The sequence below is a fragment of the Acinetobacter sp. ABJ_C5_2 genome (genome assembly GCF_044538485.1).
In the GTDB taxonomy this organism is placed as follows: domain Bacteria; phylum Pseudomonadota; class Gammaproteobacteria; order Pseudomonadales; family Moraxellaceae; genus Acinetobacter; species Acinetobacter nosocomialis_A.
The window spans coordinates 57,672-173,014 of the sequence record NZ_JBIUCS010000004.1; the positions used below are offsets into that span (position 1 = coordinate 57,672).

General features: G+C 39.1%; 106 protein-coding genes, 6 tRNA genes and 1 riboswitch (2 of these 113 cut by a window edge). Of the genes, 64 read left to right on the top strand and 48 right to left on the bottom strand.

The features are described from left to right. On the bottom strand, nucleotides 1-422 hold the start of the coding sequence (locus ACH8JV_RS07170; protein ID WP_263614561.1) for an acyl-CoA desaturase. It extends 751 nt beyond the left edge of the window; only the first 422 of its 1,173 coding nucleotides appear in the window; its start codon is at nucleotides 420-422; its stop codon lies beyond the left edge, outside the window. A gap of 208 nt (nucleotides 423-630) precedes the next feature. Here ACH8JV_RS07170 and ACH8JV_RS07175 point away from each other — a divergent pair, with 208 nt between their 5' ends. After that, nucleotides 631-1,161 (top strand): META domain-containing protein, encoded by a 531-nt coding sequence (locus ACH8JV_RS07175; protein WP_396520426.1) that lies wholly within the window; start codon nucleotides 631-633, stop codon nucleotides 1,159-1,161. Between the two features lie 28 nt (nucleotides 1,162-1,189). Here ACH8JV_RS07175 and ACH8JV_RS07180 read toward each other — a convergent pair whose 3' ends face one another. The 3 genes from ACH8JV_RS07180 to ACH8JV_RS07190 form a co-directional block, all read right to left on the bottom strand. Next, nucleotides 1,190-1,903 carry a glycerophosphodiester phosphodiesterase gene (locus ACH8JV_RS07180; protein ID WP_396520428.1) on the bottom strand — a complete coding sequence of 238 codons (714 nt, stop codon included), beginning with the start codon at nucleotides 1,901-1,903 and terminating at the stop codon, nucleotides 1,190-1,192. A gap of 73 nt (nucleotides 1,904-1,976) precedes the next feature. After that, nucleotides 1,977-2,555, bottom strand: coding sequence for a cob(I)yrinic acid a,c-diamide adenosyltransferase (locus ACH8JV_RS07185; protein ID WP_004885306.1), 579 nt, complete (start codon nucleotides 2,553-2,555; stop codon nucleotides 1,977-1,979). A 94-nt stretch (nucleotides 2,556-2,649) separates the two neighbouring features. Further along, nucleotides 2,650-4,482, bottom strand: coding sequence for a TonB-dependent receptor plug domain-containing protein (locus ACH8JV_RS07190; protein WP_396520430.1), 1,833 nt, complete (start codon nucleotides 4,480-4,482; stop codon nucleotides 2,650-2,652). A 35-nt stretch (nucleotides 4,483-4,517) separates the two neighbouring features. Next, nucleotides 4,518-4,725: riboswitch (cobalamin riboswitch) on the bottom strand. Nucleotides 4,726-4,851: 126 nt separating this feature from the next. Here ACH8JV_RS07190 and ACH8JV_RS07195 point away from each other — a divergent pair. The 5 genes from ACH8JV_RS07195 to ACH8JV_RS07215 all read left to right on the top strand — a co-directional run bounded on the left by ACH8JV_RS07195 (nucleotide 4,852) and on the right by ACH8JV_RS07215 (nucleotide 8,870). Beyond that, nucleotides 4,852-5,511 (top strand): phosphoribosylanthranilate isomerase, encoded by a 660-nt coding sequence (locus ACH8JV_RS07195; RefSeq protein ID WP_311086569.1) that lies wholly within the window; start codon nucleotides 4,852-4,854, stop codon nucleotides 5,509-5,511. Beyond that, a complete protein-coding gene (trpB, locus tag ACH8JV_RS07200) occupies nucleotides 5,495-6,724 on the top strand; it encodes a tryptophan synthase subunit beta (protein ID WP_049065708.1) in 1,230 nt (409 codons plus the stop codon). The genes ACH8JV_RS07195 and trpB overlap by 17 nt, the downstream gene beginning before the upstream one ends. A gap of 9 nt (nucleotides 6,725-6,733) precedes the next feature. After that, nucleotides 6,734-7,243: a DUF1543 domain-containing protein gene (locus tag ACH8JV_RS07205; RefSeq protein ID WP_396520432.1), complete on the top strand. Its 510-nt coding sequence runs from the start codon at nucleotides 6,734-6,736 to the stop codon at nucleotides 7,241-7,243. Nucleotides 7,244-7,395: 152 nt separating this feature from the next. Then, nucleotides 7,396-7,608: a hypothetical protein gene (locus tag ACH8JV_RS07210; protein ID WP_002051387.1), complete on the top strand. Its 213-nt coding sequence runs from the start codon at nucleotides 7,396-7,398 to the stop codon at nucleotides 7,606-7,608. A 266-nt stretch (nucleotides 7,609-7,874) separates the two neighbouring features. Further along, nucleotides 7,875-8,870 carry a DUF2804 domain-containing protein gene (locus ACH8JV_RS07215; RefSeq protein ID WP_396520434.1) on the top strand — a complete coding sequence of 332 codons (996 nt, stop codon included), beginning with the start codon at nucleotides 7,875-7,877 and terminating at the stop codon, nucleotides 8,868-8,870. Nucleotides 8,871-8,878: 8 nt separating this feature from the next. Here ACH8JV_RS07215 and ACH8JV_RS07220 read toward each other — a convergent pair whose 3' ends face one another. Continuing rightward, complete coding sequence (locus ACH8JV_RS07220) at nucleotides 8,879-9,754, bottom strand: metal-dependent hydrolase (protein WP_396520436.1); 876 nt, start codon at nucleotides 9,752-9,754, stop codon at nucleotides 8,879-8,881. 122 nt (nucleotides 9,755-9,876) lie between these two features. Here ACH8JV_RS07220 and ACH8JV_RS07225 point away from each other — a divergent pair, with 122 nt between their 5' ends. The 5 genes from ACH8JV_RS07225 (at nucleotide 9,877) to ACH8JV_RS07245 (ending at nucleotide 15,199) form a co-directional block, all read left to right on the top strand. Continuing rightward, nucleotides 9,877-10,926: an AraC family transcriptional regulator ligand-binding domain-containing protein gene (locus tag ACH8JV_RS07225; protein WP_396520438.1), complete on the top strand. Its 1,050-nt coding sequence runs from the start codon at nucleotides 9,877-9,879 to the stop codon at nucleotides 10,924-10,926. 244 nt (nucleotides 10,927-11,170) lie between these two features. After that, the gene (trpA, locus tag ACH8JV_RS07230) at nucleotides 11,171-11,974 is read left to right on the top strand and encodes a tryptophan synthase subunit alpha (protein ID WP_016804527.1); all 804 of its coding nucleotides are present in this window, start codon (nucleotides 11,171-11,173) and stop codon (nucleotides 11,972-11,974) included. Further along, nucleotides 11,971-12,867 carry an acetyl-CoA carboxylase, carboxyltransferase subunit beta gene (gene accD / locus ACH8JV_RS07235; RefSeq protein ID WP_396520440.1) on the top strand — a complete coding sequence of 299 codons (897 nt, stop codon included), beginning with the start codon at nucleotides 11,971-11,973 and terminating at the stop codon, nucleotides 12,865-12,867. The genes trpA and accD overlap by 4 nt, the downstream gene beginning before the upstream one ends. Next, entirely contained in the window at nucleotides 12,864-14,150 is a 1,287-nt protein-coding gene (gene folC, locus ACH8JV_RS07240; protein ID WP_396520442.1) for a bifunctional tetrahydrofolate synthase/dihydrofolate synthase, read from the top strand. The genes accD and folC overlap by 4 nt, the downstream gene beginning before the upstream one ends. Beyond that, nucleotides 14,141-15,199 (top strand): SPOR domain-containing protein, encoded by a 1,059-nt coding sequence (locus ACH8JV_RS07245; RefSeq protein WP_396520444.1) that lies wholly within the window; start codon nucleotides 14,141-14,143, stop codon nucleotides 15,197-15,199. The genes folC and ACH8JV_RS07245 overlap by 10 nt, the downstream gene beginning before the upstream one ends. Before the next feature lie 28 nt (nucleotides 15,200-15,227). Here the strand turns inward: ACH8JV_RS07245 and ACH8JV_RS07250 are convergent, their stop codons facing one another. From ACH8JV_RS07250 to ACH8JV_RS07260, 3 genes are all read right to left on the bottom strand, one after another. After that, nucleotides 15,228-15,806, bottom strand: a complete 579-nt coding sequence (locus ACH8JV_RS07250; protein ID WP_396520446.1) for a dual specificity protein phosphatase family protein — start codon at nucleotides 15,804-15,806, stop codon at nucleotides 15,228-15,230. Then, a complete protein-coding gene (locus ACH8JV_RS07255; RefSeq protein ID WP_206261577.1) occupies nucleotides 15,803-16,615 on the bottom strand; it encodes an MBL fold metallo-hydrolase in 813 nt (270 codons plus the stop codon). The genes ACH8JV_RS07250 and ACH8JV_RS07255 overlap by 4 nt, the downstream gene beginning before the upstream one ends. A gap of 272 nt (nucleotides 16,616-16,887) precedes the next feature. Next, the gene (locus ACH8JV_RS07260; protein ID WP_032047687.1) at nucleotides 16,888-17,538 is read right to left on the bottom strand and encodes a peroxiredoxin; all 651 of its coding nucleotides are present in this window, start codon (nucleotides 17,536-17,538) and stop codon (nucleotides 16,888-16,890) included. Nucleotides 17,539-17,944: 406 nt separating this feature from the next. On the opposite strand from ACH8JV_RS07260, the gene secA reads away from it, so the two are divergent. Together secA and ACH8JV_RS07270 are read left to right on the top strand one after the other, a co-directional pair. After that, entirely contained in the window at nucleotides 17,945-20,668 is a 2,724-nt protein-coding gene (gene secA, locus ACH8JV_RS07265) for a preprotein translocase subunit SecA (RefSeq protein WP_396480999.1), read from the top strand. Nucleotides 20,669-20,798: 130 nt separating this feature from the next. Continuing rightward, entirely contained in the window at nucleotides 20,799-21,242 is a 444-nt protein-coding gene (locus tag ACH8JV_RS07270) for a hypothetical protein (RefSeq protein WP_039246416.1), read from the top strand. Between the two features lie 69 nt (nucleotides 21,243-21,311). Here the strand turns inward: ACH8JV_RS07270 and ACH8JV_RS07275 are convergent, their stop codons facing one another. Both ACH8JV_RS07275 and ACH8JV_RS07280 read right to left on the bottom strand, forming a co-directional pair. Continuing rightward, complete coding sequence (locus tag ACH8JV_RS07275) at nucleotides 21,312-22,622, bottom strand: MFS transporter (protein ID WP_396520448.1); 1,311 nt, start codon at nucleotides 22,620-22,622, stop codon at nucleotides 21,312-21,314. Nucleotides 22,623-22,756: 134 nt separating this feature from the next. Further along, entirely contained in the window at nucleotides 22,757-23,398 is a 642-nt protein-coding gene (locus ACH8JV_RS07280; protein WP_100191809.1) for a hemolysin III family protein, read from the bottom strand. Nucleotides 23,399-23,524: 126 nt separating this feature from the next. Here ACH8JV_RS07280 and ACH8JV_RS07285 point away from each other — a divergent pair, with 126 nt between their 5' ends. Further along, the gene (locus tag ACH8JV_RS07285) at nucleotides 23,525-24,736 is read left to right on the top strand and encodes a class I SAM-dependent methyltransferase (RefSeq protein WP_396520450.1); all 1,212 of its coding nucleotides are present in this window, start codon (nucleotides 23,525-23,527) and stop codon (nucleotides 24,734-24,736) included. A 13-nt stretch (nucleotides 24,737-24,749) separates the two neighbouring features. Beyond that, complete coding sequence (locus tag ACH8JV_RS07290; protein ID WP_396520452.1) at nucleotides 24,750-25,169, top strand: GNAT family N-acetyltransferase; 420 nt, start codon at nucleotides 24,750-24,752, stop codon at nucleotides 25,167-25,169. 29 nt (nucleotides 25,170-25,198) lie between these two features. Here ACH8JV_RS07290 and ACH8JV_RS07295 read toward each other — a convergent pair whose 3' ends face one another. The 5 genes from ACH8JV_RS07295 to ACH8JV_RS07315 all read right to left on the bottom strand — a co-directional run bounded on the left by ACH8JV_RS07295 (nucleotide 25,199) and on the right by ACH8JV_RS07315 (nucleotide 31,036). Beyond that, nucleotides 25,199-26,059, bottom strand: coding sequence for a patatin family protein (locus ACH8JV_RS07295; protein ID WP_396520454.1), 861 nt, complete (start codon nucleotides 26,057-26,059; stop codon nucleotides 25,199-25,201). 15 nt (nucleotides 26,060-26,074) lie between these two features. Then, the gene (locus ACH8JV_RS07300) at nucleotides 26,075-26,329 is read right to left on the bottom strand and encodes a hypothetical protein (RefSeq protein ID WP_019457519.1); all 255 of its coding nucleotides are present in this window, start codon (nucleotides 26,327-26,329) and stop codon (nucleotides 26,075-26,077) included. Nucleotides 26,330-26,493: 164 nt separating this feature from the next. Beyond that, a complete protein-coding gene (locus ACH8JV_RS07305; protein ID WP_396520456.1) occupies nucleotides 26,494-28,629 on the bottom strand; it encodes a 3-hydroxyacyl-CoA dehydrogenase NAD-binding domain-containing protein in 2,136 nt (711 codons plus the stop codon). A 20-nt stretch (nucleotides 28,630-28,649) separates the two neighbouring features. Then, nucleotides 28,650-29,855, bottom strand: a complete 1,206-nt coding sequence (locus tag ACH8JV_RS07310; RefSeq protein WP_017394131.1) for an acetyl-CoA C-acetyltransferase — start codon at nucleotides 29,853-29,855, stop codon at nucleotides 28,650-28,652. Between the two features lie 170 nt (nucleotides 29,856-30,025). After that, the gene (locus tag ACH8JV_RS07315) at nucleotides 30,026-31,036 is read right to left on the bottom strand and encodes an AraC family transcriptional regulator (protein WP_002051267.1); all 1,011 of its coding nucleotides are present in this window, start codon (nucleotides 31,034-31,036) and stop codon (nucleotides 30,026-30,028) included. A gap of 210 nt (nucleotides 31,037-31,246) precedes the next feature. Here ACH8JV_RS07315 and ACH8JV_RS07320 point away from each other — a divergent pair, with 210 nt between their 5' ends. The 6 genes from ACH8JV_RS07320 (at nucleotide 31,247) to ACH8JV_RS07345 (ending at nucleotide 39,045) form a co-directional block, all read left to right on the top strand. Further along, nucleotides 31,247-32,365 (top strand): CaiB/BaiF CoA transferase family protein, encoded by a 1,119-nt coding sequence (locus tag ACH8JV_RS07320; RefSeq protein WP_396520458.1) that lies wholly within the window; start codon nucleotides 31,247-31,249, stop codon nucleotides 32,363-32,365. Nucleotides 32,366-32,520: 155 nt separating this feature from the next. Then, the gene (locus ACH8JV_RS07325) at nucleotides 32,521-33,753 is read left to right on the top strand and encodes a carbohydrate porin (protein WP_396520603.1); all 1,233 of its coding nucleotides are present in this window, start codon (nucleotides 32,521-32,523) and stop codon (nucleotides 33,751-33,753) included. A 173-nt stretch (nucleotides 33,754-33,926) separates the two neighbouring features. Beyond that, nucleotides 33,927-36,332, top strand: a complete 2,406-nt coding sequence (locus ACH8JV_RS07330) for a glucose/quinate/shikimate family membrane-bound PQQ-dependent dehydrogenase (RefSeq protein ID WP_107972450.1) — start codon at nucleotides 33,927-33,929, stop codon at nucleotides 36,330-36,332. 163 nt (nucleotides 36,333-36,495) lie between these two features. Beyond that, nucleotides 36,496-38,139, top strand: coding sequence for a nitrite/sulfite reductase (locus tag ACH8JV_RS07335; RefSeq protein ID WP_396520460.1), 1,644 nt, complete (start codon nucleotides 36,496-36,498; stop codon nucleotides 38,137-38,139). After that, on the top strand, nucleotides 38,132-38,617 hold the full coding sequence (locus ACH8JV_RS07340) for a DUF934 domain-containing protein (RefSeq protein ID WP_240288019.1): 486 nt from the start codon (nucleotides 38,132-38,134) through the stop codon (nucleotides 38,615-38,617). The genes ACH8JV_RS07335 and ACH8JV_RS07340 overlap by 8 nt, the downstream gene beginning before the upstream one ends. 74 nt (nucleotides 38,618-38,691) lie before the next feature. After that, entirely contained in the window at nucleotides 38,692-39,045 is a 354-nt protein-coding gene (locus ACH8JV_RS07345) for a DMT family transporter (RefSeq protein WP_396520462.1), read from the top strand. Between the two features lie 51 nt (nucleotides 39,046-39,096). On the opposite strand, the gene ACH8JV_RS07350 is transcribed toward ACH8JV_RS07345, so the two are convergent. From ACH8JV_RS07350 to ACH8JV_RS07360, 3 genes are all read right to left on the bottom strand, one after another. Then, a complete protein-coding gene (locus tag ACH8JV_RS07350; protein ID WP_240288015.1) occupies nucleotides 39,097-39,540 on the bottom strand; it encodes a VOC family protein in 444 nt (147 codons plus the stop codon). Nucleotides 39,541-39,669: 129 nt separating this feature from the next. Then, a complete protein-coding gene (locus ACH8JV_RS07355; protein WP_396520464.1) occupies nucleotides 39,670-40,845 on the bottom strand; it encodes a thiolase family protein in 1,176 nt (391 codons plus the stop codon). A 108-nt stretch (nucleotides 40,846-40,953) separates the two neighbouring features. Then, on the bottom strand, nucleotides 40,954-41,469 hold the full coding sequence (locus ACH8JV_RS07360; RefSeq protein WP_396520466.1) for a GspH/FimT family pseudopilin: 516 nt from the start codon (nucleotides 41,467-41,469) through the stop codon (nucleotides 40,954-40,956). Nucleotides 41,470-41,848: 379 nt separating this feature from the next. Between ACH8JV_RS07360 and omp38 the strand changes: the two genes are divergently transcribed. Further along, complete coding sequence (gene omp38 / locus ACH8JV_RS07365; RefSeq protein ID WP_396520468.1) at nucleotides 41,849-42,901, top strand: outer membrane protein Omp38; 1,053 nt, start codon at nucleotides 41,849-41,851, stop codon at nucleotides 42,899-42,901. 128 nt (nucleotides 42,902-43,029) lie between these two features. Here omp38 and ACH8JV_RS07370 read toward each other — a convergent pair whose 3' ends face one another. From ACH8JV_RS07370 to ACH8JV_RS07390, 5 genes are all read right to left on the bottom strand, one after another. Continuing rightward, complete coding sequence (locus tag ACH8JV_RS07370) at nucleotides 43,030-43,188, bottom strand: hypothetical protein (RefSeq protein ID WP_396520470.1); 159 nt, start codon at nucleotides 43,186-43,188, stop codon at nucleotides 43,030-43,032. Nucleotides 43,189-43,191: 3 nt separating this feature from the next. Then, the gene (locus ACH8JV_RS07375; protein WP_396520472.1) at nucleotides 43,192-44,397 is read right to left on the bottom strand and encodes an RtcB family protein; all 1,206 of its coding nucleotides are present in this window, start codon (nucleotides 44,395-44,397) and stop codon (nucleotides 43,192-43,194) included. 278 nt (nucleotides 44,398-44,675) lie between these two features. Next, complete coding sequence (locus ACH8JV_RS07380; protein WP_396520474.1) at nucleotides 44,676-46,136, bottom strand: amino acid permease; 1,461 nt, start codon at nucleotides 46,134-46,136, stop codon at nucleotides 44,676-44,678. Between the two features lie 21 nt (nucleotides 46,137-46,157). After that, a complete protein-coding gene (locus ACH8JV_RS07385) occupies nucleotides 46,158-47,171 on the bottom strand; it encodes a methyltransferase (RefSeq protein ID WP_396520476.1) in 1,014 nt (337 codons plus the stop codon). 64 nt (nucleotides 47,172-47,235) lie between these two features. After that, entirely contained in the window at nucleotides 47,236-48,594 is a 1,359-nt protein-coding gene (locus tag ACH8JV_RS07390) for a uracil-xanthine permease family protein (protein ID WP_396520477.1), read from the bottom strand. Between the two features lie 178 nt (nucleotides 48,595-48,772). Between ACH8JV_RS07390 and typA the strand changes: the two genes are divergently transcribed. The 3 genes from typA to ACH8JV_RS07405 all read left to right on the top strand — a co-directional run bounded on the left by typA (nucleotide 48,773) and on the right by ACH8JV_RS07405 (nucleotide 51,789). After that, nucleotides 48,773-50,608 (top strand): translational GTPase TypA, encoded by a 1,836-nt coding sequence (gene typA / locus ACH8JV_RS07395; protein ID WP_004705742.1) that lies wholly within the window; start codon nucleotides 48,773-48,775, stop codon nucleotides 50,606-50,608. 258 nt (nucleotides 50,609-50,866) lie between these two features. Continuing rightward, nucleotides 50,867-51,298 carry a large conductance mechanosensitive channel protein MscL gene (gene mscL, locus ACH8JV_RS07400; RefSeq protein ID WP_032055316.1) on the top strand — a complete coding sequence of 144 codons (432 nt, stop codon included), beginning with the start codon at nucleotides 50,867-50,869 and terminating at the stop codon, nucleotides 51,296-51,298. Nucleotides 51,299-51,438: 140 nt separating this feature from the next. After that, nucleotides 51,439-51,789, top strand: a complete 351-nt coding sequence (locus tag ACH8JV_RS07405; RefSeq protein ID WP_304393751.1) for a gamma-glutamylcyclotransferase family protein — start codon at nucleotides 51,439-51,441, stop codon at nucleotides 51,787-51,789. Nucleotides 51,790-51,803: 14 nt separating this feature from the next. Here the strand turns inward: ACH8JV_RS07405 and ACH8JV_RS07410 are convergent, their stop codons facing one another. Next, entirely contained in the window at nucleotides 51,804-52,094 is a 291-nt protein-coding gene (locus ACH8JV_RS07410) for a peptidylprolyl isomerase (protein ID WP_002051379.1), read from the bottom strand. A 19-nt stretch (nucleotides 52,095-52,113) separates the two neighbouring features. Next, on the bottom strand, nucleotides 52,114-52,938 hold the full coding sequence (gene mutM, locus ACH8JV_RS07415) for a bifunctional DNA-formamidopyrimidine glycosylase/DNA-(apurinic or apyrimidinic site) lyase (RefSeq protein ID WP_396520479.1): 825 nt from the start codon (nucleotides 52,936-52,938) through the stop codon (nucleotides 52,114-52,116). Between the two features lie 75 nt (nucleotides 52,939-53,013). Here mutM and ACH8JV_RS07420 point away from each other — a divergent pair, with 75 nt between their 5' ends. The 4 genes from ACH8JV_RS07420 to ACH8JV_RS07435 all read left to right on the top strand — a co-directional run bounded on the left by ACH8JV_RS07420 (nucleotide 53,014) and on the right by ACH8JV_RS07435 (nucleotide 57,952). Beyond that, complete coding sequence (locus ACH8JV_RS07420) at nucleotides 53,014-53,580, top strand: DNA-3-methyladenine glycosylase (protein ID WP_396520481.1); 567 nt, start codon at nucleotides 53,014-53,016, stop codon at nucleotides 53,578-53,580. Nucleotides 53,581-53,714: 134 nt separating this feature from the next. Beyond that, on the top strand, nucleotides 53,715-55,847 hold the full coding sequence (locus ACH8JV_RS07425) for a TonB-dependent receptor family protein (protein WP_396520483.1): 2,133 nt from the start codon (nucleotides 53,715-53,717) through the stop codon (nucleotides 55,845-55,847). 9 nt (nucleotides 55,848-55,856) lie between these two features. Next, entirely contained in the window at nucleotides 55,857-56,966 is a 1,110-nt protein-coding gene (locus tag ACH8JV_RS07430; protein ID WP_396520485.1) for an NADH:flavin oxidoreductase/NADH oxidase, read from the top strand. A 62-nt stretch (nucleotides 56,967-57,028) separates the two neighbouring features. Continuing rightward, entirely contained in the window at nucleotides 57,029-57,952 is a 924-nt protein-coding gene (locus ACH8JV_RS07435) for an AEC family transporter (RefSeq protein WP_396520487.1), read from the top strand. Between the two features lie 34 nt (nucleotides 57,953-57,986). Here ACH8JV_RS07435 and ACH8JV_RS07440 read toward each other — a convergent pair whose 3' ends face one another. From ACH8JV_RS07440 to ACH8JV_RS07450, 3 genes are all read right to left on the bottom strand, one after another. Next, nucleotides 57,987-58,811: a tetratricopeptide repeat protein gene (locus tag ACH8JV_RS07440; protein ID WP_396520489.1), complete on the bottom strand. Its 825-nt coding sequence runs from the start codon at nucleotides 58,809-58,811 to the stop codon at nucleotides 57,987-57,989. Between the two features lie 182 nt (nucleotides 58,812-58,993). Beyond that, nucleotides 58,994-59,704, bottom strand: coding sequence for a DsbC family protein (locus ACH8JV_RS07445; RefSeq protein ID WP_396520491.1), 711 nt, complete (start codon nucleotides 59,702-59,704; stop codon nucleotides 58,994-58,996). 145 nt (nucleotides 59,705-59,849) lie between these two features. Continuing rightward, nucleotides 59,850-60,572 carry a folate-binding protein YgfZ gene (locus ACH8JV_RS07450; protein ID WP_304393743.1) on the bottom strand — a complete coding sequence of 241 codons (723 nt, stop codon included), beginning with the start codon at nucleotides 60,570-60,572 and terminating at the stop codon, nucleotides 59,850-59,852. A gap of 212 nt (nucleotides 60,573-60,784) precedes the next feature. On the opposite strand from ACH8JV_RS07450, the gene ACH8JV_RS07455 reads away from it, so the two are divergent. The 4 genes from ACH8JV_RS07455 to ACH8JV_RS07470 all read left to right on the top strand — a co-directional run bounded on the left by ACH8JV_RS07455 (nucleotide 60,785) and on the right by ACH8JV_RS07470 (nucleotide 62,728). Beyond that, nucleotides 60,785-61,237, top strand: coding sequence for an SRPBCC family protein (locus ACH8JV_RS07455; RefSeq protein ID WP_233930533.1), 453 nt, complete (start codon nucleotides 60,785-60,787; stop codon nucleotides 61,235-61,237). 145 nt (nucleotides 61,238-61,382) lie between these two features. Beyond that, nucleotides 61,383-61,739, top strand: a complete 357-nt coding sequence (locus ACH8JV_RS07460; RefSeq protein WP_263614523.1) for a DUF488 family protein — start codon at nucleotides 61,383-61,385, stop codon at nucleotides 61,737-61,739. A 91-nt stretch (nucleotides 61,740-61,830) separates the two neighbouring features. Continuing rightward, the gene (locus ACH8JV_RS07465) at nucleotides 61,831-62,175 is read left to right on the top strand and encodes a zinc ribbon domain-containing protein YjdM (RefSeq protein WP_019457546.1); all 345 of its coding nucleotides are present in this window, start codon (nucleotides 61,831-61,833) and stop codon (nucleotides 62,173-62,175) included. Between the two features lie 211 nt (nucleotides 62,176-62,386). Next, the gene (locus tag ACH8JV_RS07470; protein ID WP_068936816.1) at nucleotides 62,387-62,728 is read left to right on the top strand and encodes a YegP family protein; all 342 of its coding nucleotides are present in this window, start codon (nucleotides 62,387-62,389) and stop codon (nucleotides 62,726-62,728) included. Nucleotides 62,729-62,784: 56 nt separating this feature from the next. Here the strand turns inward: ACH8JV_RS07470 and ACH8JV_RS07475 are convergent, their stop codons facing one another. The 4 genes from ACH8JV_RS07475 to ACH8JV_RS07490 are packed head-to-tail and all read right to left on the bottom strand — an operon-like array spanning nucleotide 62,785 to nucleotide 69,490. Then, nucleotides 62,785-64,500: a proline--tRNA ligase gene (locus tag ACH8JV_RS07475; protein WP_396520493.1), complete on the bottom strand. Its 1,716-nt coding sequence runs from the start codon at nucleotides 64,498-64,500 to the stop codon at nucleotides 62,785-62,787. 59 nt (nucleotides 64,501-64,559) lie between these two features. After that, complete coding sequence (locus ACH8JV_RS07480; protein WP_396520495.1) at nucleotides 64,560-67,658, bottom strand: efflux RND transporter permease subunit; 3,099 nt, start codon at nucleotides 67,656-67,658, stop codon at nucleotides 64,560-64,562. Nucleotides 67,659-67,673: 15 nt separating this feature from the next. Beyond that, nucleotides 67,674-68,792, bottom strand: coding sequence for an efflux RND transporter periplasmic adaptor subunit (locus tag ACH8JV_RS07485; protein ID WP_396520497.1), 1,119 nt, complete (start codon nucleotides 68,790-68,792; stop codon nucleotides 67,674-67,676). 59 nt (nucleotides 68,793-68,851) lie between these two features. Then, nucleotides 68,852-69,490, bottom strand: coding sequence for a hypothetical protein (locus ACH8JV_RS07490; RefSeq protein WP_396520499.1), 639 nt, complete (start codon nucleotides 69,488-69,490; stop codon nucleotides 68,852-68,854). A 282-nt stretch (nucleotides 69,491-69,772) separates the two neighbouring features. Between ACH8JV_RS07490 and pilG the strand changes: the two genes are divergently transcribed. The 8 genes from pilG (at nucleotide 69,773) to ACH8JV_RS07530 (ending at nucleotide 80,937) form a co-directional block, all read left to right on the top strand. Further along, on the top strand, nucleotides 69,773-70,156 hold the full coding sequence (gene pilG, locus ACH8JV_RS07495; protein ID WP_263614517.1) for a twitching motility response regulator PilG: 384 nt from the start codon (nucleotides 69,773-69,775) through the stop codon (nucleotides 70,154-70,156). Nucleotides 70,157-70,179: 23 nt separating this feature from the next. Further along, nucleotides 70,180-70,542, top strand: coding sequence for a PleD family two-component system response regulator (locus tag ACH8JV_RS07500; RefSeq protein ID WP_004705774.1), 363 nt, complete (start codon nucleotides 70,180-70,182; stop codon nucleotides 70,540-70,542). A 58-nt stretch (nucleotides 70,543-70,600) separates the two neighbouring features. Next, nucleotides 70,601-71,137 carry a chemotaxis protein CheW gene (locus ACH8JV_RS07505; RefSeq protein ID WP_263614516.1) on the top strand — a complete coding sequence of 179 codons (537 nt, stop codon included), beginning with the start codon at nucleotides 70,601-70,603 and terminating at the stop codon, nucleotides 71,135-71,137. Nucleotides 71,138-71,183: 46 nt separating this feature from the next. After that, complete coding sequence (locus tag ACH8JV_RS07510) at nucleotides 71,184-73,265, top strand: methyl-accepting chemotaxis protein (protein ID WP_396520501.1); 2,082 nt, start codon at nucleotides 71,184-71,186, stop codon at nucleotides 73,263-73,265. Between the two features lie 147 nt (nucleotides 73,266-73,412). Further along, nucleotides 73,413-77,936 (top strand): Hpt domain-containing protein, encoded by a 4,524-nt coding sequence (locus ACH8JV_RS07515; protein WP_396520503.1) that lies wholly within the window; start codon nucleotides 73,413-73,415, stop codon nucleotides 77,934-77,936. Next, entirely contained in the window at nucleotides 77,933-78,400 is a 468-nt protein-coding gene (locus ACH8JV_RS07520; RefSeq protein ID WP_343569653.1) for a hypothetical protein, read from the top strand. The genes ACH8JV_RS07515 and ACH8JV_RS07520 overlap by 4 nt, the downstream gene beginning before the upstream one ends. Before the next feature lie 238 nt (nucleotides 78,401-78,638). Further along, a complete protein-coding gene (locus ACH8JV_RS07525) occupies nucleotides 78,639-80,048 on the top strand; it encodes a coproporphyrinogen-III oxidase family protein (protein WP_396520505.1) in 1,410 nt (469 codons plus the stop codon). Between the two features lie 7 nt (nucleotides 80,049-80,055). Then, a complete protein-coding gene (locus tag ACH8JV_RS07530; protein WP_396520507.1) occupies nucleotides 80,056-80,937 on the top strand; it encodes an alpha/beta fold hydrolase in 882 nt (293 codons plus the stop codon). A gap of 137 nt (nucleotides 80,938-81,074) precedes the next feature. On the opposite strand, the gene dapE is transcribed toward ACH8JV_RS07530, so the two are convergent. From dapE to ACH8JV_RS07545, 3 genes are all read right to left on the bottom strand, one after another. Further along, nucleotides 81,075-82,208 carry a succinyl-diaminopimelate desuccinylase gene (gene dapE / locus ACH8JV_RS07535; protein ID WP_396520509.1) on the bottom strand — a complete coding sequence of 378 codons (1,134 nt, stop codon included), beginning with the start codon at nucleotides 82,206-82,208 and terminating at the stop codon, nucleotides 81,075-81,077. A 125-nt stretch (nucleotides 82,209-82,333) separates the two neighbouring features. Further along, entirely contained in the window at nucleotides 82,334-82,477 is a 144-nt protein-coding gene (locus tag ACH8JV_RS07540) for an entericidin A/B family lipoprotein (RefSeq protein WP_002051109.1), read from the bottom strand. A gap of 111 nt (nucleotides 82,478-82,588) precedes the next feature. Then, a complete protein-coding gene (locus ACH8JV_RS07545; protein WP_396520511.1) occupies nucleotides 82,589-83,482 on the bottom strand; it encodes a DUF1853 family protein in 894 nt (297 codons plus the stop codon). Nucleotides 83,483-83,586: 104 nt separating this feature from the next. Here ACH8JV_RS07545 and ACH8JV_RS07550 point away from each other — a divergent pair, with 104 nt between their 5' ends. From ACH8JV_RS07550 to ACH8JV_RS07585, 8 genes are all read left to right on the top strand, one after another. Further along, complete coding sequence (locus ACH8JV_RS07550; protein WP_002051275.1) at nucleotides 83,587-83,955, top strand: YbaN family protein; 369 nt, start codon at nucleotides 83,587-83,589, stop codon at nucleotides 83,953-83,955. A gap of 273 nt (nucleotides 83,956-84,228) precedes the next feature. Beyond that, complete coding sequence (gene elsL / locus ACH8JV_RS07555) at nucleotides 84,229-84,732, top strand: cell wall-recycling L,D-carboxypeptidase ElsL (RefSeq protein ID WP_396481189.1); 504 nt, start codon at nucleotides 84,229-84,231, stop codon at nucleotides 84,730-84,732. Nucleotides 84,733-84,938: 206 nt separating this feature from the next. Next, a tRNA-Val gene (locus ACH8JV_RS07560) sits at nucleotides 84,939-85,014 on the top strand. Nucleotides 85,015-85,038: 24 nt separating this feature from the next. Then, nucleotides 85,039-85,115 (top strand) — tRNA-Asp (locus ACH8JV_RS07565). 47 nt (nucleotides 85,116-85,162) lie between these two features. Beyond that, a tRNA-Asp gene (locus ACH8JV_RS07570) sits at nucleotides 85,163-85,239 on the top strand. A gap of 21 nt (nucleotides 85,240-85,260) precedes the next feature. Further along, nucleotides 85,261-85,336, top strand: a tRNA-Val gene (locus ACH8JV_RS07575). Nucleotides 85,337-85,375: 39 nt separating this feature from the next. Continuing rightward, a tRNA-Asp gene (locus tag ACH8JV_RS07580) sits at nucleotides 85,376-85,452 on the top strand. Nucleotides 85,453-85,518: 66 nt separating this feature from the next. Continuing rightward, nucleotides 85,519-85,594: transfer RNA gene (locus ACH8JV_RS07585), tRNA-Val, on the top strand. A gap of 227 nt (nucleotides 85,595-85,821) precedes the next feature. On the opposite strand, the gene ACH8JV_RS07590 is transcribed toward ACH8JV_RS07585, so the two are convergent. From ACH8JV_RS07590 to yccS, 4 genes are all read right to left on the bottom strand, one after another. Beyond that, a complete protein-coding gene (locus ACH8JV_RS07590) occupies nucleotides 85,822-86,607 on the bottom strand; it encodes a YdcF family protein (RefSeq protein WP_396520513.1) in 786 nt (261 codons plus the stop codon). A gap of 127 nt (nucleotides 86,608-86,734) precedes the next feature. After that, nucleotides 86,735-89,281, bottom strand: coding sequence for a PepSY domain-containing protein (locus ACH8JV_RS07595; RefSeq protein ID WP_396520515.1), 2,547 nt, complete (start codon nucleotides 89,279-89,281; stop codon nucleotides 86,735-86,737). A 157-nt stretch (nucleotides 89,282-89,438) separates the two neighbouring features. Further along, a complete protein-coding gene (locus ACH8JV_RS07600; RefSeq protein ID WP_002051565.1) occupies nucleotides 89,439-90,014 on the bottom strand; it encodes an SdpI family protein in 576 nt (191 codons plus the stop codon). 100 nt (nucleotides 90,015-90,114) lie between these two features. Next, entirely contained in the window at nucleotides 90,115-92,289 is a 2,175-nt protein-coding gene (gene yccS / locus ACH8JV_RS07605) for a YccS family putative transporter (protein ID WP_396520517.1), read from the bottom strand. A 127-nt stretch (nucleotides 92,290-92,416) separates the two neighbouring features. Here yccS and ACH8JV_RS07610 point away from each other — a divergent pair, with 127 nt between their 5' ends. Next, nucleotides 92,417-93,631, top strand: coding sequence for a multidrug effflux MFS transporter (locus ACH8JV_RS07610; protein ID WP_396520519.1), 1,215 nt, complete (start codon nucleotides 92,417-92,419; stop codon nucleotides 93,629-93,631). Between the two features lie 27 nt (nucleotides 93,632-93,658). On the opposite strand, the gene ACH8JV_RS07615 is transcribed toward ACH8JV_RS07610, so the two are convergent. Then, nucleotides 93,659-94,363 carry a nitroreductase gene (locus ACH8JV_RS07615; RefSeq protein WP_396520521.1) on the bottom strand — a complete coding sequence of 235 codons (705 nt, stop codon included), beginning with the start codon at nucleotides 94,361-94,363 and terminating at the stop codon, nucleotides 93,659-93,661. A gap of 510 nt (nucleotides 94,364-94,873) precedes the next feature. Between ACH8JV_RS07615 and ACH8JV_RS07620 the strand changes: the two genes are divergently transcribed. From ACH8JV_RS07620 to sbmA, 6 genes are all read left to right on the top strand, one after another. Then, nucleotides 94,874-95,077 carry a hypothetical protein gene (locus tag ACH8JV_RS07620; protein WP_311070030.1) on the top strand — a complete coding sequence of 68 codons (204 nt, stop codon included), beginning with the start codon at nucleotides 94,874-94,876 and terminating at the stop codon, nucleotides 95,075-95,077. Nucleotides 95,078-95,261: 184 nt separating this feature from the next. Further along, nucleotides 95,262-95,402 carry a hypothetical protein gene (locus tag ACH8JV_RS07625; protein WP_396520605.1) on the top strand — a complete coding sequence of 47 codons (141 nt, stop codon included), beginning with the start codon at nucleotides 95,262-95,264 and terminating at the stop codon, nucleotides 95,400-95,402. A gap of 99 nt (nucleotides 95,403-95,501) precedes the next feature. Continuing rightward, nucleotides 95,502-96,977, top strand: a complete 1,476-nt coding sequence (locus ACH8JV_RS07630) for a sodium:alanine symporter family protein (RefSeq protein WP_263614501.1) — start codon at nucleotides 95,502-95,504, stop codon at nucleotides 96,975-96,977. 166 nt (nucleotides 96,978-97,143) lie between these two features. Next, entirely contained in the window at nucleotides 97,144-98,115 is a 972-nt protein-coding gene (locus ACH8JV_RS07635; RefSeq protein WP_311070031.1) for a patatin-like phospholipase family protein, read from the top strand. 195 nt (nucleotides 98,116-98,310) lie between these two features. Continuing rightward, nucleotides 98,311-99,546: a threonine ammonia-lyase gene (locus ACH8JV_RS07640; RefSeq protein WP_087606030.1), complete on the top strand. Its 1,236-nt coding sequence runs from the start codon at nucleotides 98,311-98,313 to the stop codon at nucleotides 99,544-99,546. Between the two features lie 235 nt (nucleotides 99,547-99,781). Beyond that, nucleotides 99,782-100,978 (top strand): peptide antibiotic transporter SbmA, encoded by a 1,197-nt coding sequence (sbmA, locus tag ACH8JV_RS07645; RefSeq protein WP_212510950.1) that lies wholly within the window; start codon nucleotides 99,782-99,784, stop codon nucleotides 100,976-100,978. A gap of 42 nt (nucleotides 100,979-101,020) precedes the next feature. Here the strand turns inward: sbmA and ACH8JV_RS07650 are convergent, their stop codons facing one another. Further along, on the bottom strand, nucleotides 101,021-101,770 hold the full coding sequence (locus tag ACH8JV_RS07650) for a DUF4850 domain-containing protein (protein ID WP_396520523.1): 750 nt from the start codon (nucleotides 101,768-101,770) through the stop codon (nucleotides 101,021-101,023). A gap of 126 nt (nucleotides 101,771-101,896) precedes the next feature. Here ACH8JV_RS07650 and ACH8JV_RS07655 point away from each other — a divergent pair, with 126 nt between their 5' ends. Both ACH8JV_RS07655 and ACH8JV_RS07660 read left to right on the top strand, forming a co-directional pair. Beyond that, a complete protein-coding gene (locus ACH8JV_RS07655; RefSeq protein WP_396520525.1) occupies nucleotides 101,897-102,964 on the top strand; it encodes a DUF1176 domain-containing protein in 1,068 nt (355 codons plus the stop codon). 83 nt (nucleotides 102,965-103,047) lie between these two features. Next, the gene (locus ACH8JV_RS07660; RefSeq protein WP_004705802.1) at nucleotides 103,048-103,566 is read left to right on the top strand and encodes a hypothetical protein; all 519 of its coding nucleotides are present in this window, start codon (nucleotides 103,048-103,050) and stop codon (nucleotides 103,564-103,566) included. 78 nt (nucleotides 103,567-103,644) lie between these two features. On the opposite strand, the gene ACH8JV_RS07665 is transcribed toward ACH8JV_RS07660, so the two are convergent. From ACH8JV_RS07665 to gatC, 5 genes are all read right to left on the bottom strand, one after another. Next, nucleotides 103,645-104,223, bottom strand: a complete 579-nt coding sequence (locus ACH8JV_RS07665) for a DJ-1/PfpI family protein (RefSeq protein ID WP_396520527.1) — start codon at nucleotides 104,221-104,223, stop codon at nucleotides 103,645-103,647. 169 nt (nucleotides 104,224-104,392) lie between these two features. Next, the gene (locus ACH8JV_RS07670) at nucleotides 104,393-104,857 is read right to left on the bottom strand and encodes a hypothetical protein (RefSeq protein WP_114270221.1); all 465 of its coding nucleotides are present in this window, start codon (nucleotides 104,855-104,857) and stop codon (nucleotides 104,393-104,395) included. 111 nt (nucleotides 104,858-104,968) lie between these two features. After that, nucleotides 104,969-106,438 (bottom strand): Asp-tRNA(Asn)/Glu-tRNA(Gln) amidotransferase subunit GatB, encoded by a 1,470-nt coding sequence (gatB, locus tag ACH8JV_RS07675; RefSeq protein ID WP_000796643.1) that lies wholly within the window; start codon nucleotides 106,436-106,438, stop codon nucleotides 104,969-104,971. Beyond that, nucleotides 106,438-107,916, bottom strand: a complete 1,479-nt coding sequence (gene gatA, locus ACH8JV_RS07680; protein ID WP_288420189.1) for an Asp-tRNA(Asn)/Glu-tRNA(Gln) amidotransferase subunit GatA — start codon at nucleotides 107,914-107,916, stop codon at nucleotides 106,438-106,440. The genes gatB and gatA overlap by 1 nt, the downstream gene beginning before the upstream one ends. A gap of 53 nt (nucleotides 107,917-107,969) precedes the next feature. Beyond that, the gene (gatC, locus tag ACH8JV_RS07685; RefSeq protein WP_000107699.1) at nucleotides 107,970-108,284 is read right to left on the bottom strand and encodes an Asp-tRNA(Asn)/Glu-tRNA(Gln) amidotransferase subunit GatC; all 315 of its coding nucleotides are present in this window, start codon (nucleotides 108,282-108,284) and stop codon (nucleotides 107,970-107,972) included. A gap of 133 nt (nucleotides 108,285-108,417) precedes the next feature. Here gatC and ACH8JV_RS07690 point away from each other — a divergent pair, with 133 nt between their 5' ends. The 6 genes from ACH8JV_RS07690 to ACH8JV_RS07715 all read left to right on the top strand — a co-directional run bounded on the left by ACH8JV_RS07690 (nucleotide 108,418) and on the right by ACH8JV_RS07715 (nucleotide 113,241). After that, nucleotides 108,418-109,458: a rod shape-determining protein gene (locus ACH8JV_RS07690; protein ID WP_000601379.1), complete on the top strand. Its 1,041-nt coding sequence runs from the start codon at nucleotides 108,418-108,420 to the stop codon at nucleotides 109,456-109,458. Between the two features lie 16 nt (nucleotides 109,459-109,474). Beyond that, nucleotides 109,475-110,332: a rod shape-determining protein MreC gene (gene mreC, locus ACH8JV_RS07695; protein WP_002051136.1), complete on the top strand. Its 858-nt coding sequence runs from the start codon at nucleotides 109,475-109,477 to the stop codon at nucleotides 110,330-110,332. After that, nucleotides 110,319-110,810: a rod shape-determining protein MreD gene (gene mreD, locus ACH8JV_RS07700; RefSeq protein WP_396520529.1), complete on the top strand. Its 492-nt coding sequence runs from the start codon at nucleotides 110,319-110,321 to the stop codon at nucleotides 110,808-110,810. The genes mreC and mreD overlap by 14 nt, the downstream gene beginning before the upstream one ends. Continuing rightward, nucleotides 110,798-111,358, top strand: a complete 561-nt coding sequence (locus ACH8JV_RS07705) for a Maf-like protein (protein WP_396520531.1) — start codon at nucleotides 110,798-110,800, stop codon at nucleotides 111,356-111,358. Before mreD ends, ACH8JV_RS07705 begins: the two co-directional genes overlap by 13 nt. A gap of 113 nt (nucleotides 111,359-111,471) precedes the next feature. Further along, on the top strand, nucleotides 111,472-112,926 hold the full coding sequence (rng, locus tag ACH8JV_RS07710; protein ID WP_004712131.1) for a ribonuclease G: 1,455 nt from the start codon (nucleotides 111,472-111,474) through the stop codon (nucleotides 112,924-112,926). Nucleotides 112,927-113,067: 141 nt separating this feature from the next. Next, nucleotides 113,068-113,241 carry a PA1571 family protein gene (locus tag ACH8JV_RS07715; RefSeq protein ID WP_002116397.1) on the top strand — a complete coding sequence of 58 codons (174 nt, stop codon included), beginning with the start codon at nucleotides 113,068-113,070 and terminating at the stop codon, nucleotides 113,239-113,241. Nucleotides 113,242-113,268: 27 nt separating this feature from the next. Here the strand turns inward: ACH8JV_RS07715 and ACH8JV_RS07720 are convergent, their stop codons facing one another. Both ACH8JV_RS07720 and ACH8JV_RS07725 read right to left on the bottom strand, forming a co-directional pair. Further along, a complete protein-coding gene (locus ACH8JV_RS07720) occupies nucleotides 113,269-114,654 on the bottom strand; it encodes a wax ester/triacylglycerol synthase family O-acyltransferase (protein ID WP_343569632.1) in 1,386 nt (461 codons plus the stop codon). 172 nt (nucleotides 114,655-114,826) lie between these two features. Continuing rightward, nucleotides 114,827-115,343 carry the 3' portion of a phosphoadenylyl-sulfate reductase gene (locus tag ACH8JV_RS07725; RefSeq protein ID WP_396520533.1) on the bottom strand. Its footprint extends 218 nt past the window's final position, so 517 of the gene's 735 nt are visible here — the last part of the coding sequence; the start codon falls outside the window, past its right edge; it ends in the stop codon at nucleotides 114,827-114,829.

The window sequence follows — 115,343 nt, forward strand, 5'->3', positions numbered from 1 at the left end:
TTTTTAAAGTCTGGTTTAGATGGAGAATGATCGCGGATCATCCAACCCATATGGGCATACCAGAAACCACGTTCAATTGAGTACGGATCTTCATCAACATGGTCAACATGGCGGTGGTGAGTACGGTGACCAGAGGCCCAAAACAGAATACTGTTTTGTACAGCAAATGTGCCGCCAATCATTAAAAGAATTTTAAGTGGTAATGACGCTTCATAAGCACGGTGTGCCCAAAGACGGTGGTAACCAGCAGTAATCCCCATGCTACTTAAAGCTAAAAGAAAAAATAAGCTTACCCATGCGCTTACACTAAAATCATAATAATACGCATAAATCGGGATTATGATTGCAGCAAGAATTGGTAAACCAATTAAGGTAATGCTAGCGGTCCAGTTAATTGGGGCCTTGAGTGGGGCGGAAGTCATATCCGGCAGCGCTCCTAGAAACCTTGTCATACAAGGTACAAAGACAAAACGACATAGCAAAACCAATCATCAAGATTTATTGCTATTTTGCACATCATATTAGCACGTGCATAGTGAGAATCACTAACATTATTGTACAGATGTATTGAAAGAACCGTAACAGAATTAAACCATGCTTGGCAACATTTCAGATAGGAGAAGTTGTGTAATGAAAATACAGCGATTGAGAAAAAAGAATAGCATTGATATTGCAGGAAAATTGCCATTGAAATGTCTTTTCATCGCAATCAGCCTTGTATTGGCAGCATGTCAAAGCGCGCCGCAACAAAATATTCAAAAAGGCCATATAAAACCAACACACCATGTGCAAACACCAGTAGTCAAAAAGAAAGTGAGCCCAGAAGGTGTTCAAGATATTGACTGGCAAATTACTCAAATCAACGGTCATAAAGCCAAATTCTTTAACCAATGGCCGACTCTTTCATTGAACTCAGCAGTCAAAACTGTGTCTGGTCATACGGGATGTAATCGTGTTTTTGGACGCTATACTTTCGATTTCAACCAAAAGAAACTTGATATGGAAGTGAATGCGGGTCATTCAAGTTGTGATGGTGCTTTGGCTCAAGAAGCAGAACTAGTTGACTCTTTACAGCGTATTCAACGCTTCCAGTTGGTAGGTAATACCTTGTATTTACTTGATCAGAACGGACAACGTCTAATTCAGGCAGAGAAAAAATAAAAGGTGGTTAATACCACCTTTTTTATATTTAAAGTGCTTCGAGCATTGTTGTGGGAATATCTGTAATTAACCCCTGAATATCTAAATCACGGAGCTTTTTTGCTCTTTCTACATCATTTACTGTCCATACACTAATGTTTAAACCTGCTTGATGAGATAGTTGAATCATTTCATCTGTAGCAAGTTGGTCATACCAACCAATATGGCAGCAACCAAATTGATGAGCGAGTTCAATTGCTGTGGCTCCAACTGGAATTTCAACTAACAAACCGCGCTTAAATTGTGAGTTGATGTCACGTAAGGCAGTTAAAATTTGAAGATCGAAACTTGTGATAGTTACGACTTTTTCATAACCCTGTAATTCAGACTCAAGCTTTTGAACTAACTTTTCTGCAAAAGCCATATCTCTGACAGCTTTAACCTCAACTTCAATATGATCGAAGTTATCAAGCAGGTTTAAAACACTTGTAAGAGTTGGTGTTGGTTCTGAATTTGGCCAGTTGGGCCAGTTTTTGCGATGATCAAATGTTAAAGCTTGAGCCAAAGTAGATTGCTCAACAATTTGGTCGACTCCAGCTGTACGTAAAAAATTATCGTCATGAATAACGACCAGTTCTTGGTCTTGAAGCTGGCGAATATCGAATTCGACACCACGAATACCTAAGTCTTTTATGTGCTGAAAACCACCTAATGTATTTTCAGGAGCTTCTCGGCGTGCACCACGATGACCAATAATGCGCATAATTTTCTTCTATTCAGTTATTGTTGGTTATGGTCTCTTCAAAAGTAGAGACCATACTTAAGTTAGTCTATTTTTAAATAATCTCATTAATATTTTTTTGCCAAAGGACTTCTTGTCCACCTTCGGCACGCTGTAGAGCACGAGATGCGACAAATAACCAGTCTGATAGACGGTTTAAAAGTTGGAGCGCCGTGGCTTGAATATTTTGATCACGCGTTTGTACTGACATGAGTGACCGTTCTGCACGACGGCAAACAGCACGCGCTTGATGAGCATAACTGCAAGATAAAGAGCCAGATGGCAGAATAAACTCTTTCAGCATAGGCAAATCTTCATTCATACGGTCAATTTCTTTTTCAAGAAATTCAATACAAATGGGCTGAAGCAAATTGTAATTTGGAATACAAACTTCGCCGCCTAAATCGAAAAGCCAATGTTGAATCAAGCTCAGACTTTTGTCCCAATCTGCTTTATTAGTCACTTGGCTGGCTGTGATTTGTGCACGGAGTACACCAATAATTGCGTTCAGTTCATCAACATCACCAAGTGCCGCAATTCGTAAATCATCTTTGGCAACACGAGAGCCATCACCTAAACCTGTGGTGCCTGAGTCGCCTGTGCGTGTATAGATTTTGCTTAAACGGTGTCCCATGATGGATATCCTGAACATAAAAAAGGGGATAATGTCGGTCAAAACATTACCCCGAAACTGGAGTTAAGAAAATATTTTTATAATAAAGATTTGCTTAGTAGCTTAATGTCACACCAGCTGACGCAAGGCGGCCACCATTTACATAGTAGTATCCTTGGTCTTGATAAGCTGTTTTATAATTCACATCTCCAATATTTTGAATATTAGTAAACAATTTAATATTCGGATTCATATTCCAGTAAGCATTGATATCTACAGTTGCGTAACCCGGATTTTTGTAATTGCTATCCCAGTCTTTTGACTTTGATTTTGCAACGAGCGAAGCACTAATGCCGTAAACTTCATTTTGCAGACCCGTTGTTAAGGTTAATCCTTGACGAGGGCGACGATTTAAATCCTGATGAGTCTCTTCATTTTCAGGTTTAACATAGCTATAAGTTGCTTTTGCAAATAGATCATCTTTCTGCCAACCAACATAAAATTCACCCCCTTGGTAAGTTGCTTTATTAATATTAGTTAATTTACCAAAGTTCACTGAGCCGATAAGATCTTCAACTTGAGTATAGTAAGCAGATAAACCTGTTTTAAAACCTAATGGTAGAGTTTGATCTATACCAATTTCATAAGATGTACTTTCTTCTGGTTTTAAATCTGGGTTGCCGTTCCACGAGTTGTAAAGTTCATTAAGCGTTGGTGATTTAAAAGCAGTACCAATATTCGTATAGATACTTGTTTTATCTAGAAGTTGATAACGTGCAGCAATTTGACCAACAGTATGTGAGCCGTATTTCTCATTATCTTCCACACGAACACCAACTTGAGTATTTAATTTTTCACCATTGAATTGATGTTGAAGATAATACCCTGTTGAGTCTACGTTCTCATTGTATGGTGTTCCATAAGACAGAATATCTCCATTCAATGTACGGTGAGTGGCACCAATTAAGAGCGTTTGCTGCGGAAAAAACTTCCATTTGCTATATAGCTCTACTTCCTGAGTTTTACTATGAACAAAATCAGTAGAATCTTTTTGATTAACGTCATCTTTGAATTGTGATAAACGAGTATTTAATTCTAAGTTATCTGTTACATTTAAACGGCTACGTAAATTGATAATCTCATTTTCAAAATCTTGTTTAAGCAATGCACCATTAAATGTATAAGCATCATAAAGGCTTGAACCTTCATTATGACTATAATCAATAGAAATACCGTAATCTTTCTGCTCAACACCAAACTTTGTACTAAAACCTTTCTGATCAAACGATGCTGTATTCGATGTATTGGTTTTTTGATTAGTTACTTTTGTTGCATCAGATTCTAAGCGTTGCCCACGAATTTGAGCATAAAAACCATCTTCATATAAATCAGCACCAATAACGGACTTATAAGTTTTATTCTCACCGAATTCACCTGTGATAAAAGCTCTATTCTTTTCAGGTGTTTTTGAAACAAGTTGGATTACGCCACCAATTGCATCTGTACCATAGAGAACAGAGGCAGGGCCTTTTAATACTTCAATTTGTTTAATATCTGTTGTATCAATAAATGCGAGATTTGCTGTTCCAGAGGATGCATTATTTAGTCGAATACCATCTCGTAGTACGAGAGTATGATCAGATTCGGTGCCTCGTAAATAAATCTCAGCAAGTTGTCCCATACCTCCACTTTGCACCATATTGATGGACGCATCTGTTTGTAATAATTGTGGTAAAGATGCGATAGGTGATTGTTCAAGGACTTTTTGCTCAATAATATTAATACGAGCCGGAACTTCGCTTGCTTTTTCAGCGCTTTTTGAAGCAGTCACTACAATTGGATCGAGCTGAGTTGCGGTAGTTGTATCTTCAGCAAAAATAACAGGTGAACACCCCATCGCAATAGCGATAGCCCCTACCAGACGAGTAGGTTGAAAGGACTTAGACATAACATGCTCCATACATTCACCCCACGTGAATGATCGGGTAGATAGATGAAACAAGCAGGTCTCCGGACTTCAGCGCCATAATTCATTTATGGACATATTCACCTTCCCACATCACTGCAGTGGTGTAAGTCGATCTCGACTTAAAAAATATGCTTTACATTGTTACCGTTGCGGGGGCAGTGCCGGACTTTCACCAGCTTCCCTAAAGCATCAATTGCTTACACTTGCTTCCATTTGAATGCAGTATAAAGTGCCGAATTACTTCCTACAATGTCATTTCGAGCAATTCCCAGAGAACTTTTACGCAAGGGGCAAAAATTGCATTACAATGGCGTTTATTTTAAAAAATGGTTGTAGTTTAGGCAGATCATGAGCCCATCAAACCAAAAACGTACACGAGCAAAAATCTGTGGAATTACGCGTAAGCAGGATGTTCAAGCAGTAGTCACAGCTGGAGCAGATGCGATAGGTTTTGTTTTTTTCCCGCCAAGTCCAAGAAATGTAACAGTTGAACAAGCACAAGAATTAGCAAAACACGTTCCGCCCTATGTACAAATGGTAGGTTTGTTTGTAAATGCGAGTGCCGCTGAAATTCAGGATGTACTTGATTGTGTTCCCCTAGATGTATTACAACTACATGGCGATGAAACTCCAGAACAATGCCAAGATATTGCTCGCCATTGTAAGCGTCGCTGGTATAAAGCGATTCAGGTCAAACCTGATCTGGATGTAGTTGCTGAAATTCAAAAATATCAGGCAGCTGGTGCCAGTGCTGTATTGCTCGATGCGTGGCATCCTGAGCTTAAAGGGGGCACAGGACATCAGTTTGACTGGTCTAAATTCCCGAAACTTGATATTCCATTAATTTTGGCAGGTGGTTTAACCCCTGACAATGTCATTGACGCTATTCATACTACCGGTGCTTTTGCAGTAGATGTGAGCGGAGGCGTAGAGTCCGCAAAAGGTATAAAAGACCAACAACTCATTGAACGATTTATGCAAGGAGTCCAACGTGGATCAGCAAAATAATGTGATTGACTATACCCAATTCCCAGATGCAAATGGGCATTTCGGTATCCATGGCGGACGTTTTGTGTCAGAAACACTCATGGCGGCATTAGAAGATTTAGAAAATCTCTATTCCCGCATGAAAAATGATGAACAGTTTTTGGCAGAATTCGACCGTGACCTCGCCTACTATGTAGGTCGTCCTAGTCCACTTTATTATGCTGAGCGATGGTCAAAAGAGTTAGGCGGTGCGCAAATTTACCTTAAACGTGAAGACTTGAACCATACAGGCTCACACAAGGTAAACAACACGATTGGTCAAGCACTACTTGCAAAGCTTTCTGGTAAAAAACGTATTATTGCTGAAACTGGCGCAGGCCAGCATGGCGTGGCAACGGCAACAATTGCAGCACGTTTAGGTCTTGAGTGTGTTGTGTATATGGGTGCAGAAGACGTTAAACGTCAAGCCATGAATGTTTATCGTATGCGTTTGTTGGGTGCAACAGTTGTTCCTGTACAAAGTGGTTCTAAAACGCTGAAAGATGCCATGAACGAAGCAATGCGTGACTGGGTAACCAACGTTGATACGACTTACTATGTCATTGGTACAGTTGCAGGTCCGCATCCTTACCCTCAACTTGTTCGTGACTTCCAGTCAATTATTGGCCGTGAAGCTCGCAAACAGATTTTGGAGCAAGCAGGTCGCTTACCAGATGCATTAGTTGCTTGTGTAGGTGGTGGTTCAAATGCAATGGGCTTGTTCTATCCATTCTTAAATGATGCCAATGTAAAAATGTATGGTGTTGAGGCTGCTGGCTTCGGTATTGAAACTGGTAAACACTCTGCGCCATTAAATGCAGGCCATGTGGGTGTATTACATGGTAACCGTACTTACCTAATGAGTGATGAACAAGGCCAAATTATCGAGACACATAGTATCTCGGCGGGTCTTGATTATCCGGGCGTTGGTCCTGAACATAGCTTCTTGAAAGATATGAAGCGCGTACAGTACGTGCCAATTAACGATACAGAAGCTCTTCAAGGTTTCCGTGACTTAACCAAAATCGAAGGAATTATTCCTGCGCTTGAAAGCTCGCATGCAATGGCATACGTCTCTAAGCTTGCACCAACCATGTCTAAAGATCAGATTATTATTGCGACTGTTTCAGGTCGTGGTGATAAAGATTTAATGACAGTTGCACGCATTGATGGCGTAGAAATGGTTGAGATGTAAGAGGAAAAAATGCCAAGTTTGTTTATGGTAATGTTGGGTGGACGTCATGCACGTGCCAATACAGAAGTCCATGATATTGTTATGGCTGTAGGGGATACTTTGGAAGAAGTTTATCCTCAACTTAAACAGGCTTGGTTTGGTGAGGCTCAAGGGTTGCATATCGATGCTTGGGCCAAGCTTTCTGGTGTTAACTCTCAAGGGCAGAATTATCAAATCCAGTTTTCTAAGGCAGCACCGTCAGCTTTAGATCAAAAGTTGTATTTGATTAATCTGGGTGGATATACACCTAATGCCTTTGGTGAGTTACATAGTTACCATTTGGTCGTGGCATCAGATGCGGTAAGTGCCAAACAATTAGGTAAACAGTTTATAGATCAAGAGTGGCATAAACCACATACCGACCGTGTAGTAGATATTGATGATTGCATTCCGATTGATCATATTGCAGGCCGTTATATCCAATTAGTACAAGGTGAGTTCAATCCGACGCGTTGGGAAAATACTTATTTACTTCTTTAACTGTTCTTAAAAAAAGCTTAAAGGCAAAAATAAAATATAAAAAGTTGCTGATCTCATGTATAGCTCTCTCAAATCGCAACTTTTTTGTAGCACTATTTACAATCCATCTGCCTAGACTAGAAGCTCAACATAAGCTCTTTGGAGTAATCAAAATGGGTCTTCTAGATGAAGTAGGTAAAATTGCTGGTGCAATTATCGCGGAACAAGGCGTCGATAAATTAGATCCAGATGCAGGTTTTCTAGAAAAAGCAGCAGGTGCTTTTGCTGGCTATGAAGCAGCAAAAATCGCTGAGAAAAAATTGGAAAATCAGGACAGTAACGAGCAAGAGTCAGAGCCAGAACAAGCAAGTGATGATGACGCTTAACTTTTAAAAATTGAATTACACTTAAATCATGAGTTGAATTTGATTTTGTTGATGAATTGGGCCATAGCTACTGAAATAGGCCCTCGAAGAGTTTAAGTTACCGTATATCGATTTAAGTGAATAACAGAAAAAAGAGCATATCAATATGCTCTTTTTTATGACTAAATAAAAGTCATTTGAAGATCAAAATAGATGAGTAGCCAATTGGTCAGTGATCAGTCTATTATTAGTCAATAGATGAGCAGGAAATCAACGGATAATAAATAATGGATTTAATTCAAGAAAATGGACAGCCTCGTTATGGGCGTTTTGAATCTGTACCGTCGACCATTCATGTACAAAGTTATATCTATAAAACGCCTTATGGCAAGGTCTTAACCGGCTGGCGTAAGCAATTAAAGTATAAAAAATTTAAATTCTGTGGCATTCAGCATAAGCACTACAGTATTGGTCTCGCAATTGCAGATATTGGTTGGGTTGGGCATGGCTTTTTCTATATTTATGATCATGAAACGGAGCAAGTCATTGAGTGGAACGCCATTCAACCTTTAGGCCATAAAACTCATCTTGATGAGCAGCCATTGTTTAATCAAAGCTATTTCTCTAAATCGCCTTATCAAATAGATATTCAGCATGCCAATGGTGTGCGATATATTCGGGTGACTAAATATGGTGAAATTTGCCTGAGTGCCCGTATTTTTTGTGCTGGAACAGATATTTTAAGTTTGTGTACCCCAACAGGTATTAATGGTTGGACGTATACCCAAAAGCAGACTACTTTGGCTGTAGAGGGAATGTTCATTAATAAACAGAATCAACTTATACAATTTGATGAAAAGACATTTGCATCATTAGATGATACTTGTGGTTTTTTACGCCCTGAGACCGCTTGGTTTTGGCTTTCATGTAATTTTTGGGATGAGCAGGGGCGACGTATTGGACTAAATTTGGCTTCTGGGGTTAATGAAAGTTTTGGCAATGAGAACTGTTTATGGGTAAATGGAGTTTTATTTTCACTTACAGATGTCTTATTTGAAAAAATAAATGATGAGACATGGAAAATTAGCTCTTTAGATCAAAAGCTTAATCTACACGTCCATATTGGTTGGTGTCGATACGAAAATATTAATTTAAGGATGATTGGAAGCCAGTTCAATCAGTGGCAAGCTAAGATTAGCGGCACTATTGAACATGAGGCAATTGATACGATTACTTATAATGAGCAATACGGCCTATTAGAACAACATTATGCAAAGTGGTAACAAGCAGGTTATAAACCTGCTTGCCAAAATGCTTCACCCGCTGCGATTGGGTCATTTGTTTTTTCTAAAGTTTCAATCCAAACAGGATACTGACGAATAACAGGATGTTGGCTTGGGTGAAAATCTTTTTTAAACCAGTCCAAATATTGTTTTTTCATGGCCGTTAATGTGCCATTTTTCCCAAAGAACCAAGGTAAACCTTTGAGTGTCATTGATAACCTTTCTTTAGGGCTAAAGCCATCACATTTCAACATAATGTTGGTTCTATAAAGTGTAAAACCAAACATGAGTACAGTTGTTAAAACAAGTACAAAGCGACGTGTTGACTCTGGAACTTCACCTACTTGTCTCATGACATCAAATGCTACATCGCGATGCTCCATTTCTTCAATGGCATGCCACGCAAACAGCGCGCGGACATAAGGATGAGCATTTTCCAAGGTTTTTTTATTGCTATAAAAGGTTTCTGCCATTAATGCTGTTAAATGTTCAGCTGCGGCTGTCATGGCAATATTGTATTGCGGTGAACGTTTGGTGAGCTCAAAACGGAAAATCCTTTTAAGTGTGCTTGTGAACTCATCTACAGGCATACCTTGTTCTTTCATGAGCTGATTCATTTTGTCATGGGCAATACCATGTTGAGCTTCTTGTTTAATAAAATCGGTAACTCGCTTTTGTAGTTCCGGGTCATCAATTTTGTCACGGAACATCCGCACACATTCAATGAAATAACGCTCTCCATCGGGAAAGGTTAAGCTGAGTGCATCAAACATGCGAGTCAAAAAAGGATCGTTATTAAACCAAAAACGTGGTGCTTCGTTTAAATGGAAGTCTAGATCTTTGCGAACCACGGGCTCGACCTGATAAGAAACATGTGCGTTCATCTTTGTATTTCTCGCAACTAAGCTTTTCATTAGTATGTCGTGAATGGTCGGCTTTGTTTTGACAGTTATCGCCAATTTTTATACAGTTTGCGACAAGATGGCAGTAAAAAAAAGGAAACGCCATGCAAGAGTTTACGATCTCAAATGGATACTTTTATCTTTGGAATACGTATTTAAAAGAAAAGGGAATAGCTTGGCAGTCACTCAATTTAAATGACACTCAAACTCGGCAAATACAAAATATTTTATCTGCTTCTATTGATGCTCAGTCCTCCTTACATCTTTTTATTGAGCTTTTAGCACTGACTGAATCTCAATTACAAGTGACCAATTTGGCTTTAAAAATGGCAGCTTGTATTACACCTGCCAACTTTGGCGTGCTGGGTTACATGGCATCTAGAAGCGATACCTTAGGTCAAGTGGTTAAGTATATTGCTAAATTTCACCGTCTAGTCATTGATGGGGAGCAAGTTGTTCCCATACAAATCGAACAAGATGCTTCCAAAATTCGCTTGTATTGGCCTTTGGTTGATGACAGCAATATTGTACTTAGTGAGTTAACCTTAGCCGCAATGGTACAGCTTGCTAAAGAGATTGCTCCCTTACATGATTTTCTTTTACAGCATGTCGAGTTTGTACACCGACCTCGGGGACCATTGGTTCATTATCAACGCTTCTTTCAGTGCAAATTGTCATTTGACCGACCGTACTATGCATTAACTTTTGCAAGTGAAAGTTTAAATGTTCGTCCCCAGCATGCAGACCCCACTTTAGTGCAGCTTTTAGTGAAACAAGCTGAAGAAGCTTTGGTTCAACGAAAAATACATACCGATTTAGTTCAGCAAATACATTGGATCGTACAAGAATATTTGAAGCACAAGCAGCAGGCTCCAAAAATAGAAGATATTGCCATCGAACTTAATGTTTCAGTACGAAGCTTGCAGCGTCAACTACAGGCCTTAAACACTTCATTTAAATTAATTTTAGATACTGAGCGTATGAAGCGCTGCGAGATATTGTTAAGTCAAAATGAAAGTCTTACCGCAATTGCTGACCAGTTGGGTTATTCCGATCAGTCTGCACTCGCAAGGGCACATAAAAATTTAACAGGGCAAACGTTATTAACCCGTAAAAAGCAATTGCAACTCACCCATAAAAATACAGAGAAATAGAGTTTTTGATGTTTTTTTATTCAAATTGCAAACGAATAATGGCTCAAAAATAGGAAGCTTTGATCATTGAGAAAAGTTTCAAAATATTGATAAATGTACGCCATGGGTTGTATGAATCATACAATCGAATATCGCCATAACGTTAGATCTGTTCAATGAACAAAAAATAGCGTTAAAATGCGGTGTTCTTGTATTTCTACAAACAACTCCTCAATTTTAAATAATTCAAGGAAAGCACAACCCTATGTCACGTCTTGCCACCCGTTTTGAAAAGCTTAAGTCCCAACAACGTAAAGCGCTTGTATCTTATGTTATGGCGGGTGATCCACAGCCACAAGTAACTGTTCCGTTACTTCATAAAATGGTTGCGGCAGGAGTAGACGTTCTTGAGCTTGGTTTACCATTTTCAGATCCAATGGCTGATGGTCCGGTTATTGCGCTTGCTGCGGAACGTGCACTTGCGGCAGGGACCAACACCTTAGATGCATTGAACATGGTAAAAGAGTTTCGTGAACAGGATCAGGAAACACCTGTAGTTTTGATGGGTTATCTCAATCCTGTTGAAGTGATTGGTTATGAGAAGTTTGTTTCTTATGCGAAACAATGTGGTGTAGATGGCTTATTACTTGTGGACTTACCACCAGAAGAGTCAAAAGAATTTGGTGCGATCTTAAAACAGCATGATATGGACCAAATCTTCTTACTTGCACCAACTTCAACTGATCAACGTATTCAACACGTAGCAAATCAGGCAAGCGGTTTTATCTACTATGTTTCACTTAAGGGTGTAACAGGTGCAGCGACTTTAGATACTTCTGAAGCGGCTGCGCGTATTGAAAAAATCAAAAGTGTAACTAACGTTCCAGTTGGCGTTGGTTTCGGAATTAGTGATGCTGCTTCAGCGAAAGCGATGGGTAGCGTTGCAGATGCCGTGATTGTAGGTAGTGCTTTCGTTAAATCTTTTGCAACGTTAACAGCTGATGAAGCTGTTGAACAGACGGTGAATAAAGTCAAGGAGCTTCGAGCAGCGCTCGATGAGTTAGTATGAATCAAGAAGTGAAATCAGGGAAAGTTCTTAGCCCTTCGACGCCATGGACACAGCGTCCAGTTCCAGGTATTGAAGTTGCAGATGAGCAACAGACTCTCAAAGCAACATTTACTGAGCCGACTATTGAGTGCCCTGAATGTCATGCTTTAGTGACACGTACCGCTATATCTTTCAACGCGTATGTATGTCCACAGTGTGATGAACACTTAAAAATGAAAGCTCGCGATCGCTTAAACTGGTTCTTCGACAATGTTGTGACTGAATTAGGTCAAGAGTTTAGTGCGAAAGATCCATTAAAGTTTGTTGATAGCAAACCGTATCCAGAACGTATGCGTGAAGCGCAAACTAAAACTGGTGAAACGGAAGCATTAATTGCCATGCAAGGTAACTTAAATAGCGTAGACATGATTGCATGTGCTTTTGAGTTCGACTTTATGGGCGGCTCAATGGGTACTGTAGTAGGTGATCGTTTTGTTCAGGCAGCTGAGCTTGCAATTGAAAAACGCCAACCATTAATCTGCTTTGCAGCTTCTGGTGGTGCACGCATGCAAGAAGGTATGTTGTCGCTTATGCAAATGGCGCGTACTTCTGCTGCAATTCAAAAATTAAAAGATGCGGGTTTACCTTATATCGTGGTATTAACACATCCAGTATATGGTGGTGTAACAGCTTCTTTAGCAATGTTGGGTGATATCCATATTGCAGAACCTAAAGCAATGATCGGCTTTGCTGGTAAACGTGTAATTGAGCAAACTGTACGTGAAACATTGGAAGAACCGTTCCAACGTGCTGAATATTTGCTTGATCATGGTGTAATCGATCAGATTGTTCATCGTCATGCTTTACGTGATACTGTATCTCGACTTGTATCGAAATTGATGAACTTACCTTGAAACAACAAGCTCCACTTTCAACAGACTCTTTAGATACATGGCTCAATTATTGGAGCCATGTTCACGTTACAGGGATCGATCTTGGTCTGGAACGTGTTATTCCCGTAGCAGAAAAATTAGGAGTGACTAAACCCGCTGCTAAAGTTTTTACTGTTGCCGGAACGAACGGGAAAGGTTCAACCACAACTACACTTGCGTCTATATTAAAAGCGCAAGGCTATAAAGTTGGATTGTATCAATCACCGCATATCTATCGTTTTAACGAAAGGGTCAAGTTAGGTGGAGTCGAGGTTGATGATCAAAGCCTGATTGACGCTTTTGTACAAGTTGATCAGGCTCGTCGCGATTGTGATTTAAGCCTATCTTTTTTTGAAGCAACCACTTTGGCTGCTTTTGTCATTTTTAAGCAGCAACAATGCGATGTATGGGTGCTTGAAGTCGGTTTAGGCGGACGTCTTGATGTTGTCAACGTCATCGACCCTAATATTGCTGTAATCACCAATATCGGTCTTGATCACACTGACTGGTTAGGCGATACCATCGAGAAAATTGCTTTTGAAAAAGCAGGCATTATTCGCCCTGATATTCCTGTAATTTTTGCAGGCGAGCAAGTTTTACCTCAAGCCATTCAAGATAAAGCCAATAGTTCACAAGCGACGCTATACGCAATTAATAGAGACTATTTTTATAAACTCGCCAGTGATGGAAAACACTGGTATTTTGCAAGTGAAGGAACTACTTTAAAACTGCCATTAGGGTCACTTGCAATTGAAAATATTGCAGGAGCGGTTGCTGCTGTATTAAATAGTGGCCTTGAAATCTCACAATCGGCGCTAGAGCAGGGTATTGAAAATGCACGTTTGGCAGGACGCTTTGAAGTGCGTCAAGTCAATGGAAAAACCATAATTTTTGATGCCGGACACAATCCACATGGTGTTGAATTTTTGTTAAAGCAATTGCGAAATTTCTTAGAATACAATAAACAGTACACAGAAGTTGTCGCAGTATTTTCAATGCTGGCAGATAAAGATATAAAATCAGTAGTCGATTTATTGAAACCTACTGTTTTACATTGGAAAATTGCTGAGTTGAATGTGCCGCGTGCTGCACCGATTCAGCAATTGAATGACGCCTTACAAGGCCAGACAATACAACAATTTGGCAATATCAAAGAGGCTTTTAAATCAGCGCTTGAGCAAACAAATAACAATCAGCTGATTTTAGCCTGTGGTTCGTTTCATACTTTAGAAGCGATTTGGGAGTATTTGGAAGAATGTCAATGAATAACAAACAACGCTGGATGGGTGGCGTTGTTTTATTAGGTGGTGGTGTTTTATTGGCAGCATTACTTCTAAAAGGAAATGAAGAAATAAAACATGTGGGTGCTGAACCACAAACCTCTACATCACCGAAGCCACAAGCTAAACCAAAGCAATCAGCACAAGAAGGGCAGATGGTACAACTACAGCCGCTTGCAGTGGATGTGGAAACAGAAAAACGTCTTCTTGAAGAACAACGCCGTTCGCGTGAAAAAGCTGTAGCGGAACAAGAAGCTCGTGCTGCCGAATTCTTGGCAATGCAACAACAGGCAGAGGCAGACGCAGCGCGTAAAGCTGCTGCAGAATATGCTGCGATTAACGCTCGTCGTGCTGCTGCACAAGAAAGTTCGGATAATATCCCTCCTGAGGTTGCAGGTGGGGAAGGTAAGGCAAAAGGACAGCAGACTGATACAAAAAAGTCAGTAGATACAACTAAAGCAGATGCAGATAAAAAAGCTGCTGAAGCAAAGAAACAAGCTGAAGCCGACAAAAAAGCGGCTGAGGCAAAACGTCAGGCAGAAGCTGATAAAAAAGCAGCCGAGGCTAAGAAACAAGCCGAGGCTGAAAAGAAAGCTGCTGAAGCTAAAAAGCATAAGGCTGAAGCTGAGAAAAAGGCTGAAGAAGCTAAACATCAGGCTGAGGCAGACAAGAAAGCTGAAGCTAAGAAACATGCTGAAGCAGAAAAGAAAGCTGAAGCTAAGCATAAAGCCGATGCTGAGAAAAAAGCTGAAGCTGAGAAAGCGCGTGAGCTGCTTGAAAATGGCGATAAAAAGTGGATGGTACAGGTTGCATTGGCTGCTAATCAGGCAAATGCAGATGCAGTTGTATCTAAACTACGCGCTAAAGGCTATAAGGTTACGACAAGCCCAACCAGTAAAGGTATTCGTATTATGGTTGGACCAGCAAAAGACCGTGATACAGCAGATGCAGCTCGTAAGAAAATCACGTCTGACTCTAGTTTAAACATGAAGTCAGCTTGGGTCATTGATTGGGTGCCATTAGATCAGCGCTAATCTGATCTAAGCTTTATTCAAGATCTAGTTAAGATGGATTCGACAGTTGTTGTTGAATCCATTTTACATTTTCAGGGGTGAATAACCGGTCAATATTTTTCCAAATAATATGATAACCATATCCGCCTTCCTTCATCTCTTTAACTGCATCATCAATTGCCCAGTGTTCAAAAATAATTCGATACATCGCAACGCTGGCACCAGTACGGTCTGAACCATGGTAACAATGTAATAAAACACGTTGGTTATTTTGCTTGGCAATTTTAATTTGCTGCATGACTTCTAACAGGTCTTGTCGGTTAATTGCCCACGTGTCGATAGGAACGTGAACAAGATTAAAATTCTCATTTTTAAATACTAATTCATCTGAGTCTTTAGCTCTTAAATTAATAATAGTTCCGATTTGATAACGTTTTAATTCGGGAATCATTGCAGCATTTGGTTGTTCGCTACGAAAAACATCATTGCTCACTTGATAGAAATTATGTGTTTGAGAAACTAAAGTTCCCCAATCTTTGGGTCTGTGCTCATACGCAATGCTTTCATGTTGCATACATCCCTGTAGGTTTAAACAGAGAACTAGGGCAATGAGTGAGAATTTTTTCATGTTTGATACCGTCGAAGCTCATGAGGGTCATGGGCGCAAATAATTTCAATCGTTGGCTCATGTTGAGCCAAATGTTGTAATTTTTTAAGGTTAATAAGACGCTTTTCATTATCTTCTGCAAATGTTTTTTCCAGAAGGGTCAGCGATCTTAATTTATTTGCAGGATTTAACTCTAGGTGTGAGTAGTAAGCATCTCCACAAAATAACAACCACTGATTTTGTTGTTTGATGGCAATACCACAATGTCCAGTGGAATGGCCTAATAATGGCACCATTAAAATTTCATCTTGGAATAACGGGAAACCTTTTACTTTTTCAAGATTAAACCATTTTTCACCTTGCTGATATTCAACGAAATTCCAGTATCGATGCTGATTATATTGATTGGTTCTATACCGAAGCTTACCTTTAAAATTAGGTAATTGCGCAGCATTATATTCAGTGGCTAAGACATGAACGGTGGCATGAGGAAAGTCTGAAATGCCTCCTGCATGGTCAAAGTCGAGGTGAGTTACAAAGATGTGTTGTACATCTTTAGGATGGAATCCCAATTTTTGTATTTGCTGGATTGCACTGAATTCAAGATTCGACTCAATTTTCCCCAAACGTTTGACTAAAGAGCCAAGGCGCTGTTGCATGTGTAAATAGTCTTGAAGACCAAATCCTGTATCAATCAGTACAAGCCCGCGGTCCGTCTCTACTAAAAGACAATGACATACAACTTCGGCTTTCCAGCCTTTCTGCCCAAATAAAGGCGCGCAGACAGGGCACATACTGCCGCATTTTAAATGATGAATTTTATGGATCATGATTGTTGTTTTTTGCACAAACTCCTTGGGAGTTATAACTGATCTCGACAGTAAAAACCATGTGTATTCAATAATGCAAAAAAAAGCCATCGGGTGAGATGGCTTGGAGATGGAAACATTCGTGTATGTGCTTTAGTTATTTTTCTTTGCGTTTTTTCTAATCTTTGTGTCTTACAGGGAATCTCTCAGATACCTGCCTACGCTCTTGTCTTGTAGTCAACTTTTCAAGTGTTTGCTTACGCGCTTTGCTTGTCTTGCAAGCAATAAAACCTTTAGTCGGTTTTATTGCTTTCAGGCTGTGGCGTAAGGCGCAAATAAGGTTTCACCGCAGTGTAGCCTTTAGGGAAGCGTTGTTTAATTTCTTCTTCATCTTTTAAAGAAGGAACAATCACAACATCTTCACCTTGCTGCCAGTTCGCTGGAGTAGCCACTTTATGCTTATCGGTTAATTGTAATGAATCCACGACACGTAACACTTCGTTGAAGTTACGACCAGTTGAAGCGGGGTAGGTAATAATTAAACGAACTTTTTTGTTCGGATCAATAATGACCAAAGAACGAACGGTAAGTGTTTCACTGGCATTTGGATGAATAAAGCCATAGAGCTCAGATACTTTACGATCTTTGTCAGCAATAATTGGAAAATTAACCGTAGTATTTTGAGTTTCATTAATGTCGTTAATCCAGCCTTTATGCGACTCTACATCATCTACCGATAAGGCAATCGCTTTAACATTACGTTTTTCAAACTCATCTTTTAATTTTGCTGTATAGCCTAACTCTGTTGTACATACAGGTGTATAGTCAGCGGGATGTGAGAATAAAATGCCCCAACTATCACCTAGAAAATCATAAAAACTAATTGTGCCTTCGCTTGATTCTTGTTGAAAATCAGGGGCAGTGTCTCCTAATCGTAATGTCATGATCTGTCCTCAGTTGCTTAAAATTTGTTATATGTTGAAATGACTATGCCGCAATTTATTTATTATTAAAATTATTGTTTTTTTATTTTATTATGAACTTTTTATATAAGTGTAAATATATATGACTAAAACTCGTTAATTTATGGACTGAATCAATGTAACTTTAAGATAAATTTGCTAAATTAGATTTCTCGGAAGTTGTGTTCAATAGATAAGCGTTAATGTTGAGTTTTGGGTGCCAGATGCATTAAAGGGGCTTAGAGAAACGGTAAAACCGTTTATCTAACTATCAGATTTTTTTTATGGGTTTTGTGCAAACCCCTTGTACTTCAAATTTCTGACACCATAATAAACGACTGAGAAAAAATTTATTCATTTGACCAAGCAAGATTTAGAGAGTTTATCCATGTTGGCAAGTCTGATCGGAGGTATCTTCGGTACAAAAAATGAGCGTGAACTCAAACGCATGCGCAAAATTGTTGAGCAAATCAATGCGCTCGAGCCGACGATATCAGCTTTAAGCGATGCAGACTTATCTGCAAAAACTCCAGAATTCAAACAACGTTATAACAATGGCGAAAGTTTAGATAAGTTACTCCCAGAAGCGTTTGCGGTTTGTCGTGAGGCAGCAAAACGTGTAATGGGCATGCGTCATTATGATGTGCAATTGATTGGTGGTATTACTCTTCACGAAGGCAAAATTGCCGAAATGCGTACCGGTGAAGGTAAAACCCTTATGGGTACTTTGGCGTGTTACTTAAACGCATTAAGTGGCGAAGGCGTTCATGTGATTACTGTGAACGATTATTTGGCACAGCGTGACGCTGAGTTAAACCGTCCATTATTTGAGTTCTTAGGTTTAAGCATTGGTACAATTTATTCAATGCAAGAACCGTCAGAAAAAGCAGCGGCTTACCTTGCTGACATTACCTATGGTACCAACAACGAATTTGGTTTTGACTATTTACGTGACAACATGGTGTTTTCTTTAGCAGAAAAGAAACAACGTGGTTTGCACTATGCCATTATCGATGAAGTTGACTCAATCTTGATTGATGAGGCACGTACGCCATTAATTATTTCTGGTCAAAGTGAAGACTCTTCACACCTCTATACTGCAATCAATACGATTCCACCAAAATTACGTCCGCAAAAAGAAGAAAAAGTTGCTGATGGTGGCCATTTCTGGATTGATGAAAAGCAGCGTTCAGTTGAAATGACTGAAATCGGTTATGAAACTGTAGAACAAGAACTCATTCAAATGGGCTTATTGGCTGAAGGCGAAAGCTTATATTCAGCAACAAACCTAAACCTTGTTCACCATGTATCTGCCGCTATTCGTGCACATTTCTTATTCCAACGTGACGTTCATTATATTATTCATGATGGTGAAGTCATCATTGTTGATGAGCACACTGGTCGTACAATGCCGGGTCGTCGTTGGTCAGAAGGCTTGCACCAAGCAGTTGAAGCAAAAGAGGGCTTGGAAATTCAGCCTGAAAACCAGACTTTAGCAACGACTACATTCCAGAACTATTTCCGTCTTTATAAAAAGCTTTCAGGTATGACAGGTACTGCTGATACTGAAGCTGCGGAAATGAAAGAAATTTACGGTCTTGATGTTGTCATTATTCCGACTCACCGTCCAATGATTCGTAATGACCAAAACGATTTAATCTATTTAAACCGTAATGGCAAATATAATGCGATTATTCAAGAAATTATGAATATTCGTGAGCAAGGTGTTGCACCGATTCTAATTGGTACTGCAACCATTGAAGCCAGTGAAATTCTATCTTCTAAGTTGATGCAAGCTGGTATTCACCATGAAGTGTTGAACGCTAAACAGCACGAGCGTGAAGCAGACATTATTGCTCAGGCGGGTAGCCCGAATGCAGTAACAATTGCAACCAACATGGCTGGTCGTGGTACAGATATTATCTTGGGTGGTAACTGGAAAGCGAAACTTGCCAAGCTTGAAAACCCGACAGCAGAAGATGAAGCACGTCTGAAAGCACAGTGGGAACAGGACCACGAAGATGTATTGCAAGCAGGTGGTTTGCACATTATTGGTTCTGAACGCCATGAATCACGCCGTATTGACAACCAGTTACGTGGTCGTGCGGGTCGTCAAGGTGACCCTGGTGTTTCTCGTTTCTATTTATCTCTTGAAGATGACCTCATGCGTATTTTCGCAGGTGACCGTGTTGTTGCCATGATGCGTGCAATGGGCTTACAAGAAAATGAAGCGATTGAACACAAAATGGTAAGTCGTTCTATCGAAAATGCTCAGCGTAAAGTTGAAGCACGTAACTTCGATATTCGTAAGAACTTATTGAAATACGATGACGTGAATAATGAACAACGTAAGATCATTTATTCACAACGTGATGAAGTGTTAGCTGAAAATACTTTACAAGATTACGTTGAAGAAATGCATCGTGAAGTTATGCAAGCCATGATTGCCAACTTTATTCCACCTGAGTCAATTCATGACCAATGGGATATTGAAGGTCTAGAAAATGCTTTACGTATTGATTTAGGTATTGAGCTTCCAGTTCAAGAATGGTTAGAACAAGATCGTCGTCTTGATGAAGAGGGTCTGGTTGAGCGTATTAGTGACGAAGTGCTTGAACGTTATCGTCAACGCCGTGCGCAAATGGGTGATGAGTCAGCAGCAATGCTTGAGCGTCATTTCGTTCTAAACTCTCTTGATCGCCACTGGAAAGATCACTTGGCTGCAATGGATTATTTGCGTCAAGGTATCCACTTACGTGGCTATGCGCAAAAGAACCCAGAACAGGAATACAAAAAAGAAGCATTTAACTTGTTTGTGAACATGTTAGGCGTCATTAAAACTGATGTTGTGACTGATTTGTCTCGTGTACATATTCCAACACCAGAAGAACTTGCAGAAATGGAAGCTCAACAGCAGCAGCAAGCTGAGTCGATGAAGCTTTCTTTTGAACATGATGATGTGGATGGCTTAACAGGTGCAGTGACTGCTTCTCAAGAAGCACTCAACGAGTCGACTGATGAACAACAAATGTTCCCAGTACCAGAAAGCCGTAATGCACCATGTCCATGTGGTTCTGGTTTAAAATATAAGCAGTGTCACGGCAAAATTTAATTTGCTTGATAAAAAAAGCAGAACAATTGTTCTGCTTTTTTTATGTTTGTAGTAAGCCTGTGAATAATGTTTGCAGTTTTAAGTATTAAATGCTATTTACTTCTCATCCAGAGTGTATGTTGGAAAGACAATGAAAAAAGTATTACAACCTTTATTTTTAACTGTTCTTGCTGTACCAAGTTTTGTTTTCGCAGCAGAAACAGCTTCAGCCCCTCAAACCACAACGGTTGATAAGGTTCTTGCCGCAAAAGGCCCAACTTCGGCTCAGGCTGTAGTGAAACAAGAGAATACGACGGTAATTAGCCCTCGTACAGGTATTCGTTATACATTGGGTAATACAGGTAATCGCCCAATCATTTTACAAACTGCTGCGATTGCTCCAGCAAACTCTGCAAACATTAATCGTATTGTGGCAACTAACCCAGCTTTATCTGCAAAAAGCCAAGAAAAAGCAAAAATTGCTTTAATTGGTGAAGCAGCAGTTGCGGGTGCAGCAGCTGTAGCAGCAAGTAATGTAACGGCTCCAGCACCAACAAACAGTGTTGCGCCAGCAAACCCTGCTTCAATGAATTAATTTTCATATATAAAAAAAAGCCGGTCAATTTTGAACCGGCTTTTTTTATATGAGGATGTTTGAAAATAGTTAAATCTGATTATTCACATCTACGTTCTTTGTTTCACGTATTAATAAAAATGCGACTAATGATAAAAGTGATGCCGCTGTTAGATAATAACCAACTGCATATAAACCATAAGTTTCAGCAAGTTTTGTGGCAATGAGTGGCGCAAACGATGCACCAAAAATACCAGCCAAGTTAAAGGTTAATGCTGAACCTGTATAACGAACTGAAGTTGGGAAAATTTCTGAAAGAACTGTACCAATCGGGCCATAGGTTAAACCCATAATTGATAGGCCAGTACATAAGAAAAGAAAGACGATGAGCGTATTTCCAGACTCTAACATGCTAGAAAAGAATAATCCGAAAATCGCAGCAGCGATACATACGCCAACTGATGTTGCTTTACGTCCAAATTTTTCTGCAAAAATAGCAGATAAAGGAATGAAAGCTGCAAAACAAAGTGTCGCAAAAAGTTGAAGTTCTAAAAACTCACCACGTGCATAACCCAGTTTTGTCGTTCCCCAGTTAAGCGCAAACACTGTAGTTAGATAAAACACAACGAAGGTACAGATTGCGGCAATCGTGCCGAGAATAAGCTTACCTGTGTGTTTGGTAACGACTTCTTTAAATGGAATATTAACTTCTTTTTGTTTATCTAGAACTTTTTGGAAAGCTGGAGTTTCATGGAGTTTTAAACGGATATATAAACCAACAATGACCAAAATTGCACTCGCAATAAATGGAATACGCCAGCCCCATTGCATGAATGCTTGTTCAGGAATAGCTGCACTTAAAAGTAAGAATGAACCCGTTGCTAAAATAAAACCAATAGGGGCGCCAAGCTGTGGGAACATGCCATACCATGCACGCTTACCTTCTGGTGCATTTTCGGTTGCAAGTAGTACAGCGCCACTCCATTCACCCCCTAGACCTAAGCCTTGTCCTAGACGGCAGGCTGCTAATAATAATGGAGCCACAATCCCGATTTGAGCATAAGTCGGAAGTAAGCCAATACATACCGTTGATATACCCATAGTCAGCAAAGCTGCCACTAGTGTTGCTTTACGGCCGATTCGATCCCCTAAGTGACCAAATAGTGCTGCACCAATAGGGCGGGCAATAAAGGCAATTGCAAATGTTGCGAGTGATTGTAAAACGGCAGCACTGCCACTGCTGGCAGGGAAAAATAGGTGAGGAAAAATAATCACGGCAGCAGTTGCATAGATGTAAAAGTCGAAGAACTCAATGGTTGTACCGACTAAGCTTGCAAATAAAACTCGTGTTTTCGAATTGGTGGCTACTACAGGAGCAGCTGTCACAGAGGTTGACTCCATATAAGTCCTTATATAAGTTAAAATTTATTTTTAGTTTACTATTCTCTTTAAAGGCATATTTTTCTCAAAAGAATAGTGTGAAAGAACATCATCCATGACTCTTTCAGGATCACTGAATATGAGTGAAAAATGGATTAAACAACGTACCAATAGATTGCAAGAAAGTGTGCACCTGCACCTAAAAGTACAAAAATATGCCATATCGCATGGGTATATCTTACCTTTTTTAACGCGTAAAACAATGCTCCAACAGTGTAAGCTAAACCTCCAGTAATCAATAACATCAAAGCATCTTTACTTAAATAGGTACGCATATCATCCATTACAAAAACGGCAAGCCACCCCATAAGAACATAAGCGAGCAAAGAGATTTTCTGAAAACGATGAATAAAAACTAACTTGAAAAGTGTACCAATTGCAGCAATGCTCCAGAGTGCAATAAGTAAAACATGGGCTTTTTGTGTGGGTATCGCAATGCTTAAGAATGGGGTATATGTACCGGCAATTAAATAATAAATAGCGGTGTGGTCGAGTTTTTTATACCAGTAACGTAAGTTTTGGGTCTGCGCAAAATGATACAGAGTCGAGCTGGTAAAAACGAGAATCAGACTAAATGAGTATACCCATAAACCGATCCACTGCCCGGTGGAAAGATAAGATCCTTTAATAATTAAAAGGATAGAGGCAACCACGGCCATAACAACGCCAGCACCATGGCTGTAGGCATTAAAAAGTTCTTCTTTAGGATCGTAAGTTTCTAACACCGATTTGCTCATAAGTTTATTTTTTGATTAAAAATACAAATGTATAGAAATACAAAACAGTCGTAAAGTTATTTTATTTTTAATCCTATACCCTTTAAACTTTCAGTTTATATGAGTCACCATTCTTTAGGTATATCTGTGTCGGTTTTCTCCTTTGAGCAAGAACAGCAATTCTTTCATGAAATCAAACAAATGCTTGATGAGCAGAGTTTTGAGCGTTTGATTTTGAGCCAATATAAAGGAGAGTTGGCACAGCTAGAAAAAATCACTTTCCGTATTGTAGAGTTAAATGGGAAAAAGCAGCTTTCAGCTTTATATCATTACACTACTCAAGATGTGACCAAAAACTATACCTTTGAAGAGGGTTTGGAACAGATTGCAACGCTTATTAATCAATGTAAACAAGCAAATTTATTTTCAACTCTTCAAGAAATTCAGCTTAAAAAAAATAAGAAAAAAGCCATGCTTAATATTGGTAAAAAACAAACTGTAAATACGACTCCAACTGTACAAGCGCATGATCGTGAGAAACAACGTTATGTACAGCAGAGTAGTGCATTTTTAAAAGAGCTTGGTATTACTGATGAGAAAGCTCAAATCATTCCAAGTATGGCTCGTAAATGGAAGCAGATTAATAAATTTATCGAAATTTTTGCGAGCGCATATGAACAAATTAATACAGAACAAAAAGAGTTACGAATTGTCGATTTTGGTTCAGGGAAAGGTTATTTAACTTTTGCTTTGTATGATTATTTACAGGAACAACAAAAAATTCCTTTAATTACTGGTGTTGAGCTTCGTCATAACTTGGTGGAGTTCTGCCAGAATGTGGCAGACAAAGTGCATTTTAATCATTTGGACTTTTTTGAAGGCGATGTTCGTAGTTATCAGCCAGAAAAGCTGGACGTTATGATTGCTTTGCATGCGTGTGATATTGCGACTGATTTTGCCATTCATACCGGAATTCGTTTGAACGCTTCAATGATTATGTGCGCGCCATGCTGTCACAAAGAATTACGTCCACAACTGCATAGTCCTGAAGTTCTACAACCGATGCTACAGTTTGGTATTCATGCGGGGCAACAAGCTGAGATGTTGACCGATACTTTGCGTGCGTTACTTTTAAAAGCATATGGTTATGAAACCAAAGTTTTTGAGTTTGTATCGCTTGAACATACCAGCAAAAATAAAATGATTTTGGCAACAAAACGCAAAGATGTTTCTCAACCTGATGCGAAGATTATGGCTCAAATTCAAGCATTGAAAGAAATGTACGGAATTAAAAAACAGACCTTAGAATTGTTGTTACAAGATCAGTTACCAATCGAAAATATTGGCTGTAAATGCTAGGAAGGTGAGTAGGATGTATGAAGTTATAGCGGGTGGTTGGGAACAGCTTGAGAAAGATGCGAAATACATCCGTGAGCACGTCTTTATTCAAGAGCAAGGCATTGCATCCGAAGATGAATGGGATGATTTTGATGCCACTGCTGTGCACTTTATGGTGTATGACAAAGAGCAGCCTATTGCTACAGCACGTTTGTTACCGCAGCATAGCGTAGGGCGTGTTGCTGTTTTAATGCTTTATCGAAAGCAGGGTATAGGTAAAATTCTAATGCAGCATATTATTGAATATGCGCGCCAACATAAATTGCCTTATTTAAAGCTTTCCGCGCAAACCTATGTGACGGCTTTTTACGAAGCTTTAGGTTTTCATGTGCAAGGTGAGGTTTACGAAGACTGTGGCATTCCACATATTGATATGATTTTAGAATTAACTTGAGACTTCTTTTTAGAAATCTCAAGTTGGATTTATTTCATTGTATTCCAGCTTTCAATTGCTTGTAGCCCTGTTTCTAAGCCGACTTCATAACTGTAGCGAAGCTTTTTCGGGTTAGTAGTTAAACGGCCAGCCATATTTTTAAGTGGTGGTGGACAAACTTCTAAAATTTGCTGTTCTGGATTTTCACCACGAACAAAATCGACCGAAGCGTTATAACGAGCACAACGGCTACGTAAGCTGTTTGCAAAACCATAATGATGTTTAAACGCATATTTCGCGAGGAATTGATCACCTCGACTACTCTCCTTAAAGTAATTTTTCGGGCGAGTACGTAAAACTAACAGCTTTTTAACGCCACTTTGCTGAGCCGTCCAGCGAACGGGTAGGGCATCTGCAACGCCGCCATCAAAGTATGGTTCACCCATAATATCGACGGGATGACGTGTTAAAACCGGAATTGAGCTAGAAGCACGCAGTGCATTTAACAGATTATCTTTACCAGCACGAAGATACTCAGCATTGCCTGTTTTGGCATGCGTCAACACCATATAAAAATCTGGATTTTTGGCAAAAAGGCTCTGTTGATCAAGAGGATGTTCTTTTTCACCAATTTCCCACATCCATTTTAAATCAAGTAAATCGCCACCTTTAAAGAAGCGCTTATAATCGATAAATTCAGGACGTAATGAATGGTCAACATAGAATGTTAAAGTTCGGCCTTGTTGACCTGCTAAGTAGTTAGCCACATTGGTCGAACCAGAAGATACACCAACGTATAAGTCAAAAGGATTGAACTGTTGTTGTAGAAAAGCATCAAGTACACCACTGGTAAAGGCACCACGCATGCCTCCACCTTCTACAACCAGTGCATTGCGGGAAAAATCTGTCATTTGAAAAATATCTGATTACTGATGTGAATGCTGATGTTCTTGCATGTCCATTCCAGGCATGTTGTCATGCTGGCTTTGTTGATCTGTCGATTTTTCAGCTTTTTGTTGCATTTCGTGCTGTTGAGCTTTGCGCTGAGCACCTGGCATATAGTCAGGTTCATTACTCATTGCTAAATAGAAAAAGCCAAGGAAAATCGCACTTAAAACACCAACGATCAGAACAAATTTCCAGCCTAAAACTGCTGATTCGGAAGAATTTTTATCGGACATAAGGATTTCTCGAATGTGCTGTAGAAGCACAAAAATGAAGTCTATTTATAGCATATTTAGGCTGTAGGCAGAAATCTTAAAGAACATAAAGAAAAACCCATATAAATAAAATATATTTATATGGGTAAGGTTTATGCAGTTTTTAAATATTTAATAGATTTAAATTATTGAATATTTTGTTTCTGCTCAGCTTTGGTTTTGAGTAATGCTGGTGGTGTGAATCTCTCACCATATTTGGCAGCTAATTCTTCTGCGCGTTTCTCTGCTTTATCAATACCATATTGGTTCAGGAACTGAATCGCTCCGCCCGTCCAAGGCGCATAACCAATTCCAAAAATAGAACCGACGTTGGCATCAATAACCGACTCCAATACACCTTCTTCGTAACAACGTAAGGTATCTAAAGCCTGTACAAACAAAATACGGTCAATCATATCTTGTTCGGAGATATCATGATCTTTTTGCCAGCGGTTTAAGCCTTCCCATAGGTGTTTTTTGCCATTTTCAGGATAATCATAAAAACCTGCGCCAGCAGCTTTACCTTTACGGTTTAATTCATGAATCATGGTATGAATCACTTCATCTACTGGTGTTTTCGGTAACTCTTTGCCTTCAGCTAGTAGGGCTTTACGTGCTTCACTGGCAACATGCTCGGTTAGGGTTAAAGATACTTCATCTTGAATCGCAAGTGGTCCCACAGGCATGCCAGCTTTCAGTGCTGCCATTTCAATACGCGCTGGGTGGACGCCTTCGGCAAGCAAGCGCATACCTTCTTGAATGAAAGTACCAAACACACGACTGGTAAAGAAACCACGGCTATCATTGACAACAATTGGCGTTTTTCCAATTTGCTGTACGAAGTCGTAGGCTTTAGCAAGTGTCTCTGCGGAGGTGTTTTTACCTTTAATAATCTCAACCAACTGCATTTTGTCGACAGGGCTAAAGAAATGCAGACCAATAAACGTTTTATCATCTTTACTTGCTTGCGCTAAGCCTGTAATTGGCAGGGTCGATGTATTCGATGCCATTACGCCATTAGGGGCTAAATATTGTTCAGCTTCTTGAGTGACTTTCGCTTTGAGTTCTTGGTTTTCAAATACCGCTTCAATAATCAGGTCACAACCTTGTAAGTCTTGAGCTGAAGCTGTAGCTGTAATGAGCGATAAAACCTGATCACGTTTTTCTGCCGTCATGCGGCCTTGTGAAACACGTTTGTCTAGGAGTTTTTGTGAATAGGCTTTACCTTTCTCAGCATTTTCAACAGATACATCTTTAAGTACAACCGGAATGCCTTTAATGGCTGTTGAATATGCAATACCAGCACCCATCATGCCTGCACCTAACACACCAACTTTAGTCGCTTGCCATTTTGCAACGTCGGCAGGGCGGCTTGCACCAGACTTAATTGCATTTAGGCCATGCCAGAAAGTGCCGATCATATTTTTAGAAATTTGGCCTGTTGTAAGTTGAGTAAAGTAGCGAGACTCAATACGTAAAGCAGTATCTACATCAACTTGAGCGCCTTCAACTGCAGCAGCCATAATCGCTTCAGGGGCAGGGTAGCAGCCTTTAGTTTTGTCTTTTAACATGGCTGGTGCAATTGCAAGAACTTGTGCAACTGCTGGAGTTTTTGGATCACCACCCGGAATTTTATAACCCTTCACATCAAAAGGCTGCTGAGATTTTGGATTTGCTTTGATCCAAGAAATTGCTTTATCTAAAAGCTCTTGTTCATTTTCAGCTGTGTCATGAATTAAGCCTAAAGATTTGGCTTTATCGACACCGAACTGCTTACCTTCCATTAAAAATGGAAATGCATTTTGAAGACCGAGCAAACGGACCATACGTACAATACCACCGCCACCCGGAAGTAAACCTAAAGTAACTTCTGGTAGGCCAAATTTGCTTTTTGGGTCATTGATTGCAATACGGTGATGGCAACTTAATGCGATTTCCCATCCTCCGCCCAGTGCCGTGCCATTCAATGCTGCAACAACTGGAACTCCTAGTGTTTCAATCGTTCTTAGATGTCCTTTTAACTTCTCAACCATATTGAAAAAGTCAGTTGCATGCTCAGGTTGAACTTGAATCAGTTCATCTAAATCACCACCAGCAAAGAATGTTTTTTTAGCTGAACGGAAAATAACGCCTGAAAGTTCCGTTTCTGCTTTAAGTTTCTGAGTGACCTCATCAAGCGAGTCACGAAACTCAGCATTCATGGTGTTTGCAGATTGTCCAGTTGAATCAAGCGTTAAAATGACAATATTGTCGGCATTATTTTCGTATTGAATTGCACTCATCTTTATCTATCCCTAAATTTTTATACACGTTCAATAATGGTGGCAATACCCATACCACCGCCGACACAGAGCGTCGCTAAACCGCGCTTTTTATCTTGTCGTTCAAGCTCATCAAGTAGGGTGCCTAAAATCATGGCACCAGTTGCGCCTAAAGGATGTCCTAAAGCAATTGCACCGCCATTTACATTGACTTTCTCAGCAGGGACATTGAGCTCATTTATAAAACGCATCACGACAGCTGCGAATGCTTCGTTGACTTCAAATAAGTCAATATCATCAATTGTTAGTCCAGCTTTTTCCAAGGCTTTACGTGCAGCAGGTGCAGGACCAGTTAGCATGATGGTTGGGTCGGTACCGACTAGGGCAGTCGCCAAAACTTTAGCGCGTGGTTTTAAATTTTGTTCTTTCACTGCTTTTTCTGAAGCCAGTAAAACGAGAGCTGCTCCATCGACAATACCTGATGAGTTACCGGCATGATGAACATGATTTACTTTTTGTGCTTCTGGATATTTTTGTAAAGCAACTGAATCAAAACCCATTTGCCCCATCATTTCAAAACTTGGGTTGAGTTTTGCAAGGCCTTCGAGTGTGGTATTGCCTTTAATAAATTCATCTTTTTCTAAAATCACCACACCTGAATGATCTTTGACTGGCACGACTGATTGATTGAAATAACCATTTGCTTGAGCTGCTGCTGCTTTTTGTTGCGACTTTACGGCAAAATTATCAACATCTTCACGGCTATAGCCGTCTAAGGTTGCGATAAGATCAGCCCCGATACCTTGTGGAACAAAAGATGATTTAAGGTTGGTTTCTGGATCTAACGCCCATGGTCCGCCATCAGAACCCATTGGAATACGCGACATTGATTCAACACCACCAGCAACCACTAAATCTTCCCAACCAGAGCGGACTTTCATTGCTGCCATGTTGACGGCTTCTAAACCTGAAGCACAAAAGCGGTTAATTTGTACGCCAGCAACATCATCATTCCAACCAGCAGCAATTGCTGCGGTTTTGGCAATGTCCCCACCTTGATCGCCAATTGGTGTTACGCAGCCCAGAACAATATCGTCCACTTTAGATGTATCAAGCTGATGGCGCTGTTGCAATTCGTTTAATAGGGTGGTGAGTAATGATATTGGTTTTACTTCATAAAGAGAGCCGTCTTTTTTTCCTTTTCCGCGTGGTGTGCGAATGGCATCAATAATATAAGCCTCGCTCATAACAGTTCCTTTTTTATTGCTTAAAATTTATTTGTGCTTTGAGTGTACTGGTTTTAATAGCGAGCGCAATGACGATAAGCACACCAGTCAGGTGATGATTTTTGCCAATAGAAATACAAAAAAGCCCAAGTTGAACTTGGGCTAAATGTGAAACTAAAGAGATTTAAGAATTAGTGGTAGCCGTGTAGCTGACGATATAAACCAGGCGTTACACCAGTCCACTTTTTAAATGCGCGGTGGAACGTACTCGTTTCACTAAAGCCAACTTGTTGAGCAACATCTTCAAGTGTTAATTCAGGGTTGAGCAACAAGTGAATCGCAGCATCTCGACGTAGAGCATCTTTTACGCCTTGATAGCTTTTACCTTCAGCAGCCAAGCGGCGACGTAAAGTTTGCGGAGATAAATACAGCATTGATGCAACGTCATTAAGCGTTGGCATTTCTTCACCAATTTGACTCTTAAGTACATCACGAATACGAGAAGTCAATGAGTTGGTGTTTTTGAATTTTACTAAAAGCTGAGCAGGAGCTGCTTTTAGGAACTCTTCAAGCGTTTTTTCATCTTGGCGGATTGGTAAGTCAAGATAATCAGCTGCAAAAGTTATTTCGGTGCGTGGTGCATCAAACTGCATGACTGGTGCAAAGAATAATGCATCGTATTCATCTGCATGAGCAGGACGTGGATAGCTAAAATGAACACGCTCTAAAGGTAAACGACGTTCAATCAACCATGATGCCAAACCATGCCAAATCATGAGCATACTTTCAGTAATGAAATGATCTGGATCTAATGTTTTTGGAATGAGAGGAACCAAACGCGCTTCGTGTTTGTCTCGCTCTAGTGTTACCGACCATTCATCACCAAATAACTTGTAAAATTGAGATGAAAGTTCGAGGGCTTGTCCCAAAGTTTTTGCATGAATAATCAACTGACACATAATGGCAAAAGTGCCCAAACGACGCGGTTGTACATCAAAACCGACGTGTTCGTCTTGGGTGACCATCCATAGCATTTTTATAAAACGGGTATATTGTTCTGGTGAGATTCGAGCTTTAGGTTGACGTAATAGTTCCGCTTCGATACCCACATGTGAAAGTAACGTCTCGACATCCATGCCAAGGCGTTTTACGCCTGTCAAAGCCGCATTCACGAAGTGGATGCTAATCGTATCGCGACTCATATTGAATCCTTCAGTCTCTTTGATGTTCACTTTAAATTGACCTAAATGACCGTCTAAAAAAATAAATTGGCGATTTACAACAGTGTAAAAGCACTTTTTACATGTTAAATTGCCGAAATGATCAAGGTAAATGGCTGAACATGACATTGTTTTAGAATATTTGCTTAACTAATATAAAAGAAAATTCGAATAATAGTGGTTAAAAATACGATGACGACAGCATTAAATGGACTTAAAGTTCTCGATTTCTCGACGCTCTTACCTGGACCTTTTGCCACAATGTACTTAGCCGATATGGGAGCAGAAGTCATCCATATCGAATCTCCATCACGTCCAGATCTCATCCGGATTATGCCGCCCTATGCCAATGGACAAGCAACTGCACATAGTTATCTAAATCGAAATAAACAGTCGATTGTTCTCGACTTAAAAGATGCTGCAAGTATTGATTTGATTAAAGCTAAGATTTCCGAGTTTGATATCGTCATAGAACAGTTTCGGCCAGATGTTATGCGCCGTTTAGGATTGGACTATGCAACGCTTGCAGAAATTAACCCACGTTTAATTTATTGCTCAATTACAGGTTATGGGCAAACTGGAAACTATAAAGATCGAGCTGGACATGACATTAATTATTTAGCTTTAGCGGGTATTGCTGGATATAGTGGTCGACAAGATAATGGTCCACCACCGCTTGGCATTCAGGTTGCCGATATTGCAGGCGGATCATTACATGCAGTTATTGCGATTTTGGCTGCGGTCGTCGAACGCAGTCGTAGCGGTATGGGACAATATATTGATATTTCCATGACCGATTGTGTGGCGAGTTTAAATAGCATGGCAGCATCAGCTACGCTTGCAGCACAAGTTGAACAGGCACCAGAGCAGAGTATGCTCAATGGCGGTATTTTTTATGACTATTATATGACTCAAGATGGTCGTTATCTTTCTATTGGTAGTCTTGAGCCACAATTTATGGCTGGTTTGTCTGCTGCATTAGATTTACCCGTGCTGTTGCAAAAAGGCGCGTCATTAGATATTCAAGATCGACAAGAAGTGAAGCAAGCTATTCAAGAAAAAATTAAAGCCAAAACATTTAAAGAATGGCATGAAATTTTTGCAAATCTCGATGTTTGTGTAGAGCCAGTATTGAGTTTGAGTGAGGCTTTAAACTCGCCGTTAGCACAACAACGTGGATGGATTGTGAATGTTCCTTTGCAAAATAATACGGCTGATACAGAACCGCAGATTGCATGCCCAATAAAGTTTTCACGTTCACAAATGCGATATTCCTTTGTAGGTCAAAAGCTTGGCGAGGGACAGTGGTAATGTCTTGGGGCTATTTCTTATACAGTGTGTATTAAGATTATTATCTGATTAATCAATTGATTAACATTTTGAATAATTTCTTTACATAAAATTAGCGTAACCTTTATAAACAAAGACATAAAAGGTACGTAAACATGAAAACGCATAAATCTTTGATGGTTTCCTGTTTATCCGTTTTATCAATTACTCTTTTTGTTCAGCATGCACAAGCTGCTGCTGCATTTGACCCAAATAGTTCTTGGATGTTGGGTGATTGGAACGGGCAACGCACAGCGTTGCAAGCACAAGGTTATGATTTTTCTTTTGGATATACCGGTGAATATGCCGGTATTTTAGATTCAAAGAATACATCTTCGCATGGTAGTGCTTATACAGGGCAACTCGCTTTAGGTTCGCATTTGGACCTAGGTAAAATTTTAGGGTGGCAAGATACAGAAGCTCAAATCACATTAACTTATCGTGATGGGCAATCGCTTTCTGAACATTCTCCAGCTTTAGCTGGACACATTAGTTCTGCACAAGAAGTGTGGGGGCGTGAGCAAACTTGGCGTTTAACAGACTTGTGGATTAAGAAAAAATTCCTTGATCAGAAGTTAGACGTTAAAGTCGGTCGTTTTGGTGAAGGTGAAGACTTTAATAGTTTTGACTGTGACTTCCAGAACTTGGCGCTTTGTGGTTCACAAGTGGGTAACTGGGTAGGCGACCAATGGTATAACTGGCCAGTTAGCCAATGGGCAATGCGTGTTAAGTATAACTTACAACCCGATTTATATACGCAAGTGGGTGTATATGAATATAACCCAGAGAACTTGGAACGAGGCAAAGGTTTTAACCTAAGCACAGATGGTTCTCACGGTGCAATTATTCCAGCAGAAGTAGTTTGGTCACCTAAATTAGGTGCGCAAAGCATGGCTGGTGAATACCGTCTAGGTTATTACTATAGCACTGCTGATGCAGAGGAAATTACCAATCCAACCAAAACATCTCATAAGCAAGGTGTTTGGGTAACTGCAAAACAAAAATTATTCCAGCCAGCTGATCAAACTGATCGTGGTTTGACTGGATTTGTGAACCTGACGTTCCACGACTCTGATACCAACAAAATTGATAACATGCAAAATGTAGGCTTGGTCTATAAAGGTTTGCTCAATCAACGTCCTCAAGATGAGTTGGCACTTGGCGTTGCTCGCATTCATATCAATGATGACTGGAGCGATATTCAAGCCAAAGAATATGACACTGAATACAATACCGAGCTTTACTACGGTATTCATGCCACTAACTGGCTAACTATTCGTCCAAATGTGCAATATGTTCGTCATGTTGGTGCATTAAAAAATGGTGATAACACTTGGGTAGGCGGTATTAAATTCTCAACCGTATTCTAAGTAATTATTCCGAAAAACGGATTGTCGAGGGCTAAATCATTGATTGAAGTATCCAGACCTTCCGTTTTTTCTTTATGCCTGAATTTTGTTTTAGATGTATTGGTTATGCCATTTCTCTATAAGGTTTTTGGCACATCTTTCCGATAAAAATGATGATTGATAAGAGGTGGTTTATGAATCAACCTTCTTCAAGATCAGGTTTAACGACTTTTACCGTAATCATTATTGGGTTATTGGCGTTATTCCTGCTAATTGGAGGTATTTGGCTCGCTACACTAGGCGGTTCAATTTACTACATTGTAGCTGGAGTCTTGCTTCTCATTGTTACATGGCAACTCTACAAGCGTGCTTCAACTGCTTTGTGGGTGTATGCCGCATTAATGCTAGGTACCATTATCTGGAGTGTCTGGGAAGTTGGAACAGACTTTTGGGCGCTTGCACCACGTTTAGATATTTTAGGTATTCTTGGTTTATGGTTATTGGTTCCGGCTGTGACTCGTGGAATCAACAACCTTGGATCAAGTAAAGTTGCCTTATCTTCAACTTTAGCGATTGCAATCGTGTTGATGGTTTATTCTATCTTCAACGATCCGCAAGAAATTAATGGTGAGATCAAAACACCTCAACCAGAAACTGCTCAAGCCGTTCCTGGTGTAGCAGAGAGTGATTGGCCTGCTTATGGTCGTACTCAAGCTGGTGAGCGTTATTCTCCACTCAAACAGATTAATGACCAAAACGTCAAAGATTTGAAAGTGGCTTGGACATTACGTACTGGTGATTTCAAAACAGATAACGATTCGGGTGAAACAACCAATCAGGTTACGCCAATTAAAATTGGTAATAACATGTTTATCTGTACGGCTCACCAACAGTTAATTGCGATTGATCCAGCGACTGGTAAAGAAAAATGGCGTTTTGATCCGAAGCTTAAGACGGATAAATCGTTCCAGCATTTAACTTGCCGTGGTGTAATGTACTACGATGCAAACAATACAACTGAGTTTGCAACGAGTCTTCAAAGCAAGAAATCTAGCTCTACACAATGTCCACGTAAGGTATTTGTACCAGTCAACGATGGACGTTTAGTTGCTGTGAATGCTGACACTGGTAAAGCATGTACTGACTTTGGTGAAAATGGTGAAGTGAATTTACAAAAATTCATGCCATATGCTTACCCGGGTGGTTATAACCCAACATCTCCTGGTGTTGTGACAGGTTCAACTGTCGTAATTGCAGGTTCTGTAACAGACAACTATTCAAGTAAAGAGCCATCAGGTGTAATTCGTGGCTACGATGTTAACACTGGTAAGCTTCTTTGGGCATTCGACACGGGTGCAGCAGATCCAAATGCAATGCCAGGCGAAGGTACGACCTTTGTTCATAACTCGCCAAATGCTTGGGCACCTTTAGCATATGATGCCAAACTTGATATTGTTTATGTTCCAACAGGTGTAGGTACTCCAGATATCTGGGGTGGTGACCGTACTGAGTTGAAAGAGCGTTATGCGAACTCAATGTTAGCGATTAATGCTTCAACTGGTAAATTGATATGGAACTTCCAGACAACCCATCACGATTTATGGGATATGGACGTACCATCTCAACCATCTTTGGCAGATATTAAAGACAAAACAGGTAAAACTGTTCCAGCAATCTATGTATTGACTAAAACAGGTAATGCCTTTGTTCTTGACCGTCGTAATGGTCAGCCAATTGTTCCTGTAACTGAAAAACCAGTTCCACAAACAGTTAAGCGCGGACCACAAACCAAAGGCGAGCATTATTCAAAAACTCAGCCATTCTCTGACTTGAACTTGGCGCCACAAGACAAATTGACTGATAAAGACATGTGGGGTGCCACAATGCTTGATCAGCTCATGTGTCGTGTATCTTTCAAACGTCTAAATTACGATGGTATTTATACACCACCATCTGAAAACGGTACTTTAGTTTTCCCTGGTAACTTAGGTGTGTTTGAATGGGGCGGCATGTCGGTTAACCCTGACCGTCAAGTTGCTGTAATGAACCCGATTGGTCTGCCATTCGTAAGCCGTTTAATTCCTGCTGATCCAAACCGTGCAGAAACTGCAAAAGGTGCGGGAACTGAGCAGGGTGTACAACCAATGTATGGTGTACCTTATGGTGTCGAAATCAGCGCATTCTTATCTCCGCTTGGTTTACCTTGTAAACAACCAGCTTGGGGTTATGTTGCTGGCGTAGATTTGAAAACGCATCAGGTTGTATGGAAAAAACGTATTGGTACTATCCGTGATAGCTTGCCAAAACTATTCCAATTACCAGCTGTGAAAATTGGTGTTCCTGGTTTAGGTGGTTCAATTTCTACCGCAGGTAATGTCATGTTTGTTGGTGCAACTCAAGATAACTACATCCGTGCCTTTAACGTTACGAATGGTAAGAAACTTTGGGAAGCGCGTTTACCAGCAGGTGGACAAGCAACGCCAATGACTTATGAAATCAACGGTAAGCAATACGTTGTGATCATGGCCGGTGGTCATGGTTCATTTGGTACAAAAATGGGCGACTATTTAGTGGCTTATGCATTGCCAGATAACAAATAAACCTTTGCTATAAAAAAAGCCCAGATTGATCTGGGCTTTTTTATGTCGATTTATATAAGCTTATCAATAAAATCGTTATTAAATATGCAAAAAAAGCATTTTATTGATGAATAAAAGCTCGCTATGCTATCCGCCTTAATAATGAATCTACTAGCCATACGCCATGTATTTATATACCGATTTCGACCAGCAGCTGGTTAATGAACGAGTTGCTCAGTTCCGCGATCAGACTGAACGCTATTTAGCTGGCAAACTTTCTGAAGATGAATATCGTCCATTACGTTTGCAAAATGGTTTATATGTGCAACGTTATGCGCCTATGCTGCGTATTGCCGTACCGTATGGCTTAATGAATTCTAAACAATTACGTAAAGTTGCTGAAGTTTCAACAAAGTATGACCGTGGTTATGCACACGTATCTACACGTCAAAATATCCAGTTGAACTGGCCTGCACTTGAAGATGTGCCAGATATTTTGGCAGAACTTGCAACTGTACAAATGCATGCCATTCAAACCAGTGGTAACTGTATTCGTAACACAACAACTGACCAATATGCAGGTGTGGTTGCTGGTGAAATTGCAGACCCACGTCCAACATGTGAATTGATTCGTCAGTGGAGTACGTTCCACCCTGAATTTGCATTCTTGCCACGTAAGTTCAAAATTGCAGTTTCTGCACTTGAAGAAAAAGACCGTGCAGCAACTGCATTCCACGATATTGGTGTTTACATCGTGCGTAATGAAGCGGGTGAAATCGGCTATAAAATTATGGCTGGTGGTGGTTTAGGCCGTACTCCAATCATTGGTAGCGTTATTCGTGAGTTTTTACCACGTGAAGATTTAATTGCTTACTTAGAAGCAGTTCTACGTGTTTATAACTTGCATGGTCGTCGTGACAATAAATACAAAGCGCGTATTAAAATTCTAGTTAAAGCATTAACACCTGGAGTGTTTGCACAGAAAGTTGAAGCTGAATTTGAACATACACGTGAAGCATTGAAAATTCAGCCAGAAATCTTGAAAAAACTGGATGAAGAGTTCACTCCGTTTGATTATCAAGATTTAGCAGATGAAGACTTCACGGCTTTATTTGCTGAGCATCCAAAATTCAAGCAATGGTTCAATATCAACACGCATGCACATAAAGTGAAGGGCTATCGTATAGTTACGATTTCTCTAAAACGTGCAGGTATCGCACCGGGCGATATGACCACTGAAGAAATGAACTTTATTGCAGATCTTGCAGATAAATATACATTCGGTGAACTTCGTACCACTCACGAACAAAACATTGCTTTGGCAGATGTACCTCAAAAAGATTTGTTCGATGTATGGCAAGCGCTTGAACAACAAAATATGGCACGTGCACATATTGGCTTTATTACCGATATCATTAGTTGTCCGGGCGGTGATTTCTGTTCACTTGCAAATGCGAAATCAATTCCTATTGCTGAAGCGATTACACGCCGTTTTGATGACTTAGACAAAGTTTATGATCTTGGTCATTTAGATCTAAATATTTCTGGTTGTATGAATGCTTGTGGTCACCACCACGTAGGTAACATCGGTATTTTAGGTGTAGATAAAAAAGGTGCTGAGTTCTACCAAATTACATTAGGTGGTAATTCAGACCATGATGCATCGATCGGTGACATCTTAGGCCCATCGTTTGCAGCAGATGCTGTGCCAGACGTTATTGAAGAAGTATTAAATACTTATCTTGATTTGCGTACAGAAGGTGAGCGTTTTGTTGACACATATCGCCGTGTAGGAATTCAACCATTTAAGGAGCGTGCATATGCTTAATACAGCTCTACCTGTGCTTTATAAAGACGGCACGATTGCAGACAATACTTATCAAATCATTGCTGAAGATGGTGTGGTTCCCCAAGGTGATGTTGTGGTAACAACAGCTCAACTAGACCAGTTAGCTAACGTTCAAGGCAAAAAAGCTTTGTATGTAACTGTAAATGATTCACCTGAAGATCATACATTTCCATTAAATGAACTTGATGCAATCTTCATTGAGTTTGCAGGCTTTGGTGATGGTCGTGGTTATTCATTCGCTGCACTATTACGCCGTCAAGGTTTCCAAGGTGAACTACGTGCAACAGGTGATGTGTTTAAGGATGTTTTAAACTACTTAAAACGTTCTGGTTTTGACAGTTTTGTCGTGAAAGAAGGCAAAGATGTACAAGAAGCTGCGGCAGGTTTGCAAGATTTTACCAACCCGTATCAAGCTTCAACAGCTGTACCGCAAGCAAGTTATCAAACTGGTGCTTAAATCGTTTTAAATATAAAGGCTGAACTCAGGTTCAGCTTTTTTTATAAATACCTTTTAATAAATGAAGAATAAGAATGTTAGGCTTAATTTCAAAAATAAATCCCGGTGCTTGGTGGTTAATATTTGCTATTGCGACAGATGTGCTCTCAACATTTTCTTCTGCTAAAGGCAATGGATTAGTTAATAAAACTGCTCAGGCGATTGCGCTGATTTTATATATTGTGTCTTTTGCATGTGCTGCTATTGCTTTGAAATATATGCAGGCGGGAATTTTATATGTATTGTGGTCCGGAGTGGGCGTGTTGGCGACTGCCTTTCTAGCAAAGATTTTTCTTGGGCAGAATATTGATGTGGCTGGATGGGTAGGGATAGGTTTTATTACAGTTGGTTTAATGATTATTGCGAAATATTCTAATATTAATGTTTAAAACCCTTATAGAAATAATAAGTATCTCTATAAGGGGCAGATATTAAAAATATTATGTATCAAGCTGGCAGTTAACCATCCACTTTATGCCAAATTGATCGGTAAATGCACCGTACAATGCGCCCCAGAACGTTTTTTCTAGCGGCATTTCGATTTGACCATTTACAGATAGAGCATCAAACAGCTGTTTCGCTTTTTCTTGCTCATCTTTTTCAAGGTTGATTGCGATGTAATGATTATTACCTTTAGTAAATACACTATTTGGCGTACAGAACTGATCGATAGTGTCTGATGCCATGAGTACTGTGTATTCATTAATCGGTAAAGAAACATGCAGCACTAAATTTTTTTCGGCTTCCGATAATGTGACACCCTCGTTAGGTGGCATATCGCTATAACGGCTCAGCATAGCAAATTCACCACCAAAGACCGATTTATAAAAATTAAAGGCTTGCTCTGCCTGACCTTGGAAATTGAGATAGTGATTGAGTTGCATTGTTATTGTCCATTGTTGTTTTCGTTTAAAGGAATAAGTTAAAACTTAAAAGTGATTTTGTGGGTCTTTTTTTGTAAATTTTTCATAAAAAATCCCACCGAAGTGGGATTCCTAAATAGGGAAATTGAATTAAATAAGTTCAATGGCAACAGCTGTTGCTTCACCGCCACCAATACAAAGTGCAGCAATACCTTTTTTACCGCCAGTACGTTTGAGTGCATGAATAAGTGTAAGAATAATACGTGAACCTGTAGAACCTACTGGATGGCCAAGTGCACATGCACCACCGTGAATATTGACTTTCTCTGCATCAAGTTTGAAATCATCAATTGGGCACATAGTAACCATAGCAAATGCTTCATTAATTTCCCAAAGGTCAACGTCCTGAGCATTCCATCCAGCTTTTTTAAGTACTTTTTCAATAGCGCCAACAGGAGCGATGGTAAATTCTGAAGGATGCTGAGAGTTTGAAGCTGTCGCGACAATTTTAGCAAGTGGTTGTAAGCCACGCTGCGCTGCAACTTCACTTGATGTTAACACCAGTGCAGAAGCACCGTCAGAAATAGAACTTGCATTTGCAGCGGTAATTGTCCCATCTTTTGCAAAAGCTGGTTTGAGTGAAGGAATCTTGTCAATTTTTGCATTTAAAGGTTGTTCATCTTGGTCGACAATGACATCACCTTTACGTGTAGACACGGTAACTGGAACGATTTCATCTTTGAAATAGCCTTCAGTAATTGCAGTTTGAGCACGTTTTAAAGAACGGATTGCAAAGTCATCCATTTGCTCACGAGTATAGCCACGAGTATTTGCCATATCTTGAGCAAAAGAACCCATTAAACGACCGGTTTCAGCATCTTCAAGCCCATCAAAGAACATATGGTCTTTAATTTCGCCATGACCCATACGGTATCCGGCACGTGCTTTTGGTAAAACATAAGGTGCGTTTGTCATTGACTCCATACCACCAGCAACGACAACTTCAGCACTACCTGCTTTGATCATATCAGTGGCTTGCATCACGGCTTTCATGCCTGAACCACAAAGTTTGTTAATCGTTACTGCACCTGTAGAATCTGGTAAGCCAGCTTTACGCATCGCTTGACGTGCTGGACCTTGCTTTAGACCAGCAGGCAGTACACAACCCATAATGACTTCTTCGACATCAGTAGGCTGCAAACCTGCTCGTGCGATTGCTTCTTTAATTGTTACTGCACCTAATTCTGGAGCAGTGAGACCAGATAGTGATCCTTGAAAACCACCCATAGCAGTACGAGCACCATTAACAATTACGATGTCAGTCATTGTTGTAATCTCCGATTGTTCTTTATCTCAAATTAAGAAAACATTAAAACTTAAGCAGTATATTGCAAAATGGGGGATGGCTTGGATTCTGTATTAGACTGTAGAGTTCTAACAATTTTGAAGTTCTTCTAAGCGTACATGTCCCATTTTGCTAAGAACTAATTTAAAATTTTTAAGCTGATCATAAGAACAATAAATAAAACTACCATTAGACTCGATTGGTAGTCCCGAGCTACCTTGAAAAACAATACTATTTTGTTTTTTACCAAAACGTTGTAATTTCATAGAGCCATAAGTATGGTTAAGATCTATAGAAGTTAATAATTCTTCATTTAAATCATGTTGTAGGTTGCGGTTGTTATCTACAAAGCTGATTAAGCGGTTATTCCAGTTGGTATTACAGACCAGTTGATCGGAACTTGGGCAAAGAACAATGTTCTTATGCCTGATAATTGCGTCAGACTTGGCTTTTTGTATATGAATTGTGAGTATGCGCGGCGTATTTTTTAATTCTACAGATGCCATAAATTGATGGTATAAAGGAATGGCTATAACTGACATAATCACAAGAATTACGAGGGTTATAGATAGCTCAACTATAGTAAAACCAGGAGATCTAAACATTAAGAAACCTTAATATATGTATAAATAGAGCAATTTTATGTTTTCTGACAATGATTTATATTATTTTTTATAATAAGGAAACACAAAATTAAATAAGGGTTATCAGTTGGCTAGAATACTGGTAAAATCACCGCAAGCGAAACAAAGAAGTTGTTCATATTTGCTAGTTGAGTAAAAAATTACCGAATTACAACGGAAATTGTAAGTAATTTTGTCAATAATTTACTTGATTAAAATTATCAAGCACTTGGAAAGTTTATCAAGTGTTTGTATGATTCAAATGTGAATAGCTTAAAAATAATACTGGGGTAAAAATATCTCAGGGGCCAATAAATTTAGGCTGAGCTTGAACAACAATTGTTATCTCTGGAGGATATCCATGAAATTGAGTCGTATTGCACTTGCTACTATGCTTGTTGCTGCTCCATTAGCTGCTGCTAATGCTGGCGTAACAGTTACTCCATTATTGCTTGGTTACACTTTCCAAGACAGCCAACACAACAATGGCGGTAAAGATGGTAACCTAACTAACAGCCCTGAGTTACAAGACGATTTATTCGTTGGTGCAGCTCTTGGTGTTGAATTAACACCATGGTTAGGTTTCGAAGCTGAATATAACCAAGTTAAAGGCGATGTAAACGGCGCTTCTGCTGGTGCTGAATACAAACAAAAACAAATCAACGGTAACTTCTATGCTACTTCTGATTTAATCACTAAAAACTACGACAGCAAATTTAAGCCGTATGTATTATTGGGTGCTGGTCACTACAAATACGACTTTGATGGCGTAAATCGTGGTACACGTGGTAATTCTGAAGAAGGTACTTTAGGTAATGCTGGTATCGGTGCTTTCTATCGCTTAAACGATGCTTTATCTCTTCGTACAGAAGCTCGTGGTACTTATAACTTTGACGAACAATTCTGGAACTATACTGCTCTTGCTGGTTTAAACGTAGTTCTTGGTGGTCACTTGAAGCCTGCTGCTCCTGTAGTAGAAGTTGCTCCAGTTGAACCAACTCCAGTTGCTCCACAACCACAAGAGTTAACTGAAGACCTTAACATGGAACTTCGTGTGTTCTTTGATACTAACAAGTCAAACATCAAAGACCAATACAAGCCAGAAATCGCTAAAGTTGCTGAGAAGTTAACTGAATACCCTAACGCTACTGCACGTATCGAAGGTCACACAGATAACACTGGTCCACGTAAGTTGAACGAACGTTTATCTTTAGCTCGTGCTAACTCTGTTAAATCAGCTCTTGTAAACGAATACAATGTTGACGCTTCTCGTTTGTCTACTCAAGGTTTCGCTTGGGATCAACCGATTGCTGACAACAAAACTAAAGAAGGTCGTGCTATGAACCGTCGTGTATTCGCGACAATCACTGGTAGCCGTACTGTAGTAGTTCAACCTGGTCAACAAGCTCAATAATTTGAGTTTCTGAACAGTAAAAAAGCGACTCGTTAGAGTCGCTTTTTTTATTGCGATTTTTAAAATATTTTTTCATTTGTATATCTCCTCAATAATATCTATTCAGTTAATTGCTTATAAATAAGTTTTTACCAAACACCTTTTTTTAATTGCTGTTTAGTATTTTGTCTATTTCGACGATGCTGTGCACGAGGCTTTTCTGTCTCATGCATGCCACCTTTTTGAAGTAAAGGTGACAGGGCTACATGATTACGAACCTTAATTTTTGGCATTTCTTTGATTTTCATGTTTTAACCTTTAATACATAAAACTTGTTTAAGTGTATGGACGACTTCAATAAGATCTGACTGATTTGCCATAACCTCATCTATGTCTTTATAAGCACTTGGAATTTCATCGACAACGCCACTGTCTTTGCGACATTCAATACCTTGCGTTTGCTCAATTAAGTCTTGTTGGTTAAACAGAATCTTAGCTTTGCTTCGGCTCATTTTACGTCCAGCGCCGTGAGAACAAGAGCAAAAAGATTCAGGATTAGCTTTTCCTCTAACAATATAAGAACGTGCTCCCATAGAACCTGGAATAATTCCTAACTCATCTAAACCTGCTCTAATCGCTCCTTTTCTGGTAACTAAAAGATTTTCACCAAAATGGGTTTCTCGACTCACATAATTATGATGACAATTAATCGCTTCTTTTGTCATTTGAAATGAAGGTAGAAGAGGTCGAATTGCTTCTAAGACTAATCGCATCATTTCTTTGCGATTTTCAAAAGCATATTCTTGTGCCCATTCCACAGCTTCTACATAATCATTAAAACTGTTTGAACCTTCAGCAAAATAACTTAAGTCTTTATCGGGTACATGTCCAAAGCGATGTTGTGCTTCTTTCTTGGCGAGCTCAATAAAATAAGTACCAATGACGTTCCCCAGTCCTCGGCTACCTGAATGTAGCATTACCCATACATCTTGATTTTCATCAATACATAACTCTATGAAGTGATTACCACCTCCTAATGTGCCTAATTGTTTTTGCCAAGTCGCATCAAACTGCCGAAGCATGCGAATTAGACCTGGGTGCTTCTTTATAATCGGTTGTAAACGTTTTTCGAGTGGAATAATACTCGACGCTTTAGCTTTGACCTGTTTATGCAAAGCAAAACCGACAGGTACTTTGCGTTCAATTGCATCACGTAATCGACTTAAGTTATCAGGAAGTTGTGAAGCCTTTAGACTCAAACGAATTGCATTCATTCCACAGCCAATGTCTACACCGACTGCTGCTGGAATAATGGCATGTTTAGTCGGGATGACACTTCCTACAGTCGCACCTTTTCCTACATGAACATCTGGCATAACAGCAATATGTGAGTATATAAATTGCAGCTGTGCCATTTTCTTGAGCTGTTCGATACTTTCACTATCTATATCTTGAGTGAAAATTTTAACAGGGACACCATAGAGTGCCTCTTCGTTTAATATTTTTTGTATGCCCATAATTTTTCTCTTATTGTTCTGTCCGAATAGGCATAAAAAAAACCTAGCGAATGCTAGGTCTTAAATTCGAGCATTCGGACAAGTGAATTAAATTTGTACACTTGTCCGTGAGCTGACATCGTGCCAAATCGTTACTGTGTTTTACCTTGTAGTGTTGGCATGATGTCCTCCTTTTTTAAAAAGTGCCGTTGAAAATCTGAACGGCATTTTACCTGTTTTTAACTAAAGATCAAGTTTTTGATGTTTAGATAGTTTTAATTGACTCTTTAAACTTACTATTAATCTTGCTCTGGTTTTACATCCATTTGGTCGTAAGGGATTAATTTAGTTTTATTTTTCCATTTATATCCGAGCCAAATTACTAAGAATAACGGTATGCTGATATAGGTGGAAAGTAAGCCCATCCAGTCAATTTTTCCGCCCAAAACAGCTTGATAGTTTTGTCCAAGAATAATGATAGAACAGAGAATAAAGGCAAACCAAGGTGCAAATGGGAAAAACTTAGCGCGGTAAGCTAAATCTTCTAATTTATAGCCTTGAGTAATATAACCTTTACGGAAACGATAATGTGAAATTGCAATACCTAACCAGACAATAAAGCCACACATCCCTGACATATTGAGTAGCCAGTTAAAGACTTGTTTTTCCCCAATAAAAGTCGTTAAGAAGCAGAATGCAGCAATAAATGTAGTTGCATATAAGGCATTCATTGGAACACCACGATTGTCGAGTTTGGCAAACCATTTCGGTGCACGACCTTGCTGAGCCATATCAAATAACATACGGGTAGAAGAATACATACCTGAGTTACCTGCCGACAAAATAGCAGTCAAAATAACTGCATTCATTAAGCTCGCAGCGAAAGCAAAGCCTACCTTTTCATAAAGCAAGGTAAAAGGAGAAAGTGCAACATTTTCTGTTGTCGCGGCTTGCAATAGGTTTGGATCATCATAGGCAATGAGTGTGCCGATAATGAAAATACACAACACATAGAATAATAAAATTCGCCAGAAAATCTGTTTAATTGCCAGTGGAATTGTTTTCTTTGGATCTTTTGATTCACCCGCAGCGACACCCACCATTTCAGTTCCTTGAAATGAGAATCCTGCAATCATGGCAACCCCAATCATGGCCTGTAAACCACCTACAAATGGTGCATCTTTATAGGTCCAGTTGCCGAATGTCGCCACTCCTGGTGTCAACATCACCTTAATAATCATGGCAATACCAATGATAATGAAGGCAACAATAGCGATAACCTTAACCATTGAGAACCAGAATTCGCTTTCGCCAAATCCTTTTACACTCATCGCATTAATCATAAAAATAATGACGAGGAAGAGCGCACTCCAGTAAAATCCAGGAATATCTGGAAACCAGAACTTCATAATAAACTGTACTGCAACGAGCTCAAACGCAACCGTAATTGCCCAGTTGTACCAGTAGTTCCAACCTAAAGCGAAACCAAAGCCATCTTCTACATAGCGACTGCCATAGGTGAAGAATGCGCCAGATGTCGGTGTATGAGTTGCAAGTTCGCCCAAGCTGGTCATTAAGAAGTAAATCATAATACCAATGAGAGAGTAGGCGAGTAATGCCCCGCCTGGACCTGCATTTGCAATGGTCGACCCAGAAGCAAGGAAGAGACCTGTACCAATGGAACCACCAATGGCGATCATATTCAGATGACGAGCCCCAAGCTTTCGCTGGAGTTTTTCAGGAGCATGTGTTTCGCTCATGGAGATTCCTTACATAGTTTGTTATGCACAGGCATATAACACCTTAAAGCCTTGTAGATCAGTTTTAATCTCACACTGACCAAAGTGCTTCTCAATTAAGATCGGATAGTTTAAAAAACGGTTTGCTACAATCCATAGCTCACCTGATGCCTTTAAATGTTTTTTAGCGTTCTGGCAGAGTCCTTCACTTGCATCGTAATTGGTATGAATACCTTGATGAAAGGGAGGGTTACTGACAATGGCATCAAGTTCTGTTGGGGCGTCTGCAATTCCTGTAACGGGCTGCAATCTCAACTGGTCTGAACCTATTCCATTTCGACTAAAAGTCATTTCCGTTGACCGTAAAGCGAAGGCATCAATATCTAGGGCATGGATAATATTACTTGAATTTACTTTTGCCAAATAGCAACTGATAATTCCCGCGCCACACCCGAAGTCGGCAATTCTACCTGATTTCACTTGATTTAGATAAGGGAGTAAAACAGCAGTTCCGACATCTAGATGATTTTGACTGAAAACGCCAGGGAGGGCACAAATGGTAAGCTCTTGTTCATTTACTTGAACTGTATAGGTTTTTAACCAACTCTCAATAGGTTTGATCTTTTCAGTTTTTTCAATTTTTAAATGCCATAATTGACAATGACGAGCGCTATCAAGTTTAAGTATTTTGCCAAAGCTTTGTAGTTGTTTGGCAGCTCTTTCAACACCACCTTTCTTTTCACCTACTAAAAAAACTGATTGGCCTGTTTTTAGATGGCTCATCACCACATGTAATATATAGTTTAAAAGCTCTTTTGATTTTGGAACAAAAATTAAAGCCTGATCAAATTCTTGTGATGGAAACTCAACCGAGAAATGTGCTGTCGTGCCTGTATTAATAAAACCTTGGTAATCTGAATAATTCCATGTCCAGACTGATGCATCAATCTCAGCAGGTAATTGACTTACCAAAGCATCATTGGGTGCATTAATTAACAAGAGTCTACCTTTTAAATAGTCTTGCTGTCTTAATACCACTTCACTTCTAGGATCCATGTACATCTCTCATGAAGAAGAATGCCCAGTGGAAACTGGGCAGTAATCAAAAAATAAAAATGGGTTATTTGTGTGTTTCAGGAAGTACAACATTTAAAATTAATGCCGCAATACCGCCTGTTGCTACGCCAGAACTAAAAATATTTTTAAATAATTCTGGTAAGTGTTCCAAAATTTGAGGAACTTGAGCAACCCCTAAACCTAGTGCAAGTGAAATCGCGATAATTAAAAGGGCACGACGGTCTAAGTGAATAGATGAAAGAATGTTAATGCCTGAGGCAGCAACCGCACCAAACATCACCATAACTGCTCCGCCTAATACTGCTTGTGGTACGGCTTGTATTACACCAGCTACAGCAGGGAATAGACCTAATATAATGAGTAAAGCAGCAATCCAGATCCCTACGTAACGACTTGCCACACCAGTGAGTTGAATTACACCATTATTTTGAGCGAAAACAGAACTAGGGAAAGTGTTAAATAATCCTGCAAGTAAAGAGTTTGCACCATTCACTAACACGCCACCTTTGATGCGTTGCATCCACTGAGGGCCATCTACAGGTTGGTTTGAAAGTTTACTTGTTGCTGTGACATCACCAATTGCTTCTAATGAAGTCACCAGATAAATGAATGCCATTGGAATAAATAGGCCCCATGAGAAGCTTAAGCCAAAGTGCATAGGTGTCGGAATTTGAATAACAGGCGCGTCTTTTAGACCAGAAAAATCTAGGTAGCCCATGAAACCAGCAAGAATGTAGCCAATAACCAAAGCAATCAAAATAGCCGAGCTTTTAATCCAAACGATACGAATACGGTTTAAGACAATAATGATGGCAAGTACGGTACATGACATAATAAGGTTGTCTGCACTTGCAAAAGTATGGTCATGCATGGCTTGATAACCACCACCCATGCTAATAAGACCTTCCTTAATAAGTGTTAAACCAATCAGAAGTACAACAATACCAGTTACAAGGGGAGTAATAAGTCTTTTTACCCATGGTAGGATTTGTGAAACACCCATTTCAATAAATGAACCAGCGATCACCACACCAAAAATAGCAGCCATAACCTGATTTACTGGTGTACCTGCGGCAACCATTGCACTACCAATACCAATAATCGGACCAATAAAGTTAAAACTAGTACCTTGAACAATCAGTAGACCTGCACCAAAAGGGCCAACTTTTTTACATTGTAAGAAAGTTGCAATTCCTGAAATGACCAAAGACATCGATAAAATCATGTTAGTTTCGGTACGTGAAACGCCTAAAGCTAAACAAATGAGAAGTCCAGGTGTAACAATCGGGACAATAATTGCAAGCAAATGTTGAAAAGCAGCTAAAAAAGCCACGAAGGGTTTTGGTCGGTCATCTAGTCCATAAACGAGGTCAAGATGGTCTTGTGATGGTTGATTGGACATGGGGGTAAGTACGCCGCAATTTCGCAAATTGGCGCTATTCTAATCGAGATACCTATCTTTACAAAACGAAATACAGGCTATTGGGAAATTTTTTTGTCAATGTCAATAAACTGTCACTACTCAAGAGTAGTGTTTTTCTGTATAATTTGCCCTCAAATTTCAGGCGTTTCTAATTTTCATGTCAGATATCAAAAATCTCCGTAATATCGCAATTATTGCGCACGTCGACCACGGGAAAACCACACTTGTCGATAAACTACTTCAGCAATCAGGTGCTCTCGGTGACCGAGCAGGCGAGATTGAGCGTGTCATGGACTCGAATGCGCTTGAAAGTGAACGTGGTATTACCATCTTAGCTAAAAACACTTCTATTACTTGGTTGGATAAGCGTACTGATACAACTTACCGTATCAACATCGTGGACACCCCGGGACACGCCGACTTCGGTGGTGAAGTAGAACGTGTTATGTCGATGGTTGACTGCGTATTACTTCTTGTTGACTCTCAAGAAGGCCCAATGCCACAAACTCGTTTTGTGACACAAAAAGCCTTTGCTCGTGGTTTAAAACCAATCGTTATTATCAACAAAGTTGATAAACCAAGTGCACGTCCAGACTGGGTAATCGATCAAGTATTTGATTTGTTTGATAACCTTGGCGCAACTGATGAGCAACTTGATTTCCCAATCGTTTATGCATCAGGTTTACGTGGTGTAGCGGGTCCTGCTCCTGAAGAACTTGCAGAAGACATGACTCCGTTGTTCGAAACGATTGTAGACATCGTTGAACCACCAGCAGTTGACGTTGATGGTCCATTCCAAATGCAGATTTCATCACTTGACTATAACAGCTTCGTAGGTGTTATCGGTGTTGGTCGTATTCAACGTGGTTCAGTAAAATTAAACACTCCTGTTACTGTAATTGACAAAGATGGCAATACACGTAATGGTCGTATTTTAAAAATCATGGGTTACCATGGTTTAGAGCGTATTGATGTTGACTCAGCATCTGCTGGTGACATCGTATGTATTACTGGTATTGATGCACTTAACATTTCTGACACGATTTGTGATCCGAAAAATGTTGAAGCATTACCAGCTTTATCTGTAGATGAACCTACAGTATCTATGACTTTCCAAGTAAACAACTCTCCGTTTGCTGGTAAAGAAGGTAAATTCGTAACTTCACGTAATATCCGTGAACGTCTTGATCGCGAATTAATTCATAACGTAGCTTTACGTGTTGAAGATACTGACAGTCCAGACCGTTTCAAAGTATCTGGCCGTGGTGAACTTCATCTTTCAGTTTTAATTGAAAACATGCGTCGTGAAGGTTTTGAAATGGGCGTATCACGTCCACAAGTAATCATCAAAGAAATTGATGGTGAAAGACAAGAGCCTTACGAAAACGTAACGTTTGACGTTGAAGAACAGCATCAAGGTGCTGTAATGGAACAAATGGGTCACCGTAAAGGCGAAATGACTAATATGGAAGTTGACGGTAAAGGCCGTATCCGTATTGAAGCGACTGTTCCTTCACGTGGTCTTATCGGTTTCCGTTCTGAATTCTTGACCATGACTTCTGGTACAGGGATCATGACTTCAAGCTTCTCGCATTATGGCCCTGTTAAACAAGGTACTGTTGCGAAACGTCAAAACGGTGTGTTGATTTCTATGGTTCAAGGTACTTGCTTGGGCTATGCATTGTTCAGCTTGCAAGACCGTGGTCGTTTGTTTGCTAAACCACAGTTAGAAGTTTACGAAGGTATGATCGTGGGTATTAACTCTCGTTCAGACGATATGGTGGTTAACCCAACTAAAGCGAAACAATTAACTAACGTTCGTGCATCTGGTACAGATGATGCTTTAACTTTAGTACCTGCAATTGAATATACGCTTGAACAGGCGCTTGAATTCATTGAAGATGACGAGTTAGTAGAAGTTACTCCAAAATCAATCCGTATCCGTAAGCGTTACTTGACTGAAAACGAACGTAAACGTAATCGTGATAAATAATTTTTCTTAAATGAAAAAGAAAAACCGCTAAATTAATTTTAGCGGTTTTTTATTGAAATCAAACAAAGCTGAAAATAAACTTAAATTCATATTTTTCTTGTAAACAAATATGTTATCAAAGTGTGAAATAGCTTTCTTTTTTTGAAAAAAATATTAAATTATCAATATCATGGCGAGTACTATCTAAATGGATAAGAGGCCATTGAAAAAGAAAAATATGATGTGTTCCTCCCCCCCCCAACATCTGGAGATGTTTAGATGAGTATTATTCAAGAATTTAAAGAATTTGCCATTAAAGGCAATATGATGGATTTAGCCATTGGTGTAATTATTGGTGGTGCTTTTGGCAAAATCGTAGACTCTTTAGTAAAAGATATCATCATGCCGCTTATCACTGTAATTACTGGTGGTGGTGTTGATTTCTCTCAAAAATTTATCGTATTAGGTGCAAACCCTAATAATTTACAATCTTTGGATGCCTTACAAAAAGCAGGAATCAACGTATTGACCTACGGTAACTTCCTAACCATTTTAATTAACTTCCTTATTTTGGCTTGGGTTGTGTTCTTAATGGTGAAATTATTAAACAGACTTCGCCGTGATAAGAATGAGCCAGAAGCTCCAGCTGCAACTCCTGAAGATGTGCAATTGTTGCGTGAAATTCGTGATGAGTTGAAAAAGCAAGCTTAATCAGATTTGAAATAAAAAACGGTACCTAGAGTGCCGTTTTTTATTGATCAATTATTTTTTTTAATTTTAAGTATGGTCCTATATATTGATAAACTTACAATTCGTTTTAACTGGGCATATTGTTAAAGGGGTGAGAATTAATGAATCAGCTATTTGTATATGGCACTTTATGTCCGAATCAAGCTAATGCTCATATTTTAGAACAAATCGATGGTCACTGGACAAAAGCCAGTGTACGAGGCGTAATTCATATTTTAGATTGGGGACCTGATAAAGGCTTAAAAGCACTTGAGTTAGATTCGCAAGCCGATTGGATAGAAGGTTATGTGTTTAGCACAGAAAAACTTGCTGAAAACTGGCAGATGCTAGATGATTTTGAAGGTTTTCAATACCAGCGTGTCATCGCTGATGTGAAACTAGAGTCGGGTGAATATATTAAAGCCTGGACATATCAAATGGATGCACAGGCTCAATCTTCTGAAAAACCATAATTAAATTAATGGAATCAGCGTAAGCTGCCCATTCGGAATTTAACTTCTAAAAGATGATAGCCAAACTGGCTTTTAATAGGGCCTTGCAACACGCGTTCAGCAGCTGTAAAAACGACTTTGTCGATAACAGGTACCAACTGTCCTTTTTTGACTTCGCCAAGTTCACCGCCACGTTTAGCTGAATTGCAAGTGGAATATTGCTTGGCAAGTTTGGCAAAGTCTGCACCACTTTGTAGCTTCTTTTTTAGCTGTTCAGCTAAGTCTTTATCTTTGACTAAAATATGTCGGACAATTGCTGTTTGCATGTTGTCTTCCTCCAAAAAATTAAGGCTTTGTCAGCTTTTTAAGTGGTTGGCACTGTGGGCAAAATACACTGGCACGCTGACCAAGTTTTAAATTTTCTAATGGGGTTTCACAGTTAACACACATTTCTCCAGCACGGCCATAAGCAAGAAGTGTTTGTTGGAAATAACCATTTTCACCCATAGCATTACTGTAGTCACGTAACGTTGAGCCACCTAGATCAATTGCCGACTTTAAAATTCGTTTAATCTCGACAACCAGTTTCTCAATTTGTTGCATGGTTAAATCGCCAGCAGGTTGTGCTGGGTGAATGCCAACATTAAATAAGCTTTCAGTTGCATAAATATTGCCTACACCAACCACTATATGATTATCCATAAGTGCAATTTTTATGCCGACAGATTTATTCTTGAGCTTAGAAGCTAAATATTCTGCATGAAAATCAGTACTTAAAGGTTCTGGTCCCAAAGTATCTATGAGTTTGCTTTGAGTTTCCGGGTTAAGCCAAAGGATGCAACCGAAACGACGAGGGTCATGGTAACGTAATTGCTGATCTTCAAATTGAATAATCAGGTGATCATGTTTTCTTAGTTCATCATTTGGCTCGGTTAGGCGAAAGCTACCTGACATGCCTAAATGCCAGAGCATTTGATCTTGTTCAAACTCTGCCAAAATATATTTTGAACGTCGATTTAACCCAATGAGACGTTGCCCAACGAGTTTTTGAACATCATCGGGGATAGGCCAACGTAAGCCCGGATTACGTACTTCAACACTTAGAACTTTTTGATTCAATAAGGGGAATAGACTGGTTTTAGTGGTTTCGACTTCGGGTAACTCAGGCATGCCAACTCGCAGAATTAACAGATATACTGGATTAATCAAGTATAACGTGTGGTATGTAATATTTCAGAGAATACTATGTCAGATATTTTACCATTAAGCTGGTTTCAACGAGAAACTTCGGAAGTAGCGTATGATTTAATCGGCTGCGTATTGTGTAAGCGACAGCCTGATGGTCAAGTCATCCGTTGCACAATTAGTGAAACAGAAGCTTATTTGGGCGTTCGAGATAAAGCTTGTCATAGTTACAATGATAAACGTACAGCTCGAACAGATGTAATGTATAGCCATGGTGGTACGATTTACGTCTACTTAATTTATGGCATGTATGAAATGCTTAATATTATTACTCAAACAGAAGGTGTGCCTGAAGGAGTGATGATTCGGTCTGTATTTTTAAGTAATGCTTCAACAAAAAAAGAATATAAGCTTTTAGCTGGACCAGGCAAATTGACACGTTATTTAGGCATTGACCGGACCTTAAAGGGGCAGACTTTGGGTGAAGAATCTGGACTATGGATTGAAGCGGCTATTACACAGCCAGAAGTTGTTTTAACGCCACGTATTGGAATTGATTACGCTGAAGAAGCAAAAGACTGGCCTGAACGATATTGCTGGAAAGACCACCCATCTTTGAGTCGATAATTCTAATCTGGAAATCAATTTTTAGATATCGATGAAGAGTGTTCTAGATTTACAACAATGCAGATCGAATTCAATATCCAGACAAGACACCGCTTTTTGTTATGATAACTACAATATAAATAAAGGAAATAAGCATGTCCTTATTACGCTTAGACCGACTTCATTACTGTATTTTGATGAGTATGGGTTGCATTTCGAGTCCACTCGTTTGGGCAGAAGACTTAACCCAAGACGTTGCCAAATTGCCTACTTTACATGTGGAAGCATCGCGTACCGATACTACTTACTTACAAACACCTGCTTCGGTTTTTCGAATAGATGCACCTCAAGCTGATAGTTATTCACAAGTGAATTTGACTGAAGTTGTGAAGGGGATACCGAGTTTACAGATACGTAATCGTGAAAATTATGCGCAGGATTTACAGCTCTCTATGCGTGGTTTTGGTGCACGTTCTACTTTTGGTGTCCGAGGCATTCGCCTTTATGTGGATGGTATTCCCGCTACTATGCCAGATGGACAAGGCCAAACGTCTAATATTGATTTAAGTAGTCTCGACCATGTCGAAGTTCTAGCGGGACCTTTTTCTTCACTTTATGGAAACTCATCGGGTGGGACAATTTTAACTTCTACTAAAGAAGGTCAAGGAAAAGACTCAATTGAGCTCAGTTATTCGGGAGGGAGTCATGATAAAAGCCGAGCTGGGTTAGTGCTACAAGGTGGAGCAAAGGGTGCGAATGAACCAAGTTATGTTATTAGTTCATCCTACTTCGATACTGATGGTTACCGAGAACATAGTGGTGCAGAAAAAGTATTAAATAATGCAAAGCTCAGTTGGAATCTTGATGATGGTAGTAAAATCAACTGGGTGACTAACTATGTCAAAATTAATGCAGACGATCCGCAAGGCTTAACGCATGACCAGTGGAAAGCGAACCCAAAGCAACAAGTGCCTTTTTTAAAGCAATTTAATGTCCGTAAAGACATTGAGCAAACCCAAACAGGGGTGACTTGGTCTAAGCCAATTAATGATAAAAATGAACTCTATGCCATGGCATATTTAGGTAATCGACAAGTCACTCAGTATCAATCTATACCTAAATCGACACAAGATGCCAGTATTAATCATGTCGGTGGCGTGATTGATTTCGAACGTAATTATTATGGTGCTGATTTCCGTTGGACAGGTAAAGAACTACTTCCAAATACCACTGTAAGCCTCGGTGTTGCACTTGATGCGATGGATGAAGATCGTAAAGGGTATGAAAATTTTAACTTGGTAAACGGCCAACCTTCTTACGGTGTTAAAGGTAAATTACGTCGTGATGAAGATAATAGTTTGTGGAATATTGATCCATATTTACAAGCTTCATGGCAGTTCTTACCAACATGGCGTTTAGACACAGGTATTCGCTACAGCAATGTGCATTACAAATCTAAAGATAACTATTTAAGTAATGGCGATGATAGTGGTAAGACCGATTACGATAAAGTTTTACCTTCTGCTGCTTTAAGCTGGCAAATTCTACCTGAGCTCATGGCATATGTAAGTTATGCCAAAGGTTTTGAAACACCAACCTTTACTGAAATGGCATATCAAACTGATACGACAAAGCCAGGTTTTAATTTTGACTTAAAACCATCGACCAGTGATACCTATGAGGCTGGCTTAAAATCACAAAACCAATTAGGTGATTTTACTTTGGCAGTTTTTCAAACTAAAACCAAAAATGACATTGTTTCAGCAGGAAGCTCAAACGGACGTTCAACCTTCCGTAACGCAGATAAAACTTTGCGTGAAGGAGTAGAGTTCGCATGGAACAAAAAGTTGTGGAGAGATTTAACAGCAACTGCAAGCTATGCCTATTTAGATGCAACTTTTGATGCTGATATTCCAGCTTTGGGAAATATTGCTCAAATTCCATCAGGAAATGCGATTCCGGGTATTGCTAAAAATCAGGCTTTTGTCTCTTTAGCTTGGCAACCGAGCCACGGCATATATGGTGGTGTAGATGTACAGTATATGGACAAAGTATACGTGAATGATACCAACAGTGACGCAGCGCCGAGCTACAGTGTAACTTCAGCAAATATTGGTTATGCATGGGATCTTGGCGACTGGAAAGTCAAAAGCTTTGCTCGTGTAGATAACTTGTTTGATAAAAATTATGCAGGTTCAGTGATTGTGAATGACGGTAATGACCGTTACTTTGAACCCGCTGATGGGCGTAACTGGAGCGCAGGTTTACGTGTAATTAAACAATTCTAGGAATTTAAAATGGCAAAATTATTTGAAACGGTTAATTTTGATTCGCTACAACTGGTCAATAGAATTGTAATTGCCCCAATGTGCCAATATTCGGCAACGGATGAAGGCGAAATTACTTATTGGCATGAGCAGCAATGGGCAAATTATGCTTTGTCTGGGGCTGGTCTATGTATTGTGGAAGCTACTGCTGTACAAGCGGAAGGTCGAATTAGTTATGCGGATCTTGGACTTTGGAATGATCAGCAACGTGACCAGATCAAAACTTTATTAGGGAAAGTTAAAACACTTTCTCCTATGCCATTTGGAATTCAGTTAGCGCATGCTGGACGTAAAGCATCGACTGAAAAGCCGTGGTTGGGTAAAGGCCAAATTGCAAAAAATCAGCCACATGGCTGGCAAACAGTTGCTCCAAGTACAAGTACTTTTTCAGTTCACGATGCTGCGCCAGATGCATTAACAATCGATGAAATTAAACAAGTTCAACAAGACTTCGCCGCTGCGGCAAAACGTGCAGTTGAAGCTGGCTTTGAGCTAATTGAAGTACATGCAGCACATGGTTACTTGTTGCATCAATTTTTATCGCCAATTGCCAACCAAAGAACGGATGAATATGGCGGTTCTTTAGAAAACCGTATGCGTATGACGTTAGAGGTATTTCAGGCGATTAAACTCGCGGTTCCTGAAGGCTATCCAGTAGGAGTACGTCTATCTGCAACTGACTGGATGGATGGTAACGAACAGTGGGATATTGAATCTACGGTTGGTTTATCAAAAGCTTTAGAGCAGCTAGGCGCGGCCTATATTCATGTGTCTAGCGGTGGTTTACATGAACATCAAAATATTACCATTGGAGCGGGCTACCAAGTTCCATTTGCAGAACAGGTTAAGAAGCATGTGTCTATTCCTGTGATTGCAGTAGGACTGATTACCGAGCCAGAACATGCTGAACAAATTTTAGAAAATCAGCAAGCGGATGCAATAGGCCTTGCTCGTGCTATGTTATATGACCCGCGTTGGCCGTGGCATGCAGCCGCTACACTGGGAGCAAAAGTTAAAATTGCCCCTCAGTACTTGCGTTGTCAGCCACATGGCTTAAAACAGCTTTTTGATTCTTTTTAGTTTATCAGCGGGCAAATTCAGATTTGCCCGTTTTTATTTTGAGATGAGTGAGGGAACATTCTGTGGTTTTTCAGGTAATTTTACCAATTTTACTTTTGTTGTTGATGGGGTACTGTAGTGTCCTTATTAAATTGGTAACACCTGAGCAGATTAAGGCCCTGAGCGCATTTGTTATTAAAATTGCTCTTCCTGCATTTTTAATTCAGTCTTTAGCCAATAAAAATTTACAAGAGATTTGGCACCCCGCTTATTTTATTGCTTATGGTGGCGGCTCTTTAATCTTGTTTACTCTGGCTTTTATCATTTATCGAAAGTTTTTTAAAAATAGCCTAACCCATAGCGCCGTCATTTCTATGGGGGCTTCTATGTCGAATACAGGCTTTATGGGTACGGCTATTTTGACTATGCTCATGGGTAGCCATGCTGCGATCTATATATCTTTAACTTTAATTATTGAAAACTTATTAATTGTGGCTTTAATGCTCATTTTGGCTGAAGCTGGTTTGCATCAACAACAGCAATTTTTACCACTTCTTAAAAAGACTTTTATTAACTTACTTAAAAACCCTGTAATTATTGCAATTTTGGTTGGCATGAGCTGTATTTTACTCGGTATTCATATACCTTCAAAACTTGCTCAAGCCTTAGAATTGTTAGGAAAGACAGCCTCGCCATTAGCATTATTTGCCATTGGAGGAAGTTTAGTTGGGATTGGTATTACCGCAGTAAATTTACAAAGTATATTGCTGGCCATGTTTAAAGTTGTTTTCATGCCAACTGTAATATTTTCACTTTTTTTAGTGACTCCAAATGTGAGCCGAGAAATGCTTTATGCCGGAACATTAATTGCGGCGCTGCCGATGCCAATTGCTTTTGGTATTTTTGGGCAAGCATACGGTTTAAATGAAAGGGCTTTAACACCTTTGATGATAAGCACCATTATTGGTTTTATTGGCGTAAGTGGGCTTATCGCTTTGTGGTGGTAAAAGAAAAGCCCCATGCGGGGCTATTGTTTCTTTACTATTTTTTAGATGCTGGCTGTGTAGGGGTAGCTGCAGCTTGCTTATTCTTCTCAGCAATAATCTTTTCGACTGAAGCTAAAGATTCTCTAGCGTTAGGAACATTTTGGTTAGCAAGTTCAGTAAAAATCTGTTTTGCTTGAGGCAAGTTTTGAGGAATGATATTTCCATTTGCCATCATGGTCGCTAAAGCCATAGATGCTGGCGCATAACCTTTTTGGGCGATCGCTTGTAATGCTTCAATGCCTTGGCGTTTCATGAGAGGGTTTTTATTTTCAACCCCTTGGCTAATATCATAAAGTGCTTTGACCTGAATAGCAGGGTAGTTTCCTTTTCTAATCAAAGGCGCTAGCTTTTGTAAAGCAATTTGATGAGATTGAGGCTTTTTCTGAGCAAATAAAATGGTTGCAATTTTTACCGTTGCATCATCAGAGCCTTGAGCTGATGCTTTTTGTACATATTGGCTAAATTTATTACTGTCTTTTGCAACGCCTAATTCACCAGTTTCATAAATTTGCGCAAGTCTATAACTGGCCTGAGCATAGCCCTTATTCGAGGCATCCTCATAATATTTCAGAGCTTTAGCGTTATCTTTTGCCGTACCTTGTCCCATTTGCGTCATATAGCCTAAGTTATAGATCGCTTGAGCATTTCCTGTCTGTGCAAGGCGCTGGATTTCTTGAAAGGCAGCGGGATAATTTTTTGCTGCATACAGTTGTTCTGCCTGTTTAAAGACATCATTTTTTGCCGCAGATGCTGTACTGTCTGCCGCAAAAATGGACGAACTTGAAATGGCGATTAGGCTGGCGATGAGTAATTTTTTCATTTCTTTTTAACCTTTTACTTCGTAGCTACATCATTCCGTCGATGTATTGAATCAACTCAACTTCTCATCATAAATAGTGGTGGATGAAAGTAAACAGCCGATTTGTATATAAAACGATGTCTATAAAGCAAACTGTGGAGAAAAATGATATGCCACTCTGGCTAAGAGAGTGGCATATAGACTTATTTTACTGACTTAAGTAATGCTTCAATTTGTTTTGCATCACTTGGTACACCTGAGATTCTTTGTCCATCTTGCAAGAACAATGTTGGTGTTCCATCGATATTTAATTTTTGACCTAAAGCAATATTCTTTTGAATTGGGCTTGGGCAACTTTTGCTATTAGTCGGCAATTTGCGGTTAAGCATATAATTGGTCCAAGCTTCAGACGGGTTCTTTGAACACCAGATTTGGTTTGAAACTTTTTCAGCATTTGGGTGCAAACTGGTCAGTGGGTATAAGAATACATATACCGTTACGTTATCTACCCCAACCATGTTTTGTTCTAGACGTTGGCAGTAAGGGCAATCAGGATCACTGAAAATATAAAGAGTACGTTCCCCTTTACCTTTTACATATTTAATCGCCTGATTTAGTGGTAGGCTTTTAACATCAATTTTACCCAATTCGGCAATTCGTTCTTCTGTCATATTTTTTTGTTGTTTGATATCAACTAAATTGCCTACAAAGAAGTATTTAGCATCTTGATTGGTATAAACAATACGACCGCTTGTATACACTTCATAAATACCTTGCACAGGTGATTGATAAACACCCTTTACAGGTAAATCTGGATAATTTGTCTTCAGATTTTGTTCAAGTGTTTTTACATCAGCATGAGCAGAACCGAAAAAAGCCAAACTTAACATGAGTGTGGCAAGTTTAGTTTTCATATTTTTTCTCTTAGATTTCAACCTCGATTATGATGGCATAGAAAAATTAAAAAATTGATGCCCTAATTAAATGAATTTATTAGAATTTTGTATCTATAAAAAAGCCCGTAGGGGTATCCACGGGCTTTTTATTTGCTAAATATAATTATTGTGGTCTAGCAACATCACCACTTAAAGCTTCTGGCAAATCGAGAACTTGAAGACCAAGTTCTGCTAGAGCAGCAGGTTTCGCAACAACCAATGCAATATATCCGTCAGTGGTTTGTGTACTATTTACCACTTCAATATCATTATTTAATTGAGTTGCTGGAGCCGGTGCTTCACCTGTGCCTTGAATTAAATGTAACCAGTGTTTTGGTTTTGCTTTAAACCAAAGACGCGCCACAATTTCCTGACCTAAATAACAGCCTTTATCGTAATTGACGCCTTCACGTTGATGTAAACGTAATTCTTGTGGTTGGAACTCATGTTCAGTTGCTTGAGCAATCCATGCTTGTCCCGTCATGATGGCTTGTTTTTGCCATTCGGAAACATCAGTTTCTGTAGAACTGAACTCAGTGTGTCCATTTACAACTTTTGGAAACACAGTGCCTTGTTCACTTAAGGTCATTTTTGAAAATGCACCATATTTTTTAATATGCTTAGCGAACTCTTCAGCTTGATCTTGAGTAACAACAATCTCAAAACTTTCAGCGTTAATCTTTTTTAGCCATAGGCCAAAGTGAATACGACCTTTAAGATCACAAATGGCTGTATAGCGTGTTTCATTTTCAGCTAAACGCTCAGTATCGACAGTCACTTGGCCTTGTAAAAACTTCTGTGCATCTACACCGTTTAATGCATATGAGGAGAAAGCGAGCAGACTCATAATTAATCTCAAATTCAATATGTTTCTTTATGATTGCTGACTATTTTGCTCCATTTTTATCAAAAAATCAGCCTTAGTTTTCGTAATTTAGTTTTGTCAGAAACTGATGGTATAAATGGAAAAACACCAAAAATATACGTTAAAAGAAATTCTACGGTTTAAGCTATTAAGCACAATTTTTATAACCTAAATGGACTTAAAACAAGGAGAATATAATGGCAACAGGTACAGTAAAATTACATCGTGTATTTAAAGCACCCGCTGAACGGGTTTATCGTGCTTTTCTCGACCCAGATGCTTTAGTGAAGTGGATGGCACCCCACGGTTTTACTGCGAAAATTCATAGTTTTGATTCAAATGTAGGTGGCTCATACAAAATGAGCTTTACCAACTTTTCGACAGGATCAACACATTCATTTGGAGGAACTTATGTCGAACTCATTCCAAATGAATTAATTCGTTATAACGACCAATTTGATGATTCAAATTTACCTGGCACTATGCAGGTGACTATTACATTAAAAAGTGTATTAGTAGGTACAGAGGTGCATATTACCCAAGAAGGAATACCGGAAGTTATTCCTGTAGAGGCGTGTTATTTAGGATGGCAGGAGTCTTTGTCGTTATTAACACTGTTAGTAGAAGCCGAGATCCCAGATCAGTAATCGCCTTTTTAAATTTGGGCATCCTAAAGAAAAAAGTGAGTAGAGAACTACTCACTTTTTCTTTTTTAATTACGCTTAAAAGAGAACAAAATATTAAATGTGTTGATGAGGCCTAAACAATGAGGCTGTCTAGTGAGAAAAAGAGATGGAAATACACATTAAAAGAATTTATGAACATGTAAGTGCCAATGATGGAAAACGAATATTAGTTGATCGGCTATGGAGTCGAGGGATAAGTAAAGAAAATGCCCATTTAGATTTATGGTTAAAAGAAATAGCCCCCTCAACTGAACTGCGTAAGTGGTTTCATGCAGAGTCCTTAGAGCATTGGAGTGAGTTCAAACAGCGCTATTTAAAAGAACTAGAAACAAACCCAGCAGTTAAAGAGTTACAAGACATTGTGTCTAAGCATAGAGTCACTCTTTTATATTCGGCAAAAGATGTGGAGCATAACCATGCGATTATTTTAAGAGACTATTTATTAGAGAAAGAGAAGAAATGAATATATAAATTTTTTTTTGGTAAAAGTCTTTTATTTAAAACTTTAAAAAATGAGTCATATCTCGCATAATATACTTTTTGAGATTTTTTTTATGTCTTTACCAAATTGCCCAAAATGCCAATCAGAATATACCTATCAAGACGGCGACTTATTAATTTGCCCTGAATGCTCACATGAGTGGAAGGAAGGGGAAGCTTCAATTGCTGATGAGCAAGAAGTGATTAAAGATGCAAATGGTAATGTCTTGGCAGATGGCGATAGTGTCACTGTGATTAAAGACTTAAAAATTAAAGGTTCATCTTCGGTTGTTAAAGTGGGAACAAAAGTAAAAACAATTCGTTTAGTTCCAGATGCAAGTGATGGCCATAATATTGATTGCAAAATTGATGGTATTGGTCAGATGAAATTAAAATCTGAATTTGTAAAAAAAGCTTAATTTGTTAATTTTAATTACATTTCGGTAGAGGTGCCTATGAGACCTCTACCTTTTTTAACTTTCAACATCCTTATAATTTTATTACGATAATGTATAAAAAGTAGACTACCCAAAGTTACACAGCTCATTTATATTGTCATCAATAACAAATAACTTTCGTCCAGAATAATAACGAAAGTCATACCCACACCAACAAAAAAACGAGGTTCTTATGGCAGGATGGTACGAGATTTCACAAGCGAGTGATGGACAATATCGCTTTGTACTCAAGGCTGGTAATGGCGAAATTATTTTAAATAGTGAGCTATATAAAGCGAAAGCATCAGCAGTCAATGGTATTGAGTCAGTTCAAAAAAATAGTGGTGACGATGGGCGATATGATCGTTTAACTGCAAAAAATGGGAAACCTTACTTCAATTTAAAAGCTGCAAATCATCAAATTATTGGTACGAGTCAGTTCTATGCCAGTGAAGCATCACGTGATAAAGGAATTGAATCGGTGAAAACCAATGGATCTTCGGCAACCATTAAAGACTTGACGGTTGAGGCGTAAAAATTAAATGTAAAAAAAGCAGCTTCTAAAAGCTGCTTTTTTTATTTATATATTTATTAACGTGCTAATTTAGCTAAAAGTTCTTCTTTAGTTAAATTGCTCGCTTCAGCATCGCGGCGACCTTTATATTCAAACGTACCAGCATCAAGACCTTTTTCACCAATCACGATACGGTGTGGAATACCCATTAACTCAAGGTCAGAGAATTTAACGCCTGGACGTTCGTTACGATCATCAAGTAATACATCAAAACCTTGAGCTTGAAGTTCTGCATAAAGTGCTTCAGCTGCTTCAAGCGTACGAGGTGATTTGTGTGCATTCATTGGAACAATTGCGATTTCAAAAGGTGCAATCGCTTGTGGCCAAATAATACCTTTGTCATCGTAGTTTTGTTCAATTGCAGCTGCAACTACACGTGTTACACCAATACCATAACAACCCATTGTTACAGTAAATGGTTTGCCATCTTCACCTAAAACTTTACAGCCTAAAGCTTCAGAGTACTTAGTACCAAGCTGGAAAATATGACCAACTTCAATACCGCGTTTAATTTGTAGTGAACCTTTACCATCTGGAGATGGGTCGCCTTCAACCACATTACGCAAATCAAAGACTTCAGTAATTTGGGCATCACGTTCCCAGTTTACGCCGACAGCGTGTTTGTCAGCTTCATTTGCACCAGCAACAAAGTCAGAAAGAACAGAAGCAGCACGGTCAACAATTACAGTGATACCTTTTTCAACTAAACCTTGTGGACCTGTAAAGCCAGCCGTTAAACCAAATGCTTGAAGTTGCTCTTCAGTTGCAAACGTAAGAGGAGCGGCAACTAAAGGATGTTTCTCAGCTTTAATTTCATTGAGTTCGTGATCGCCACGTAAGAATAGGGCAACGACAGGTACATTACCTTTTTCGTCTGCAATACCTTGAACCAATAACGCTTTTACTGATTGTTTAGGATCAGCATTTAAGAATTGGCAAACATCATCAATTGTTTTTTGGTTTGGTGTTTCAACCAACTTAAATTCTTGTGCAGGTGCTGCGCGTTCACCTACTAAAACAGCCTCAGCCATTTCAACGTTTGCTGCATAATCAGATTCAGTTGAAAATGCGATGTCATCTTCACCACTTGAAGCCAATACATGGAATTCATGTGAAGCTGAACCACCAATCGAGCCAGTATCCGCTTGTACTGGGCGGAAATCTAAACCTAAGCGAGTAAAAATACGGCTATAAGTGTCGTACATTACATCATAAGTTTCTTGTAATGATTCTTGAGTTGCATGGAAAGAATAAGCATCTTTCATAATGAACTCGCGTGAACGCATTACACCAAAACGTGGGCGAATTTCATCACGGAATTTAGTTTGAATTTGATAGAAATTTACAGGAAGCTGTTTATAACTTTTTAGCTCGTTACGTGCTAAATCGGTAATTACTTCTTCATGTGTAGGACCAAGCACAAACGGGTTGTCGTGACGATCTTTGAAGCGTAATAACTCAGGGCCGTATTGTTCATAGCGACCTGATTCTTCCCACAAGCTTGCAGGTTGAGTCACGGGCATGAACACTTCCATAGCACCTGAACGATTCATTTCTTCACGAACAATCGCATCAACTTTTTTAAGCACACGTGTTCCCATCGGCAGCCATGTATATAAACCAGATGCCAATTTACGAATCATCCCCGCACGTAACATGAGCTGATGTGAAATCACTTCAGCATCGTTTGGGGTTTCTCTCAACGTTGCAAATAAAAAGCGGCTTGCGCGCATGGAAAAAGTCCTAAAAAGTTAAGCGTTATAAAAACGCAGATTATACGATAGTTGCTGCATTATGACATGAATCGTCGAGTTTGACGCAGCATAAAGTTTTTCAAGTCATCCAGATAAGTGAAAATGACGGGTACTACTACAAGAGTCAACAGGGTAGAGGTTATTACGCCACCAATAACAGCATGGGCCATTGGCGCACTTTGTTCTCCGCCTTCACCCAAACCTAAAGCTAATGGAACCATGCCCATGACCATCGCACTTGTGGTCATTAAGATTGGGCGTAAACGGGTTTTACCTGCTTGTAAAATAGCATCATAACGACTTTCCCCATGTTCCATGGACTTTTTAATAAAGTCGATAAGTAAAATCGCGTTTTTGGTTACCAGCCCCATGAGCATAATGATGCCAATAATTGAAAATAGATTTAGGGTACTTCTAAACAAGAAGAGGGCAAGAAATACCCCAATCAGTGACAAGGGTAAAGATGCCATAATCGCAGCTGGGTGAATAAAACTATTAAACTGAGAACCCAACACAATATAAATAAACACAATGGAAAGCGTAATAGCAGTTAATGCATACCCTGCAGACTCAGCCATGTCGGCATTGGCACCTTGAGTATTGAAGGTATAACCAGCAGGCAACTTAAATGCTTTTTGCATTTTATCAATGTCTTTGCCGATATCCCCACTTGGGCGTCCCGACGTATTGGCTTGAATGAGTACTTCGCGTTCAAGATCACGTCGGTTAATTTGTGATGCACCGAGTTTTTCCTCAGTTGTTGCTACTGCACTCAATGGAACTAATATTGGTTGTCCATTTGCACCAGTTTTATTTGAGTTGAGATATAGGTTTTGCACGTCCTGAGGAAGCATGCGTTTGTTTTCATTTAATCGAATATTAACGTCATAGGTTTCGCCGTCACGATCTTCCCATGTTGTAACATTGTCGCCCGCGATTAATGGACGAATTGCATTGGCAACTTGAGAAACAGACAAGCCTAAGTCACTTGCCAGCACCCGGTTAATATGAACCCCTAAAGTGGGTTTTGGTTCTTTTAATGAGCTTTCTAAATCGACTACACCTTTAATTTTGCCCATTTCAGTCATAAATCGATTTGAAATTTTTTGAAGTTCATTCAGATCAGTCCCTTTAATCGAAATCATGATTGGCTTTTGACCACCAGAAACTGAATCTTGAGCAGCAGCAACGGAGGTAACATGAATACCTGCTACTGTTTGCAAACGATCACGGAACTGATTGTTGAGTGTTGTTAAGTCTGAACTACGTTCTTGTTTTGGTTTTAAAGTTACCCCTAAACCAGCATGGTTTTTACCAGCGTCTATTGTGCTATTTACAACCCCGTAGGTAGAAACAACATCGGGGAATTGCCTAATAATTTGGTCGACTTGATGTAGTTTGGCTTGGGTATATTCTAAAGAAGCATCGACAGGAGTCTCGAACTGAATACGAATTTCGCCTTTATCTGGGACGGGTACAAATTCAGTTCCAATCAATTTAGATAAACCTAAGGCAGCGACGAGTGAAGCAATCGCAACAATGACCGTGATAAAACGAAAGCGTAGGGCAAGCTTCAACAGCTTTTCATAAATATGGGTAAGGCCATCTAATAATTTAGAAATATGATTAAAGAAACGTTGTAGTCGGCTTTCTTTTTTCTTTACTGGGTCTTTCCAATGTGCTGAAAGCATTGGGTCGAGTGTAAAACTGATAAACATAGAAATGAGAACAGCTGTACTTACAGTTACCCCAAACTGGTAGAAGAAACGGCCAATTAACCCGCCCATAAAAGCAACAGGTAAAAATACCGCCACAATGGTAAGCGTGGTTGCGAGTACTGCTAATCCAATTTCTTTGGTGCCTTCTAAAGCTGCGGTGACATGGTCTTTGCCGAGTTCTGTATGCCTAACAATGTTTTCTCGAACTACAATTGCGTCATCAATTAACAGACCGATACTCAGTGACAGGGCTAACAGCGTCATCATGTTAATACTAAAACCAAAAGCCCAAATAAACGTTAATGTTCCAAGCAGGGTAATGGGTAAAGTTAAACCTGTAATGACGGTAGAACGGAAAGAACCTAAAAAGAGTAATACAATTAAAACTGCTAAGCCTGCCCCTTCAAGAATGGTACGAACTACATCTTTAATTGAAGCGCGAATCCCTTTGGAGCTGTCTGCCACGACTTTATAATTTAATCCCGCAGGCATTTGAGCTTTTAGCTTCTCTAAAGTTTGGTAAGTTTTATCGACGACTTGAATTACATTGGCATCGGAACTTTTCAAAATATCGATAGAGACGGCTGTTCTTCCATTATAAAAAGCACTGGATTGTAGTTCGGCTTGAGTATCTTCAACAGTTGCCACTTGTTTTAGAAAAATAGGGGAGCCATTTTTATTGGCAATGACCAAATCACCAAAGCCAAAAGGATGAATAACTTTTGATTGAATCTGTACCACGAGTTCAGAATTTTTTTGCTGTAAGGTTCCCGCAGGAACTTCTATGTTTTCATTTTTTAGCGTGTTAATAACCTGATCAATGCCAATACCGTAGCTTTGCAATTGTTCAGGATGAACTTTAATCCGAATTTGACGTTTAGCGTCACCTAGTAAGTTGACATTACCTACACCAGAAACGGTTTTAAGCTGAGGTACAATTTTTTTATCTACATATGAACTTAATTGAGCCAAACTCATCGTATTCGATTCAAATACCACCGACATAATTGGGCTAGATGAAGGATCGTAGCGTTGCACAATCGGCGAATCAATTTCATCACGAAATTGAGCGATAACTGGAGCAATTTTGTCGCGGACATCTTGGGCAGCAATGGCGGAAGAGGTATCAAGATTAAATTCGGCAATCACCATCGAAGACCCTTCACTTGAACGTGAAGTAATTTGTTTAATGCCCGAAATCGTATTGATTTGGTCTTCGAGTTTTTTGGTAATATCAGACTCAACTGCTTCAGGTGAAGCACCAGCATATTGCGTAGTGACCACTACAAATGGGAAATCTACATTAGGAAACTCTTCAACCATCATGCGTTTCCAAGAGGCTAACCCGAGTACCATTAAGCACAGCATCATCATAATGGTAAAAACGGGATACTTCACACTGATTCGGGTAAACCACATAAGCTATTTGCTACCTTATTTATTTTTTTCGGCTGTAAGCGTCACTTTTTTATTGATATCAGAATCTTCAAACTGAATACGACTTACTTGATCTGTACTTTGTAAACCTTGTACCAAAGCAATGTTTTCATTGTAACGTTGCTCAATTACCCGAATCTTGACCTTTTGAATAGTCTGATTGCGTATTACCCATACGAAAGGATCTTGTTGCAGGTTTTGAATACTATCTAAAGGAATGGTTTGTCCTTGATTGCGATCACTTTGCAAAATAATGCCATTAATGAATGCACCGATACTTAATGAATCAATCGCTTCTTTAGGAGCCGCAAAGAATTCAATTTGACGACTATCTTGGTCTGCTACAGGTGAGACTCGAGTCAGTATGGCGTGTAATTGTTTTGAATTACCCTGAATCTGATATTGAATAGAACTACCGACTTTTAGTGCAGATTGTTGCTCAATAGGCAACTTTGCCTGTATTTCTAATTGATCAGGATTAACGATTTCAAATAGTGTTTGCCCAACCGATACAGTTTGTCCCGGTTCAACTTGTCGTTTAGTAATAACACCTGAAATAGGACTCGTAATAATGCCATCTCGGTCAGCTTTTTTTGCAATATCAACATTGGCTTGTTGAGCTCTAACACTTTCAAGTTGACCCTTATAATCTACTTGACTCTGTTCAAAATCTACACGGGCAATAAAGCCTTGATTGAGTAACCTTTGTTTTCGATTCATTAAATTACGTGCGAGCTCTGCTTGTGCCTGAGCAGAAGCAAGATTGGCTTCAGCTTGAGCTAAACGTGCAGCATTGTCTTGATTATTCAACCTGACTAGAACTTGGCCTTTTTGTACTTTTTGACCTACATTTGCATTAACGGATGTTGCTGTCGCACTGACTTGAGCTTGAATAGAACTTTGCTGTACTGCACGAATAGTTCCTGTAAAAGCAGTTTGAGCAGCAAGCGAACCTTGTTTTACAGAAATTAAATCTTGAGGAATGAGTTCAATTTTTTTAGGTTCAGATGCTGTTGTTTTTGGTGCTTCTTGCTGATGACATGCAGCCAAAATCAAACTCAGGCTGATCAAGCTTAATTTAAAAAAAGTAGAAGGGGTGAGATGCGTTGTGCGCATACAGCATCATCCTGTAATTCAAATTTTATTTTGCCCCTATTCTTGATAAAGCTGTGCGCTTATTCAAGCTTTTTTAAACGTTCGATAATATTTTCATACTCTTTGTTAGTGCGGTTATAACTTTTTGAAAGTATTTCAAGTGTTTGTTTAACTTTTAAAATGTTAACTAGATTATTTTCAATCAAAGTTTTATGCCTTTCAGGAACTTTTTCACCTTTACGAAAATATTCCATTTCCTGACGTTTAAATAAAATTTTATCTTGTTGTAACTGATTGAGTTGTTCTTGCTGATAATTCATTTGTTTTTTTATTGCCAATAAAGCTTGGTCTCTTTTAATTACCGCAGTTTTACTATTGCTATATGCTTTTTTTAACTTGTTATCTTCTTCTCTGTACCGAGCTGATAATGCACGCTGAGAGGATTGGTTTAAATCAGCCTCTGAATTATAGGGATGATTTCTTTTAATGACCTGCATATTTTGATCGAGTGCTTCATATCCATAGCGGATATGAGCTGGGGTTACAGATGTGCTGATATTGGCAATGCCATGTTGATCATAATAGCGATACCAGACAGCTTTAGGAGTGTCATTGGCAGCTAAAGTTGGGGAAGATAAAAACAGTGCCCCGCAGGAGGCAATGCCTATAAATACAGACAAGCAGTTCCTATAAAAGGCGTATTTCATCCGCTTATTCATAAAATTCCCCAAAAAAGAAAGCTAAGCCACTTATTTTTAAATAGTTAATCTTAAATATATTAGTTATTATTTAACTGAATAAAAATATTAATATTATAAAAAAAATGATAATTTTTTCGAAAGTGTGATGAGGTTAAAAGTTATTGTTTATAAATGAGAAAGTAGACAAAAACCTTTCATTGAAAATAGAAGTATAGATATGTTAAAAATGCGTATAAATCTGTAAAAACAAATTTAAGTTAAATTGCATTTATATTTTATGTTATGGGGATGGAAGATTAAATGGAAGATGCGTTCCAAAATCTGAAAGTAATGGTTATTGATGACTCAAAAACTATTCGCCGTACAGCAGAAACATTATTGCAACGTGAAGGTTGTGAAGTGATTACTGCTGTCGATGGATTTGAAGCTTTATCTAAAATTGCTGAAGCTAATCCAGATATCGTTTTTGTAGATATCATGATGCCTCGTTTAGACGGTTATCAAACTTGTGCTCTGATTAAGAACTCTCAAAGTTATCAGAACATTCCCGTTATCATGCTCTCTAGTAAAGATGGTCTATTTGATCAGGCAAAAGGGCGTGTGGTAGGTTCAGATGAATACTTGACGAAACCATTTAGCAAAGATGAATTGCTAAATGCGATTCGTAATCATGTAAGTTCATAATTAAGTAATTTAAGGGCAAAGAAATGGCACGTATTCTTATTGTTGATGACTCACCAACAGAAACTTATCGTTTTAGAGAAATTCTAACCAAGCATGGCTATGATGTACTTGAAGCATCTAATGGTGCAGATGGTGTAACTTTGGCAAAAGCAGAACAGCCTGACTTAGTGTTAATGGATGTTGTAATGCCTGGTGTAAATGGCTTTCAGGCGACACGTCAGATTACTCGTGATGAAGACACTAAGCATATTCCAGTGGTTATTGTGAGTACTAAAGATCAGGCAACTGACCGAGTATGGGGCAAACGTCAAGGCGCGCTTGATTACTTGATTAAGCCAATTGAAGAAAAGCAATTGATCGATGTAATTAAACAATTTCTAAATTAACTCATCCATTCATAAAAACATAAATGGCGGGATCTAGACCCGTCTTATAGGATCGAGTATGGCCGCGAACGGATTTATCGAGTTACTTCGTTTGTCTAAACGAGGTAACAAGAATTACGCTTCAGTCCAAAATGAAGCAGAGCGATGGTCAGGAATTGCTTTTGAAATGAGAGGGCAATACTTCGTCGCACCACTTGGGGAAGTGTCAGAAGTAATCTATCCACCAAAATATACACCTGTTCCAAATACCCAAAGTTGGGTAAAGGGATTGGCAAATATTCGGGGAAGATTACTTTCAGTTTCTGACTTGGCACATTTTATTTCAGGGCAACGAAGTTCATTTTCGGCTGCCCAAAAAGTGTTATGTATTAGCCATCACGACCAATATGTGGGGTTGGTTGTTGATCAGGTCTTGGGGATCCAACACTTTAATAAAAAAAGCTTTTTTTCTCAAAGTTTAAACTTGGAGGAAAATTTAAAAGAATATTGCCAAGGTTATTTTCACCAGCACAATCAGCACTGGCATGTCTTTTTATTTAGTCGATTATTGCAAAACCCACATTATATGAATGCATCGACAAAATTTATAAACTAATTTTTATGCTGTTAATAAACAGCGTATTTTTCTGGGGAGAAGCTGTATGGGCTTTAAACTTAAAAAGAAAAGTGGCAATCGTGGTGTAAACGAAAAATCGAATGTCAACTTTGTTGCGAAAATCCAGTCACAAATTGACCAATATGCCAGTTTATTTGGGGAAAGTAAAAAGTCCAAGCCTATCCTTTATGTAGCGTCTGCATGTTTAGTATTAGCTTCAACTTCGCTCGCTTATTTATTTTATAGTGTACCTCGACATAACGAATTAACCCGTAGTATGGGTGAGTTACGTTTATTATCACAAACGATTTCTAGACAGGCTACGGAAGCAACAGCTTCTGGTTCGCCTCAAGCGATGAAAGACTTAATTGAATCGCGTCAAGTTTTCGCCAAAAATATCAAAAATGTCGAAAATATTTATGGCACATCTTCAAAAGAGTATAAGAAAGTAGCGACTCTGTGGAAATCTTTGTCTTATGACGTTGACTTGATTTCATCACAACAGAACGTAATTAACCAGTTATATAATATGAATATCTCGATTAGTGATTCTATTCCTGAGATTCAAGCTGAATATAACTTGATGGTTGATAAGATGGTCCGTGAAAAAGTACCAAGTAGTCAGGTCGTGATTGCTAAAAACCAGGTATTTATTGCGGAACGTATTTTGCGTTCTATTAACTCCGTTTTCGTTGGTACAGAGAACTCTGAAAACTCAGCGCATGACTTTAGTGTCGATATTGAGACTTTTGGTGTGTACTTAGATGCGCAGCTAAACGGAAATGCTGAATTAGGCGTAGCTAAAGTTGAATCCCCAGAAGTGCGTGAATCTTTGGAAGGTATTAAAACTGAGTATGATAAAGTTTTAAAATCTGCCGCGACATCTGTTCTCAAAAATACGAACCAGATCGTAAACGTACGTCAATCATCTAGTGAGATCTTCTCTCAATCTGATGCAATGTTAACTGCATTAGGTGAACTTTCAGATCAAACACAGTACGGTTGGCAGGCTTTTGCATTAGTTGCGTTGCTTACATTATCGCTTATTGGCTTAATTGGTTCTGTCTTAAAGCTTTTATCTCTTCGTAGTAAAGCCGATAAACAACGTGTAGCGACATTACAAGAAGAATATGATCGTAACCAGAATGCGATTTTACGTTTACTTGACGAAATTGCCGATCTTGCAGATGGTGACTTACGCTCATATGCAACAGTATCTGAAGACTTTACTGGTGCGATTGCCGACTCGATTAACTTTGCGATTGACCAATTACGAGACTTGGTATCTCGAATCCATGAAACATCACAAGAAGTTGCTCGCTATACGCAAGATACTCAAAATATTACCAACCAGTTAGCAGAGGCATCTGAGCACCAAGCACAAGAAATTGCAGGTGCATCAACGGCAATGAACGAAATGGCATTGTCTATTGACCAAGTATCTGCGAACGCTTCTGAATCTGCCCACGTAGCACAACGTTCGGTATCTATTGCATCTAATGGTGCACAAGTCGTAAACCGTTCTATTGAGGGTATGGATACCATTCGTGAACAGATTCAGGAAACCTCAAAACGTATTAAACGTTTGGGTGAGTCTTCACAAGAAATTGGTAACATCGTATCGCTCATTAACGATATTGCAGACCAAACAAACATCCTTGCATTAAATGCAGCAATTCAAGCATCTATGGCCGGTGAAGCGGGTCGTGGTTTCGCCGTGGTTGCCGACGAAGTCCAGCGTCTTGCAGAACGTTCTGCTTCAGCGACGAAACAGATTGAAACGCTTGTTAAAACGATTCAAACGGATACCAACGAAGCTGTTATCTCAATGGAGCAAACGACAACAGAGGTTGTACGTGGTGCTAACTTGGCGAAAGATGCGGGTATTGCACTCGACGAAATTCAAAAAGTATCGGGTGACTTGGCAAACTTAATTGCGAGCATTTCTGATGCAGCAAAACTTCAATCAGCTTCTGCGAGTCATATTGCTGCAACCATGACAGTTGTACAAGAAATTACTTCACAAACAACAACGGCAACCTTCGATACTGCTCGTTCTGTATCTGAATTGGCGAACATGTCGGAGTCATTACGTGAGTCAGTAACGGACTTTAAATTACCTGACTAAATTGGGGGATGAGAATAGCTATTCTCATAATAGCTATTCTTTTAAAAGTATGAGCAGCGCCAGACAAATATTGGGGAAATAGCTATTTTTCTGGTGTTGACTCTGTAGTTTTCCCCACTCAGGGGGTAAGCAAAAGAAGCCTTTGCTATGAAAGAAATATTAAAAACTTTAACTGAAGCAATGACGCTACCTGAAGATAGCTATTCTGAACAAGATGCTGAGTTTCTTGACATTTTCGTCGAAGAAATTGAAGAAATTTTTGTTGATTTGCAACCATTGCTAAATGAATGGATGCAGTCTGAGAATACTGCTACGCTCACTGAAATTCGCCGCCATTTTCATACCTTAAAAGGTTCTGGAAGAATGATCGGTGCTAAATCTTCAGCTGAGCTTGCTTGGACAGTTGAAGATACGCTCAATCGAGTAATCAATCAAAGCCTTAAGTTGACTCCAGCTATCCAGAGCTATGTTCAGTTAGTGTTTAAGTTCTATTTCCTTAAATTAGTAGATAACTTTAAGCAAAAAAGAGCACATGCAGTAGATTTTAGACCGCTTATTTTATTAGGCCAACAACTACAACAACAGCAAAGTTTAGAACCTGCTTTAGAAGAGCTTTTACAACTTTCAAATACGCTTACTGCTGAAACAGTAACTGGACTTGAGCTAGATTACATCGAGCAAGATTCATTAGTTGAGCCAATCACTCAAGATGCACATACTGGAATTGAAATAAATCTAGATGAAACTTTGACCTTGTTTATGGAAGAGGCGGAGGAGCATTTAGCTACAATTCACCAGTTCTTAGATCAAGAGCTACACCAGTATGAGAGCTATAATGCTTTAATACGCGCGTTGCATACTTTACGTGGTAGTTCTGCAATGGCACAGGTCGAAACAATTTTTGACGCCAGTACCAAAGTTGAGCACTTATTTAAAATACTATTGCAAGAAGAGCTTTCTTCTAACTCAGATGAGATTTTATTATTACAACAATATCGTGAGTTTATTAGAGATAGCTTAGAACTACTATCTAACCGTAGTTCAAGTGAACAGCTTGAAGCGAGATTACAGCAGTTTAATCAATCATGGGATGCTTACGTTGAGCAACATGGTGATCGAACAGATCCATTAACGCCGTCTCATGGCTTGGTATCACAATTATTGCTGTTAGATGTTTCTGAGCTACTAGATGCAGAATTAGATTTTGAGAAAGGAATTCGTAATGAATTTCCAAGCTATCTTGAACGTCTAAGTGAACAGGCTGACCTGTTGTTACAACATACACACTCTCAAGCAATGCTTGGTTTGCATGAATATACTAGCCAACTGAAAGAAAGCTATGATGTATTGCTTGATAAACCTGTGTTATTGCAATCAGACTATATTTTTGAGATTTATCAAAAAGCGCATCAACAGCTTATTCAATTGTTCGATGCCTTGGCTGCTGGTCAGCGAGTCGGTATTGTTAAGCAACATCAAAGTATTCTAGAAGAATTAAAACTTTATACGCTACATACTCCGAGCATTGAAAATGATCTGTCTCAGCAAGATTCGATTTCTGTTGAGCCATTATTCAATATTGAACCAGAGCTAGAAGCTGTTGTTACGCTAGAGAGTCTCTCAGACTCTGCTGACTGGACTGTATTAAGCCAAAGTGTACAGCAAGATCGCCAGTATATTTCCTCTACACAGATAAATCGAAACTTTGATGCTGACCTTTTAGATATCTTTCTTGAAGAAGCTGATGAGCTACTTGAGGGAATTGATACCGATCTCAATATTTGGGTCGGTGAGCAAGAAAACTTTGCAGCCCTGAATAATCTAATGCGGTATTTGCATACCTTGAAAGGTGGAGCAAATATGGTTCAGGCGACTTATCTTGGTTCGATTACCCATGAATTAGAAAGTATATATGAGCGTTTAATTCAAAAGCAGTTAGTTGCAACCTCACCTTTAATTGATTTTATTCGTTTGGTTCAAGATGACTTGGCTGACCGTCTGCAAATCATGCGTGAACAACAGCTAGATTATGCAGCTCCTTACACCATTAACGCGTTAAAACAAGCGGGTAAAAACTCTAACTTCCAACCTGTACCAATGGTTGAAGCACTTGATACTGAAAGTGAGATATTCTCTGAACAAGAGCTGATATCTGAAGTATTAATAGATGAGGTGCCAGCAGAAATTGAGCCTGTTCTTGCAGAATTAGAAGCTTATCATGATCAGGTATTTGATACTGTTGTTACTGAGCTAGCTACGCCAGTTGAAGCAATAACATCCGTTACATCATTGCAAGAAAATGAAGCTGTAGTTGAAGAACAGGATATTACTGCTGTTGTTGAGCAGACATTCCTAGAAGAAGCTGCTGAATTGTTAGAAATGGCTGATGTGCTATTGAAACAATGGTTTGAGCAGCGTACAAACCGTAGTATCTTGCTTCAATTACAAAGAGCTGTGCATAGTTTGAAGGGTGGCGCACGAATGGTCGGTTTAGAAGCCGTCTACGCCATTGCCTATCAACTCGAAAATACATTTGAACAATTTGCACTGCATCACTTCAACTCAAATATTTATGACCATTTGCTCGAAAGTGCAGTTGCATGGCTAAAAGATGCTATTTTCAAGCACAACTATCAGCATTTCGATGGATTACAGCAAAGTTTAGAAAATATTCAATTCTTTGAAACGAATATCCAAATCCCGGCTAAGTTAACGAAAACTGATTTGTTTAGCTCAGAACCTGTGATGACCTTTATACAAGGTGATGGTACAGAACCGCCGCCAATGATGGGCGTATGGGAGCAAACAGAACGTCTGGATCAGAACAATGAAATGATCCGTGTTTCAGCAGACTTGATCGAGAAGATGATTGATTTGTCTGGTGAGAACTCGATTAACCGTTCACGAATTGAAATGGACTTGAGCCAGTTTGGTCATACCTTGGTTGAAATGGAATTGGCTATTCAACGACTTGCCGATCAGTTACGTCGAATGGAAGGCGAGTTAGAAACACAAATTATTGCCAAACATGGTATTGAGCACTCTCGTTATACCGACTTTGACCCTTTAGAGATGGACCAATATTCATCTTTAAATCAGTTATCGAAATCTCTTGCTGAATCTGCATCGGACTTAGTCGACTTTAAAAATACGTTATCTCATAAGATCAGAGATACAGAAAGTCTGCTCTTACAACAGTCACGAATTCAGGCAGAAATTCAAGAAGGTTTGATGCGAACACGACTGGTTCCTTTTTCGCGTTTGTTACCGCGTTTGCAGCGAATTGTGCGTCAGACATCTACCGCATTGAACAGACCTGCTGAGCTTTTTGTAAATAATACAGAAGGTGAGTTAGACCGTAACATTTTAGAACGCTTAGTGACGCCGCTTGAGCATATGCTTAGAAACGCAATTGACCATGGTTTAGAAGACCGAGCACAGCGTCAACAAGCAAATAAACCGGAAGCAGGGCGTATTGAACTTAACATTCAACGTCAAGGTACAGATGTTGTCGTTGTCTTTAGCGATGATGGACAAGGTATTGATGTTGAAAAAGTGCGCCAGAAAGCACTACTCGCGGGTCTGATCAAGCCTGAACAGGACTTGGAACAGCAAGACATTCTACAGCTGATCTTCCATCCAGGTTTAAGTACTGCAGAACAGATTACTCAAATTTCTGGACGTGGTGTTGGACTCGATGTCGTACAAAGCGATATTAAGGCTTTAGGTGGACATGTTAGCGTTGACTCTGTTTACGGTAAGGGAACCACATTTACTATTCGTGTACCGACCACTGTAGCTGTAAGTGATGCCTTAATGGTGAAAGTAGCAGATCAGCAATTTGCGATTCCACTTGCTCAAATCGATCGAATTGTTCGAGTTTCGCCAGCTTCTTTAGAGCAGTATTTTGAAAGTCCTAAAGAACTATTCGAGTATGAAAATAAACGTTATCCATTACGTTATCTTTCAGAATTTGTTGGTAATCAACCAATGCCACGACTAAATGGCATGATGTATTCATTACCTGTCTTAATGATTAAAGCCAACAATGGCCAAACTGTGGCTTTGCTTGTTGACCAGTTAATTGGTTCTCGAGCACAAATTGTAGTGAAACCAATTGGTCAACAGTTCGCTAGCATTGGAGCAATTGCAGGTGCCACGATTTTAGGTGATGGACAGGTTTGCTTAATTTTAGACGGACAAAATATTGCGCGACAAATTCAGTCTACGCCGCGTCATAAGCAGCTTAATGAAGCAGTATATAGACAACGTGAATCAGACGAGCGCCGTCTCGTTATGATTGTCGATGACTCGGTAACTGTACGTAAGGTAACGTCCCGATTACTTGAACGCCAAGGCTACGATGTTGTTACTGCTAAAGATGGTGTGGATGCCATAGAGCAGCTAGAAAATATTAAGCCAGATCTAATGCTACTTGATATTGAAATGCCACGTATGGATGGTTTCGAAGTACTTAATCTTGTACGACATCATGATATGCATCAATACATGCCAATCATTATGATTACATCCAGAACAGGTGAAAAACATCGTGAACGAGCATTCTCGTTAGGTGTAAGTCAATATATGGGTAAACCTTTCCAAGAGGAAGAGTTACTAGAGAATATCGATGCTTTACTTGTAGCTTTTGAAAGCGAGGTCAAATCATGAAAGGTAGTGTAAATACATCTTTGATCGGTAATATGGACCAGCAAGAGCTACAGCATCTTATTACGGTTTCAACTGGTTTTATTGATGCCTATATCATTGAATGTAATGATCAGGTACCTATGCTGTTGCCCCAAAATATTGTGTTATCCGCTATGGACGTAAGAAATGGCGTAAAACATATTGAGTGGCATGATGTAAAGCTACCTATCTACTCAGTCCATAACGAAACTGATCAATATGCTGTAGCATTGGTTATTGAAGGGGAAGATATTAGCCAACGTTTTGCATTAATGTGTAAAACAATGCCACTTTCTGTTCGTCTACGTATTTCTGAAATTGTCGATGAAGTAGATGAGCGTCAGGAAGCTGAACAGCACCCAACAGTATTTAAATATGTGCGAATGCAAGATCGACGCTACCATATACCAAACCTAGAATATATTGAAAAAACGCTAGGTTTATAAAGAAAAAGGAACTCAAATGAGTTCCTTTTTTTATGATGACTAAATAATATATTAACAATACTAAAAGATAGATTTTTTATTTTTTAAAATATCTAAATTTATGCCTATTTTTTTATTATATAAATCCAAAATTTTTGATCTAGATTAAATTTATAAAAATAAAAATTCTGATGTTTGAAAGAATTAAATTAATTGCGTAATATATTATATTTAAATACAATATATTTATTGATATATAATGAAAAATATAGTGACTATGGACGTTGTTGCAATTAAAAATTTCATCCAAAAAAATAAAGTAAGACATTTATCAAATAAAGTTTTACATACTCATCCTTCACCTAAAATGTGGAAAACAGATTTAAAGGAAGAGGAAAATAATTACTTTTTATTAAATACAGATGCTCAATATAAGTCCATAAATTTGTATTTAGGCATTCCATATTGTATTCCTACTGATCCACCTCATTGTGGATTCTGTCTTTTCCCAACACAAGACTATAAAGGTAAGCGGGAAATGGACTTTTATCTGGATTTTTTAAGTAGGGAAGCCCACTTATATAAAGAATTTTATCAAGGAGCTAAGCTTGAAAGTTTGTATGTAGGGGGAGGTACACCTAATTTACTTCAGCCTAATGATTATATGAAACTGACTAAGGTTGTATCTTCTCTTTTTCCCAATGCTGGTATATCTAGCCCTATAGAAATGACATTAGAAGGTATCCCTCAACTTTTTAATGAAGATAAAATAAGAGCAATTAAAGATGCAGGTTTTAACCGTGTCAGTATGGGAGTACAACAGGTTAATGATGAGTTAATCGCTACAAGCGGTCGAAAACAAACGAGAAAGCAGGTTTTTGATGCAATTGAATTGTTCCATAAGTACTCTTTATCTTGTAACGTCGATTTGATCTATGGCTGGCCAAATCAAACGGTTGAGGCAATGCTAGGAGACTTGGAAAGTATTGTTCAATCAGGAATAAAACATATTACTCACTATGAGCTTAATATCGCTGGTCGTTCTGACTTTGCGACAAAACAAAAGCAAAATACGCCCTCTATTGAGAAGAAAATTGAAATGTATAACATTGCTAAACAGTTCTTAATAAGCAAAGGCTATAAACAAAAAACAGTATATGATTGGGAAAAAGAAGATAATAACCAATTAGTTTCAGAGAAATATTTATATGAAGACAACCTTAGAGACTGCTTAGATGCCAATGGGCAAAGTAAAATGACCACAATGAGTGGATTAGGTTATGCAGCGGTTAATATGAGACTGCAACCTAACTCATCAAGCATTAAATCTGTTTCAGCAATGAATCATCGAAACTTAACTGAATACTACAATGCAATATCTTTAAATAAACTTCCTGTTGAACGTATGTTTGTTCATGATCCTGAAGACGTAAAATTAATTTGGATATTTCAAGCATTACAGGAAATGAAAATTAACACCAAAAAGTACGAGAAAATTTTTAATAGCGATATTAAACTCGATTATAAGCCTATTTGGGATGCATTAGCCGAAGAAGGTTGGATAGAGCATAGTGATGAATATATTAAACTTATTAATGAAGGCGAGTTTTATACTCCACTTATTCAGGCATTATTAAGTCAACCTAGAATAAAATCTTTGCAACAGTAGAAAATAAATGTCAATTCATAAAGAGCTGCATATTTTAAAAACAGATGACCATGGTGAGTTTGCTTTATGGGAAATTGCTAAAAGCGAAAACACTCTGATAAAAAAAGAAGCAATTTTCTTATCTCATGGTGCTTTTTCAGACAAGACTGTTTGTATGGGTATTGCAGATTATTTGGCAAATCATGGGTATATGTGTTTTATTTTAGAATGGCGAGGGCACGGTACAAGCCCAAAAACAGATATACCATTTAATTTTGAAACTGTTGCTTTATATGAATATAAGACTGCATTTCATTATATTTATCAAAATTTTAATATAGTCTCTTTACACTGTGTAACCCATAGTGGCGGAGGTTTATGCTTAACAATGTTCTTGATTAATTATCCAGAATATTTAAAGAATATCCAAAGTATTACTTTTATAGCTTGCCAAGCATTTGGGGCAGTAAATAACTCTTTTGACTTTATTAAACTCTTTTCTGCAAAACTTGTTGTTAAAGGTCTAGGTCAGATACCAGCTAATAAATTTAAATTAGGACGAGTAAATGAAAGCTACTACACCATGCGGCCATGGTTTAACTGGAATTTAAAGCAAAATTTTATGAGTGAATTTAAAAATATTGATTATAAAAAACATATGAGCTCTATTAGAGTCCCAATATATTCTATTAGTGGAACTGGCGATAAATTTATTGCACCAGTTAAAGGATGTTATAAATACTTAGAAGCTTTTGAAAATCAAAATAACGTATTTCGTGAATTTGGTTACTCTAATAATAACTTGGAAAATTATTCCCATAGCCGAATTGTTTTGAGCCAAAATGCTGCTAAGGAAGTCTGGCCTACTATATTGAAATGGATAGATAAGAACTCAAAAGAAGTTCTATAAAGATTATGAAAATAAATTATTCAGGTTAATAAATAAGAATCTTATTTTAAGATTTTTAAAAAATATACTCACAGTTAAAAATAATAAAAAGCACCCTAAAGAGGATGCTTTTTATCTAATTACTGATCTTTAATATTTTAAGCAAGTAGGTTTTCTAAAATTTGCTCATAAATATCAGTTAATGGATCAAGGTCATGTACATCCACATGTTCATTAATTTGATGAATAGTGGCATTTAGAACACCCAGTTCTAAAACTTGTGCACCTGTTGGCGCAATGAAACGACCGTCAGATGTACCGCCACTAGTCGATAACTCAGTTTCAGCGCCAGTTACATTTAGAATAGCAGTTTGAGCAGCATTAACTAATTCACCTACTGGAGTCAAAAATGGCAAACCAGATAAGTTCCAGTCAATCTCATATTGCAAACCATGCTTATCTAAAATTTCATGCACACGCTGTTTCAGCTGTTCAGCTGTAACTTCTGTTGAGTAACGGAAGTTAAAAGTAACTTCTAAAGTACCTGGAATAACGTTAGTTGCACCAGTACCTGAATGAATATTCGAAATTTGGAATGAAGTTGCAGGGAAATATTCATTTCCATTGTCCCAAACAGTTTGGCATAACTGTGCTAGGGCAGCCGAAGCTTCATGAATTGGATTGCGAGCTAAGTGAGGATATGCCACGTGACCTTGTTTACCGTGAACATGTAGTACGCCATTTAAAGAACCACGACGGCCATTTTTAACAATATCACCTAATTTACTTGTACTTGATGGCTCACCAACCAAACACCATGTAATTTTTTCATTACGCTCTTCAAGTGTTTCAATAACTTTAACTGTACCGTTAACAGCAGGGCCTTCTTCATCTGAAGTAATTAAAAAAGCAATTGAGCCTTTATGATTTGGATGCTTTGCTACAAAGCGTTCAGATGCGACCACCATAGCTGCCAACGCAGTTTTCATATCAGCTGAACCACGACCATAGAGTTTGCCATCACGAATTTCTGGTGCAAATGGGTCTGAATTCCATGCTTCTAGACGGCCTGTTGGAACAACATCGGTATGTCCTGCAAAACAAAACACAGGCCCTTCAGTGCCGCGTCGAGCCCATAAATTATCGACATCTCCAAAGCGCATAGGTTCAATGTGAAAACCAGCTTTAGCTAAGCGGTCAGCCATAATCGTTTGGCAAGTATGATCAATAGGAGTAACAGAAGGCTGTTGTAAAAGTTCTAAACTAAGCGAGAGAGTGTCTGAGTGGTTCATACCGGAAACTACATGATGAGTAGGTGAAATATAGTCCGATATAATAGGCGAATCTCTGAAGGTTGGGTATTTAAAAATAAAAAAACCTTATCGAAGTGATAAGGTTTTCCGAAGCTGTGCATAACTTACATTTTATTCTCAGTTTTTTGTGCGGTATTACTTACAGCATCACCAGCTTTAGAGACATCTTTACCAAAACCCTTGAACGTATTACAGCCAGTTAATACAAATGCAATCATTACAGACGCGACTAAAACTTTTTTCATCATTTTCTCCGTTTAAATTTAATAATGAAGTAAATTTAGATTAAAAAACAAACGTAAAAAGAAACATGACTGTTTAATAGTAAAAACGTTATAAATTGTTTCTATAAGCTATACCTACTTGTAAAGTGGCATTTTTTCGTCGCTGTCGAGTCCTAAGCTTAAGAGAGGAGGATGTCTAAACATATAAAACTGAGTGTTCTCGGTGTTTCTATAATATAAACCGTCAGTCCACCAATAAGCAGTGTTTGAACTTGCTTGTTTGTTTGGACAAAGCCATTCATGTCTCTCTAGACGATAAAAATTAGAGTTAGGAATCACTGTTCCCCAAAATCCGAGACGACGGGTTGAATTTACCCAGTCTGGAATCGATTGATCTTGAGCTGAATTTAAGGGAAGGTAGAGCTGACCTTTTAGTACAGCAAAACGCTGTTGAACTTTAAAACCTAAAGCTTCTGAAAACTGAAACTGCTTATCGGTAAAGTGATAAAGCTTTTTACTCAAAGTATCTTCTCTGTTTAGGCCAATCCACTGTTCTAAATTTAATTGACCTTCACCCAAGTAATATTTTAGGGCAACTTCCCAATGTTCAACGTGTTGAGTTTCTTTATTTAAAACTAAAAAATCGAGCTCCCCTAAAGTTTTTGCGCCCTCAATTTTTTGAATACTATGACCTAATAACTGATAAGAATGATATTGATCTTCTTGTAACCAAAACCAAAGTAAATTTTCAAAACGTAAGCCTAAGCGTGTGCTTTTAAGCCGAGACATAAACTGAAGTAAAGGTTCTGGTGTTTCGTCGAGTTGTTTTAAACGTGGTAAATAGTTCTGAAAATGTTGTTCCCAAATCTGATCAGGGTGTAATTGAAAGTTATGCTGAATAGTGAGACTTTGGGGAAGATGACAAAGTAAATTGGGACTAGCAATAGTAAACGCTAATTGTCTTACCATTGGATGGTTGAACTGTAGCCATGGCTCAAAATAGGATGTTTTAACTGAAGCAATATTCATACGTTTAGTACTCGAAATAATTCATCCCAATTTCATGGTCGATCAACAAAACAATACCAGAAAAACACTTTATACTACGATCAACAATAGCTTAAGGTTTATATATGCGAACATTGTTTTGGCGAACTCTGGTCGTGATTTTTATCACGCTTGGTATTATTGGAGCAATTTTACCAGGCATGCCGACAACAGTGTTTCTTATTCTGGCTGCTTGGGCTGCCTCAAAAGGATGGCCTCAGATGGATGCATGGCTATTAAATCATCCAAAATATGGACCAACTCTACGTGACTGGCGAGCCAATGGTACGGTACCACGTAAGGCAAAATGGATTGCAAGCATTATGATGACCGCAAGTGGTATTTTAATGCTGTTTACCTCTGCGCCATTTTGGGTGAAAGTTTTCACTGATACTACCATGCTCGTTGTTGCAATTTGGTTATGGCTACGCCCTGAGCCAAAATTAAAAGATTGATAATCTTTTAATTTTGGCGCAAGACAAGCAGTGAAACTGCGCGTAGATAAAAGAAGATTGATAATCTTTTAATTTTGGCTCAAGACAAGCAGTGAAACTGCGCGTAGATAAAAGAAGATTGATAATCTTTTAATTTTGGCGCAAGACAAGCAGTGAAACTGCGCGTAGATAAAAGAGCATTAATAATCTTTTACTTGCGATGTATGACAAGTTTCCCATTAATTTTTATTAAAGCTCAAAATAGAGTTGAGTTTATATAAGAGAAGAAATTCCATGTCCCAATTTAAACTTGAAAATGCAGATATTCTTATCGATTTAGCAAACCAAACTTTAAGCCTCCCTAAACATAATAAGTTTTACGTGGTTTCTACAGGTAAGAATGGAATAGGGGAACAAGAAAATACCGGCAAAACTCCACGTGGATGGCATCGTGTTGCCCAGAAATTTGGTATGCAGTCCCCTAAAAATGCAGTTTTTATTGCACGTAAGCCAACAGGCGAAGTCTATAGCAGTGAACTCGCTACACAATTTCCAGAAAGAGATTGGATATTGTCACGCATTCTTTGGTTAGATGGTTTAGAAGAGGGCTTTAACAAAGGAGATGGGCACGACACTATGCAACGTTATATCTATATTCATGGTACACCTGATAAAGAACCGATGGGTGTTCCAATGTCACATGGATGTATTCGAATGCGTAATGATGAAATCATTGAATTGTTTGATTTAGTCCCTGAAGATGCTCTTGTTTATTTGTCTGAACAATCTTTAACCTAAATTCTGTTTTTAAACATTCTTGTTTTATTCGTCGAATGATCAAAATATTAAAATAAGTGCTTAAATAAAATACAAAAAATTGTTTTTTACTTAATAATGACTTATTTTTAATCATTCATTCGCATTTTTTTGAAAAGTTGTCGAAAAGCGTTTGACACCTGTTAAAGATTCTCTATAATGCACCTCACAAACGATGAAGACGTTAAGGGCGCTTAGCTCAGTTGGTAGAGCGTCTGCCTTACAAGCAGAATGTCGGCGGTTCGATCCCGTCAGCGCCCACCAAGCCTTTACGTTAAGCTCTCAAGTGCAGCGGTAGTTCAGTTGGTTAGAATACCGGCCTGTCACGCCGGGGGTCGCGGGTTCGAGCCCCGTCCGCTGCGCCACTTAAGACTTAACATCGTTTACCCCACAATTGCGATATTGTGAAAGTGCAGCGGTAGTTCAGTTGGTTAGAATACCGGCCTGTCACGCCGGGGGTCGCGGGTTCGAGCCCCGTCCGCTGCGCCACTTTTATAAAACGCTTTTGCAGGGCGCTTAGCTCAGTTGGTAGAGCGTCTGCCTTACAAGCAGAATGTCGGCGGTTCGATCCCGTCAGCGCCCACCATAATTTGTGACCATGCTTTATTTTTAAAGTATTGCAAGTGCAGCGGTAGTTCAGTTGGTTAGAATACCGGCCTGTCACGCCGGGGGTCGCGGGTTCGAGCCCCGTCCGCTGCGCCATTCTCTTGATTCCCTGATCTAGAGGATGTAATGTATAAAGACTTCGTTTGTTGTCTTTTTCAATCAGGGCGCTTAGCTCAGTTGGTAGAGCGTCTGCCTTACAAGCAGAATGTCGGCGGTTCGATCCCGTCAGCGCCCACCATAATTTTTTAAGTTTTAAAAAATATGCACTAATTTATTTAGTGTTTTTGGCGTTTCTGCTATTCCTATTTCTTATCTATCTATTTTATCTCTTCTATTGTTAGTCAAAACCTATCCTTTCTATGCTTAATTTTTTAAGTTCAGATTTTATTACTTTAAATTATGATTACTATCTGGTTTAACTAAAGCTGCCATGCCGTAAAGCAATAGCAGCTTTCTGAACCAAGATTAATACTCGTTTAGAATCCAGCCACTCGCATACGCAAAGTATTCACGTAGCCAAGCGTTATAGCGGGTGACCAAAGGCGTTTCAGCAGCAACTGTATAAACCTGGGTATAGCCTTGTTTCTTTGCAATAGCTGCAGCCCGTGGGGTATGGAAGTCACTTGTAACAATCGCAATAGGTTGATCAATACTAATATGACTCTGTTCAAGTAATGGTTTGCTGTTTCTAAGGTTAAGTTCAGTACTTGTGCTTTTGTCTTCAAGAATCATTCGGTCTTTTGCTATATGAAAACGTTGTTCCAAGTAACGAGACATGACTAATGCTTCGGGTTCTTTTTCTGAAAAGTCTAAACCACCTGTTAAAACAACTTTCGCTTGAGGTTGCGAAAGGGCAACAGGGGCTGCTGTATCAAGGCGTTTTGCAAGAATGGCAGAAGGTTGACCATTTTCTACACCACTACCTAAAACAATAATTGCTTTCACAGCGGGAATATTTTGACCTGTATCTTTATTTTCTTTAATAAAATTAAAAAAATAGCCTAAGCCGATTAACCAGATCCAAAGACATAGCCATCCAAAACGCCAAACTGAATGCAGTCGATAGTGATAAAAGAAAAAACGTTCCAGATGATAATAAAATAATGCATAGAGGCAGAAAAATGCCCCTAAGATTAAAGGAACAATTGTGCCTACATGAATTTTATTTAGAAAAGCTAGAAATAAGCCGTCCAAAAATAAAATCGAACCAATGATGGCTAAGAAAATCCGAATCCACTTACTGACTTGCATTGTGTTTAAAGTTGCAATTTAAATTGCAGACAGTGTATGCAAAATCATTACTAATTCAATGCTGATTGCAATAAAAAGCCGAGTAAAGCATTTTTAGCTATTACTCGGCTTTATTATTTATTAAAATTTAATAAACATCACGGCGATAACGACCTTGTTGTCTTAGCTCATCCACTTGTTCTTCACCTAAAATATCAATAAGCGCTTGATCTACTCCGCTAGCCATTCCTTCAATACTTCCACAAACATAAAGAACTGCACCGCGCTCAATCCAGTTGACCAATTCCGCTGCATTTTCTCTTATTAAATCTTGAACATATATACGTTGTTCTTGATCACGTGAGAATGCCAAATCAAGTCGCTTTAACATTCCCATTGTTTGCCAAGCTTCAATAGTTGATGCATAGAAGAAATCATGAGTTCGTTGGCGTTCACCAAAAATAAGCCAATTTTCAGTATAGTTATGACGAGTTCGCGTATGAAGTAAACTCATTAAACCTGCGATTCCCGTTCCATTGCCGATACAGATAATTGGACGATTATCATCGATCAAGTGAAAAGATTCATTGGTGCGAATACGTAATGCAATACTCTGATTAATTTCTGTGTATTGAGTCAGCCAGCCAGATCCTAACCCTAAATCACCAGATTCATCGGATTGCTGGCGAACAACCAAACGAAGCACTTGCTGAGAAGGAATGCTAGCAATTGAATATTCCCGCGTTGGTAGGGTAGGGAGCTGTTCTAATAAGTGATCCAGATTAGCAAACGGTTCAATTTCACCCGTTAAATCTTTATTCCAAAGCGCCTTTTCAATAGAAATTTGTAGCGAGTCTACTACTGCATTTCTAAGAATATGGTGGTGTTGTAAAAACTCATTAATACGTTCAGGACTATTACCTGGTTGTATTTCAGCAATATCTCCCGCTTGCCATACAGCTTCATGATTGGCAGTAAGTTCAATATTGTAAGCGGGTTGCCCTAGACTATTTGGGTTGAGTAAATCACGTTGTTGTAATGTCCAAGTGTCAAATACTTTTTCAAGATTAACAGCATGCAAATCTAGTTTAGTTGCTTTTGTAAGAGCTTGATTCCAGTTTTGAATATGTGCTGGATTTGCATTATCGACTTCAATCGTATCAAAGTAGGCTTCAGCTCCATTGTTTTTAAGCCACGCATCTACAGTGTGACCAAAACTACAATAAGTATCTGGATATTCTTTCGAGCCTAAAGCTAACACAGCATATCTGAGATGTTTGAGCTCTAATTGCGTTTTTAATAGCTTTTTAGCAAAACTCGAAGCTAAATCTGGTGCCTCTCCAGTACCATAAGTACTGATCACAAAAAGAATTTGTTCATGCTGTTGTAAATCTGCTTCAGTTAACTGTTGTATAGATTTAACCTGAACAGGTTGATGTGCTTCTTGTAAGCTAGTTGCGGTACTCCATGCGAGTTGCTCTGCAACTCCTGTTTGGGTGGCATAAGTAATTAACCAAGGTTTAGCATTTTGATCAATGTAGTGACCAGCTAAAGATTGGCGAGCAGCTTGTGTTAATTTTTTCTGTTTACGACGTTTTAGGTAAAGCATCCATCCGGTAACAAAGAACAAAGGCATTGCTAAAGACGCAAGCATTGCTACAAATTGATAAACCGGACCAAAAAAGCTACCACGGTGTACGGGTAACATGCTACTCATGATTTTTTGATTAAGCTTTTTATCTTCATAAAGCTCCATCTTTTCAATACTGGCAGTTTTATAGTTATAGACAGCTTGGTTACGTGCACGTTCATGTTGTGGTGTTGCATCAACAAAAGTTAATTCTAATTTTCCATCATCTTTTTTCGGTAAATTCACTGTTAAAGTTGAATAGTCGCGTCCGATTTTATTGTTAAAGCCGCTCCAAGTCTGGTTGAGGGCAGTAATTAGCTGAGTGCTATCTAATTTAGCTTCAGAAGATTTGTCTTTATTACGTCCAGCTCCGCCATGTCCTTGCATTTTAGGTTGTTCTACACCTAGTACTTTGAACATGCCGCTACGCCACCAGTCATACGACCAATATAAACCTGTACACGCAAAAAGAAGATAAAAAACAATAACCCATGTGCCTACGACAGCGTGTAAATCCCAAATAAAATTTCGACCTTTAAGTTTGGGTTTAACAGCAAGCCATTGACGTGCAGAGTGTTTCTTTGGCCAACGTAAATATAATCCGCTCAAGACAAAATAAATGAGCATGAGGGCACAAGCACCAGTAATTTGTTTACCGAACTCACCAGCAGTTAAGTTACGGTGAATTTGTTGTATTAATAGAAGTAACTCGCGGCCTTTAATATCAGGCAATACCTTTGCTGTATAAGGGTTAACCATCATATTGTAGCCACGTCGTTCGCCTTCTTTTTCAATGTTTACAACAGATGAGGCGGTAGGATCTTTGGCTATGGTAATGCTATTAATTTTAATTTCAGGCTGGGTTGTTGTGAAATGCTGATAAAGCTGAGCAGGGGTAAGCTTAGGTGAGCTTTCTGCTTGCACAACATAACTATCTGTATTTACCCATTTTAAAATTTGTTGATCATAAGAATAAATTGCGCCTGTAACACCCATAATTGATAAGATGAGGCCAGCACTAATACCCATAAACCAATGAATTTGAAATAAAAACTTTTTAAACATGGTCGAAAAATGTGAATATGATGGAGATCTTGTAACGGAGTATAGCCGAAGATTGAGTAGATAGTATGGATTTTGGAGATAATATTAATTTTCATTATCATTTATTTTTAGCATAATAAAAAACCTCCTGTAAAGGAGGTTTTTTAATGAGGTGAACTTATAAAGTTTTTGGTTCACCTACAGTTTCTTTCAAATGCTTACGAATTGTATTGAAAGAAAAGTTTTTAGAGTCCATGCGTTTAGGCAAGATATACGCACCTTGCTGTTCTTGGCCCTTAGGATCTTTTACTTTAAAGTTAACTAAAATAAAGTCAGGGGTGTTGTACCATTCATAGATGTTTTTCCATCCAATAGTTCCAACGCCTTCTTGTAATCCCATTTGCTGGCGCATTACGATACCGTGAGGTTGTACACCTAAGCGAATGCCTTTAATTTCCTGTACAGGAAATTCATTCATCTTACGCTTCACGTACCATTCCAAACCATATGTGCGGCCAAGGTAATAAAGCACTACACCAACAATGGCAACCCAGCAAATCACTGTAGAGTAGTTCTTAATAAAAATAAGACCTAAAATCGCAAGGGCTAAAATTACGCCCATAATTGCCCAGATTTTTGTGCTGATTTTATTGGTGCTGCGCCAGATAAGAAGCTGTGCATTACGTTGTTCAGCTTCTGTTACCTCGTAAGGAACTGGCTGAAGCGTATAAGCATATAAAGTTTTCGCGGTCATAGTGCAAATAACAAATTGTAAACTGTTTTAAGTTTAGCATTAATTGGCATAAGTCAGGAAAGGATATTATGCCAATTTCATACTAAATTCCGACTCAAATTTATAATGATGCGAGTTCACTGGCATCATTATCAAGATCATGACTTAGTCGTTGTTTCAACATACTAAATCGATTTAAAACACTCAGCATCAGTGATAACTGCTGTAAAATAATGAGTGATTTCTGGTCATCTTCATCATTTTGGCTTAGACGCTGACGTATCGTTTTTAGCATGTTTTGTGCTGTAAGATCAGGCATTTCATCTCTTAATAGCGCACCTTGTATGTCGTCTAACGCTTGATCTAGAACTTTAAGAACCGCTTGATCTTGAATCTTTTCCCGATGTGCTCCAAGTGCTGCGATATAACTTAAAAATGTATGATTGAGACATAGAAATTCAAATATATCTGACTTGCGGGTAGGGTCAAAATCTGGCTCAGTGGCTAAAGTTGAAATGAGTGAAGCGACCTCAGCATCGGTATTATGGGCGGCACGGCGAACAATACGATAATTAAGCGCATGGTTATGTCCTTCATGGTATTGCTTTACCACTTCCGCTAAATAATTACATTGTGCTTGTAAGGAGCGTCGAATACTGCGCGGTAGGCGGCGGAACTTCCAGTCAGGCCAAATAAAGGTGACACCAAACCATGCTAAAGCACATCCAATTAAGGTATCAACAAATCTAGGAATAGCCGCAGCGACTGCCGAGCCATCTAAGTTAAAGTTAATTAATGCCAAAATTGTGATGAAAGCGGTTGCTTGGGCATATTGCTTACTACGTAACTCGAAAAATAGTACGCCGCTTAAGATCAGCATGACTAATTGCCCTTCCACAGAAGGGACTAGAAACACCACACTAAGACCGACAATAATGCCGACCAGTGTTCCAACTATACGCAAACGTAGGCGGCGCTTGGTCGCGTTAAAGTTAGGTTGGCTAACAAATAGTGCAGTCAGCATAATCCAGTAGCCATATTCGATCCGAGTGGTTTGAATAAATACATATCCAATGAAAAGAACAATCGATACTCGAATGGCATGACGAAACAGCACAGATTCAGGTGTTAGATTTTGTTTAATTCGAACAACAATATCATTCCAACCCTTTAAATCATCATCTTTGAGTTGGTTTTCAGCCTGTTTAACTTTATCAGACTGAATGTGCTGTTCCGTTTCTAAGTTGAGTAATTGTGAGTCGATAGACTTCAAATTTCGGTATAAGGCGAAAAGTGCATTTACCCAGAGTAAGTCATACTGTTGATCATTTCTTAACTTTACTAAAGATAAGCGTAAGTTCTCAAAACTTTGCTTAAAGCGTTTGTTATGGATATATGGTTTGCGCTGTAAAATACATTCATTTAGCTCTTGGCAAGCTTTACCTTGAATCGCCAAAATACGCTGAAATCTAAATAAAATATCACTGTGCTGAAAAATTTTGGCTAACTTTTGATAGTCAATATGGGCAGAGTCTGCACGTTCATGAATATCTTGTGCAACAAAGTAATAATGTAAGCTACGGCGAGTACCTTTTTGTCCACGGTCACCTTTTAAACGGGTTAAAAGGGCGGTTTTAAGATCATTAAAAATTGTTATTAATTTGCCATTTTCTAATGAAAGATCAATCATGCTCTGCTGATAACTCGCAGGAGTCATATCAACATCAAATAAATTAGATTTAGCAAATAGAAAGTCGCCTAGTGAAGCATAAGACGCGGCAAGTTTGTCTTGAAGCTGACGAACCGGAAATAATAAAAAGCTAATGGTTGCAATAAGCCCGTACCATGCTGCACCCGCGACCAAAAGCGCTGGCTGTATATACCACTGGTCAAATAAATGGACTCCGAGCATGGTATAAACCGAAACAACCAGACATCCATAAGAGATTGTTGCGTAACGGCGGCCTAATGACCCCAGTAAAATCCAGCCAATGCAAGAGGCGATTAGTCCTAGTGCAAAAAGCATTGGATAAGGGAAAAGTAATTGTACGGAAGCTGCGGTAATGAAGAAACCAATATAGGTATAAATCAAATTCATGATACGCACTGAAAAGCGATCATCGATGTCACTTAAACCAGCTGCGACCACACCTAAAGTAAGGGGAATTGTTGCTAATTGATGGCCTAGAAAATAAGGCACGAATGCAGTTCCTGAAAAGGCGATCAGCATCCGCACGTTATACATAAATGATGTGTTATAAGTCGCTCTTTTTAGGCGTTTAAACCAAGATTTCAAATGAAGTCCTTGCTGATCAACCTGAGTGATAAAGGATTTGCGTATTTCTACACCAATGTTGCACAAATCATACGATAGACAGTGTAAGCTTGTCTGTATGCAAATGATTGAAAAATGAAATATCGTTATGTCTGAACAAACAGCCCAGCGTCAATATTCAATTGGCTGGATTATGTTGCTCGCTTTACTCACTGCTTTAGGGCCATTATCCATTGATATGTACTTACCAGCGTTGCCTCAAATGGCTCATGATTTTGGGGTAAGTACACAAATGGTAGCAAACACATTACCTGCTTATTTTTTTGGTTTAGCCATTGGTCAATTAGTGTATGGACCTTTAAGCGACCGTATCGGAAGAAAGAAACCACTTTATTTTGGGCTTGCGCTTTATGCAGTTGCAAGCTTGTTTTGCGTGCTCGCTACAAATGAATGGAGTCTAATAGCAGCGCGTATTTTGCAGGCTTTAGGTGGTTGTGTAGGTGTGGTTATGGCTCGTGCTGCTATACGTGATCGGTTAGATGTTCAAGGTTCGGCACAAGCTTTTTCTAGCATGATGATCGTGATGGGTTTAGCACCTATTTTGGCACCCATGATTGGAGCTTGGATTTTAATCTGGTTTCCGTGGCAAGCGATTTTCATTGCACTTTCAATTGTTGGAGCAATCTGCTGGTTATGCATATATTTCTTTTTTAAAGAAACTTTGGCAATCGATAAAAGGCTCAAGTTATCTTTATATCAAGTGGCTACCTTATATGGTGCTATTTTCAAAGATGCGAGCTTCCGGTTACCTATGTTCGCAGGGTGTTTAACTGGTGCCGCATTATTTTGCTATATCAGTTCAGCTCCAGCTGTTTTTATGGACCAGTATGGCCTAAATCAGCAAGAGTTTGCTTACGTATTTGGGCTGAATGCTTTTGGCATTATGTTGATGTCATCTTTAAACAAGCACTTAACAACACGTGTTGAAATCACTAAACGTTTAAGAGCTGGTTCAATGGTACAAGTGACAGGGGCAAGCATTGTATTAATTGCTGGTTTAATTCCTGCGGCACCTTTATGGCTTGTAATGATCGGGTTATTTTTAGCGATTTCTGGAATTGGTTTAACAGGACCCAATGCCATGGCTCTTGCCATGTCAAAGCAAGGCGCACGAGCAGGAACAGCCAGTGCAATCATGGGAAGCATGCAATTTGCTTGTGGTTTACTAGGGGGAGTGCTGCTTAACTTTCTAGTTTGGTCTGCATCACTTAATATGGGCGTGATGATGGTGCTATTTACTTTAAGTGGTTTCATCGTTGTTTTAAAAGCAGCACAACAGGCAAAAAGCAAACCTCTCTCATAATTTTAAGAGAGGGGTTTTCAGAAACTCTTAATCTAGAAAGACTGCGAAATTCTCTACAGGTTCTCTAGGTGTAATAAATGTATTTACAATGTGTGCAGGATCGGCATGGCCTAATGCAACTGCACATACCAGCTCTTCATCATCTGCTGCGCCCAAAATATCTAAAACTATCGGGTGGAAATGATTCCATGCTGCCTGTGGACATGTATCTAAACCACGTGCTTTAGCAGCGACCATGACATTTTGAATCATCATGGCGATATCCATTTTTGAACCAATTCCCATTGCTTTATTGACTGTAAAGAAAATCCCGACTGGTGCATCAAACAGTTTGAAATTACGTAACTGCTGTGCAGCCATTTTTTCTTTTTCACCCTTTTTAATCTCTAGTAGACCATAAAGTCCCCAACCATTTTCGCGGCGACGATCAATAAAGGGTGAAACCCATTTTTCAGGGTAATAGGCAAAGGTTTCTTTATATTGTTCCGCAAGTTCTGGATTTTTAGAAATCTCAACTTGTGCTGCACAAACGCGCTCTACCATTTCATCACGTTTTTGCCCTGTCACTACATAGACTTTCCATGGTTGAGTATTGGTCCCAGAAGGTGCTCGACTTGCGACTTTTAAGATGTCTTTAATGACTTCAGACTCAATTGGAGTATTTAAAAAAGCACGAACAGAGAGTCGAGAGGTAATAGCTTCGTCAACAAGGCGGACTTGTTCCAGATTCATGAGTACTCCTGATCCTTTCTTTCAATATTGACTGCTTTATAAAAGTCTAATTTCATATGTTGAAACAGATGCATTTATAAGCAAAAAATATTAGAAAAGAGATATCCTTACATGTATGATGAGTCGATTCGTTTAGACATAATGTCTAATCAATGATAATTCGAATATGCCACTTTCTATTCTAATAGACAAAATAGTGTGACTTCGTCAGTTATAAAAATAAAAGTATAACAGTGGATGAGCGAAAAATATTCAACTAGAAAAAAGGTATAATATGTTTAAAAACAGTACAAAACGGATGATTTTGTATGAAATGCGACCAATTTTTATATAAAATTTTAATGAAAAACATACACAAAAGTTTAAATTTCTGCATAATACCGATTTTTTACGCAAGTATGATTTCTCCATACTGACGTTAGGAAAAAGTAGTAGCTGCATAATAAAATACTTTTACAAAAAGGATTTTATGCAGAAGTGGAGAAATACACGAGGTATAAGGAGCTTTACATGAGTTTACCGCTCATCAACAAGCAGTTCATGAAACAAGGATTGGCGATTACCATTGCAACCATGAAAATGAACTTAACTCACGCAACGACTAAGCCACAAAAAATACAACAGCTTGGTACACATCTCAACGCACTCTTCTTTAATTGTAAAGAAAGGGGCTCAGATAGTCGCGTCATAGCGATCGCTTGTTACAGTCTTTGAAATTTATATGCAGTTTAGACATTCGCTCAAAAGTATATGTAAATATGCTTATTGGCTTAAATCCAGATTTTTTGTAACTCGATTAATTGATGGGAATCATTAAGCGAGCTGATTTAGCGGTGGTCATTTGTTAGTTTCCAAGTTTGTAGCCGAGTCGATGCATACTGTTCACCCAAATGGGGTTATGTTCAGTGATGCGATGAATTCATTTTATTTGAAGGATGCTTTCTCTCATGCAACCTTCAAAGGCTTAGTGCTGGGCATCATGTTGCTTAAACTTGTGACGATAATTGCTATTCAATTGACATTAAAAGTTTTTTCTTAAATGTACTGAAAAAGTCCCTATTGCTAGGGGCTTTTTTGTTTATTGCAGTATTTTGGCTTGTGCTAATAGCACATTAGCAAGAACGTAAGCGGACCGAGTATGAATGAACAACTCAATGCGACATTGATGTCGTGGGTAAAATTTTTTAATGACCCTTTATGGGATTTCCTAGTTATTTTCTTGCTGGCTGTCGGTATTTTTTATACGGTCTTAACAGGTGCAGTGCAAATTCGCATGTTCTTGCAAAGTATTCGTGTCATGAAAAGCAGTCGTACAGAAGGCGAAGATGAGCATGGTCTTACACCTTTCCAAGCATTTGTAACAGGTCTTGCGAGCCGTGTTGGGGTAGGTAACATTGCTGGTGTAGCAATCGCTATCGCAATTGGTGGTCCTGGTGCAGTGTTCTGGATGTGGGTAACAGCTGTTCTTGGTATGAGCTCGGCTTTCATTGAGTCTACACTTGCCCAGCTATTTAAAGTTCGAGACAGCAAGAGCAAACAATTCCGTGGTGGACCGGCTTACTATATTACTCAAGGTTTACGTAGTAAAACCTTTGGTGTGGTTTTCGCACTAGCATTAATCTTTACTTACGGTTTTGTATTTAACTCAGTACAAATCAATGCGATTGCTAATGCATCTTCGCATGCATGGGGTTGGGACAAAGCCAATCTTATTGCTCATTTAGGTGGCGTTGATTTAGAAATCTCTTGGGTTGGTCTTGCGCTTGTCGTTATGGTTGCGTTGGCAATTTTTGGTGGTATTAAACGTATCGCTAAATTTGCAGAAATGTTCGTACCTTTAAAAGCAGGTCTTTACCTATCTGTAGCGTTATATATTGCATTAAGCAACTATGCAATTTTACCTGATGTGTTAAAACTCATTGTAACTGAAGCTTTCCATTTCAATGCTGCGGCAGGTGGTTTCTTTGGTGCTGCCGTATCAATGGCAATGATGCAAGGTATTAAACGTGGTTTGTTCTCAAACGAAGCAGGTATGGGTTCTGCACCAAACGCAGCTGCTGCGTCTGATGTAAAACATCCTGTAAACCAAGGTTTAGTACAAATGCTTGGTGTATTCGTAGATACATTTATTGTATGTACAAGTACGGCAATCATTATTTTAGTTTCTGGTGTTTACCAAGATGCTGGCTTTGTTGGTGTTGAATTAACTCAACGTGCATTAGAGACTCAAGTTGGACACTGGGGATCTGACTTCCTAGCAGTTCTATTATTCTTGTTCTGTTATTCTGCTGTATTAGGTAACTATGCTTATGCAGAAAGTAACGTACAGTTCATTAATAACAACCCGAAAGTTATGTTCATCTTCCGTATTTTTGTATTGGTGATGGTGTACTTCGGTGCAATTGGTAGTGTTCCACTCGTTTGGTCAATGGCTGACTTGTTTATGGGTATCATGGCGACTATTAACTTAATCGCAATTTTACTTTTAACGCCTGTAGCTCGTACTTTGTTGAAAGACTACCGTGAGCAATTAAAACAAGGTATTAAAGAACCAGAATTTAAAATTAATAAATATCCAGAGTTGAAGAAAAAAGTCGATTCAGATATTTGGTAATTTTCAAAAAAGCCCCTTAGCAATAAGGGGCTTTTTTTATGATGCATAAAAACACTTGAGTATAAAATTTAAACATGACAAATTAAATAAATTCACTACAGCTTTTCACAAAACGAGCAACTAAAATTGCAATTCGAAAATTAACGTCATAGTGCAAAGATGGGCCATGAAACAGCTTAAATTGTGGGTTCTCGGACTTTCTATGGTGTTGGCTGGATGCCAGACCACCTCACACTTGTCTGCCTTAAAACCGCAAACGGCAGAGGCATACTCACGTTTTGTTGATCAGCCTTTTGCCCAGCTCAAGAAACAACATAAAAAACCAGTTGTTGCGTTAGTGTTAGGTAGTGGTGGAGCCCGAGGTTATGCACATATCGGCGTGATTGAAGTTTTAGAGCAGCATGGTATTCGTCCTGATTTTATTGTTGGAACTAGTGCAGGCAGTATTGTTGGGGCAATTTATGCGAGTGGAAAAACACCTGATGAACTGCGCGATACCGCATTGAAAATGAAAGCGGCCGATGTTCGTGATATTAGTATCGGTTTAAAAGGTTTTTTTGATGGCAAAAAAGTTGAAGACTATGTAAACCAACAAGTAAATAACTTGCCGCTCGAAAAAATGAAAATACCGATGTATGTGGTTGCAACAGAGCTCAAGCATGGTACAAAAACCGTATTTAACTATGGCAATACTGGGCAAGCTGTTAGAGCATCTGCTTCAATTCCAAGTATGTTTATACCCACTAAAATTGGTAAATCTGAATATGTAGATGGCGGTTTAGTCAGTCCAGTACCTGTTGAAGTCGCTCGTGACTTAGGTGCAGATGTTATTATTGCTGTCGATATTTTAGCTCAACCGATTTATACGGAAACCTCGAATGTATGGGGGCTATTTAACCAGAATATTAATATTATGCAAGGGCGTTTAGCTGCTGAAGAACTTCAATATGCAGATGTCGTGATTCAACCGGATTTAAGAGAAAAAGCCCATATTTTTGATGTGAAAGGCCGTGAAGCAACCATGAGAGCTGGTATAGATGCAGCAAATGCAAAACTGTCTGATATTCAGTTTGCAATTGATGAAAAAATAGCTGAACAGAATCTTTCTACCGATGGTTTAAGTGCCCAGTCAAAATAAGTTATAAGCAAGTATATGAAAATTAAATAAAAGCCCGAGAAGGGCTTTTTTGTTGAAAAATAAAAGATTTGTATGTGCTGACAAAAAATTTTGTATAGTGGAGCTATGCTGAAAACTACTCATGACAGATATGAGAAATTCATGCTATTTTCAAAAAAATAATTGATTTGTAACGTATTGAGGCCGATTAATTAGATGATTCAGCAACAGGTAAAACATGAGTTTCCAACATTAGAAGATATACATGCCGCTGCAGAGCGTTTAGATGGTTTAGTGGTTAAAACACCTTTTGTTTTTTCAGAAACCATTTCTAAAACCCTAGGGGCAGAAATGTGGCTGAAATTTGAAAATCTACAATTTACGGCTTCTTTTAAAGAAAGAGGCGCATTGAATAAACTCTTGAGTTTATCTGAACAAGAAAAGCAACATGGTGTAATCGCTGCTTCAGCGGGGAACCATGCACAAGGGGTTGCTTATCATGCTCAGCGTACAGGCGTAACAGCAACCATTGTCATGCCTAAGTCGACCCCCAATGTGAAGGTACAACGAGTACGTGAATACGGTGCACGTGTAATTTTGCATGGACAGGACTTCTCGGAAGCTGCTGCTGAAATGCACCGTGTCGCTCAAGAAGAATCATTAACCATTATTCATCCTTTTGATGATGCTGAAATTATTGCTGGTCAAGGTACTATCGCGCTTGAAATGCTAGGTGCCGTGCCTGATTTGGACATATTAGTGGTTCCTATTGGTGGTGGTGGTCTCATTTCTGGTATTGCGATTGCAGCAAAATCGATAAATCCTAAAATTAAGGTCATCGGGGTTCAGTCGGTGGTTTACCCAAGCATGGCGAAATTGCTTTGTAACTATCAAATTGCGGTTTCCTTAGGTTCAACCGTAGCTGAAGGTATTGCGGTTAAAACTCCGGGTGAGCTGACGACTCAAGTCGCTAAAGAATACGTTGATGACATTGTCGTTGTCACTGAAGACATGATTGAAGAAGCGATTGCGCTGTTACTTAACATTGAGAAAACAGTGTGCGAAGGAGCAGGGGCGACAGGTATCGCTGCAATTATGTCTCGACCAGATCTATTTTTAGGTCATAAAGTCGGGGTTGTTTTATCTGGGGGTAATATTGATACACGAGTGATGGTTTCCGTATTACAGCGTCATTTAACGCGTACAGGACGTATGGTTCGTATTCGTGTTGAATTACCAGATAATCCGGGTGCTTTAGCGCGTTTAACAGCAATTATTGCTGAGCAAGGCGGTAACATTTACGAACTGCGCCATGAACGCTTTGCTGCCACAAGTCGTGCCAAAGAAAGTGCGGTCAGTGTTGATGTCGAGTTAAAAAGTGCTCCAGATCTGGAGCCTTTAATTCAGGCCATGCAGCTTGAAGGTTATATTGTTCGTAAAGAAGAGATTTAAACACAGATATCGCTATGATATAAAAGCCGTATATGGCTCTTAAGGGAGTCATATACGAAGCAATTTAAATGGATTAAATTGCAAAAAGGATGAATTTACAAAAAAACGATCAAATCCTTCAATGAAATGGGAAAAACTGACAATTCTCTAAACTTTGCCATTCACAATTTTAAGGTTTAGGTTTTAGTATTCTCTTCATTGCAAATTTGAAGAAATATAGGGATAAAAACACTCAATGTTCAAATCATTTTTTCCGTCTCCACGGTATTTTTTTATATCTGTAGTTATTTGGCTCGCGCTAAATATGGTGCTCTGGTATACAGGGGGAGAACACTGGGGGCAGTATGTAGGCTTTCCTCATGGTTATGCAGATGCTGAGTTGCCTGTTGGTGTAAGTCGCTTCTGGTCACCTGCTTTCTTATGGTTTTATCTCTGGTTCTTTATCTCAACAGCATTGTTTGCTGGTTTTTGGAAAATTGTTTCTAATAATCCGTGGCAGCGTTGGTCTATCTGGGGATCAGCATTTATTCTATTTAATATCTGGTTTGCTGTTCAGTCCAGTGTTGCTATTAATGCATGGTATGTACCATTTTGGGACTTAATTCAAAAAATGCTTTCTAGTGGAGGGGGGGATCTCTCTGCACTATACAGTGAAACCCTAGTTTTTCTTTATATTGCAATGGTCGCTGTGACTTTAGCTGTCATTAATGCTTTTTTCACAAGTCATTATGTATTCCGTTGGCGTACGGCAATGAATGAATACTATACGGAACATTGGGAAAAGCTTCGCCATATTGAAGGTGCTTCGCAGCGTGTACAAGAAGATACCATGCGTTTTGCAACCATTTTGGAAGATTTAGGGGTAGAGTTGGTAAAAGCTGTTATTACATTGATTGCTTTCTTACCTATTTTATTTCAACTTTCTAAACACGTTACTGTTTTACCAATTGTTGGTGAGTTAGATCACTCTTTGGTATGGGCTGCAATAGTATGGTCAATTTTTGGTACCATTTTATTAATGGTGGTTGGTATTAAATTGCCAGGATTGCAATTTAATAATCAAAAAGTAGAAGCAGCTTACCGTAAAGAACTGGTTTATGGCGAAGATCATGCTGATCGTGCAAAACCTGCTACCTTACGTGAGTTATTTAGTAATGTACGTAAAAATTATTTTAGACTTTACTTTCATTATGCCTATTTCAATATGACGGCGATTTGGTATGGACAACTTGATATTTTATATAACTTGGTTGTTCTCTTCCCATCTATAGCTGCTGGTAAACTCACATTAGGTTTAATTCAACAAATTGCAAATGTGTTTGGTCGAGTAAGAGATTCATTCCAATATCTAATTAGTTCATGGAAAACCATTATTGAGTTACTTTCGATTTACAAGCGTTTAAAAGCTTTTGAATCAATATTGCATAAATAAATAAAAACCCGCGAAAGCGGGTTTTTTTATAGGTGCAAATATTTAATGAGTTGCATTATAAAAATTAAGGATAGGGCCAACTAATGATTGCTGAGATTTATCTAAGGTGACTTGAATCTCTTTATAGTTGAACGTGTCCTCATCATGATATTTGGCAATACCATGCGTTTTATTGTTCACTTGTGGAATTTGATAACTAAAAAAAGCCACTTTTTTTGAGGGATGAACAATATTAATGAGTTTCTTAGGGTCTTTGAATCCGCCAAACTCATTTTCAACACTTTCTTTTAACAGTTCAGGAAAATACAGCGTTGCATTTGGTAATCCACACCCAACGCAAAAAGAAGAGTCATAAAGCTCTATCGCTTGTTTTTGATCTGGACTCATTGCTAAAGCAAAACCAGTTCCATTCGCACCTGCATTTGCTTCTACATCTTGCCAGTTACGTGGAACCAGTACTAATCCTATTTCAGGTAATGCGAGAAGCTTGAGTTGCTTAGCATGTTGAGTATCGAGTTTAAAATTAAAATTGCAGCTTTTAGGTGTGCATTTTTCAAAATCTTTAAGTAAACCATCCTCCATTGGGTTTTGTGCAGTAACGCCATAAAAAGGGACTGTAACGCCGTTTAAAAAATTTGCTTCTCCAAGCTTGTAGAACTGATTATCTGCTTTGCGGGTTGCATCAGAGCTATCAAACTTTGGAAAAAGAGGAGTAAAGCTTTTTACTTCTGCATAAGCAGTTGAAGTGAGACTTACCAATGCCGTGCATAATAAAAAATTTAATTTTTTCATTTTTAGAAAGTAATCAATTTAAAATCTTATATAAATCTAACATATTCTTTTAAACTATAAGGTAGTTCAAAATTGAAAACTGTTTTTAATTTCATAATAAAAACAGATTTATAGAGATATGGAAAAATGAAAAATATACTTTCAATTTGCTGTTTAGCAGCAATAAGTTCTTATAGTTTTGCTCAAGATATTAAAGGCATTTCATTTTCTCATCAAGAGTGGGAAATCTATTGTAGTAATACGGGTACTTGTAAGGCTGCTGGCTATCAAAATGAAGACAATGGTGATAATCCAGCTTCAATTTTAATAACGCGTAAAGCAGGGCCAAAACAACCTGTGCAAGTTGAGTTTGCTTTGTCTGACTATGAACAAAGCATGCCTGCAAATCAGCTTAAAAATATCCATTTTTATATCAATGGCAAAGACTTAGGGCTTGTGGCTGTAGATGGTACTGAGCTGCCAATTATGGGTAAATTAACTAGTTCACAAGCCAATGCTGTACTGCAGCAGTCTAAACAGAAAACTGAAATTGTATTTAAAAATGCGCAACATGAATGGAAAATTTCTGATGCAGGTATGACTGCTGTGTTATTAAAAATGGATGATTTTCAGAAGCGTATTGGGACCGTTGGTGCTTTAGTCAAAAAGGGCAGTGCCAATGAAAATCAAGTGCTGATGCCTGAACCAAAACTAGTTGTAAAACGTATTAAAACGGCAACTAAACCTTACTTAACTTTACAGCCAAAAAATAAACAGTACCAAACAATATACCGTAGCCTGATGGCAGCTAAACCGAATCCGAAAGAAGACGGCTTTTGTGAAGGCGTTTATGGCGGTAATAGTGATGGAGCTGAACCACAAGAAATTGACCTATATAAATTAACCAATCAAAAAGTTCTGGCGACTACATTGTGTTGGAAAGGGGCTTATAACGAAGGGTATGGAGCTTGGGTACTCGATGAGTCTTTAAATGGTAAGGCAACGTTTGTGACCGAGTCCGCTTCGGATTTCGATAGCGGTATGATCAGCAGTTCTCAAAAGGGACGAGGTATTGGAGATTGTTGGGCAAGTGAAGAATGGGTCTGGGATGGCAAGAGTTTTGTGCATACTAAGGATATGTGGACGGGTATGTGCAAAGGCTTGGCCGCAGGTGGGGTGTGGGAGCTTGATCGTATTGAATCAGTCGTAAAGTAAGTATTTTACAGTTACAGAGTCATAACAGGTAACTTTGGTGACTCTGTGATAAAAAGAACAGATTGTTTATTGGAGCTAGACCTATGTCACGTCATCTTTACGCTATTGCTCGCCATAAGTTTTCACATCTGAGTCGTTCAATATGTGTGGCGGCGGCTGTACTAGGCACAACACAAATTGCAATGGCGGGTCCAACGGTCGATCAGCTCAGTGATTGTCTTGTTAAAGCGACAACAGCTTCAGATAAAACTACAGTGCTTCAGTGGACATTTACGGCTTTAGCAGCTCATCCCGATCTAAAAGCATTTAGTAATGTAACGCCTGAGCAAAAAGATCAGTTAGATCAAAAACTGGCTCAAGTTTTACAACGGGTGATTGTGGAGCAATGTTCTACCCAAACTAAAGCTGTGATTAAGGCAGAAGGTGTTAAGGCAGTTGGAGAAGCTTTCCAACAGTTAGGTCAAAGTGCTGGTGAAGATATTGTTAAAGACCCAGCTGTTAAACAGCAGTTACAAGGTACATTGCGTTATATCGATTTAAATAAATTAGTGACGACGTTTTTAACACCAGAAATTTGGAATAAATTAGGGATTACAAGATAAAAATCTAGTTTTCTATTTTAGTAATAAAGCCTGCTATCTAAGAGCAGGCTTTATTGTATTTGGGATAAAGAAATCTCTTTAGATCGTAATTGTAGCCCCTAAAACTTTCACAAATTGAGCTAACCAAGCTGGATGTGCAGGCCAAGCTGGAGCAGTCACCAAATGTCCATCTGTAACAGCATCAGTTACAGCAATATCTGCATATTGACCACCTGCGAGTTTTACTTCGACAGCACATGCTGGATAAGCAGAACAGAGGCGGCCTTTTAAAATGTCAGCCGCTGCGAGTAACTGAGCGCCATGGCATACGGCTGCAATTGGTTTTTTCACTCGATCGAACTCACGTACAATTTCGACAACACGTTCATTCATGCGTAAATACTCTGGTGCTCGACCACCCGGAATGACTAGGCCTACATAGTCTTCGGTATTAATGACATTAAAATCATAGTTAATCGCGAAGTTGTGGCCTCGTTTTTCGCTATAAGTTTGTTCGCCTTCAAAATCATGAATAGCTGTCGCAATATGGTCACCGTTCTTTTTATTTGGGCAAACAGCATGCACGGTATAACCTAAACCTGTTAAGAACTGAAATGGAACCATAGTTTCATAGTCTTCAGCATAGTCACCGACTAACATTAAAATCTTTTTAGACATGATTTATCCCTCTTTTTAAAATATAAGTGATTTCTATTTTTAATTTAAATTAGCATAACGGTAGTGTGATTTTTAGGAAAAAGCTCATTCTTTAGTCGAAGAGTGTTTCGTAAGTGATATAAAAAAAGCCTCGATAAATAGAGGCTTTTAAATTTATGGGGTCTGATTTTTATAACTCACAAGCTTTACCTTCATATTCACGACGGTTAAGGGTGTATTCCTTACCATTCCATCGATAAATAGGAAAACAGAAGCCTGTTCCCCCATTTTCAATATCAGGCCAGCCATCTTTGCCTTTAGTTTTCAAAAAGGTGGGAATGCCAGAGTCGCTAAATAGTTTTTTCCATTGACCATCTTTTTGCTGTGAAACTATATAATAGCCAACACCCGTATTGCCATAACACATAGTGCTACTATCTTGAATAACCGCATCTTTATAGCCATCGCCATTTAAATCTTTATAAATGATAATTTCACCAGTATCACAGTTACCTTTCCAGCCATGTTTTGTTTTTTTGAAATTTGCAGCTTTAAAAATAGATGCTACTTCACTCTTTGGGACTTGAACCGTTTGAGCAAAAAGTGTCGAGTTTATTAACAATAAAGAAGCAGTAATAAGTAATTTATTTGTCATGGATAACCTATCAGAATGGTTTTAGTTTAAAAATTATTTTGGATTGATTGAGTTTTTGAAATAGATAAAAACCCGCTCTAAAGCGGGTTTTTATCTAAAAGCTAGATTGGCTTAACCAATTAACTTTTTCATTAATTCATTTACTTGAGCAGGGTTGGCTTTACCCTTAGAAGCTTTCATGACTTGACCAACAAGACCGTTAAAGGCTTTCTCTTTACCAGACTTGTACTCTTCAACCATTTTTTCATTGGCTGCAAGTACTTCTTTAATGATTGCTTCAATTGCACCTGTGTCGGTTTCTTGCTTTAAGCCTTTTTCTGCAATAATGTCATCGGCAGATTTACCTTCCGATTCCCACATAAAGCCAAAGACTTGTTTTGCAATCTTACCGCTAATGGTGTTGTCAACAATACGAGCAATCATGCCACCAAGCTGTTCAGCAGAAACAGGTGAGTCAGCCAAATCTAGGCCTGCTTTGTTTAAAGCACCTGAGAATTCGCCCATTACCCAGTTTGCAGATACTTTACCTTGCTTCGCACCGCCAGCAGCAGCCACAACAGCTTCATAGAAGTCTGCCATTTCGCGTGAGAGCGTAAGTACATGTGCATCGTACTCAGTTACACCAAAGTCTGCGATAAAGCGTGCACGACGTGCGGCAGGAAGCTCTGGGAGAGCAGCGCGAGCAGCTTCGATTTGCTCATCTGCAATAATCACTGGTAACAAATCTGGATCTGGGAAGTAGCGGTAATCGTTCGCTTCTTCTTTAGAACGCATTGAACGCGTTTCCATTTTGTTTGGATCGAACAAACGAGTTTCTTGGTCGATACTTCCGCCGTATTCCAAAATTTCCATTTGGCGTTCAATTTCAACATTGATCGCTTGCTCAATGAAACGGAATGAGTTGAGGTTTTTAAGCTCGCAACGTGTACCAAACGGTTGGCCCGGGCGGCGTAAAGACACGTTACAGTCCGCACGGAATGAACCTTCTGCCATGTTACCGTCAGAAATACCTAACCAACGTACCAGCGTGTGAATCGCTTTGATATAAGCAACAGCTTCTTCAACCGAACGCATATCGGGTTCAGAAACGATTTCAAGCAAAGGAGTACCAGCACGGTTTAAGTCAATGCCAGACATGCCTTCAAATTGGTCGTGTACAGATTTACCCGCATCTTCTTCAAGGTGAGCACGAGTTACACCAATACGTTTAGTCGTACCATCTTCAAGTTGAATGTCGATATGACCCAAGCCCACAATCGGATTGTCCATTTGACTAATTTGATAGCCTTTTGGTGAGTCAGGGTAGAAGTAGTTTTTACGTGCAAACACAGAAGCTTGATCGATGTAGGCATCGATACCTAAACCAAAGCGGATAGCAAGATCAACTACTTTTTCATTCAAAACAGGGAGTACACCCGGCATAGCCAAGTCGACAAGGCTCGCTTGTGTATTTGGGTCTTGACCAAATTCAGTCGATGAACCAGAGAAAATTTTAGAATTGGTTGCAAGCTGAGTGTGAATCTCGATACCAATAACGACTTCCCAACCGTCAATCAGTTTCAACTTTTGAGCTTCAGCCATTATGCATTCTCCTCAGCAATTGCCGCACGTTGAGTATGGAAATCGGTGTTTTGTTGGTATTGATGAACAATCGACAACAGTTGTGATTCTGACCAATAGTTACCAATCAACTGTAAGCCTACAGGCAAACTGTCTTTATCAAAACCAACAGGAGCATTAATCGCTGGTAAGCCTGCTAAGTTCACTGCAAGTGTATAGATATCGCCTAAATACATTTCAGTTGGACTTAAGTTCGCACCAATTTTATATGCAGTTGTTGGAGCAGCAGGAGCCGCAATCACATCTACATTTTCAAATGCTTTTAAGAAGTCTTGTTGAATTAAACGACGTACTTTTTGAGCTTTCACATAGTAAGCATCGTAATAGCCCGCAGAAAGCGCATATGTACCAATCAAAATACGACGTTGAACTTCTGGACCAAAGCCTTCTGAACGAGAGCGTTTGTAAAGATCCATCAAGTCTGCTGGGTTTTCACAGCGGTAGCCGTAACGAACGCCATCGTAACGAGATAAGTTAGATGATGCTTCTGCTGGCGCAATGAGGTAATACGTCGGTACATAAGCTTCAGTCATGTTGAGATCGATCTCAACAAGCGTAGCACCCATTTCTTCAAGCTTTTTCAAAGACTCTTCAACACGTGCTTTTACGTCTGCATCTAAGCCTGCAACGTTAAAGTACTGTTTAGGAATACCAATGCGTAAACCTTTTACAGATGCGCCATTTAAATTTGCAACGTAGTCATCAACTTCCTTTTTAACCGAAGTCGAGTCTTTTGCATCGTGACCTGCAATTACATTCATGAGGTAAGCACAGTCTTCAGCAGAGCGTGCCATTGGACCTGCTTGGTCTAAAGATGATGCATAAGCAATGATCCCGAAGCGAGATACACGACCATAGGTTGGTTTTAAGCCTGTTAAGCCACAGAAAGAAGCAGGTTGGCGAATTGAGCCACCTGTATCAGTACCAGTTGCAAAAGGTGCTAAATCAGCTGCTACAGCCGCAGCAGAACCACCTGATGATCCACCAGGAACGTGGTCAAGCGCCCATGGGTTGCTGGTTGCACCTACATATGAGCTTTCAGAGGTTGAACCCATCGCAAACTCATCCATGTTCACTTTACCTAAAGTAACAAGACCAGCTGCTTTAGTTTTTTCAACAACAGTTGCATCGTAAGGAGAGATGAAGTTGTCTAATATTTTTGAACCAGCAGTTGTTTTAATACCTTTGGTACAAAAGATATCTTTATGAGCAAGTGGAATACCCGTTAAAGCGGTTGCATTACCCGCTTTTAAAGCTGCATCGGCTGCGTCGGCTTCAGCAAGTGCTTGTTCAGGAGTAACCGTCACGTAGCTTTTTACCAGTGGGTCAATTTTAGCAATACGTTTTAAATAGTGTTCAGTCAATTCGCGAGATGAAAACTTTGCTTGGCTTAAGCCTTCAGCAAGTTCACGAATTGATAAGCGATGTAAATCAGTCATGAGTAAAATTTCTTTACATTCAAAATTGGGAAGATGGATTAATTGACTAAAAGTTATTCAATCACGCGAGGAACAAGATACAAACCATCTTGAGTTGCAGGTGCAACAGCTTGGTATTCATCTCGATGATTGCTTTCAGTTACCACATCAGCACGTAAAGGTTGAGGATTGTCAAAAGGACTCTTCAAAGGTTCTACGCCTTCCGTATCAATGCCTTTTAAGGTTTCCATCATGCCTAAAATTTTATTTAGACTTTGAGCATATTCAGCAGATTGCGTATCATTGAGCGACAATCGAGCAAGATTGGCGATTGCTGAAACTGTTTGTGCATTTAAATCTGCTGAATGCTGTGCATCCGATGTAGACATAACATCACCTAATCAGTATTAAAAATTTTCAAAATATCGTGCGTTATAATAAGCGATTGACTTGTTCAAATCATCACATTTAGTTTAAAGTTGCCACCTTGCATCCACATGAAAGTTTAACTGAGAACGAACCGTGATTCTAAAACGACTAATTGGCTTGTTTTCGCCGGATCTAGCCATTGATTTAGGTACAGCAAATACACTTATTTATGCACCAGGCCGCGGCATTATATTAAATGAACCAACAGTTGTGGCAATTCGTCACAGTGGTTCACAAAAAATTGTTGCTGCTGTAGGGCTGGATGCGAAACAAATGTTAGGCCGTACGCCTGCAAATATTTCTGCAATTCGTCCAATGAAAGACGGTGTAATTGCAGACTTTGAAGTGACTGAAACCATGCTGAATCAGTTCATTGGTAAAGTTCACGAAAAACGTTTGTTCCCACCTGCACCTCGTGTAGTTGTATGTGTACCATGTAAATCAACTTTGGTCGAGCGCCGTGCAATTCGTGAAGCCGTATTTAATGCGGGTGCCCGTGATGTGCGCTTAATTGAAGAGCCAATGGCTGCTGCAATTGGTGCTGGTATGCCAGTTGAACAAGCATGTGGTTCTATGGTTGTGGATGTTGGTGGTGGTACAACTGAAATTGCAATTATTTCATTGCAAGGTTGTGTCTATGCTGATTCTTTACGTATTGGTGGCGATGTATTTGATGAGCAAATCATTAATTATGTTCGTAAAGCTCACGGTTGCGTAATTGGTGAAACCACAGCAGAAATCATTAAAAAAGAAGTAGGTATGGCTGTTTCTGATGGTACGACATTAGAAATTGAAGTACGTGGTCGTAACCTTGCAGAAGGTGTACCTCGTGCAATTACTGTCACTTCTGACGAAATTACTCAAGCGATTTCTGACCCGCTACAAAGCATTGTAAGCGCGGTGAAATCTGCTCTTGAACAAACTCCTCCTGAACTCTCTTCTGATATTGCTGAGCGCGGTATTGTGTTGACAGGTGGCGGTGCGTTACTTCGTAACCTCGACAAACTATTAGCTCAAGAAACTGGTTTACCAGTTGTTGTTGCTGAAGATCCTCTTACTTGTGTGACCCGTGGTGGTGGTAAAGTATTAGAATTCTTCGACAACCCGAACCATGACATGCTTTTCGTCGGTTAAGTTTAAGGATTAGGCGGTGCAACCGAATATTTTTTCAAGACAGCCGCCATCTTTCCGCTCGTTCATTATTGCGGTCATTACATGCTTGGTTGTGCTGTTCTTTGATTGGCGCATGCCTTATGTAATTCAGCCAGCAAGGGATGTCTTGTACGCTGCATATAATCCAATTTATGCGCTTGCAAGCTATCCGGTACTGTCGAGAGAATGGCTGAATCAACAAACTAAATCTGAAACACAACTGCGCCGTGAAAACACTGCAATGCAGGCTGAGTTGTTACAGGCTCAGGTTCGTTTGCAGAAACTGTCTGAATTGTCTGCTGAAAATACCCGATTACGTGGTTTACTCGATACGCCATTAATTATTGATGGCCGTATGGAAATTGCCGAAGTAATTGGAACAGATGCCGATCCGCTACGTCACATTATCATTATTAACCGTGGTTCAATGGATCACCTTAAGGTTGGTCAAACGGTTCTGGATGATAAAGGGATTATGGGACAAATCATTAATGTATATCCTCATAGTTCACGTGTGATGTTACTTTCTGACAAAGAGCATTCACTCTCTGTTCGTTTAGAGCGTACAGGTATGCGTGCGATTGTTTCTGGAACTGGCGATTTAGGTCGTTTGAAAATGGAATACGTTCCAACCAGTGCAAATATTCAGGTTGGTGATAAAGTATTAAGTTCGGGCTTAGGTGAGCATTTCCCAGCAGGCTATGCAGTGGGTACGGTGGCTAAAATTCGTCGCCATAATTCAGGTGAATTTGCTGAAATTGATATTACTCCAGCTGCTCAACTTGCAACAGGACATCACGTGGTTGTGCTTTTCTCTGACTCATTAGCGAAGGAGCAACCTTATGCCGATCGCTAAATTGAAGCGTGAGAAGCGTAAAGATCCACTATGGGGAATTATTCTCTCTGTTATCGTGGGTTCTGTGCTCATGGTTTACCCGCTTTCCTACGATATTTCTGGCTGGCGTCCATTGTTCATGCTTATGATGATGTTGTTTTGGGTCGTTTGCCAACCAACATGGTGTGGGGTGTGGTTTGCATTTGGCATGGGAATTTTTACAGACCTTTTGCTTGATGCACCTTTGGGCTTAAATGCTTTAAGTTTTGTTATTGTTACCTTTGTTACCCGCTTTTTAATACGTGAACGTCGGATTTTGACTTTCGTTAATTTATGGACGATTGCCATTTTAGTGATTATTGCGCACTTGGCATTTATGTGGGTAACCCAAACCATGGGCGGCATTCATTTTTCGATTGCTCGACATTGGCAACCGTTAATAACAAGCATTTTAACTTGGCCTGTTGTTTACTATTGTTTAGCAAAATGGCGCATTTAATTTTAGCTTCAAGTTCTCCGCGTCGTAGGGAACTCTTGCAACAGTTGGGCTTAAATTTTGAAGTTTATAGCCCTGATATTGATGAATCTGTTCATAACGGTGAGCTGGTTCATCAATATGTTGAGCGTTTGGCAAGAGAAAAAGCTCAAGCCGTATTAAATATTTTTCCAGATTCAATTGTTATTGCTGCCGATACAATTCTTGGGCTTGATGGTCAGATTATTGGTAAACCTGACTCAAAACAGCATGCTTTTGAAATTTGGAAACTATTATCTGGCCGTTGGCATGATGTGTTTTCCGGAATTTGTATTGCGACACAGCAGCAAATCTTGAGTGAAGTAGTGCAAACACAAGTTGAGTTTGCATCAATGACTACGCAAGATATGGAAGACTATTGGGCCACAGGAGAACCTGTAGGGAAGGCCGGTGCATATGCAATTCAAGGAATTGCTTCGCAATATATTCCCAAAATTCAAGGAAGTTATAGTAATGTGGTAGGGCTTCCTTTGTACGAATTTTCACAGTTATTCAAAAGAGTGAAGACATAAGGGGTTGTTGATAATTCTTGATTGAATTGCATTGTCGATGAATAGTGGACAAAGCTACATTAACAGTCCCTCTGACTCTTTAATAAAAATTTTATAATGCTTTGAGTTTATGTATGTCAGAAGAACTACTTATTAATGTCACACCTATGGAGTGTCGGGTGGCATTAATCGAAAATGGAACTGTTAATGAGCTGTATGTTGAACGTACAGTGAAACGAGGACTTGTCGGCAATATCTACAAAGGTAAAGTTGTCCGTGTGCTTCCAGGCATGCAAGCAGCTTTTGTTGATATCGGCTTATCTAGAACAGCCTTTTTGCATATTAATGATATGGTTTGGCCTCGTTCACAGCCAACACCTAATGTTTTTGAATTACTTCATCCGGGGCAAATTTTAACCGTTCAGGTTATGAAAGATATGCTTGGTACGAAAGGCGCTCGCCTGAGTACAGATCTTTCAATTCCTTCTCGCTATTTAGTTCTTATGCCATATGGTAACCATATTGGTGTTTCACAGCGTATTGAGTCTGAAGAAGAGCGCGAACGCTTACGTAATATCATCGAAGGTATTCAGGCAGAGCATAATCTACCTGGTAGTGTGATTGTTCGTACTGCTGCAGAAGGCGTAGATGATGCTGAGATTGCTCAGGATATGTGTTATCTCAGTAAGCTATGGGAATATATTCAGCGTAAACAAGTTGATGTTGCAGTTCCTTCTTTAATTTTTGAAGAGCTACCACTACCACAACGAATTATTCGTGATTTGGCCAGTGAAGAAACTGCAAAGATTTATGTCGATTCGAGAGAGATTCACGGCAAACTGCGTGAGTTTGTAGATGAATTTGTTCCGAATATGCAAAGTCGACTGATTCACTACCCAGGTGAGCGCCCGTTATTTGATCTTTATAACGTTGAAGAAGATATTCAAAAAGCGCTACAAACACGTGTTGCCCTAAAGTCTGGTGGTTATTTAATGATTGACCAGACTGAGGCTATGACTACGATTGATGTCAATACAGGCTCTTATGTCGGTGGTCGTAGTCTTGAAGACACTGTCTTTAAAACCAATATGGAAGCGACTCAAGTCATTGCACGTCAGCTTAGATTGCGAAATCTCGGTGGTATTATCATTATTGATTTTATTGACATGCAAGAAGCGATTCACCGTGAAGAGGTGATGCGTCAATTTGAAAAAATGCTTGAACGTGATCATGCCAAAACCAAAATCACACAAGTGTCTGAACTTGGCTTAGTCGAAATGACACGTAAACGTACACGTGAATCGTTAGAACACTTGTTATGTGAGTCGTGCCCAACGTGTCAGGGGCGTGGTTTTGTCAAAACAGCGGAGACAGTGTGTTACGAAATATTTCGAGAGATATTACGATATACGCGTGCATTTGAGTCAACGAGTGGCTTTACTGTTGTTGCACATCCTTCTGTGATTGACCGATTATTAACTGCAGAAGCCCCTGCAGTGGCTGATTTAGAGCACTTTATCAACAGAGTTATTAAATTTCAGGTCGAAAATTTATATACGCAAGAGCAATACGATATCATTTTAAGTTAAAGTTGTAACAAGATATCGCTTAATCCTTGTTACAACTGAAATTTTACTTTCATTCATGAATTTTAAATACTACTTACGTACAGTAGCCCTAGACGTTCTCCCCATTTAAAACGTCTTAGCAAACAATAAGAGGTATAACCCATGAATGTAAGTGAAAACTTAATTAGCAACGGTCTTAAACATGTTTTAGAAAGCACGCCAGTAAATAGCTGCTATATGTTGAATGACCAAGGTAAAGAAGTACCGATCACAACTGCAATGATTCGTTCAGTATGTCATCAGTTGCTTAACCAGTGCCGCACAATTAAAAAATAAGGGGCCAATTCAAAGCCCCTTAATTTTTTAACTCGCTGAATGATGTTTCAGATGTTTCTCTTCAATAATTTCTTCAAAACGTTGAATCTCATCTTCAAGATGAGTTAAAAGGTTTTGCATTTTAGGTAAAGCATTTCGACATGCTGTTAAACCTACTTCCAGCTTATCTAAATAGCTCGTCATCGTAATATTGAGTGCTTGTCCATCCATGACAATAGAAGCAGGGTAGAGCGCATCTAATTTCGCACCATTCCAATAAAGTGGCTCACGTGGGCCTGGTACATTGGAAATGACTAAATTGAATGCCTGACGCTTAGGAAGCATCCCAGACATGATATTTAGACCTGCCGGACCATAAACCACAGCGCTATAGTTTAAAATCTCGTTTGCAGTCATGCGGCTAAAGCGTTGCTTTGAATTTTGCATACTACGACGAATAATTTCCAGTCGTTCTAGAGGTTGGTCTTTATGAGTCCCCAAATTCGCTAGAATCATCGTAATGCGGTTACTTACGTCAGAGTCATCTGTGCGTAGTGAAGCGGGCACCATCGCAATAAGCGGCTTTTTAGGCAAGCTGTTATGGCTAATCAGGTATTCACGTAGGGCACCCGAACACACAGCAAGTACGACGTCATTAATGGTTACACCAAGTGCTTTAGAAATCTTTCTAAGACGGCTTAATTCAAATGATTGAGCTGCAAAACGACGTGAAGCACTTACACGCTGATTTAAAATTGAAACGGGAGCCTGAAAAGTCGATACATAGTCGGGATTTTTCCCCATTTCTTTAAAAATAGTTTGTGATAACTCATGCATGACTTTAGGTGTAACTTCAAGCTGTGACTTGATGCCTCCTAAAATACTTTTGATTTTACTAGTACTCGGCTTTGGTACTTTTAAGCGTTTTGTTCTTTTACTTTCTACACACCAAAGTGGAACCACATGTTTTTCTTGTGGTGTTTTTGATAGCGATTTCTCAATTAAGCGCATACCCGCAACGCCATCTACCATGGCATGATGAATCTTAAAGTACATCGCGAAACGATTTCCTTCGATCCCTTCAATAATGTCACACGTCCAAAGAGGCTTTGCTCGATCAATTAAAGAGCTGTGCTGCTGCGAAATATACACCAGTAATTCACGGATTCGGCCAGGGTGAGGCAGGGCAATATGACGGAAATGGTGATCGATATCGAATTCTTCGTCTTCATCCCAAAATAAACCATTCAAGCGGTTATTAAAGGGTGGGACAGGAATACTTTTTGATTGGCGAATTTCTTCTACTAAATCACGAACAAAAGTTTCAGGGGCGTTTTCAGGAATTTCAAATAAAAACAATCCGCCAACATGCATCGGTTGTTGTCGTTTTTCTAGTGATAGAAAAATAAAATCAATAGGGTGTAATGGACGCATAACTCGTTGTGCCTCATGCTTTTTTCTAAGAAGCCCTTAACTGAGCTCTTATTAGAATTATAGAACCGTAAAATTTAGTATATAGCGTTTATTACAGATTAAATATGACTTTGTGTACGAGATATAACTGTAAAAAAAACCACTGATTCATCAGTGGTTTTTTTATACCAGACTATTTTTTTAAGTTGCCTGCATGTAAGCCACATTCTTTTTGTGTTGCTTCTTCCCACCACCAACGTCCTTCACGTTCATGTTGGTTTGGAAGTACTGGACGCGTACATGGTTCACAGCCAATAGAAACAAAACCACGCTCGTGTAGAGGGTTGTATGGAATTTCCATCATACGGATGTAACTCCACACATCGGCGCTAGACCAGTTCGCAAGCGGATTATATTTAATGAGTTGCTTACCTGGGCCTGAGAAACCAGTATCAGCTTGTACCACTGGAATTTCCGTACGGGTACCAGGGCTTTGATCTTTACGTTGGCCTGTAATCCAGCCATCTAAAGTTGCAAGTTTCTTACGTAAAGGTTGAACTTTTCGGATACCACAACATTCTTGGTGCCCATCTGTAAAAAAGCTGAATAAACCTTTTTCATTCACCATGCTTTGTAGAGCTTCAGATTCAGGAAAGCAAATCTCGATATTAATATTGTAATGCTTACGCACAGTTTCAATAAATTGATAA

What these genes read in the sequence shown, in the direction of transcription:
- ACH8JV_RS07275 (WP_396520448.1), bottom strand. Translation starts at nt 22,622, where the DNA reads ATGGAGTCAACCTCTGTGACAGCTGCTCCTGTAGTAGCCACCAATTCG.
- ACH8JV_RS07175 (WP_396520426.1), top strand. Translation starts at nt 631, where the DNA reads ATGAAAATACAGCGATTGAGAAAAAAGAATAGCATTGATATTGCAGGA.
- ACH8JV_RS07635 (WP_311070031.1), top strand. Translation starts at nt 97,144, where the DNA reads ATGAAACAGCTTAAATTGTGGGTTCTCGGACTTTCTATGGTGTTGGCT.
- ACH8JV_RS07665 (WP_396520527.1), bottom strand. Translation starts at nt 104,223, where the DNA reads ATGTCTAAAAAGATTTTAATGTTAGTCGGTGACTATGCTGAAGACTAT.
- ACH8JV_RS07545 (WP_396520511.1), bottom strand. Translation starts at nt 83,482, where the DNA reads ATGAATATTGCTTCAGTTAAAACATCCTATTTTGAGCCATGGCTACAG.
- ACH8JV_RS07225 (WP_396520438.1), top strand. Translation starts at nt 9,877, where the DNA reads ATGCAAGAGTTTACGATCTCAAATGGATACTTTTATCTTTGGAATACG.
- ACH8JV_RS07190 (WP_396520430.1), bottom strand. Translation starts at nt 4,482, where the DNA reads ATGTCTAAGTCCTTTCAACCTACTCGTCTGGTAGGGGCTATCGCTATT.
- ACH8JV_RS07345 (WP_396520462.1), top strand. Translation starts at nt 38,692, where the DNA reads ATGTTAGGCTTAATTTCAAAAATAAATCCCGGTGCTTGGTGGTTAATA.
- sbmA (WP_212510950.1), top strand. Translation starts at nt 99,782, where the DNA reads ATGTTCAAATCATTTTTTCCGTCTCCACGGTATTTTTTTATATCTGTA.
- ACH8JV_RS07595 (WP_396520515.1), bottom strand. Translation starts at nt 89,281, where the DNA reads ATGTTTAAAAAGTTTTTATTTCAAATTCATTGGTTTATGGGTATTAGT.
- ACH8JV_RS07430 (WP_396520485.1), top strand. Translation starts at nt 55,857, where the DNA reads ATGGCAAAATTATTTGAAACGGTTAATTTTGATTCGCTACAACTGGTC.
- ACH8JV_RS07390 (WP_396520477.1), bottom strand. Translation starts at nt 48,594, where the DNA reads ATGTCCAATCAACCATCACAAGACCATCTTGACCTCGTTTATGGACTA.
- ACH8JV_RS07520 (WP_343569653.1), top strand. Translation starts at nt 77,933, where the DNA reads ATGAAAGGTAGTGTAAATACATCTTTGATCGGTAATATGGACCAGCAA.
- ACH8JV_RS07255 (WP_206261577.1), bottom strand. Translation starts at nt 16,615, where the DNA reads ATGATCCATAAAATTCATCATTTAAAATGCGGCAGTATGTGCCCTGTC.
- ACH8JV_RS07360 (WP_396520466.1), bottom strand. Translation starts at nt 41,469, where the DNA reads ATGTTTAGATCTCCTGGTTTTACTATAGTTGAGCTATCTATAACCCTC.
- ACH8JV_RS07525 (WP_396520505.1), top strand. Translation starts at nt 78,639, where the DNA reads ATGAAAAATATAGTGACTATGGACGTTGTTGCAATTAAAAATTTCATC.
- ACH8JV_RS07540 (WP_002051109.1), bottom strand. Translation starts at nt 82,477, where the DNA reads ATGATGAAAAAAGTTTTAGTCGCGTCTGTAATGATTGCATTTGTATTA.
- ACH8JV_RS07375 (WP_396520472.1), bottom strand. Translation starts at nt 44,397, where the DNA reads ATGGGCATACAAAAAATATTAAACGAAGAGGCACTCTATGGTGTCCCT.
- ACH8JV_RS07460 (WP_263614523.1), top strand. Translation starts at nt 61,383, where the DNA reads ATGGAAATACACATTAAAAGAATTTATGAACATGTAAGTGCCAATGAT.
- omp38 (WP_396520468.1), top strand. Translation starts at nt 41,849, where the DNA reads ATGAAATTGAGTCGTATTGCACTTGCTACTATGCTTGTTGCTGCTCCA.
- rng (WP_004712131.1), top strand. Translation starts at nt 111,472, where the DNA reads ATGTCAGAAGAACTACTTATTAATGTCACACCTATGGAGTGTCGGGTG.
- trpA (WP_016804527.1), top strand. Translation starts at nt 11,171, where the DNA reads ATGTCACGTCTTGCCACCCGTTTTGAAAAGCTTAAGTCCCAACAACGT.
- ACH8JV_RS07445 (WP_396520491.1), bottom strand. Translation starts at nt 59,704, where the DNA reads ATGAAAACTAAACTTGCCACACTCATGTTAAGTTTGGCTTTTTTCGGT.
- ACH8JV_RS07385 (WP_396520476.1), bottom strand. Translation starts at nt 47,171, where the DNA reads ATGGATCCTAGAAGTGAAGTGGTATTAAGACAGCAAGACTATTTAAAA.
- ACH8JV_RS07650 (WP_396520523.1), bottom strand. Translation starts at nt 101,770, where the DNA reads ATGAAAAAATTAAATTTTTTATTATGCACGGCATTGGTAAGTCTCACT.
- ACH8JV_RS07655 (WP_396520525.1), top strand. Translation starts at nt 101,897, where the DNA reads ATGAAAAATATACTTTCAATTTGCTGTTTAGCAGCAATAAGTTCTTAT.
- ACH8JV_RS07335 (WP_396520460.1), top strand. Translation starts at nt 36,496, where the DNA reads ATGTATTTATATACCGATTTCGACCAGCAGCTGGTTAATGAACGAGTT.
- ACH8JV_RS07260 (WP_032047687.1), bottom strand. Translation starts at nt 17,538, where the DNA reads ATGACATTACGATTAGGAGACACTGCCCCTGATTTTCAACAAGAATCA.
- ACH8JV_RS07310 (WP_017394131.1), bottom strand. Translation starts at nt 29,855, where the DNA reads ATGAGCGAGGCTTATATTATTGATGCCATTCGCACACCACGCGGAAAA.
- ACH8JV_RS07305 (WP_396520456.1), bottom strand. Translation starts at nt 28,629, where the DNA reads ATGAGTGCAATTCAATACGAAAATAATGCCGACAATATTGTCATTTTA.
- typA (WP_004705742.1), top strand. Translation starts at nt 48,773, where the DNA reads ATGTCAGATATCAAAAATCTCCGTAATATCGCAATTATTGCGCACGTC.
- ACH8JV_RS07355 (WP_396520464.1), bottom strand. Translation starts at nt 40,845, where the DNA reads ATGACTGACATCGTAATTGTTAATGGTGCTCGTACTGCTATGGGTGGT.
- pilG (WP_263614517.1), top strand. Translation starts at nt 69,773, where the DNA reads ATGGAAGATGCGTTCCAAAATCTGAAAGTAATGGTTATTGATGACTCA.
- ACH8JV_RS07705 (WP_396520531.1), top strand. Translation starts at nt 110,798, where the DNA reads ATGGCGCATTTAATTTTAGCTTCAAGTTCTCCGCGTCGTAGGGAACTC.
- accD (WP_396520440.1), top strand. Translation starts at nt 11,971, where the DNA reads ATGAATCAAGAAGTGAAATCAGGGAAAGTTCTTAGCCCTTCGACGCCA.
- ACH8JV_RS07590 (WP_396520513.1), bottom strand. Translation starts at nt 86,607, where the DNA reads ATGCAAGTCAGTAAGTGGATTCGGATTTTCTTAGCCATCATTGGTTCG.
- ACH8JV_RS07505 (WP_263614516.1), top strand. Translation starts at nt 70,601, where the DNA reads ATGGCCGCGAACGGATTTATCGAGTTACTTCGTTTGTCTAAACGAGGT.
- ACH8JV_RS07320 (WP_396520458.1), top strand. Translation starts at nt 31,247, where the DNA reads ATGACGACAGCATTAAATGGACTTAAAGTTCTCGATTTCTCGACGCTC.
- ACH8JV_RS07185 (WP_004885306.1), bottom strand. Translation starts at nt 2,555, where the DNA reads ATGGGACACCGTTTAAGCAAAATCTATACACGCACAGGCGACTCAGGC.
- ACH8JV_RS07280 (WP_100191809.1), bottom strand. Translation starts at nt 23,398, where the DNA reads ATGAGCAAATCGGTGTTAGAAACTTACGATCCTAAAGAAGAACTTTTT.
- ACH8JV_RS07220 (WP_396520436.1), bottom strand. Translation starts at nt 9,754, where the DNA reads ATGAACGCACATGTTTCTTATCAGGTCGAGCCCGTGGTTCGCAAAGAT.
- mscL (WP_032055316.1), top strand. Translation starts at nt 50,867, where the DNA reads ATGAGTATTATTCAAGAATTTAAAGAATTTGCCATTAAAGGCAATATG.
- ACH8JV_RS07610 (WP_396520519.1), top strand. Translation starts at nt 92,417, where the DNA reads ATGTCTGAACAAACAGCCCAGCGTCAATATTCAATTGGCTGGATTATG.
- gatA (WP_288420189.1), bottom strand. Translation starts at nt 107,916, where the DNA reads ATGACTGATTTACATCGCTTATCAATTCGTGAACTTGCTGAAGGCTTA.
- ACH8JV_RS07485 (WP_396520497.1), bottom strand. Translation starts at nt 68,792, where the DNA reads ATGCGCACAACGCATCTCACCCCTTCTACTTTTTTTAAATTAAGCTTG.
- ACH8JV_RS07205 (WP_396520432.1), top strand. Translation starts at nt 6,734, where the DNA reads ATGCCAAGTTTGTTTATGGTAATGTTGGGTGGACGTCATGCACGTGCC.
- ACH8JV_RS07215 (WP_396520434.1), top strand. Translation starts at nt 7,875, where the DNA reads ATGGATTTAATTCAAGAAAATGGACAGCCTCGTTATGGGCGTTTTGAA.
- secA (WP_396480999.1), top strand. Translation starts at nt 17,945, where the DNA reads ATGTTGGCAAGTCTGATCGGAGGTATCTTCGGTACAAAAAATGAGCGT.
- dapE (WP_396520509.1), bottom strand. Translation starts at nt 82,208, where the DNA reads ATGAACCACTCAGACACTCTCTCGCTTAGTTTAGAACTTTTACAACAG.
- ACH8JV_RS07510 (WP_396520501.1), top strand. Translation starts at nt 71,184, where the DNA reads ATGGGCTTTAAACTTAAAAAGAAAAGTGGCAATCGTGGTGTAAACGAA.
- ACH8JV_RS07625 (WP_396520605.1), top strand. Translation starts at nt 95,262, where the DNA reads ATGTTCAGTGATGCGATGAATTCATTTTATTTGAAGGATGCTTTCTCT.
- ACH8JV_RS07325 (WP_396520603.1), top strand. Translation starts at nt 32,521, where the DNA reads ATGGTTTCCTGTTTATCCGTTTTATCAATTACTCTTTTTGTTCAGCAT.
- ACH8JV_RS07620 (WP_311070030.1), top strand. Translation starts at nt 94,874, where the DNA reads ATGAGTTTACCGCTCATCAACAAGCAGTTCATGAAACAAGGATTGGCG.
- ACH8JV_RS07290 (WP_396520452.1), top strand. Translation starts at nt 24,750, where the DNA reads ATGTATGAAGTTATAGCGGGTGGTTGGGAACAGCTTGAGAAAGATGCG.
- ACH8JV_RS07295 (WP_396520454.1), bottom strand. Translation starts at nt 26,059, where the DNA reads ATGACAGATTTTTCCCGCAATGCACTGGTTGTAGAAGGTGGAGGCATG.
- ACH8JV_RS07615 (WP_396520521.1), bottom strand. Translation starts at nt 94,363, where the DNA reads ATGAATCTGGAACAAGTCCGCCTTGTTGACGAAGCTATTACCTCTCGA.
- ACH8JV_RS07600 (WP_002051565.1), bottom strand. Translation starts at nt 90,014, where the DNA reads ATGACCGCGAAAACTTTATATGCTTATACGCTTCAGCCAGTTCCTTAC.
- ACH8JV_RS07405 (WP_304393751.1), top strand. Translation starts at nt 51,439, where the DNA reads ATGAATCAGCTATTTGTATATGGCACTTTATGTCCGAATCAAGCTAAT.
- ACH8JV_RS07470 (WP_068936816.1), top strand. Translation starts at nt 62,387, where the DNA reads ATGGCAGGATGGTACGAGATTTCACAAGCGAGTGATGGACAATATCGC.
- ACH8JV_RS07425 (WP_396520483.1), top strand. Translation starts at nt 53,715, where the DNA reads ATGTCCTTATTACGCTTAGACCGACTTCATTACTGTATTTTGATGAGT.
- ACH8JV_RS07715 (WP_002116397.1), top strand. Translation starts at nt 113,068, where the DNA reads ATGAATGTAAGTGAAAACTTAATTAGCAACGGTCTTAAACATGTTTTA.
- ACH8JV_RS07330 (WP_107972450.1), top strand. Translation starts at nt 33,927, where the DNA reads ATGAATCAACCTTCTTCAAGATCAGGTTTAACGACTTTTACCGTAATC.
- ACH8JV_RS07480 (WP_396520495.1), bottom strand. Translation starts at nt 67,658, where the DNA reads ATGTGGTTTACCCGAATCAGTGTGAAGTATCCCGTTTTTACCATTATG.
- ACH8JV_RS07630 (WP_263614501.1), top strand. Translation starts at nt 95,502, where the DNA reads ATGAATGAACAACTCAATGCGACATTGATGTCGTGGGTAAAATTTTTT.
- ACH8JV_RS07670 (WP_114270221.1), bottom strand. Translation starts at nt 104,857, where the DNA reads ATGACAAATAAATTACTTATTACTGCTTCTTTATTGTTAATAAACTCG.
- ACH8JV_RS07410 (WP_002051379.1), bottom strand. Translation starts at nt 52,094, where the DNA reads ATGCAAACAGCAATTGTCCGACATATTTTAGTCAAAGATAAAGACTTA.
- ACH8JV_RS07465 (WP_019457546.1), top strand. Translation starts at nt 61,831, where the DNA reads ATGTCTTTACCAAATTGCCCAAAATGCCAATCAGAATATACCTATCAA.
- ACH8JV_RS07550 (WP_002051275.1), top strand. Translation starts at nt 83,587, where the DNA reads ATGCGAACATTGTTTTGGCGAACTCTGGTCGTGATTTTTATCACGCTT.
- ACH8JV_RS07340 (WP_240288019.1), top strand. Translation starts at nt 38,132, where the DNA reads ATGCTTAATACAGCTCTACCTGTGCTTTATAAAGACGGCACGATTGCA.
- ACH8JV_RS07250 (WP_396520446.1), bottom strand. Translation starts at nt 15,806, where the DNA reads ATGAAAAAATTCTCACTCATTGCCCTAGTTCTCTGTTTAAACCTACAG.
- ACH8JV_RS07300 (WP_019457519.1), bottom strand. Translation starts at nt 26,329, where the DNA reads ATGTCCGATAAAAATTCTTCCGAATCAGCAGTTTTAGGCTGGAAATTT.
- ACH8JV_RS07660 (WP_004705802.1), top strand. Translation starts at nt 103,048, where the DNA reads ATGTCACGTCATCTTTACGCTATTGCTCGCCATAAGTTTTCACATCTG.
- ACH8JV_RS07420 (WP_396520481.1), top strand. Translation starts at nt 53,014, where the DNA reads ATGTCAGATATTTTACCATTAAGCTGGTTTCAACGAGAAACTTCGGAA.
- ACH8JV_RS07515 (WP_396520503.1), top strand. Translation starts at nt 73,413, where the DNA reads ATGAAAGAAATATTAAAAACTTTAACTGAAGCAATGACGCTACCTGAA.
- ACH8JV_RS07180 (WP_396520428.1), bottom strand. Translation starts at nt 1,903, where the DNA reads ATGCGCATTATTGGTCATCGTGGTGCACGCCGAGAAGCTCCTGAAAAT.
- ACH8JV_RS07195 (WP_311086569.1), top strand. Translation starts at nt 4,852, where the DNA reads ATGAGCCCATCAAACCAAAAACGTACACGAGCAAAAATCTGTGGAATT.
- ACH8JV_RS07490 (WP_396520499.1), bottom strand. Translation starts at nt 69,490, where the DNA reads ATGAATAAGCGGATGAAATACGCCTTTTATAGGAACTGCTTGTCTGTA.
- mutM (WP_396520479.1), bottom strand. Translation starts at nt 52,938, where the DNA reads ATGCCTGAGTTACCCGAAGTCGAAACCACTAAAACCAGTCTATTCCCC.
- ACH8JV_RS07245 (WP_396520444.1), top strand. Translation starts at nt 14,141, where the DNA reads ATGTCAATGAATAACAAACAACGCTGGATGGGTGGCGTTGTTTTATTA.
- ACH8JV_RS07370 (WP_396520470.1), bottom strand. Translation starts at nt 43,188, where the DNA reads ATGAAAATCAAAGAAATGCCAAAAATTAAGGTTCGTAATCATGTAGCC.
- ACH8JV_RS07475 (WP_396520493.1), bottom strand. Translation starts at nt 64,500, where the DNA reads ATGCGCGCAAGCCGCTTTTTATTTGCAACGTTGAGAGAAACCCCAAAC.
- ACH8JV_RS07210 (WP_002051387.1), top strand. Translation starts at nt 7,396, where the DNA reads ATGGGTCTTCTAGATGAAGTAGGTAAAATTGCTGGTGCAATTATCGCG.
- gatC (WP_000107699.1), bottom strand. Translation starts at nt 108,284, where the DNA reads ATGTCTACATCGGATGCACAGCATTCAGCAGATTTAAATGCACAAACA.
- ACH8JV_RS07380 (WP_396520474.1), bottom strand. Translation starts at nt 46,136, where the DNA reads ATGAGCGAAACACATGCTCCTGAAAAACTCCAGCGAAAGCTTGGGGCT.
- ACH8JV_RS07270 (WP_039246416.1), top strand. Translation starts at nt 20,799, where the DNA reads ATGAAAAAAGTATTACAACCTTTATTTTTAACTGTTCTTGCTGTACCA.
- ACH8JV_RS07315 (WP_002051267.1), bottom strand. Translation starts at nt 31,036, where the DNA reads ATGAGTCGCGATACGATTAGCATCCACTTCGTGAATGCGGCTTTGACA.
- ACH8JV_RS07500 (WP_004705774.1), top strand. Translation starts at nt 70,180, where the DNA reads ATGGCACGTATTCTTATTGTTGATGACTCACCAACAGAAACTTATCGT.
- gatB (WP_000796643.1), bottom strand. Translation starts at nt 106,438, where the DNA reads ATGGCTGAAGCTCAAAAGTTGAAACTGATTGACGGTTGGGAAGTCGTT.
- ACH8JV_RS07720 (WP_343569632.1), bottom strand. Translation starts at nt 114,654, where the DNA reads ATGCGTCCATTACACCCTATTGATTTTATTTTTCTATCACTAGAAAAA.
- mreD (WP_396520529.1), top strand. Translation starts at nt 110,319, where the DNA reads ATGCCGATCGCTAAATTGAAGCGTGAGAAGCGTAAAGATCCACTATGG.
- elsL (WP_396481189.1), top strand. Translation starts at nt 84,229, where the DNA reads ATGTCCCAATTTAAACTTGAAAATGCAGATATTCTTATCGATTTAGCA.
- ACH8JV_RS07640 (WP_087606030.1), top strand. Translation starts at nt 98,311, where the DNA reads ATGATTCAGCAACAGGTAAAACATGAGTTTCCAACATTAGAAGATATA.
- ACH8JV_RS07350 (WP_240288015.1), bottom strand. Translation starts at nt 39,540, where the DNA reads ATGCAACTCAATCACTATCTCAATTTCCAAGGTCAGGCAGAGCAAGCC.
- ACH8JV_RS07530 (WP_396520507.1), top strand. Translation starts at nt 80,056, where the DNA reads ATGTCAATTCATAAAGAGCTGCATATTTTAAAAACAGATGACCATGGT.
- ACH8JV_RS07450 (WP_304393743.1), bottom strand. Translation starts at nt 60,572, where the DNA reads ATGAGTCTGCTCGCTTTCTCCTCATATGCATTAAACGGTGTAGATGCA.
- ACH8JV_RS07440 (WP_396520489.1), bottom strand. Translation starts at nt 58,811, where the DNA reads ATGAAAAAATTACTCATCGCCAGCCTAATCGCCATTTCAAGTTCGTCC.